Genomic DNA, 114,146 nt, shown 5'->3' with positions numbered 1-114,146 from the left:
TGAGCCTGTCGAAGGGCGCCCTTCGACAGGCTCAGGGACCGGCGGAGGGGGAGGGCCGGATACACGACACGACGAAGGAGGACACCATGACCGGACGGGTCGACGTCACCGACGCTGCGGCCGCACTGGTGCGGGAGATGACCGCGCTGCACGGACCGCTCATGTTCCATCAGTCCGGCGGATGCTGCGACGGGAGTTCGCCCATGTGCTACCCCGTCGGGATGTTCCGCACGGGCGCGGTCGACGTGCTGCTCGACACGCTCGAGGTGACCGGGCTCGACGCGCCCGTCGAGGTCTACATGTCGCGTTCCCAGTTCGAGTACTGGAAGTACACGCACCTGACGATCGACGTGGTGCAGGGGCGCGGCAGCGGGTTCAGCGTCGAGGCGCCGACGGGGCAGCGCTTCCTCATCCGCTCGCGCATGCTCGACGACGCCGAACTGGAGCGGTTCGGACTCGTCGACAGCGCGCCGGATTGAGCGCTCGCGACCGATGCGGCCGATGGCGTAGACTGGGCACACGCCCGTCGGGCGCCCGTGTCGGTCTCGTGCAACGCTCTGTTGCTCCACGACGACCAGTCGGGCCCGACGCCCGTCTCTTCCGGCCCCTCGGCCGATGAGGCTCTTCGACTGCTCAGGAGGAGCATGCCGCACACCGGCCAGCAACGCCGTTCCCAGGGGCGTTCCAGCACCCGTTCATCTGGCCGCTCGAACCCCAGAGGGTCCTCGTCGCGTCACGACGACGACGCGCCGATCATCCCCATCCTCGCCCGCAAGGTGCGCGAGGTCGAGGCGAAGGCGCAGAAGGGCAAGGTCGGGCCGACCAACCGGACCAAGTACCAGGTCATCGCCTTCCTCGTCCGCGAGGAACGTGCCAGGGTCAAGGCCGACACGAGCTACAGCGACGCCACGCGGGCCGAGCTCCTGAAGCGCCTCGACGGTGTGGCGACCATCCTCGCCAAGACGGCGGCGCGCGACACCTCGCTCATCCAGCTCCTCGAGGCCGACGCCGCGACGAGCCCCGTCGCGCAGCGGCTCCGACGCGACTGGCTCCTCGAGTCGGGCGCCGAACTCAGCGCCGACGAACTCATCATCACCGTCGAGAAGCCCGTCGTGGAATCCGTCGTCCCGGCCGAGCTCGCCGAGAAGCAGGTCATCCCGCAGTCGGTCAAGGCACGTCAGTTGGCCAATCCGTTCCTCGCCCCGGACTTCAGCCAGGCGGCGCCGCAGCCGACCGTGCGTCGACGACTCGACAGCTGGGAGCTCATGGGCCCCCTGTACAAGGCGTTCGAGCTCGGTTCCGGCGGGGGAGCGGCCTCGATGGACCTGCCCGAGGCCCCGAAGCTCGACCGGCTCTCGCCGCGCGGCCTCGAAGTCATGAAGCATCAGGCGCGCTTCGTCGAGAGCGTCCGTGAAGGACACCGTTCCTTCCTGCTCGCCGACGAGCCGGGCCTCGGCAAGACCGCGCAGTCCGTCCTCGCCGCCTCGGTCGCCGAGGCGTACCCGCTCCTCGTCATCGTCCCGAACGTCGTCAAGATGAACTGGGCGCGCGAGGTCGAGCGCTGGACGCCGCACCGACGCGCCACGGTCATCCACGGCGACGGCCAGGCGCTCGACGCCTTCGCCGACGTCATCATCGTGAACTACGAGGTCCTCGACCGCCACCTCGCCTGGCTCGGGACGCTCGGCTTCCGCGGCATGGTGGTCGACGAGGCGCACTTCATCAAGAACCTCCACTCCCAGCGCTCGCAGCACGTGCTGTCGCTCGCGAACCGGATCCGGAAGGCGACGCCCGGCCAGGACCCCCTGCTGCTCGCGCTCACCGGTACGCCGCTGATCAACGACGTCGAGGACTTCAACGCCATCTGGCAGTTCCTCGGCTGGATCAAGGACGGCAAGCCGACCGCCGAACTCATGGAGCGGCTCGAGGACACCGGCCTGACCCCGGCCGAGCACGCCTTCTACGCCGCCGCGCGGTCCGCCGTCATCGACATGGGCATCGTGCGCCGCAAGAAGCTCGACGTCGCCAAGGATCTGCCCGCCAAGCGCGTCGCCGACCTCCCGGTCGAGCTCGACGACGAGGCGATCCGGTCCATCCGCGACGCGGAGGCCGAGCTCGGGCAACGGCTCAAGTCCCGCTACGTGCGGGTCCTGGAGTCGCGTGGTGAGCGCGTCGACGCGCTGCACGATCCGAACACCGACCTCATGCGCATGGTCGCCCAGGCCGAGCTCGACGAGTCCAAGGCCGCCGGCGGCACGGAGAACGTGTTCACCATGATCCGCAAGATCGGTCAGGCCAAGGCCGTCCTCGCCGCCGACTACACGGCGCAACTCGCGAGGTCCGTGGGCAAGGTCGTGTTCTTCGCGAAGCACATCGACGTCATGAACGCGGCCGAGCAGCTGTTCGCGGGTCGCGGCTTGAAGACGGTCTCGCTCCGCGGCGACCAGACCGCGCAGGCGCGTCAGGCCGCGATCGACGCGTTCAACACCGATCCGGAGGTCGCGGTCGCGGTCTGTTCACTCACCGCCGCCGGTGTCGGCGTCAACCTGCAGGCCGCCTCCAACGTCGTGCTCGCCGAGTTGTCCTGGACGGCCGCCGAGCAGACCCAGGCGATCGACCGCGTGCACCGCATCGGTCAGGAGGAGCCGGTCACCGCCTGGCGCATCATCGCCGCGCACACGATCGACGCGAAGGTCGCGGAACTCATCGACAGCAAGCAGGGCCTGGCCGCTCGCGCACTCGACGGCAGTGACCAGGATGTCGCGTCGGTCGATTCGGTGCAGCTGAACGCCCTCGTCCACCTGCTCCGCGAGGCGCTGGGCGCCTGACGTCCGGTCCGTCCGGCCGGGTGACCACGGGTCGCCCGGCCGGATGTCGTCGGCGGGTCAGACGCCGAGTGCCGCCTTCACCTGCGCGAGCGACGGGTTCGTCGCGGTCGAGCGGTCGGGGAAGATCACCGTCGGGACCGTCTGGTTGCCGCCGTTCAGCGAGGCGACGAGGTCGGCGGTCCCCGGGACCTGCTCGATGTCGACCTCGGTGAACGGGATGCCGGCCGCGGACAGCTGGTGCTTCAGTCGGGCGCAGTACCCGCACCAGGTCGTGGAGAACATCGTGATGCCGCCATCGGCGGGCAGGTAGTCGTCGGCACTCATCCCAGCAGCCTAACCCCGGTGGACGAGGCACCGACCCTCTGGGCCGGAGGACCGCCCGCGCCGGATGAAGCACCGTCGGCGAGACGGTATTGTCGGGGATGACTCCCGGCACCTGAGGTGCCCCGATCCCCATGAGGACTGTTGATATGAGAATTGGTGTGCTCACGAGCGGCGGCGACTGCCCCGGCCTGAACGCGGTCATCCGAGGAGCGGTCCTCAAGGGGACGAAGATCCACAACCAGGAGTTCATCGGCATCCGCGACGGCTGGCGAGGAGTCGTCGAGGGCCTGACGATGCCGCTCGACCGCCACAGCGTGCGCGGTCTCGCCAAGCAGGGTGGCACCATCCTCGGCACGAGCCGGACCAACCCGTTCGAAGGACCGCACGGCGGCCCGGAGAACGTCCAGCACACCATGGACCGGCTCGGCATCGACGCGCTTATCGCCATCGGCGGAGAGGGCACGCTCGCCGCGGCGAAGCGGCTGACCGACGCCGGCCTCAAGATCGTCGGCGTCCCGAAGACGATCGACAACGACCTCGACGCCACCGACTACTCCTTCGGCTTCGACACCGCCGTCGAGATCGCGACCGAGGCCATCGACCGGCTCCGGACGACGGGCGAGTCCCACAAGCGCTGCATGGTCATCGAGGTCATGGGCCGGCACGTCGGCTGGATCGCCCTGCACGCCGGCATGGCGGCCGGTGCCCATGCCATCCTCATCCCGGAACAGCCGCAGTCGATCGAGCAGATCTGCGAGTGGGCGGACAGCGTCTACCAGCGCGGTCGCGCCCCGATCATCGTCGTGTCCGAGGGCTTCACGCTCGACACCATGGAGACCGCGCACTCCGAGAAGGGACTCGACGCGTTCAACCGTCCGCGTCTCGGCGGCATCGCCGACGTGCTCGCACCCGAGATCGAGCGCCGCACGGGCATCGAGTCGCGCGCGACCGTGCTCGGTCACCTGCAGCGGGGAGGCGTCCCGAGCGCCTACGACCGCGTGCTCGCCACCCGCCTCGGTATGGCCGCCATCGACTCCGTCATGGCCGGCGACTGGGGCACGATGATCGCACTCCGCGGCACCGAACTCGTCAACTGCCGCTTCGAAGAGGCGCTCGGCAAGCTGAAGACCGTGCCGCAGGAGCGCTACGACGAAGCGGCGATCCTCTTCGGCTAGACACCCGCCGCACCGACGACGCCCCTGCTCCGGACGGAGCAGGGGCGTCGTCGCGTCGGATCAGGCCGGATCGGTGTCCGTGAGTTCGAGCACATCGAGCAGCCAGGCGAGTTCCTCGGCGCGCTCACGCCACGCGTTGTAGCGTCCGCTCACCCCGCCGTGCCCGGCGCTCATCTCGATCTTCATCAGTGCCGGTGCACCGGCGTCCCGCAGGCGGGCCACCCACTTCGCGGGTTCCACGTACAGCACGCGGGTGTCGTTGAGGCTCGTCGTCGCGAGGATGCGCGGGTAGCGCTTCGCCGGGTCGACGTTCTCGTAGGGGCTGTACGCCTTCATGTACGCGTAGACCTCGGGGTCGTGGAGCGGATCGCCCCACTCGTCCCATTCGATGACCGTCAGGGGGAGCGACGGGTCGAGGATGCTCGTCAGCGCGTCGACGAAGGGGACGCCGGCGAGGATGCCCGCGAAGCGGTCCGGCGCACGGTTCGCCACGGCGCCCATGAGGAGGCCGCCGGCGCTGCCGCCCTCGGCGACGAGCCGGGCAGGCGTCGTCCAGCCCTCGCGGATGAGGTGGTCAGCCACGTCGACGAAGTCGCTGAAGCTGTTCTGCTTGTGGAGCTTCTTGCCGTCCTCGTACCAGTGACGCCCGAGTTCGCCGCCGCCGCGCACATGGGCGATCGCGAAGGTCACGCCGCGGTCGAGCATCGACAGCCTCGCGATCGAGAAGGACGGGTCCATGCTGGCTTCGTACGAGCCGTACCCGTAGAGGTGGAGCGGCCCGGGCCCCTCGACACCGACCCGGCGCACGATGGAGATCGGCACCCGGGTCCCGTCCACGGCCGTCGCCCACTCCCGGAACTGCTCGTAGTCCGCCGGGTCGTAGTCGCCGAGGACCGGCTGCTGCTTGCGCACGAAGCGTTCGCCGGACCGGACGTCGAGTTCGAGCACCGTCGACGGCGTCACGAGGGACCCGTATCCGAACCGGAGCATCGGTTGAGCCCACTCGTTGTTGCCGTGCCAGCCGACGGTGGACAGGGGTTCGTCGAAGGCGATCTCGTCGATGTCGCCACTCGCCGGGTCGAGCAGGCCGATACGCGTGAGGCCGTCGCGCCGATAGGAGACGGTGGTCACGGCCTCGAACGCCTCGACGTCCTCGAGCCGACGCTCGCTGCTGTGCGCGACGACGACCCGCGCCGTGCCGAGCGGATCCGACAGTGGCACCTCGACGAGCTCGAAGTCCGGCGCGTCCCGGTTGTGCAGGATGAGCAACCGGTCTGCGCCGTCGGCCACCCGGTGTTCGACGCTGTACTCGACGCCGTCGGTCCGCGGCCAGACGATCCGCGCCTCCTCGGACAGTGCGTCGGCGGGGACGAGCCGGGTCTCGCTCGTGACCGAGGAGCCGGCCTCGATCAGGAGCAGCGCGCGGCTGCGGGTGAATCCGGCGCCGACCCAGAACCGCTCGTCGGGCTCGTGGAAGAGGACCGTGTCGTCGTCCTGGGACGTCCCCACCCGGTGCAGGTGCACGGTGTCGGGGCGCCAGCTCTCATCGACCGTCGTGTAGACGATGGCTGTGCCGTCGGGGGAGAACTCCGCCCCGCCCGCGGTCCCGACGAGCTCGTCGTCGAGGTCGACGCCACTCGCGAGGTCCCGGACACGGACGGTGTACCGCTCGTCGCCTTCGACGTCGACGCCGTAGAGCAGTCGCGTGCCGTCGTCCGACACGTCGAAGCTGCCGAGGGAGAAGAACTCGTGGCCCTCCGCCTCGACGTTGGCGTCGAGGATGATCTGCTCGCCGGGGGCCGCGCCGCCCTCGGGCAGGGTCGGCGGCGTCCAGTCGTCCGGGTCGGCGACCGGGATGCGGCACTGGATGCCGTATTGGCGGCCTTCGACACTGCGCCCGTAGTACCACCACGCACCGGAACGGGTCGGGACCGAGAGGTCGGTCTCGAGCGTGCGTCCCTTGATCTCCTGGAAGATGCGCTCGCGCAGTCCGGCCAGATGGGCCGTCTCCTGCTCGGTGTAGGCGTTCTCCGCCTCCAGGTGCGCGATCACCTCCGGTGACTCCTTCTCGCGGAGCCACTCGTACGGGTCCACCACGGTGTCGCCGTGATGGGTGCGTTCGGTCGGTCGGGTCTGGGCACGGGGGGGCAGAGAGCTTCGCCATGGTCCAACGCTAGTCGAGGCGCGCCCTCCCAGCCCGCTCGGAGCCATCCGAGGGCCGCCGGGTCTAGCGTGGGGTGATGACGACCATCCCAACATTCGCGCTCAACGACGGTTCGAGCGTCCCCGCGATCGGTTTCGGCACGTACCCCCTGCGAGGCCGCGAGGGCACCGACGCCACGCTGTCCGCCATCGACGCAGGCTATCGACTGATCGACACCGCCGTGAACTACCGCAACGAGGACGCCGTCGGCGCCGCGGTCCGCGAGACCGACGTCCCGCGTGACGAACTCGTCGTCGCGACGAAGCTGCCCGGCCGTGACCACGGCTTCGAGGAGACCATCACCTCGTGCCGCGGATCCCTGGCCTCGCTCGGCCTCGACCACATCGACCTGTACCTCATCCACTGGCCGAACCCCTCCGTCGGCCGCTTCGTCGAGTCGTGGAAGGCCATGATCCAGCTGCAGCGCGAGGGCCTCGTCCGCAGCATCGGCGTCTCGAACTTCACCGAGGAGTTCCTGACCCGCCTCGCCGACGAGACGGGTGTGCTGCCGGCCGTCAACCAGGTCGAGCTGCACCCGTACTTCCCGCAGGAGGAGCTCCTCGCCTTCCACCGCGAGCACGGCATCGTCACCGAGGCGTGGAGCCCGCTCGGGAAGGCACAGGCGCCGTTCGCCGAGGAATCCGTCGCCGCGGCCGCCGCGGCGCACGACGTCTCACCGGCGCAGGTCGCCTCCGCTGGCACCACCAGCGCGGCGTGCTCCCGATCCCGAAGTCCGCGTCCCCGGAACGCCAGCGCACGAACATCGACGTCTTCGGCTTCGAGCTCAGCGACACCGAGGTGCAAGCGATCACCGCACTCGGGCGGACCGACGGCAGGCTCTTCGACGGCGACCCCAACACCCACGAGGAGATGTGAGTCCCGGCGGGCGCGTCCGCGCGCCCGCCGGCACCCCTCCTAGACTTGGCCGGGTGAAGCCCAGACGTCGTCGCCTGTCCCCGGTCCGTGCCCGCTCGTCGCGGGCGCTCCTCGTCGCCCTGGCCCTGGCGGTGGGTGCACCGCTCGTCGCGACCCTGGCGAGCACGCAGCCCGCCGCGGCCGACGCTCGGACCGACGTCTCCGACTTCACCTTCGCGTCCTTCGACGGCGACTACACCCTGAGCCGTGGTGGCGACGGTCAAGCCGAGCTGCGCGCCGTCGAGACCTTCGTCGCGGAGTTCCCTGACTCCGACCAGAACAAGGGCATCATCCGAGCGATCCCCGACGAGTTCGACCGGGCACCACTGCACACGGAGATCGTCTCGGTGACCGACGCCGACGGTGCGCCCGTGGAGTGGGAGACCGATCGCGACGGTGACTTCCTCGAGCTGTCGCTCGGGACGGACGACTACGTGCGCGGCACGCAGAGCTACGTCATCACCTACACGCAACGCGGCGTCGTCGGTGCCTATCGCGACACACGCTCCGACGAGTTCTACTGGGACGCGCCCGGGACCGGCTGGGACCAGCCGTTCGCCGACGCCAGTATGACGGTGCGGGTCGCGCCCGACATCACCGACGCGCTCACCGGTGACGGCGCCTGCTACCGCGGGGATCCCGACGACAGCTCGCCGTGCGACCTCGCCCAAGCGGAGGACGCCGACGGGGACGTCTTCACGACCTCCTCCGTCCCGCTGCAGGCCCGCCAGACGCTGACGGTCGCGATCGGGTTCGAACCGGGCACGTTCGTCCAACCGGCCCGCCCCGGCGAGGCACCGGTCTTCTCCATCGTCCCGATCGTCCTCGGCGCGCTGTCGGCCGCGGGGCTCGGAGCACTCCTGTGGATCCGACTGCGCTTCTGGCGGGACCACCCCGGTCGTGGCGTCATCGTGCCGCAGTACTCCGCCCCGAAGCAGATGAACCTCCTGCTGGCGGGCGACCTCGCCGGTCGCGCCGCCTCGTCGATGGCCGCCGAGATCGTCAGCCTCGCCGTCCGCGGCAAGCTCCGGATCGTGGACGGATCGGGCAAGAAGGACTACTCCCTGCAGTACCTCGACGACAGCGCGACGGATGAGCAGGAACGACGCGTGCTCGCCGCGCTCTTCCCCGACCGGAACCGACCGCGGGAGATGAAGGAGGTCGACCCGGCGCTCGGCAAGGCGGTCACCGCGGAACTCGCGGCCGCCAAGCGGAACGCCCTCGACCTCGGCCTCCGACGCTCGGTCTCCTCCGGGCGGGCGTGGATCATCGTGGGGGCGCTCGCCGTCCTGGGCGTCGCCGGGATCGTCTTCTTCGGGGTCGCCTACTCCCAGCGAGCGGACAACGGCTGGTCGGTCGCCGCGCTCTTCGTGACCGGGATCGCGCTGCTCGCGGGGATCGTGTTGGCCATCGCGCCGAAACCGCTCACCGCCACCGGTGCCGATGCGCGGGACGAGTTGCTCGGCCTCCGCGACTACCTCGCGCTGGCGGAACAGGACCGCTTCCGCATGTTGCAGAGCCCTGACGGTGCCGAACGGGTGGACCTCGGCGACCCCGGCCAGCTCGTCCGGGTCACCGAACGGCTCCTGCCCTTCGCCGTGCTCTGGGGCGTGGAGCGCGAGTGGGCCAAGGAACTCGGTATCCGCTACGAGCAGGCCGGGAGTGCGCCGTCGTGGTACGCCTCGAACACCCCGTTCCAGGCGGCGATGTTCGCGAACGCGTTCTCCGGCTTCTCCGGATCGGCGTCGAGTCCGTCGGCGTCCTGGTCGACCAGTGGGGGAGCGAGCTCGTCCGGCGGCTCGACGGGCGGCGGCTTCGCCGGCGGCGGCGGAGGCGGCGGAGGCGGCGGCGGGCGCTGATCGGCGTCGAGTTGACCTCGACCGGGCAGGGTGTAAGGATCGTGTACGGCGGGTGAACCGCCCGTATCCAGCACGTGAATTCCCCCCAAACATCTCGTCGGGGAGCACTGTGTCCGTATTCGCTCCGCCTCGAGAAAGACACCAGTGGAACTCGTTACCCTGACTGTCGTGCTGGTCATCGCACTGGCACTGTTCTTCGACTTCACGAACGGGTTCCACGACACGGCGAACGCCATGGCGACCCCGATCGCCACGGGCGCCCTCAAACCGAAGACCGCCGTCCTGCTCGCCGCGATCCTCAACCTCGTCGGTGCGTTTCTGTCCACGGAGGTCGCGAAGACCATCTCGGGCGGGCTCATCCGAGAGGGTGAGGGCGGCATCCGGATCGGACCGGAGCTGATCTTCGCCGGACTCATCGGCGCGATCGTCTGGAACATGCTGACCTGGCTCCTCGGCCTGCCGTCGTCCTCCAGCCACGCGTTGTTCGGCGGGCTCATCGGCGCGGCGATCGTCGGCGCCGGCTTCGGCTCGATCGACTTCGGTGTCGTCCTCTCCAAGGTCATCCTCCCGGCGTTGATCGCCCCCGTGACGGCGGGTCTGGTCGCCTACTCGGCGACGAAGCTCGCCTATCGGATCACGCGCCGCTACGACGGCAAGCCCGACGGTCGCGACGGGTTCCGGTACGCGCAGATCTTCTCCTCGTCCCTCGTCGCCCTCGCGCACGGCACGAACGACGCACAGAAGACCATGGGCGTCATCACGCTCACTTTCATCGCGGTCGGCGTGCAGGCGGTCGGCACCGGCCCCGAGCTCTGGGTCATCGTCGTCTGCGCCCTCGCCATCGCGCTCGGCACCTACATGGGCGGCTGGCGGATCATCAAGACCATCGGCACGGGACTCACCGACGTCAAGCCGGCGCAGGGGTTCGCCGCCGAGACGAGCACCGCCGCCACGATCCTCGCGTCGAGCCACCTCGGCTTCGCCCTCTCCACCACGCAGGTCGCCTCCGGCTCCGTCATCGGCTCCGGCCTCGGGCGACGCGGATCGAAGGTGCGCTGGGGGACCGCCGGGCGGATCGCCCTCGGCTGGTTGATGACCCTGCCCGCGGCCGGCATCGTCGGGGCACTCGCCGCCGCCGTCGCCCACCTCGGTCTCGTCGGCATCATCATCGACGCAGTGGTGGGGGTCGGGGTCATCCTCACCATCTTCCTCATCTCGCGCCGGAACCAGGTCGACCACAGCAACGTCGTCAGCGAGGTCGCCGACTCCGGTCGTGCGGTCAAGATCAAGCGCAACCCCAAGCCCAAGAAGGTGAAGAAGTGATCGACTGGGCAGCATTCCTGATCGTCTTCGCGACGTCGCTCGTCGGTGCGACCGCGATCGTCAGTCTGTACTCCCTCGGGCTCCGGCTCCTGACCACCGCCGGGCGCGTGCCCGTGGTGGCGCCGGCCGAGTTCACCGACGCGATCACGGTCATCACGCCGGAGGAGGCTGCGAAGGCGGCGAAGCGGGCTGCGAAGGCCGCCCGGAAAAACCCGTTGACTCCGGCGCAGCAGAACCTGGCCCGCGCCGGCGCCTACGCCTGCTTCGCCCTGTGTGCGGCGGCGGTCCTCTTCGGCATCTACCTGATCGTGCCGTTCTTCCACCAGGGCTGACCCCTGGGGTTCGCCAGCGCACCGCGCTGACGCGAATCGTACCTACCCGGCGTGAGCGCGGGTCACACACGTGAGTGCGGGGCTCCAGAGACCCGCGCTCACGCGTACGACCCGCGCCGACGCCAGCGCACCGCGCTGGCCCACCCGCACCGGACGGGTCAGGCGGTCTTCCGCCAGCGGCCGATGGTCGTCATCACGTGGTAGATGACGATCGCGGCGATCGTGCCGAGCGCGATCCCGTTGAAGCTGACGTCGCCACCCGCCACCCAGGTGAAGTCCGCGATGCCGATGATGAGCGCCGTCGCCGCGGTGAACTGGTTGACGGGCTTCGAGAAGTCGACCTTGTTGTCGAGCCAGATCTTCACGCCGATGATGCCGATGAGTCCGTACAGGGCCGTCGTGACGCCGCCGAGGACGCCCGCCGGGATGGTGTTGATGACCGCACCGACCTTGGGGGAGAGTCCGAGGAGGACCGCGAACAGACCGGCGACCCAGTAGGCCGCCGTGGAGTAGACCCGCGTCGCCGCCATGACGCCGATGTTCTCGCCGTAGGTCGTCGTGCCCGAACCGCCGCCGAAGCCGGCCAGCATCGTCGCGAGGCCGTCGGACAGGAGCGCGCGACCGGTCTGCTTGTTCACCGAGGCGTCGGTCATCTGTGCGACGCCCCGGATGTGGCCGACGTTCTCGGCGATGAGGACGAGCACGACGGGGAGGAACGCCGGGAGGACCGCCCAGACCGCCGGGTTCGAGATCGGGTTGTCCGCGAGGTGGAACTCGGGGAGGCCGACCCACGCGGCGTCCGCGATCTTCGAGAAGTCGATCTCCTGACGGATCGCCGCGACGATGTATCCGACCACGACACCGATGACGATCGACAGTCGGCCGAGGATGCCGCGGAAGACGACGGTCGACAGGATGACGGCCGCGAGCGTCACGAGCGCGGTGATCGGAGCCGCCACGAAGTTGTTCTTCGCGGCGGGGGCGAGGTTGAACCCGATGAGCGCGACGATGGCACCGGCGACGACCGGCGGCATGAGCGCATCGATCCAGCCGGTGCCCGTGACCTGCACGATGACGCCGACGAGCGCCAGGAGGAGGCCCACCGCGAGGATGCCGAAGAGGGCGCTGCCCATGCCCTGGCTCGCGACCGCGGCGGAGATGGGGGCGATGAAGGCGAAGGACGAGCCGAGGTAACTCGGTACGCGGTTCTTGGTGATGACGAGGAACAGGATGGTGCCGACGCCCGAGAAGAACAGCGTCGTGGTGGGCGGGAACCCGGTCAGCACGGGGACGAGGAACGTGGCACCGAACATCGCGACGACGTGCTGCATGCCGAGGCCGATGGTCCGCGGCCAGGTGAGCCGTTCGCCGGGGCCGACGATCGCGTGGGTCGGGACGTGCTTGCCGTCGCCGTGCAGAGTCCAGGGCAGCGCCATGTGAGCTCGATTCCGTGAGGAGGGTGCTGGGTAAGGGGTCCAGCCGATCGTAGCGGCACCCTCGCATCCCGGTCGTCGCGGGGCGGTCCGCCGTGCCGGTACGCTGGTTGCTTCGATGCAGACCCAGGAGGTCCAGTGACCACGACGCCCACCGCTCCGCGCTCGTTCCGAGAGCGTCTCGACGGTTTCTTCGAGATCAGCAAGCGCGGTTCGACCGTCGGAGGCGAGGTGCGCGGCGGCCTCGTGACCTTCGTCGCGATGGCCTACATCGTCATCCTCAACCCGATCATCCTGAGCGGCTCGGCCGACGTCACCGGTGGCGAGCTCGGCTTCGCCCAGGTCGCCGCCGTGACCGCCCTGACCGCCGGCGTCATGACGATCCTCTTCGGTCTCGTGGCGCGGCTGCCGTTCGCCTTCGCGGCCGGACTCGGCATCAACTCGTTCCTCGCGGTCAGCGTCGTCGGCCAGGTCACCTGGGCCGAGGCGATGGGCCTCGTTGTCATCAACGGGCTCATCATCGTCCTCCTCGCGGCTACCGGACTCCGCGCCATGATCTTCAACGCGGTGCCCATCCAGTTGAAGATCGCGATCACGGTCGGCATCGGCCTCTTCATCGCGTTCATCGGCTTCGTCGACGCCGGCTTCGTCCGCTCGACGGGCGCCGGTTCACCGCCCGTCGGCCTCGGGATCGAGGGCTCGGTCGCCACCGTTCCGACCGCCGTGTTCGTCATCTCCCTGCTGCTCACGGGCGTGCTCGTCGCGCGCAAGATCAAGGGTGCCCTGCTCATCGGCATCGTCGCCTCGACGATCATCGCCATCATCGCGGAGGCGATCTTCAAGGTCGGCGCATCCAACGGCGGCGAGAACGCCGGCGGCTGGAACCTGAGCGTCCCGACCCTGCCCACGCAGGTCGTCGGGATCCCCGACCTCAGCCTGCTCGGCCAGGTGAGCTTCGGCGGCTTCGAGCGCATCGGCGTCCTCGCCGCACTCATGCTCGTCTTCACCCTCGTGTTCACGAACTTCTTCGACGCCATGGGCACGATGACCGGCCTCTCGAAGGAGGCCGGTGTGGCGGACGCCAAGGGTGACTTCCCGCGACTCCGCTCGGCGCTCATCGTCGAGGGTGTCGGCGCGGTCGCCGGTGGCGCGACCTCGTCCTCCTCCTCGACCGTCTTCATCGAATCCGGCGCGGGCATCGGCGAAGGGGCACGGACCGGCCTCGCGAACCTCGTGACCGGCGCGCTGTTCCTGCTCGCCATGTTCTTCACGCCGCTCACACAGATCGTGCCCTCCGAGGTCGCCGCAGCCGCGCTCGTCATCGTCGGGACGCTCATGATGTCGCAGATCAAGGACATCGTCTGGACCGAGTTCTCGGTCGCGCTCCCGGTGTTCCTGACGGTCGTCGTCATGCCGCTGACGTACTCGATCGCCAACGGCATCGGCGCCGGCTTCATCGCCTGGGTCGTGCTCCGCTCCCTGTCCGGCAAGGCGCGCGAGATCAGCCCGCTGCTGTGGGTCGTCGCAGCCGGGTTCCTCGTCTTCTTCGCCCGCGGACCCATCGAGCAGCTCCTCGGCGTCGCGTCCTGACCGTCCGCGGTCGGCCGCCCTCGCGCGGTCGACCGCGGCGGAGCACGTCGGCGGTGGCTCCTAGACTCGGACCATGACTTCCGACGTCCGTTTCGGTCAGTACCCGGCTCCCGACAGGGTCATCGTCCATCTGAGCGACCCGCACCTCCTGGCCGACGGTCGACGCCTCTACGACGCGGTCGACGTGCAGGCCAACCTGGAACAGGCCCTCCGTCAGATCGAGCGGATGCAGCTCCGGCCCGACGCGATGGTGTTCACGGGCGACCTCGCGGATCTCGGAGAGGCCGACGCCTACCGTCGACTCCGGGAGCGGGTCGAGCCCGTCGCCGAGCGACTCGGCACCACCATCGTCTGGCTCATGGGCAACCACGACGAACGGTCGGTCATGCGGACGGAGCTCCTCGACCTCCCGGCGGGGGAGCAGCCGCTCGACGCCGTCTGGGACTTCGGCGGCTTGCGCGTCATCGGCCTCGACTCGACCGTCCCGGGGTGGCACCACGGCGAGCTCGAGGACAGCCAGCTGGAGTGGCTGGAGTCGGTGCTGGCCACGCCGGCGCCGCTCGGCAGCATCCTCGCCATGCACCACCCGCCGGTGCCGTCGAGCATCCCGTTCTTCGACATCCTCGAGCTCCGCGACCAGCACCGGCTCGAGGCCGTGCTGCGCGGGAGCGACGTCCGGGCCATCCTGGGCGGCCATCTGCACTACTCCACCTCGAGCACCTTCGCCGGCATCCCCGTCCAGGTCGCCAGCGCGAGCTGCTACTCGATGAACCTCTCGCTCCCGTCCGTGGAGGTGAACGGGATGTTCGGCGGTCAGTCGTTCAACCTGGTGCACGTCTACGACGACCGCATCACCCACTCCACGGTCCCGCTCGGCGACTACACCACCGCCGACACCTTCAGCGCGGCGTTCGTCGACCGCATGGCCGCCCTGACCCCGGCCGAGCGGCTGGAGGCGTTCTCGCGCAAGCGGTGACCCACGGGCGCTGAACCGCAGGCACGGAACCGTCTCGGGTCCAAGACACCGCGAAGGCGTCGGGGATCGCACCCGGCTACGCTGGAAGGGACATCCACCCACCAGGCAACGGAGCCACGAGTGACGATCAGCACCACCAGCAGCAGCATCCCCACCACCCTTGGAGGAGACGACGACATGGCGGACAGGACGAACAGCGACGAGACTCGGACGGAGTCGGACTCACTCGGTTCGATGGAGATCCCGGCCGACGCGTACTGGGGCATCCACACGGCACGCGCGCTCGAGAACTTCCCCATCACGAAGCGTCCGATCTCCGTCTACCCCGACCTCGTCGTCGCCATCGCGAGCGTCAAGCAGGCCGCCGCCCGCGCGAACGCCGAGATCGGGGTCCTCGACCCGGCGAAGGCGAACCTCATCGACCGCGCGTGCCAGATCATCATCGACGGCGACTTCCACGAGGAGTTCATCGTGGGCGTGATCCAGGGCGGCGCGGGTACGTCGACGAACATGAACGCGAACGAGGTGATCACGAACATCGCGCTCGAGCTCGCCGGCCACGCCAAGGGCGAGTACCAGTTCCTGCACCCGCTCGACGACACCAACCGGTCGCAGTCCACCAACGACGTCTACCCGACCTCGATCAAGATCGCGCTCGCGTTCTCGCTGCAGTTCCTCCTGACGGAGCTCGGCCTGCTGCGCGACTCGTGCAGCGCGAAGTCCGTCGAGTTCTCCCACGTCCTCAAAGTCGGGCGTACGCAGCTCCAGGACGCCGTCCCGATGACCCTCGGGCAGGAGTTCCACGGCTTCGCCACGACGCTGAACGAGGACTACGACCGCCTCCACGAGACCCTCTGGCTGCTCGCCGAGGTCAACCTCGGTGCCACCGCGATCGGGACGGGGATCACCGCCGACCCGCGCTACGCGGAGGCCGTCGTCCGTCATCTCAACCAGATCACGGGCCTCGCGCTCACGACGGCACCCGACCTCATCGAGTCGACGAGCGACGCCGGCGGGTTCATGTCGTTCAGCGGCACCCTGAAGCGGAGTGCCATCAAGCTCTCCAAGATCTGCAACGACCTGCGTCTGCTGTCGAGCGGTCCGCAGGCCGGCCTCGGCGAGATCAACCTGCCGCCCCGACAGGCCGGATCGAGCATCATGCCCGGCAAGGTCAACCCGGTCATCCCGGAGGTCGTGAACCAGGTCGCGTTCAGCGTCGTCGGCGCCGACATGACGGTCACGATGGCGGCCGAGGCCGGGCAGTTGCAGCTCAACGCCTTCGAACCGGTCATCGCCCACTCGCTGCTGCAGAGCATCGTCTGGATGGCACAGGCGTGCAAGACGCTGCGGGTGAACTGCATCGACGGCATCACGGCGAACGAGGAACGGCTCGAGGTGATGGTCGGCGCGTCCGTCGGTGTCATCACCGCCCTGACCCCGTTCATCGGGTACCAGTCGGCTGCGGCGCTCGCGAAGACCGCGCTGCTCACGGGCCGCAACGTCGCGGACCTCGTGGTCGAGGCCAACCTCATGACGCGCGACGAGGTGACGAAGCAGCTCTCGCCCGCGCGGCTCTCGGGGATCGAGGCCATCACCTCGGCCATCCCGATCATCGACCTGCCGATCCCGGGAGCGGATTCCGACCCGAGTCGCTGACCGACGCGGCTGTGCACGACGAAGCCGTCCGGACCAGGGTCCGGACGGCTTCGTCGTGTGCTGTGGGGGAGCGGCTAGCCGGCGGTGACCGTGCAGTGCGTCGTGAGCGATCCGACGCCTTCGACGGACACGGTGACCGCCGCGCCGTCGGTCAGGAAGACCTGCGGGTCGCGCGAGTATCCCGCGCCGCCCGGGCTGCCCGTCGAGATGAGCGTTCCGGGCAGGAGGGTCGCGGAGCCCGACAAGTGTTCGATGAGCGTCGCGACGCTGCGGACCATGTGACTGGTCGAGGAGTCCTGGAGCGTCACGCCGTCGAGGACGGTCGAGATGTGGAGGTCCTGCGGGTCGGGGATCTCGTCCGCGGTCACGACGACCGGGCCGGTCGGGGTGAACCCGTCGAAGGACTTGCAGCGCGACCACTGTGCCTCGGAGTACTGGATGTTGCGGGCGGTGATGTCGTTGACGACGGTGTACCCGAACACGTACCCGAGCGCATCGGCCGCATCGACGTCGCGAGCGGCCCGGCCGATGACGACACCGAGCTCCGCCTCGTAGTCCACCTGCTCGCTGATCGCCGCGGGCCAGCTCGTGGTGCCCTCGTGACCGGTGAGCGAGTTCGCCCACAGGCCGAAGATGGTGGGGGCGTTGTCGGTCTTGAGGTTGAGCTCCTGCGAGTGCGCCGAGTAGTTGAGCCCGACCGCGAGGATCGTCGGCGGACGGAGGACCGCGGACGCGTGCACGAGCCCGTCGAGGGGTTCTCCGCTGACACCGTGGGCGAGCGACGTCTCGACGAAGCTCCGCACGCGGTCCAGCTCGGCCGGGCCGCGTTCGATGAGCTCCTGGAGGTCGCGCGGGGCGTCCTCGAGGATCTCGTCGAGGAACACCGCCCCGGAGTCGCTGATGACGGCGAGTCGGACCCGCGGCTCTGCGGGGGTACTCGGCTGGTGGTCTGTGGCGACGAAATGGGCGAACTTCACCCGTCTACGGTATCGCAGGCGCGTCGGGCGCGGGCGTTGTGGACATACCGGTCCGAGCTGCGGGTGCCCGGACACGACGGAACGGGACGCGGACGGATCCCCGGGCGGCGGCCCCGGACAGACTCATCGCCCGGTGCTGCGGCAATGCCTGCGAGTCGCCCGGGCGATGAGTTGGTCTGTTCCTCCAGCATGCACCCGGGTGCCGCGGCCCGCAACCCCCAAGTACCGGGCGCAGCGCCACGACCACGCCACCCGGCGTCGGCCCGGGGCGTCACGCGCTCAGCGAAATCCGCGTGAACCGGTCAGGCGGAACTGCTTGGATGGAGTCATGACCGATTCAGCACGCACCAAGCCCGAGGTCGACGCCCCCACGGGCCCGGCCCCCACCGAACTCGTCATCGAGGACATCTTCCTCGGCGAAGGCGACGAGGCGCAGGCCTCCTCGACCGTCGACGTCCACTACCTCGGCGTCGGCTACGACTCCGGCGAGGAGTTCGACTCCTCGTGGAGCCGCGGGCAGTCCATCAACTTCCCGCTGCGCAACCTCATCCAGGGCTGGCAGCACGGCATCCCCGGCATGAAGGTCGGCGGCCGTCGCAAGCTCACGGTCCCGCCGGAGCTCGCCTACGGCCCGGCCGGCAGTGGCCACCAGCTCTCCGGCCAGACGCTCGTCTTCGTGATCGACCTCCTGGGCGTCAAGTAACCATCCGCAGGTCACCCCTCGTCTCTCTCGACCGACGCGTCGCTGAGGCGAGGGGTGTCGCATGTCTCCCAGACCGAACGAGGACCACATGACCACCGCAACCCAGTACGTCGACCGTCTGACGGCGACCATTCCGGACTTCCCGACGCCCGGCATCCTGTTCCGCGACCTGACCCCGGTCTTCGCCGACGCCGACGCCTTCCGCGCCATCATCGACGAGCTGGCGTCGCGCTTCGAGGGTCGCTTCGACGCCGTCGCCGGTGTCGAGGCCCGTGGGTTCCTGCTGGCCGCGGCGGTCGCGTACGCGACCCACACGCGACTGGTCCCCATCCGCAAGGCGGGCAAGCTGCCGGGTGAGGTGCTCCGCGAGGACTACGGACTCGAGTACGGCGCCGCCGCCCTGGAGCTGCGCACCGAGCAGCTGCCGGCCGGGACGCGCGTGCTCATCCTCGACGACGTGCTCGCGACGGGCGGCAGCTGCGGTGCGGCGGTCAACCTCATCGAGCGCGCCGGATACGAGGTGGCAGGGCTCGGGCTGGTGCTCGAGCTCGAGGGGCTGCCCGGCCGAGCCTCGCTCAGCGGTCGCGACGTCTTCTCGATCGCCACGGCTCCCGCCTAGGCGCTACGGCGTCGGCGTCCTGGCGTCGTAGCGGCGGAAGGCCCCTTGGACGCGGACGAGCGTCCAGACGAGCACGACGACGATGAGTCCGCCGGCGAGCGCCGGTACCCAGAGCGCGAAGGCCGAAGCCGCGAGGCCGATGTAGAGGTCGCCGACGCGGGGTCCGCCGGTCACGACGACGGTGAAGACGCCCTGCAACCGGCCTCGGACGGCATCGGGCACGGCCGCCTGGAGGATCGTCATCCGGAAGATCGAGCTGATGTTGTCGGCCGCTCCGGCGACGGCGAGTGCGATCGCCGCGATCACGATGGCGGGCAGGTTCGCGTCGGCGGCATCGTGCGTCGCCGTTCCGGAGAACGTGACCCACGCGAGGACCGCGCCGAAACAGGTGATGGCGAGCCCGTAGACGATGATGGCCCGCTCGATGGCACGGCCCTGGCGGTCGATCCGGCCGAGTCGTCCGGAGACGAGGCTCGACAGCAGTGTGCCGACCGCGCCGGCCGCGGTCAGGACCCCGACGGTGATCGCGCCGCCACCGAGCAACAGGGTCCCGACGGCCGGGTAGAGCACCCGTGGGTTGCCGAACGTCATCGCGACGATGTCGACGATGAACGTCATCCGGACGTTCGGAGCCGTCCGGAGGAAGGTCCAGCCGTCGACCAGGCTCGCGAGGCCCGGAAGCCGACTGACGCCGCCTTCGGGCAGGATCTTCGGCAGCGACGCGATCCCGAGGAAGGCGGCGACGAACAGCACGACGTCGATCGTGTAGGTCCACCGGAAGCCGACGCCGGCCACGAGCACCCCGGCCAGCGCTGGCCCGACGGTCACCATGACGCCCGCTGCGATGCCGGACAACGCCGCGGCGGACGGCAGGAGGCGGGCCGGCAGCAGCCGGGGGAGGATCGCCTGCCGCGTCGTCCCGACGATGGTCGTCGACACGGCGTTGATCGTCGTGAGGAGGTACAGGGGCCAGACCACCTCTGAGCCACTCCAGGCGAGCACCGCGATGATCGCCGTCGACACCCACGTGACCACGGCGGCCGTCAGGGCGACCGTGCGTCGGTCGAACGCGTCCGCGAGCATGCCGCCGTAGAGCCCGAAGCAGATCATCGGGATGAGGGCGATGACGCCCACGAGCGAGACGGCGAACGTCGACGCGGTGAGGTCGTAGACCTGGAGGCCGACGGCGACGATGGTCATCTGACCGCCGATCCCGGTGATCGCGCCGCCGATCCACAGCCGGGCGAAGGCTGGACTCTCCCGGAGCGGACTCAGATCGACGAGGAGCCCGCGCCGCCCGGATGCGGGTGCAGCGCTCACCGGGGCATCGGGTGACGGGATGGTGCGCGCTCAGACATGCACCTCAGCCTACGCGCGTCGCGGCAGGGCTCCGCGGCGAGGGCAGGGGCTGCCCGGAGTCGGTTGTCAGCGCCCTCGGGCAGGATGGAGTCATGCGTCTCTGGTCGATCCATCCCCGGTACTTCGACGCCCAGGCGCTGACCTCGTCCTGGCGTGAGGGGCTGATCGCCCAACGGGTCCTGCAGGAGCCCGGATCGAGCCTTCGTGCACACCCGCAGCTGCAGCGCTTCCTCGAGGCCGACGAACCGCTGGAGGCGATCGCGGCCTACCTCAACGGTGTCGCCGACGAGGCGCAGGAGCGCGACATCGTCTTCGACCGTGCGCGTGTCGTCGCGGCCGGCGTCCTCCCGGAACCCCTCGTCGTGACCGACGGCCAGCTCGACTACGAATGGGGCAACCTGCGACGGCACCTGCTCGGACGCAGCCCCGACGTCGCGTCCCGGTGGGCGAAGGTCTGGCGACCGCAGCCGCACCCGGTGTTCGTCGTCGTCGGCGGTGGCGTCGCGTCGTGGGAACTCGCCTGAGCGACCCGCTCGACGGCTGAGGCCCGAGCCACTACCGTTGCGGCATGGGCAGACACGCTGATGTGGGAGCCGCGCCGTTGTCGGCGACCGGTACGGTGGTGCGGCTGCGGCCGGACCTCGAAGAAGCGATCGATGACGCGGGGAGATTGGCGTTCTTCCGCGGCTTGCCGAACAGCGCGCAACGGGAACTCGCGCTGTGGGTCGAGCGCTCGAAGGACACACACCGTGAATCACGGATCGAAGCGGTCATCGAGTTGCTCGCCCAGCGGGCCGTGGAACTCCGGACAGCCGCTCCGGCGCGGACCGCGGGTGGTCAGCGGCGCTGACGGACACGCGTCGGCGCGCCGAGGGTGCCGTCAGGCCTCAGAATCCGAAGTCGCCGCCGCCACCGAAGTCGCCGCCGCCACCGCCGAAGTCGCCGAATCCACCGTCACCCCAGCCGCTGCCGTCGGCGGAGGTGTCGGCTGCGGAGGCGTCGGTCGCCGCGCCGTCTCCCGCCCCGGCCTCGGCACCGCTCTGATCGGCGCCGCCGGCATCGGTCCCGACGGTGTCCGGAATGAACGCCTGCGCGATGGCCGAACCGACCACGACACCGGCGATGGTGCCGAGCATCGAGCTGGCCAGCATGCCGCCGAAGCCCATCCCGCCGCCCTGCGGACCGAGGTTGCGCTCGAGGATCCCGGGCTGCCGCACTTCGGCCCGGGTGGCCGAACGTGCGAGGGCCTTGGGGGAGTCGTCTGCCGGTGCCTCACCGGTCGGGGCGTCCTCCGACAACTGGCGGTACAGGATGCCCCGCTGCTCGGGGGTGAGCTTCGTGAAGGCCTCTTCGTGGACCTGTTCGATGGTCTCCGGCGGCGCGGTGCGCAGGAGGTACCGGTAGCGTTCGACGGCGATCTCGTCCTCCGTCCGCGCGGGGGCCGAGGCGGGGCTCCCGCCGCCCGTCGCCTGGACAGGTCCATCGGACTCGGGGCGTCCGAGCAGTCGATCGAGGAATCCCATGCTGTGCTCCTTCACGGTCGCGGGCGTCCAGCGTACGCGTCAGGTGCGGCATCCGGCTTGGATCGCCCTGGGAATCCGCTGCGGTCGCCGAGGCGGAATATGTCAGGCCGTCCGAGCGCTGCACCCTGATGCGCCTGTCGCCGTTCGGCAGCGCGACGAAAGGTGACCATGCGACTCTCGATACTGGATCTCATCCCCGTCCGCACCGACCAGGACACAGCTGCGGCACTCGCCGCGACGATCGCCCTGGCGAAGCGCGCCGACGAGCTGGGGTACCACCGGTATTGGGTGGCCGAGCACCACAACATGCCGTCCGTCGCATCCACGAACCCCGCGGTCGTCATCGGCATCCTGGCCGCCGCCACGCAGCGGATCCGGGTCGGCTCCGGCGGCGTGATGCTCCCGAACCACGCGCCGCTCGTCGTCGCCGAGCAGTTCGCCCTCCTCGAGGCCTCCGCGCCCGGTCGCATCGACCTCGGCCTCGGCCGGGCTCCCGGCAGCGACCCCGTCATCTCCGCCGTGCTCCGCCAGTCCGGCAACACGAGCGACGTCGACCGGTTCCCGAACAACGTGCAGGACATCGTCGCCCTCCTCGGCGTCGACGGTGCGAGCGTGCGGATGACCTCCGGCGAGGAGTACGCCCTGCGGGGGACGCCGAAGGCCGGCAGTGTGCCGGACGTGTGGTTGCTCGGTTCGAGCGACTACTCGGCGGCGCTCGCCGCAGCACTCGGACTGCCTTACGTCTTCGCGCATCACTTCTCCGGCCAGGGGACGGCTCGGGCCCTCGAGCTCTACCGGTCCAGTTTCCAGCCGTCAGCACATCTCGACGCGCCTCGCACCTTCCTGACCGCGAACGCCGTGGTCGCCGACACGGCCGCCGAGGCGGAGGCGTTGGCGCTCCCCAACCTGCAGCAGATGGCGAGACTGCGTTCCGGCAAACCGCTCGGACCCATCGCGACCGTCGAAGAAGCGGCCGCGACCGAGCAGAGCGATCTCGAGCTCGGTTTCGTCGAGCAGATGCGCGCTGCCTGGATCATCGGCGACGCCGACCAGGCTGCGGCGGAGCTGCAGGGTCTCGCCGACCGCTTCGGTGTCGACGAGGTCATGGTGTCGCCCGTCGGGTCGGCACGGGAGGGCACGCCGTCGAACTCGGCGCCCGCACGTGAGCGGACGATCGAACTGCTGGCGGAGCGCTTCCCGCAGCACTGACGCCGTCGGCGTCACGCGACGGGCGGGGAATCGTCAGTCGCGTGGCGGCTGGACGGCGCGCACCCGTTCGACGAGTTCCTGCCGGGGTCCGGTGAGCTGCTGCTCGCCGAGGGTGGCCTCCTTGGGCGCGCATCTGATGCGGTAGACGTACCGATCCGGGACCGGTGGTCCTTGTGGGGTGTCGTCCCACGGGAGGCGCTCGAGCAGGACGATCCACCGGTCGGCGTCGGGCTGCTCGTCGACGACGACCTCCCAGCGTCGGGTGAGACCGGCGACACCGCCGCTCCTCGTCACCGTGACCTTCATGCCGCGATGCTACTCCGCGAGCCCGGGCGCTGCCACGACGCTCAGACGGACGGCTCGATGCCGACGAGCGCCCACGCCTGCCCGACCGCGGTGTGCTCCTCCGAGTCCACACCGAACCTGGCGGCGGCCGCAGCGATCGTCGCCGCGGCGAAGGTCGCGAAGTCGGCGCGCTCCGACAGGCCGCCGACGAGGGTGTCGTACCAGATGAGCCCCGCACGCTCCCAGGCGTTGCCGCCGAGGGCGACGGCGAGTGTCGCGAACGCCCGGTTGGGGATACCGGAGTTGAGGTGGACGCCTCCGTTGTCGTCGGTCGTCTCGAGGTAGTCGTCGAAGTGCGCCGGCTGTGGGTCCTTGCCGAGGACGTCGTCGTCGTAGGCCGTGCCCGGGGCGAGCATGGAACGCAGTGCGTTGCCCTCGACCTCGTCCGTGAAGAGCCCTTCGCCGATGAGCCAGGAGGCCGATGCCGCGTCCTCGCCGCGCGCGTGCTGTTCGACGAGGGCGCCGAAGACGTCGGACACGTGTTCGTTGAGCGCTCCGGGCTGTCCCTCGTAGACGAGGTTCGCCGTGTACTGCGTCACGCCGTGGGCCAGCTCGTGGCCGATGACGCTGAGGGAGCTCGTGAAGCTGCGGAAGACCTCGCCGTCGCCGTCGCCGAAGACCATCTGCTCGCCGTTCCAGAACGCGTTGTCGTAGTCGTCGCCGTAGTGAACGGTGGCGAGCAACGGCAGCCCGCGGCCGTCGATGGAGTCGCGTGCGAACGCCTCGGCGAAGAGGGCGTGGGTGTCTCCGAGGCCGTCGTAGGCCGCGGAGACCGCGGCGTCGGTGGTGGCGGGCTCACCCTCCGAGCGGACGAGCGTGCCCGGGAGGGTCTCGGTCCGCCGGGCGTCGTGGATGCTGCGCTCCGGGGTGCCGACCGGACGCGTGCCAGCGGTGGCGCTGCGCACGGGGCCGGTGGCCCGCTCCGACCCGGGCTCGGGGAAGCGGTATGGTCGCGTGGCGAGCAGCGAGTACCGCGCGGCACTGGCGGCACGCGCCAGCTGCGGAGCGTCGAGTTCGGCGATGCGCTCGAGCAACCAGGGTGGGACGATGCCGCACACGTGCCGAGGGGCCGGTGTCGGCATGCTGGACGAAGGGTTCGGTGAGCCGTTCATGCGGTGATCCTGCCATAGCCCGCCGACACGGCGTGCGGCTCGCGCGGCGCGCTGTGGACAGGATGCCGAACGGGCCGGGAATAGCGCGGGCGTGAACGCCGTTGTCCTGAATATCCATGCAAACGCATGAAAGAACGAGTGGGAGCGCATGATGCAATTCGGAATCTTCACGGTGGGGGATGTCACCACCGACCCGACCACCGGGATCACGCCCACCGAGCACGAGCGCATCGAGGCGATGGTCGCGATCGCTGTGAAGGCGGAGGAGGTCGGTCTCGACGTCTTCGCGACCGGCGAGCACCACAACCCGCCCTTCGTCCCGTCGAGTCCCACGACCATGCTCGGTTACATCGCGGCGAAGACCACGGACCTCATCCTCTCGACGAGCACGACGCTCATCACCACGAACGACCCGGTGAAGATCGCCGAGGACTACGCCATGCTGCAGCACCTGGCCGGCGGCCGGGTCGACCTCATCATGGGCCGCGGCAACACGGGGCCCGTCTACCCCTGGTTCGGCAAGGACATCCGTGAGGGCATCAACCTCGCCATCGAGAACTACGCGTTGCTCCACCGCCTCTGGCGAGAGGACTACGTCGACTGGCAGGGCCAGTTCCGCACCCCGCTGCAGGGCTTCCAATCCACGCCGCGACCGCTCGACGGTGTGCCACCCTTCGTGTGGCACGGCTCCATCCGGAGCCCCGAGATCGCCGAGCAGGCGGCCTACTACGGCGACGGCTTCTTCGCGAACAACATCTTCTGGCCGAAGGAGCACTACATGCGCCTCATCCAGCTGTACCGTCAGCGGTTCGAGCACTACGGACACGGCACGGCCGCGCAGGCGATCGTCGGGCTCGGCGGTCAGGCGTTCATGGCGAAGAACTCGCAGGACGCCGTCGCCCAGTTCCGGCCCTACTTCGACAACGCCCCGGTGTACGGTCACGGGCCGACGCTCGAGGACTTCACCGAGCAGACGCCGCTCACCGTCGGCAGCCCGCAGCAGGTCATCGACCGGTACGCCGGGATGCGCGAGACCTTCGGTGACTATCAGCGTCAGCTGTTCCTCATGGATCACGCCGGGCTCCCGCTCGCGACGGTGCTCGACCAGCTCGAGATCCTCGGCGGCGAGGTCGTGCCGGTGCTGCGCAAGGAGTTCGCGAAGGACCGCCCGGCCGACGTGCCGGAGGCGCCGACGCACGCGTCGATGGTCGCGGCCGCTGAGGCGGAACTCGCGTCGCGCTCCGGTGCGGTCGAGACGAGTCGGGTCGCATCCGGTTCGGCGTTCGGCGCGGCGGCGGTCGGGGCGACCCGATGACCGCGAAGCGCACGCTCGCCGTCGTGTCGGCCGGTCTCAGTCAACCGTCGTCCACACGCCTCCTCGCCGACCGCCTCCGCGACGCCACCGTGGCGCGCCTCGAGCAGGACGGGTACCAGGTCGAGACGACGTCGATCGAGCTACGCGACCTCGCGCAGGACATCACGAACAACCTGCTGACCGGGTTCCCCAGTCCACGGTTGTCCGAGGCGATCGAAGCCATGACCGCCGCCGACGGCGTGATCGCGGTGACGCCGATCTTCTCCTCCAGCTACTCCGGTTTGTTCAAGTCGTTCTTCGACGTGGTGGAGCCGACCGTCTTGACCGGGGTGCCCGTCGTCCTCGGTGCGACGGGTGGGTCGGCCAGACATTCGCTCGCCCTCGAATACGCCGTGCGTCCCTTGTTCGCCTACCTGCGGGCGGTGACCGTGCCGACCGCCGTGTTCGCGGCCTCCGAGGACTGGGGGTCGGGCGACGCGCAGGTCGGCGCCCTGCCGGCGCGGATCGACCGCGCGGCCGGCGAGTTGAGCGCACTCGTGGCGGCCTCGGACCGTTCCGGGCGCCTGGACGACCCGTTCGCGCTCGATCGCCCGTTCTCCGAGCTGCTCGGCGGTCTCGGGGCCTGATCGGACGACTCCGTCCGATCGCCCCGACGCGGGCGGGGATCGGCGGGTGCGGTCCCGGCCTCCGTCGTTCCCAGGCTCGGCGCCCCGGTCTTTGGGATACTGGTGGCGTGCGTCGCCGTCCGGCGTCGCCGGAGGGAGTGGTGGCCAGGTGATCCCCGGAGCGCGTCGACTCGGTTCGCTGCTGAAGCGTGCCGCTCGTACCGCGGCGCTCGCCGTGGTGGCGGTGTCGATCGGCGCCGGATCCGTCGTCCTGCCGCTCGCCGCATCCGCTCCCGCGTCGGCCGTCGGCACTGGGACGATCGAGAGCCCGACCGACGGCGACACCGTCTACCGCGTCGACTACACCCTGGACGGCGAGCAGGTCAGCGGATTCGACGTCACCGGCACCGCCGACCCGGGTGCCGACGTCGTGCTGTCCTACTGGCGCTCGATCGACCTCTACGACTCGGCGAAGGCCTGCTTCAGCAGCTCCACGGCCGATGATGCGTCGTGCGACCTGCAATCCACCGGCGGGACGGGGGCGACCGAGTTCCGCTTCGACGGGCAGCCGATCGAGATCGGGAGCGACGGCGGATGGTCCACCAGGATCAACATGACCCAGTGGCTTCGCGGAGCGGACGCGGGGGAGTACGACATCACCCTCGCCCTCGTGTCGACGAACGCCGACGGCGGGGCCACGCTCGGCGACCCGGTCCGGCTCGTCTACGACTCCACGACGACCGCCGAGGCTGCCGAGGCAGCGGCTGAACCCGCGCCGAACGCCGGTGCCGGACCGCCGCTCTGGGTCTGGTTGCTCCTCGCCTTCCTGATCCTGGACCTCATCGCGCTCGCCCTCATCCTCGTGCTGCGTCGCCGACGCCGGGTCGCAGCCGGCGAAGCGGAGGAACGGGCGAACGCGAAGCGGCGCTCGACGCACCGCGAACCTCCCACGCTCTGAACCTGCTAGAATCACAAGGTTGCCGTCGAACGGCCGCGGATCAAGAGAGCCCACGCATCAGGCGACGGGCACCGCGCAACGAACAGAGAGGGGATCACCACTATGGCGCTTGAAGGAGACCGTAAGAAGGCGATCATCGAAGAGTACGCAACCCACCCAGGTGACACCGGATCCCCCGAGGTCCAGGTGGCGGTCATGACCCGCCGCATCAAGGACCTCACCGAGCACCTCAAGGAGCACAAGCACGACCACCACTCGCGTCGTGGCCTGCTGCTCCTGGTCGGACAGCGTCGCCGCCTCCTCGGCTACCTCCAGGCCGTCGACATCGAGCGCTACCGCTCGCTGATCGAGCGCCTCGGACTCCGCCGCTAGGCAGCACTCTGAACCCTCCGCCAGCTCACGAGACCCACGGTCCCTGAGCCTGTCGAAGGGCGCTGACACCGCGAGCTTCTTCGTGACGGGCCGTCATCCTTCGGGATGGCGGCCCGTTCGTGTTGTACCAGGAACCCGGCAGCCGGAGAACATCCCGTCTGCGACTCGACCTCAGCCTGCTCATCTGGCAAGGTCGAGAGTCGGCTTCGCGCGAGGCCACGAGGTACCGCACCACGGCAAGGAGCACCATGAGCATCTGGCGGACGAAGAGCATCGAGGACTCCCTCGCGGATTCCAGCGTCGAAGGGCGCAGTCTGAAGCGCACCCTCGGCACCTGGGACCTCATGATCATGGGTGTCGCGGTCGCGGTCGGCGCAGGCATCTTCTCCGTCGGAGCCAAGGCCGCGGGCAACTACGCTGGCCCGTCCGTGTCGCTCGCGTTCATCCTCGCGGCCGTCACCTGTGCTCTCGCCATCATGTGCTACGCGGAGTTCGCCTCCACGGTGCCTGTCGCCGGCTCCGCCTACACCTTCACCTACGCCACCCTCGGTGAGCTCCTCGCCTGGATCATCGGGTGGGACCTCATCCTGGAGATGCTCACCGCGGCCGCCGTCATCGCCAAGTACTGGGGCATCTACCTCAGCAACGTCTTCCTGCTCTGGGGCTGGGACGTGCCGAGCGAGCTCGACGTCTTCGGGCTCAAGGTCAGCTGGGGCGCGTTCGTCATCGTCGCGATCTTCACCACCCTGCTCGTCCTCGGGACGAAGCTGTCCTCGCGTGTCGCGAGCGTCTTCACGATCATCAAGGTGGCGATCGTCATCTTCGTCATCGTCGTCGGTGCCTTCTTCGTCAAGGCGGCGAACTACACGCCGTTCATCCCCGACGAGGTCCCGACGAAGGGTGGGGCGTCCGACGCCTGGTCGCAGTCGCTGTTCTCCTTCATGACGGGGGCCGCGCCCGCGCAGTACGGCGTCTTCGGTCTGCTCGCCGGTGCCTCACTCGTCTTCTTCGCCTTCATCGGGTTCGACGTCGTCGCCACGAGCGCGGAAGAGGTCAAGAACCCGCAGCGCAACCTGCCGCGCGGCATCTTCGGCGGCCTCGCCATCGTGACCGTCCTCTACGTCGGTGTGAGCCTCGTCCTCACCGGCATGGTGCCGTACACGACCCTCGCCGAGGCTGAGGACCCCTCGCTCGCGACGGCGTTCATCGCGGTGGGCGCGGACTGGGCGGCGCAGGTGATCTCGATCGGCATCCTCGCCGGCCTGACGACCGTCATCATGGTGCTCCTGCTCGGCCTCGCCCGCGTGGTCTTCGCCATGAGCCGCGACGGCCTGCTCCCGCGCTCACTCAGTGTCACCTCCGAGAAGCGGAAGACACCCGTGCGGGTGCAGCTCATCGTCGGCGCGCTCGTCGCGCTGATCGCCGGCCTGACCGACGTGGGCATCCTCGAGGAGATGATCAACATCGGCACGCTCTCCGCGTTCGTGCTCGTCAGCATCGCCGTGATCGTGCTGCGGAAGAAATATCCGAAGCTGCCGCGTGCGTTCCGCGTCCCGTGGTCGCCGTTCCTCCCGATCCTCTCAGCGGTGCTCTGCGTCTGGCTCATGCTCAACCTGACGACGCTCACCTGGGTGCGGTTCCTCGTCTGGCTGGCGCTCGGCTTCATCATCTACTTCGCCTACAGCCGCCGGCACTCCATCGTCGGCAAGAAGGCGCGGGGCGAGCTCGTCGAGTGAGGCCCGTGTCCGTCGCCGTCGTGCGGACAGGGCTGCGCTGATCCGGTCGACGGTCACGCCCAGGCCGACGGCGACGACGATCGAGACGGCGGTCGCGAGTACCGGCTGATCCGGGAGGAGCCGGCCGACGACGGCTCCGACGCCTACGTTCCACAGCGCCCAGGCGAGCCCTGCGAGGACGGTGATCGGAAGGTACCGACGGGGGCGGAGACCGCTCGCCCCGGCGACGAGGTTGACCGCGATGCGCGCGAACGGGATGTAGCGCGCGGTGAGGATGGCTGCCGCGGCGCGGCGCTCGAGTGCGACGCCCGCGCGTCCGATCGCGCGCGCGACCCGCGGGCGCCGCATCCAGGCGAACCGTGTGGTCCCGATCCGTCGTCCGAGGAGGTAGCAGGACACGTCGCCGGTCACGGCGCCCGCCCAGGCCACGCCGATGAGGAGGGCGAGGTCCGGCGAGCCGCTCGACGCCGAGATCGCTCCGAGCGCCGTCACCGCGGTTTCGCTCGGTAGGACGACCAGGAAGGCGTCGGCGACCGTCAGCAGGTACAGCGCCGGGAACACCCAGCCCGACGCGGCGATCTCGAGCAACCACGCCGTGATCGCCGTCTGCAGCTCATCGACCCATGCCATGCCCGTGATTCTCGCTCGGCCGGGTGAACGGCGCGTGACGTCCGCTGCGGCCAGGGTGGTCCTCGCCCGGGAAGCGTGTGAGCATGGAGGTCGGCGGAAGCCGGCTGAGGAGGCATCATGGCGAGGTTCGTGCGGTTCGACCGGTTCGGTGGTCCCGAGGTGTTCCACCTCGTCGAGGGCGACATCCCGGTGCCCGGCCACGACGAGGTCCGCGTCCGTGTCCTCGTCGCAGGGCTCAACCCCGTCGACCACAAGCTCGCGGCATCACCCGAAGCGCTCGCCTCCTTCGGACGGGACGTCCCGAGCGGGAACGGCAACGACTTCGCCGGGGTGGTGGACGGCGTGGGGAGCGGTGTCCAAGGATTCGCGACGGGCGACCACGTGTACGGCGGACACCGGTTCCACGCGCAGGCGGACTTCCTCATCGCTCCGGCCGGCATCCTCCATCATGTGCCGGACGGGCTCACCATCGAGCAGGCCGGCGCCCTCGACATCGCGGGACGCGCGGCGATCGCATCGGTCGCCGCCGTCGGCGTCCAGCAGCCGGACACGGTGCTCGTGAGTGCTGCTGCCGGCGGGGTCGGCGTGCTCGCCGCGCAGCTCGCCAGGCGGACGGGCGCGGTCGTGCTCGGCACCGCCGGCGCGGCCAATCAGGAGTTCCTCCGCGGTCTCGGCATCATCCCCGTCCAGTACGGCGACGGGCTGCGCGAGCGTGTCCTCGAGGCGGCCCCTGGCGGGATCACCGCCGTCATCGACACCCACGGCCGGCCCACCCTCGAGCTGGCGCGCGACCTCGGCGTCGCGCCGGAGCGGGTCAACACGATCGCGGACCGGCCCTTCGCCGCCGAGCACGGGTTCCGCGGCGTCGGTGGACAGGACGCGACGCTCGACGAGCTGGCAGCGCTCGGCGAGTCGATCGCGCGGGGTGAGATCGTCCTCCCCATCGACAGCGTGTGGCCCATCGAGCGGGTCGTCGACGCCTATCGCCACCTCATCGACGGTCACGTCCGCGGGAAGGTCGTCCTCGTCACCTCGTGACGTCGCGGCGCGATCCGGTCGGGTCGCTCCGAGGGGGCTCCGGGTCGAAGGCCCGCTTGCGACTGAAGATGAACGCCGCGCGGGGTTCGATGAGCGGTCTCGTGATGCGGCGCACGGGTCCGCTGGAGAGTACGATGACGATCAGGACGGACAGCACCAGCAGGCCGATGAGGACGAGCTCCGGGTTGCCCGTGTCGGTGAGGACGCCGGACTCACGCAGGGGGTAGAGCACGAAGGAGTGCAGCAGGTAGACGTACATCGTCGACTGTCCGTACCGGGTGATCCACGACTGGCCGCGGGGGACGAGCACGAAGAACGCCGCGGTGAGGACGACGGCCAGCAGGATCGCCGCGAGTCGCACCAGGCCGCCAGTCCCATCCTCGTTGCCGAGCGCGGTGTACCCCCGGTCGTAGAAGAACCAGTAGCGCAGGTCGATGCGCCGCCACAGGTCGATCCCGACGACGAGGACGACCGCCCACGCGATGAGGACGACGGCGGCGGCGATCCGGATCCACCAGGCCCTGGTGCGGACGAGACGCCAGCGGTCCACAAGACGCCACCGGTTGATCTGCCACCCGAGCACGAAGAACGGGAGGATCCCGAGTGCGCGCGAGAGCGAGAACGTGCTGTCGACGTTGTCGAGGTAGCCGACGCCGATCGAGATCACCACGCTCCAGAGCAGTGGCCAACGCAGGAGCGCGAGATAGGGCAGGACGAGGCGGAAGATGCCGAGCGCGAGGAGGAACCAGAGGGTCCACGACGGTTGGGTCGGGTTGAACGCGCGTTTGCCCTCGACGAGGAACTGCACGAGGGACCAGATCCCCTCCATGATCAGGTAGGGCAGGAGGATGTCCGTGATCACCCGACGCATCTGTCGTCGTCCGGGAGGGGCCGACTTCGAGAAGTACCCGCTGATGATCGCGAACGCCGGCATGTGGAAGGCGTAGAGGAACAGGTACACGACGAGCGCGGGGTCGGACTCGGAGGTCAGGCGCTGGATCGCATGGCCCATGACCACGAGCGTGATGCACGCGAAACGGGCGTTGTCCCAGAACGGGACGCGCTGCTTCGGGCGAGCGGCTGCCGGCGCGGGATGCGTCAACGTCACCTCCTGGGGTTCGCACCAGCGTAGCCCGGGGCGGCCCGCGCGACGACGGGGCCCGGGCGCCGGGCTCAGGATGGCGTAGCGTTGGATGGTTGCACGAGAGCGGAGGACCGGATGGCTGAACGCGGTCTGAAGACCTCACTGATCAGCTTCGCGCCATCGCCCAAGCGCTGGCCAGCCGCGCTGACCGCGGCCATCGCGATGGCCGTGCCGGTCGCGGTCGCGACGTTCTTCGGACTCACCCCGCTCGGCCTGCTCACCGGCCTCGGGGCGTTCACCGCGCTCTACTGCGCGCCGCTCAGCCGCCGGGACCGTCTCCGGGTGCTGCCGCTCATCGGAGCAGGACTCATCACGGCCGCGGCGCTGGGTGTCGCGATGTCGGGTTCTCGGCCGCTGACCGCGATCGGTCTCATCGTCGTCGGGTCGGTGGTGATCTGGCTGGTGCAGGGCATCGTCCTCGGCCCTCCGGGCGCGCTGTTCTTCATCCTCCTGTTCGGCATCGCCGGCCACCTGACCGCGCCCGTCCCGATCGGCGGCGCCGGGCTCGACGGCGGGCTGGTCATCCTCCTGGTGGCGGCCGGTTCCGCCTTCGCCTCGCTGGTGGTCGTCGCGCCGTTGCTCGTGCCGGCGGTCCGCCGCGGCGCGGGGAAGCCGACGCCGATGCGCGTGCTGTTCCCCGAGTACCGGCTGAGCGCGACCGACCGCCGGATCGCGACACGCCTGACGGTCGCGCTCGCGATCAGTGCGGTCCTCGGCGCGGTCCTCGGCCTCGGTCACGGGTACTGGATCGCCGGGTCCGCCGTCGCGATCCTCAGCGTCGGGCACTCGCGCACCCTGAGCGCGACACGCGGCGTGCACCGCGTGCTCGGGACGGTCGTCGGCGCCGGGATCTTCCTCGCCGTGGCCTCGCTCCAGCCGCACGGCTACATCCTCGCGCTCGTGCTTGCCGCCCTGCAGTTCACGATCGAGCTCGTCGTCATCCGGCACTACGCGTTGGCGCTCGTCTTCATCACGCCGCTCGTGCTCATCATCAGCACGTCCTCGTCGACGCAGCCGGTGCTCGCGATCGTGGGGGAGCGCGTGCTCGACACCTTCCTCGGCGCGGCCATCGCGATGCTCCTCCTGCTCGTGTCCTGGGGACGCGACCGCCGACACGCGGCGTCTCCGAATGCCCCTGGCGCCCCGCCCATCACCTGAGGATCCGTGTCGTTTCGGGGATCGCCGAACCCCCCTCTGCTAGGCTGACCGACGGCGGACCGTGATGGTCCGCTCCGCGCACAGCCAGCCGACAGGAAGCTGGTCCTCGGTGGTGTATCCCTCGCGATCCGCGGGTGGTGTTCTACTGGTGGCCAGCCAAGTCCCGGAAGACCGGGCGGCTTGAGCAAGTACTGCGGCTGTGTTGCGCGCTGCATCATGCACGACCGCGCTCGACGGCGCGTCCATTCGGGACGCGCGGCCCGTCACTCGACGGGAGCGCACACGTACGAAGGAGAGACCTGTGGAAGGTCCAGAAATCAAGTTCGCCGAGGCCGTTCTCGACAACGGCAAGTTCGGCAAGCGCACGGTCCGGTTCGAAGCCGGCCGCCTCGCGCAGCAGGCACAGGGCGCGATCGCCGCGTACCTCGACGAGGAGACCATGCTCCTCTCGGCCACCTCGGCCGGAAAGCACCCCAAGGACAACTTCGACTTCTTCCCCCTCACGGTGGACGTCGAGGAGCGTTCCTACGCCGCCGGCAAGATCCCCGGTTCGTTCTTCCGTCGTGAGGGCCGCCCCTCGACCGAGGCGATCCTCGTCTGCCGCCTCATCGACCGGCCGCTGCGCCCGTCGTTCGTCACCGGCCTCCGCAACGAGGTCCAGATCGTCATCACCGTCCTCTCGATCGCTCCGGGTGAGTTCTACGACGCCCTCGCGATCAACGCGGCGTCGATGTCCACCCAGATCTCGGGTCTGCCGTTCTCCGGTCCGATCGGCGCCGTCCGTCTCGCGCTGATCCCCGGCCAGGCCGGCGAGGCCGACCAGTGGGTCGCCTTCCCGAAGGTCGACCAGCTCGAGGAGGCCGTCTTCGACATCATCGTCGCCGGTCGCATCGTGACCGACGCCAACGGCAACGAAGACGTCGCGATCATGATGGTCGAGGCGGAAGCCACCGAGAACAGCTGGAACCTCATCAAGGGCGGCGCCACGAAGCCCGACGAGGCGGTCGTCGCGGCCGGTCTCGAGGCCTCCAAGCCGTTCCTCAAGCAGCTCGTCAAGGCGCAGAGCGAACTCGCCGCTCAGGCGGCCAAGGAGATCGCGGCCTACCCCGTGTTCCTCCCGTACACGCAGGAGAGCTACGACGCCGTCGCCGGTCTCGCACACGACGAACTGGTGAACGTCTACCAGATCGCCGACAAGATCGAGCGCCAGAACGCCGACGACGCCCTCAAGGACCGCGTCAAGGCGGAGATCACCGAGCGCGTCGAGGCCGGTTCGCTCGACGCCGAGGTGCTCACCCAGTTCTCGGCGGCGTACAAGTCCGTCTCGAAGGTGGTCATGCGCGGCCGTGTCCTCCGCGAGGGCATCCGCATCGACGGCCGTGGCCTGACCGACATCCGTCCGCTCGACGCCGAGGTGCAGGTCATCCCGCGCGTCCACGGTTCCGCGATCTTCCAGCGCGGCGAGACCCAGATCCTGGGTGTCACCACGCTGAACATGCTCAAGATGGAGCAGCAGATCGACTCGCTGTCGCCCGTCACGAAGAAGCGCTACCTGCACCACTACAACTTCCCGCCCTACTCGACCGGTGAGACCGGCCGGGTCGGTTCGCCGAAGCGTCGCGAGATCGGGCACGGCTTCCTCGCCGAGCGCGCACTCGTGCCGGTGCTGCCGAGCCGCGAGGAGTTCCCCTACGCGATCCGTCAGGTCTCCGAGGCCCTCGGGTCCAACGGTTCGACCTCGATGGGTTCCGTCTGCGCCTCGACCCTGTCGCTGCTGAACGCCGGAGTGCCGCTCCGCGCACCCGTCGCCGGTATCGCCATGGGCCTCATCTCCGACGTCGTCGACGGTGAGACCCGCTACGCGGCGCTCACCGACATCCTCGGCGCCGAAGACGCCCTGGGCGACATGGACTTCAAGGTCGCCGGTACCTCCGAGTTCGTCACGGCCATCCAGCTCGACACGAAGCTCGACGGCATCCCGACCTCGGTCCTGACCGGTGCGCTCCAGCAGGCCAAGGACGCCCGCACGACGATCCTCTCCGTCCTGAACGCGGCGATCGACGCTCCCGACGAGATGGCGCCGACCGCGCCTCGCGTCATCAGCGTCCAGATCCCCGTCGACAAGATCGGCGAGCTGATCGGCCCGAAGGGCAAGACGATCAACTCGATCCAGGACGAGACCGGCGCGGACATCTCCATCGAGGAGGACGGCACCGTCTACATCGGCGCCGTCGACGGTCCGTCGGCCGAGGCCGCTCGTGCCCAGGTCAACGCGATCGCGAACCCCACCAACCCGGAGGTCGGCGAGCAGTTCCTCGGAACCGTCGTCAAGATCGCCGCGTTCGGCGCGTTCGTCTCGCTGCTCCCGGGCAAGGACGGCCTGCTGCACATCTCCGAGGTCCGCAAGCTCGCCGGTGGCAAGCGTGTGGAGAACGTCGAAGACGTGCTCGGCGTCGGCCAGAAGATCCTCGTCGAGATCACGAAGATCGACGACCGCGGCAAGCTCTCGCTTGCTCCGGTCGTGGCCGATGAGGCCGACACGCACGGCAGCGACGCTGCCAGCGAGGGTCCTGAGGCCCCGGCCGAAGGCTAGGTCCCTCCAGCTGCACCCGAACGCCCGTCCCGCTTCCGCGGGGCGGGCGTTCGCCGTTGCGCGGAGTGTCGACGGTTGAGCGCCAGGGTGATCCGGCGTAGCCTCGGACCACCTCGCGATGACGCGAGGGCACGGCATCGCTCACGAGGCACCGCCGTGAGGTCACCGAACTCAAGGCGGCGTGCATCGTGTCGATGGAGACTCACACCCAATTCCCGCAGGATTCCGACGAGCGGGGCGGTGATGCACGCGAACCGGTCCCGGTCGACCACGGGTGCGTCCAGCTCCTCGATCCGGACGGCGTCCGTCAGGAGGACGCCCTCTACGACCTCTTCGTCGCCGACCTCGGTCACACCGAGCTGCTCGCGCTCTACGAAGACATGGTCGTCACGCGTCGCATCGACACGGAGGCGACCGCCCTCCAACGGCAGGGCGAGATCGGTCTGTGGCCACCGTCGCTCGGGCAGGAGGCCGCCCAGGTGGGGTCGGCGCGGGTCCTGCGGCGCGGGGACTTCGTCTTCACGAGCTACCGCGAACAGGCCGTCGCCTATTGCCGTGGCGTCGAACTCGACCAGCTGATGGCGATGTGGCGGGGGACCGCGCTGTCGGGCTGGGACCCGTTCGCGGTCGGCATGGCGACGCCGGCGGTCATCATCGGGGCCCAGACGCTCCATGCGACCGGCTACGCGATGGGCTGTCAGCGCGACGGTTCCGACGCGGTCGCTGTGGCCTACTTCGGCGACGGGGCGACGAGCCAGGGCGACGTGAATGAGGCGCTGGTACTGGCCGCGAGCTTCCAGGCACCCGTGGTCTTCTTCTGCCAGAACAACCAGTACGCGATCTCCGAGCCCGTCGGGCTGCAGGCCCAGCGCCCCATCGCGGACCGGGCACCGGGCTTCGGGGTGCCGAGCATGCGGGTCGACGGCAACGACGTGCTCGCCGTGACGGCGGCGATGCGGATCGCCGTCGATCGCGCACGGACCGGTGGTGGGCCGACCTTCATCGAGGCCGTCACCTACCGTATGGGGCCGCACACCACCTCGGACGATCCGACGCGATACCGGGACGAGAGCGAGGTCGCGTCGTGGCGTGCGAAGGACCCGATCACCCGTCTCGAGCGTCTGCTGGAGTCCGAGGGGGTCCTCGACGAGACGGCCCGAGCCCACGTCGCGTCCGTCGCCGACGCCGCGGCCGCCCGGGTCCGCGCGGGGTGCCTCGCCTTACCTGCTCCTGACCCGCTCTCGCTCTTCGACGAGGTCTACGCCACCGCCCACCCCGGGCTCGAACGGCAACGCGAGGAGTACCGCTCGTACCTCGCGATGTTCGAGGGTGGTGCCCGATGACCACGCTCACGCTCAGCAAGGCGATCAACACCGGGCTGCACCACGCCCTCGCCGAGGACGACCGGGTCCTGTTGCTCGGTGAGGACATCGGCCGACTCGGTGGGGTGTTCCGGGTGACCGACGGCCTCCAGGCGGAGTTCGGTGCCGATCGCGTCGTCGACATGCCGCTGGCGGAGTCCGCGATCATCGGAGCGGCGATCGGTCTGGCGTTCCGAGGCTTCCGCCCGGTGTGCGAGATCCAGTTCGACGGGTTCATCTATCCGGGCTTCGACCAGATCGTCGCGCAGTTGGCGAAGCTGCACTACCGGACGAAGGGTGCTGTGCGAATGCCGGTCACCATCCGGGTGCCGTACGGCGGAGGCATCGGCGCCGTCGAGCACCACTCCGAGTCCCCGGAGGCGTACTTCGCGCACACGGCTGGGCTCCGCGTGGTGACGTGCTCGGACCCCCAGGACGCGCACACCATGATCCGTCAGGCGATCGCGTGCGACGACCCGGTGCTGTTCTTCGAACCGAAGCGGCGGTACTGGACGAAGGGCGAGGTCCTCGACGACCTCCCCGCCGATCCGCTCGCGTTCACCCGTGCGCGGACCGTTCGCGCCGGCACGGACGCGACGCTGGTCGCCTACGGTCCGCTCGTCCAGACGGCGCTCGAGGCTGCGGAGGCCGCGGCCGACGAGGGTGTCGACCTGGAGGTGATCGACCTCCGATCCCTCGCGCCCCTGGACGTCGACGCGGTCGCCGCCTCGGTCGAGAAGACAGGGCGACTCGTCATCACGCACGAGGCGCAACGCTCGGGAGGGGTCGGAGCCGAACTGGCGGCCTCGATCACCGAACGCTGCTTCGACCTCCTCGAAGAGGCCCCGGTGCGAGTGACGGGGTTCGACACGCCCTATCCCGCTTCGGCGCTCGAGGATCACTTCCTCCCGGACCTCGACCGGATCCTGGACGGGGTGGATCGCGCACTGGGGCGTCGGTCCTCCGCCTCGGCCGTCGGTGGGGCCGACGCCCGTTCGACGACCGGTGGGGAGGGACGGCGATGAAGCGGTTCTCCCTACCCGATCTCGGTGAAGGTCTGACCGAGAGCGAACTCGTGTCCTGGCGCGTCGCCGTCGGCGACCACGTCGAGCTCAACCAGGTGATCGCCGAGGTCGAGACCGCGAAGGCGCTCGTCGAACTGCCCGCGCCGACCGCCGGCGTGGTCACGAGGCTCCACGTCGAACCGGGGACGACGGTCCTCGTCGGCGAGGCGCTCGTCGACTTCACGCCCGATGGCGATACCACTCCGTCCCCGTCGGTCCCCGAGGCCGACACGGCGGAGGTCGACCGCCCGAGTGGAGCGGCGGACCGCGAGCCGGTCCTCGTCGGCTATGGCCCTCGCACGGCGAGCGGTGAACGGCCACGGCGCCGTGCCCGGTCCGCCGGCGATGACACACCTGCCCCGGCGCACACCGCCCCGGTGCCGGCGCGTTCCCGGCCCCGCGCGACACCGCCGGTCCGGCGACTCGCCCGTGATCTGGGCGTCGACCTCGGAACGCTCGTCGGCACCGGCGTCGGTGGTCGGATCGCGCGTGAGGAGGTCGAGCGCGCTGCGACCGGCTTGAGTGGGCAGCTGCCGGAGCGTGCTCGCGGAGCGGCAGCGGCACCGGACGGGACCCCAGAGGCGACGGCCACGGCGGCCGACGGGTCGGTGCGTCGGCCGATCACGGGTGTCAGGCGTCGGACCGCCGAGGCGATGGTGAGCAGCGCGTTCACGGCTCCCCACGTGACGGAGTTCCTGACGGTCGACGTGACGCCGACGATGTCGCTGCTGGACGCGCTCGCCCGCTCGCCTCGGACCGGGGACCACCGGGTCAACATCCTGACCGTCCTCGCCAAAGCGGTGTGCATCGCCGTGAGACGCACCCCCGCGGTCAACGCGAGCTGGGACGAGGCTGCCGGGGAGATCGTCGAGTACGGACACGTCGGACTCGGGATCGCCGCAGCGACGCCGCGGGGACTCCTCGTCCCGAACATCGCTCGGGCGGAGGAGCTCAGCCTGTTCGAACTCGCGGACGCCGTGGCGGACCTCGTCCGCACGGCCCGCGAGGGACGCACCGCTCCGGCGGAACTGCGAGGGGGGACGATCACGATCTCCAACGTCGGCGTCTTCGGCGTCGATGCGGGGACGCCCATCCTCAACCCCGGTGAGGCGGTGATCATCGCGTTCGGTGCCGTCCGTCGCCAGCCGTGGGAGTTCGAGGGGCAGGTCGCGCTGCGACACGTCGTGACACTGTCGCTGTCGTTCGACCATCGGCTCATCGACGGAGAGCAGGGGTCCCGGTTCCTCGTCGACCTCGGAACGATGCTCTCCGATCCGGCGATGGTCCTGACGATGGTGTGATCGTCGAGTCCAGGCCCTCGCGCTCGCCCGCCCCGGCGGCCGTTCGGGCCTGGACGCGACGACCGCGACGTGGCATCGTGCATCGTGTACGCATCGGGAATCAGCAAAGGAGCGGCTCATGGTCACCTACACGGATGTCTTCAGCGGGTTCTCGGTCGACGACATCGACGCGGCGAGGGCGTTCTACCGGGACGTCCTCGGTCTCACGGTCACCGACAACGCCATGGGATTCCTGGACGTAGCGCTGCCCGCCGGCGGGTCGGTGCTCGTCTACGGCAAGCCGGACCACACACCAGCCTCGTTCACCGTGCTGAACCTCGTGGTCGACGACATCGACACGGCGGTCGACGAGCTGCAGGCCCGGGGTGTGGTGACGAAGCTGTACCCCGACGACGTCCTGCCGACGGACGCGAAGGGGATCATGCGCGGGAACGGCCCGGACATCGCCTGGTTCACCGATCCAGCGGGGAACGTCCTGTCCGTGCTCGTCGACTGACGCTGCTCCGCGTCCTCACGCGGCGAGCAGGGCGGCCAGTGCCATCCGCTCGAGCGTCGAGCGCACCGCCTCGCGGTCGGGTGTCCCGGCCTCGTTCCTGCCGAGGGAGGTGCTGTGGGACGTGGAGTTGATCAGTCCGAAGCCCGCGAGCGCCCGGACCCGCAGTTCCGCCGCTGGGATCGTGGGATGCAGCGTCGTGAGGACATCCACCCACCGCTCGACGTAGCGCCGCTGGAGGGTGCGGACCGCGCGGCGGTCGTCCGGTGCCAGGCTGTCGAGGTCGTGGTCCTGGATGCGGATCACGTCGGGGTTGTCGAGGGCGAAAGCCACGTGGAAGGTGACCAACGAACGCAGTGCTCGATCGCTGTCCGGAGCCTGCTCGACCTCGCGGGTCCCGCCATCCAGCAGGTCCTGACTGACGCCGACGAGGAGTGCTGCGAGGACGGCCTGCTTGCTCGGGAAGTGGCGGTAGACGGCGGGTCCGCTCATGCCGACGGCCGTTCCGAGGTCCTCCATCGACACCCCGGCGAAGCCGCGCTCGGCGAAGAGCCCGGCTGCCGACCGCAGGAGGGCGGAGCGACGTGCCGCCTTCGCCTCCGAGCGCCCGAGATGCGGCGGGTTCGGGGACGGTGTGTCACGACCGGTCATCGGATCTCCTCGGGGTGGACTTTTTCAGTTAATGAACTGTAACCTCTCTTTCAGTGAGTGATGAGTAACTGAATGCACTCACGGTCGACGACGACAGGAGCCCGAGTGCCCATCCTCACGAGCGGTGCCGATCCCACCTCAGCCCGATTCCGCGAGCAGGAGGCGGCGCAACGGGAGCTCGTGACAGCGCTCGAACAGACGATGGCGACCGCGGCCCTGGGCGGACCGGAGGCGTCGCGGGCCCGGCACGTCGCGCGGGGGAAGCTGCTGCCGCGCGATCGGGTCGACCGCCTGCTCGACGAGGGGAGCCCCTTCCTGGAGATCGCGCCTTTGGCCGCGCACGGCATGTACGACGCCGCGACTCCCGGCGCCGGGGTCATCGCCGGGATCGGCCTCGTCCACGGACGACACGTGCTCGTCGTGTCGAACGATGCGACCGCGAAGGGCGGCTCGTACTTCCCGATGACGGTGAAGAAGCACCTCCGGGCCCAGGAGATCGCTGCCGCGAACCGGCTGCCCTGCCTGTACCTCGTCGACTCCGGGGGAGCGAACCTCCCGACGCAGGACGAGGTCTTCCCCGATCGGGACCACTTCGGCCGGATCTTCTTCAACCAGGCCCGGATGTCGGCGGCCGGCATCCCGCAACTCGCCGCCGTACTCGGGTCCTGCACCGCCGGAGGTGCGTACGTCCCCGCCATGAGCGACGAGAACGTGATCGTGCGCGGCCAGGGCACGATCTTCCTGGGCGGTCCACCCCTCGTGAAGGCCGCAATCGGCGAGCTCGTGACGCCGGAGCAGCTCGGCGGCGGCGACCTCCACGCCCGGGTGTCGGGGGTCACCGACCACCTCGCCGACGACGACGCGCACGCGCTCGACATCCTCCGGGACGCGGTGGCGACGCTGCCGGCGCCCCACCAGCGCGCGTGGGAGGTGCGTCCGAGCGTGCCGCCGGTCGTCCCGGAGGCGGAACTGTACGGCGTCGTCCCGGCGGAGCTGCAGACGGCCTACGACGTCCGTGAGGTGATCGCGCGGCTCGTCGACGGCAGTGACTTCTCGGAGTTCAAGCGCGAGTACGGCGACACCCTCGTGACCGGGTTCGCGAGGCTGCACGGGCACCCCGTCGGCATCATCGCGAACAACGGCGTGCTCTTCAGCGAGTCGGCCCTCAAGGGCGCTCACTTCATCGAGCTCGCCGACCAGCGCGGCATCCCCTTGCTGTTCCTCCAGAACATCTCGGGCTTCATGGTCGGCAGTGACGCCGAGGCCGGAGGCATCGCCAAGCACGGCGCGAAGATGGTCACCGCGGTCGCGACCACCCGGGTGCCGAAGCTGACGGTCGTGATCGGCGGTTCGTTCGGCGCCGGCAACTACTCCATGTGCGGCCGGGCCTACGATCCCCGGTTCCTCTGGATGTGGCCGGGCGCGCGCATCTCCGTCATGGGGGGACAGCAGGCTGCGAGTGTCCTCGCGACCGTCAAGCGCGACCAACTCGAGGCTCGCGGTGAGGCGTGGACCGCCCAGGCGGAGGAGGACTTCCGGGCGCCGATCCTCGCCGACTTCGAGGAGCAGGGCAACCCGTACTACTCGACCGCACGGCTCTGGGACGACGGCATCATCGATCCCGCCCAGACCCGCACGGTCCTCGGACTCGCGCTCGAGGTGTGCTCCCGCGCGCCCCTGCCAGAACCCGGCTTCGGCCTCTTCAGGATGTGACGGCATGACGATCCAGACACCGAACCGGCCGGGCCACGCATCCGCGCGTCCCTTCCGCTCCGTCCTCGTCGCGAACCGCGGCGAGATCGCCTGTCGGGTGATCCGCACGCTCACAGCGATGGACATCGAGAGCATCGCGGTCTTCAGCGACGCTGACCGCGACGCCCCACACGTCCGGCTCGCGGACCGCGCCGTCCGCCTGGGACCCCCGCCGGCCTCGGACAGCTACCTCGACGTCGACGCCGTCGTCCGGGCCGCCGTCGCGACCGGGGCCGAGGCGGTGCACCCGGGCTACGGCTTCCTGTCCGAACAACCCGCGCTCGCGAGGGCGCTCGCCGCTGCCGGGATCGTCTTCATCGGACCGGACGAGCGCGCCCTGGTCCTCATGGGCGACAAGATCCGGGCGAAGGATCATGTCGCGGCTCGAGGCGTCCCGATCATCGAGGGCGTCGCGGACGCCTCGCTCGACGACGACGCGCTCGTCCGTGCCGGCGTCGCCATCGGCTTCCCGCTCATCGTCAAACCGGCCGGCGGTGGCGGCGGCAAGGGGATGCAGGTGGTGGAGCGCGCCGAGGAACTCCCATCGGCCATCGCCTCCGCGCACCGGGTGGCCGAGGCGGCCTTCGGCGACGCCACGCTCCTCCTCGAGCGGTTCGTCACGAGACCCCGGCACATCGAGGTGCAGGTGCTCGCGGACGCCCACGGTGCGGTCGTGCACCTCGGGGAGCGCGAGTGCTCGCTTCAGCGTCGGCACCAGAAGGTGGTGGAGGAGTCCCCGTCGCCGCTCATCGACGACCGGCAGCGGGCGCGACTCGGCGAGGCGGCCTGCACGGTCGCCCGGAGCGTCGGCTACCGAGGGGTGGGGACCGTCGAGTTCCTCGTCGCCGACGACCGACCCGACGAGTTCGCCTTCCTCGAGATGAACACGCGGTTGCAGGTGGAGCATCCGGTCACCGAGCTCGTCACGGGGCTCGACCTCGTGGAGTGGCAGGTGCGCGTCGCCGCCGGTGAACCGCTGACGATGACGCAGGACGACGTCGTCCTGCGTGGTCACGCGGTGGAGGCGCGGCTGTACGCGGAGGACCCGTCGAGCGGCTTCCTGCCCCAGACCGGGGTGCTCGAGCGGGTGCGTCTGCCGCACGGGCCGGGCGTCCGCGTCGACGGCGGCATCGTCGCCGGGCAGTTCGTCGGCCCCTGGTACGACCCCATGCTCGCGAAGATCGTGTGCTGGGCCGAGGATCGCGGGACCGCGCTCCGGCGACTCGACGCCGCGCTCGCGGCGACGGTGGTCTTCGGTGTCCGCACGAACCTCGGCTTCCTCCGGCGGCTCCTCGCCGACGAGGACGTCGTCGCGGGACGACTGCACACCGGTCTCATCGCCGACCTGCTCGACGACAGCCCGTCCGCCGCGACGTCCGAGCGGGTCCTGACCGCCGTGGCGCTCGCCGAAACGGACGACCGGCGATCCGAGGCCGCAGCACGGACCGCCGGATTCGGGACGCCGTGGTCGGATCCCGGTGGGTGGCGCCTCGGCGCGGCAGCACCGACGCGACAGCACCTGCGTCTTGAGGACGGACGCATCGTCCGCATCGAGGTGCATGGGTCGAGCGACGACGCGAGCGTCTCCGTCGGTGACGCGGCACCGACCCGGGCCGCAGTCCTCAGCCGGTCGGACGGCACCCTGCGGTTCGAGCACGACGGCGTCAGCGCCCCGTTGGAGACCGTGCGCGTGGGGGACGAACGATGGATCGCGCTCGACGGTGCCATCAGTGTGATCGAGGTGGTCCCGCGTGAGGCGCTCCCCGCAGGCGGGGATCCGACCGCGGCCGGGGCGGTCGATCCGGAGGTGCGGACGCCGATGCCCGGCACCGTCACCGCCGTGCACGTCACGAGCGGCGACAGCGTCACGGCCGGTCAGCCGCTCGTCACCGTCGAAGCGATGAAGATGGAGCACCTCCTCACCGCCACGACCGACGGCACGGTCACCCTCCACGTCACCACGGGCGGCACGGTCGCCACCCGCCAGTCGGTCGCGACGATCGCCCCAGACCCCGTCACAGCACACCTGAACGCAGCCTCAACCGATGCAGCACCCACGAACGGAGCATCAGCATGAACACCGAGCTCAGCCCCGAGCACCAGCGGATCGTCGACACGGTCAAGGCGTTCGCCGACGAGGTCGTCGCGCCCGCCGCCTATCAGTACGACACCGAACGCCGTCTGCCGTACGACATCATCGCGCAGATGGGGGAGCTGGGACTCTTCGGGCTGCCGTTCCCGAAGGAACTCGGCGGCGGGGGGATGGACTACTTCGCGCTCTGCCTCGCCGTCGAGCAGCTCGGACGCGTCGACCAGAGCATCGGCGTCACCCTCGAGGCCGGCGTGGGCCTCGGAGCGATGCCGATCTACCTGTACGGCACCGACGCCCAGCGCGAGGAATGGATCCCGCAGCTCGCGAGCGGGCAGGCGCTCGCCGCGTTCGGCCTCACCGAGGCGCGTGCCGGCAGTGATGCAGGCGCGACGGAGACCACTGCCGAGCTCGTCGACGGTGAGTGGGTGATCAACGGCACGAAGCAGTTCATCACTAACTCCGGAAGCGAGATCACCCGTCTCGTGACGGTCACGGCCGTCACGGGGGAGCGGGTTCGATCCGACGGCCGGGTGACGAAGGAGCTGTCGTCGATCCTCGTGCCGGTCCCGACGCCGGGCTTCACCGCGCTACCGCCCTACGACAAGGTCGGGTGGCACACCTCCGACACCCACCCGCTGCGGTTCGAGGACGTCCGCGTACCGGAGGGCAATCTGCTCGGCGAACGCGGGCGCGGGTACGCCAACTTCCTCACAGCGCTCGACGGTGGACGGATCGCCGTGGCCGCGCTCGCCGTCGGAGCGGCCCAGGGCTGCCTCGAGGAGGCGATCCGCTACGCCAAGGAGCGGGTCGTGTTCGGTCGGGCGATCGGTGACAACCAGTGGATCGCCTTCCGGATCGCGAAGATGCAGGCGCGGGTCCACACCGCCAGGCAGGCGTACTACGACGCCGCGTCGCGCATGCTCCGGGGAGCGCCCTACAAGATGGAGGCCTCCATCGCGAAGATGGTCGCCGGGGAAGCCGCGATGGACAACGCCCGTGACGCGACCCAGATCTTCGGCGGCTACGGGTTCCTCAACGAGAACCCGGTGGCGCGGCACTACCGGGACTCGAAGATCCTCGAGATCGGTGAGGGCACCACCGAGGTGCAGCTCATGATCATCGCCCGCGAACTCGGCTTCGCGTCGTGAGGTCATGATGACCGACTCGTCCGAGACGTCGTCCGGCCCCGTGATCGAGCAGCGAGGCCTGTACTTCGAGGAGTTCGTGGTGGGTGCGACCTACCGCCATCGCCCCGGGCGCACCCTCACGGAAGCCGACAACGTCCTGTTCTCGACCCTCACGATGAATGGGCAATCACTGCACGTGGATGCCGAGTGGTCTGCGACCGGGCCCTTCGGGGAACGGCTCGTGAACTCGATGCTGACGCTCTCCACGCTCGTGGGGCTGTCGGTCGCGCAGCTCACCGAGCAGACGATCGTCGCCAACCTGGGCTTCACCGACATCGCCTTCCCGAACCCGATGCACCACGGCGACACGCTGTACGCCGAGACGCTCGTGACGGCCAAACGACTGTCGTCGTCGAGGCCGGGCGAGGGTGTCGTCACCCTGCTCCACACGGGTCGGAACCAGGACGGCGTCGTCGTCGCGACCGCGACCAGGAGCACGCTCGTCCAGTGCTCGGGTGCATCGTGACCGGCGCCGCGGCGTTCGACCTGGGGCCGGCGATCCTCTTCGTCCCAGCAGACCGTCCGGATCGCTTCGCGAAAGCGGCCGAGCGTGCGGATGCCGTCATCCTCGATCTCGAGGACGCCGTGGCCCCGGCCGACAAGCCGGCCGCCCGCCGGGCGATCGTCGACCATCCGCTCGATCCCTCGCGCACGGTCGTCCGGGTCGACCCGGCTGGGACCGTCGATTTCGACGAGGACGTCGCGGCGCTCGCGGACACCGCCTATCGCACGGTCATGCTGGCGAAGACGGAGACGACCGCGGCGCTCGACCGGCTCGTGGACGCGATCCCGGACGCCCGGATCATCGCGCTGTGCGAGACCGCTGCCGGTGTCGTGCAGGCACCCGCGTTGGCCGCCCATCCTGCGGTCGTCGCGCTCATGTGGGGATCTGAAGACCTCATCGCCTCCCTGGGCGGCACGAGCAGTCGGCGGGCCGACGGGCGATACCGGGACGTCGTCAGACACGCGCGGTCGTCGGTGCTGCTCGCCGCGGGAGCCGCCGGGGTGGCCTCGATCGACGCGGTCCACCTCGACATCGACGATCTCGACGGGCTCGCGGACGAGGCGGCGGACGCGGCCGCCGTCGGCTGTGTCGCCTCCGCGTGCATCCACCCTGGTCAGGTCCCGACCGTTCGCGCCGCCTACCGCCCGGACTCCCGATCAGTGACAGCGGCGCGTGCGCTGCTCGACGCCGCAGCGGGAGCCGCCGGCGTGTTCCGGCACGAGGGACGCATGGTCGACGAGCCGCTCCTGCGGCACGCGCGACTCGTGCTCGCCCGTGCCGAGGTGTCCGTCGATCCGAGGTGATCGACCGACTCCCGCAATCGTTACGAATCAGTTGCCACCCGGTCGTGATGTCGTCCAGCCGAAGTCGCCGGTCTCCTCTAGCCTGGTGAGCAAGCACCGGCCCGTCGCGCCACGCACGGATCCCGACGGTGCAGCGCGTCACCGGTCGGCGGACCGAGAGAGGGGCAGGGGATGCCACACCTCTGGCGCTCGTCGAGCACCCGTGGCAGTTCTCTCGTCGGCGGAGCAGCGGACGGCGTCGACGACGACGCGAGTCGGCGTCCCGAGCAGCTCGTCCCGCACCCGTCCTTCCCGACGCCCGTCCAGGACCCCGAGCCCTCTGAGGCACCGAGGCGCACGATCGGCGACTCCGAGTTGTCGGTCTTCCCGGTCGTGCTCGGCGGGAGCGTGTTCGGGTGGACCGTCGACCCCGACACGACGTCGGACATCCTCGACCGGTTCCACGACTCCGGCGGCAACATGGTGGACACCGCCGACAGCTACGCGGGCGGCCGCAGCGAGATCCTCATCGGCAACTGGATGCGGAAGCGCCGCAACCGGGACGACATGGTCGTCGCGACGAAGATCGGCCGGCACCCCGACTACCCGGGTCTCGGCTCGGTGAGCATCATCCGTGCGGTCGAGGCGGCGCTCGAACGGTTGCAGACCGACCACATCGACCTGCTGTCCTTCCACGACGACGACCCGAGCATCCCGTTGGCCGACAGCCTCGGGACGGTCGACTGGTTGATCGAGACCGGCAAGGTCCGCTACCTCGGCACCTCGAACACGACCCCCGAGCGGCTGATGGAGGCACGGATCCTCTCGGCGAGCGGCTTCACCCAGTTCGTCGCGCTCGAGACGCACTACAGCCTCATGCACCGGGAGCCGTACGAGAGCACCCTCGCGCTCGTCGCGACGGCCCAGCACCTCGGTGTCCTGCCCTACTTCGCCCTCGCGAACGGCTTCCTGACAGGCCGCTACCGCACCCGCTCCGACCTCGACCCGAGCACCCGCGGCAGTCGCGCCGCGACCCATCTCCACCGCCGTGGACTGCGGGTCCTGCACGTCCTCGACGAGATCGCGGAGGAGAACCGCTGCACGGTCGCCTCGGCCGCACTCGCCTGGGCCATGTCGCGGCCCGGCGTCGTCGCGCCCATCGCGAGCGCGTCCCAGCCGGCTCACGTCGACTCGCTCATCGCGGCGGCCGACGTGCGGCTGAGCCGCGGGCAGATCCTCGAGCTCGACCGCGTCTCCGGTCGCTTGCGCTGAGTCGACCGGCGGTCGCCTGCGCACGGTCGCTCGCGCGCGACGCCCGGGAACCTGACGTATGGTTGGGGTGATGAACGCCGCCGTCGACTTTCCGCTCACTCGTCCCGAGCTCGCGTTCACCGCATCCGGGGACGCGCTCGTCCGCCGGACGGTCCTGCCCAACGGGCTGCGGATCCTGAGCGAACACATGCCGGGCAGCCGCAGCGCGACGATCGGCTACTGGGTGGCCGTCGGTTCCCGCGACGAACAACCGGCGACCGCCGATCGACCGGCGACCTTCGGCTCGACGCACTTCCTGGAGCACCTCCTGTTCAAGGGCACGCCGTCGCGTTCCGCCCTCGACATCGCGGTCGCCTTCGACGCCGTCGGCGGCGAGCACAACGCGCTCACGGCCAAGGAACACACCTGCTACTACGCCAAGGTGCGCGATCGCGACCTGCCGATGGCGGTGGACGTCATCACCGACATGCTCACCTCCTCGCTGCTCGACCCGGAGGAGTTCGAGAACGAACGCGGGGTCATCCTCGAAGAGCTCGCGATGATGGACGACGATCCAGGGGACGTCGCCAACGAGCGGTTCTTCGAGCGCGTGCTCGGCGAGCACCCGCTCGGGCGTCCCATCGGCGGTCACCCGCAGTCGATCATCGACGTTGGCCGGGACGCCGTCGTGGCGCACTACCGAGCCAATTACCGCGCGAACGATGTCATCGTGACGGCGGCCGGCGCCGTCGACCACGACGCGCTCGTCGCCCAGGTGTCGGGGGCGCTCGTGCAAGCGGGCTGGCCGGCGGACGCGGTGGCCGCACCGGTCGCGCGTCGGACCCTCGCTCCTGCTGCCGTCGTCGGCGGATCGCCGCTTTCGGTCGTGCACCGACCCACCGAGCAGGTCCACCTGCAGATCGGCGGAGCGGGCCTCATCGCGGGCGACGAGCGACGATTCGCCATGAGCATGCTCAACTCCATCCTCGGCGGCGGCATGTCCAGCCGCCTGTTCCAGGAGATCCGAGAACGGCGCGGGCTCGCCTACTCCGTCTACTCGTTCGCCGGCAGCTACTCGGACGCCGGCGTCTTCGGCCTCGCTGCCGCCTGCTCCACGGCGAAGGCGGCGACCGTGGCCGAGCTCATGCTCGCCGAGCTCCACCGGCTCGCCGAGCACGGTGTGACGGACGAGGAGTTGTCGCGCGCGCTCGGCCAGCTGAGCGGCGCCTCGGCGCTGGCGCTGGAGGATTCGGACTCGCGTATGAGCCGCCTCGGTCGAGCGGAGCTGACCCTCGGCGAGTTCATCGACCTCGACGAGAGCATCCGTCGCCTGCAGTCCGTCGGTCAGGACGACGTCCAGCAGCTCGCGCAGCACCTCGCCGCGCAGCCCATCACGGTGTCGGCGGTCGGAGCCGTCGACGAGGACACCTTCGCTCCGATCATCGCGGGGGTGCGTTGAATGTCCCATTACCTGTATCTCGTCAGACACGGCGAGCAGCAACACGCTGAGCACGGCTTGCCCGACGGACCACTGTCGGCACGCGGTCGGCGTCAGGCACAGCTGCTCGCGGAGCGCCTCGGTGGTGTCCCGATGACCGCGGCGTGGCACTCGCCGTTGCAGCGTGCCGCGGAGACCGCCCAGATCATCGCCGAGCGGATGCCGGCGGTCACCCCGGAGCCGTCGTCACTGCTCTTCGACTGCGTCCCGAGCGGTCGCACACCGGAGACGCCGTCGGCGTTCGACCCCTTCTTCGGCTCGATCACCGAAGCGGAGGTCGAAGCGGGCGAAGCGCAGATGGCCGACGCCGCCGCCGAGTTCCTCTCGCCGAAGCGCGGTGACCATCACGAGCTGCTCATCACGCACAACTTCGTGATCGGGTGGCTCGTCCGCGAGGCGCTCCAGGCGCCCGCATGGCGCTGGGTGAGCATCAACCAGGCCAACGGCGGACTGACGGTGCTGCACCAGCGCGCCGGGCGTCCGTGGAGCCTCATCACCCACAACGACCTCGCGCACCTCCCCATGGAGCTTCGCACGGGTCTTCCCGAGCCGCACATCGTCTAGCCCGGGCGGCCCGCCTCCTCCCGGACGGGCAGCACGTAAGCTGAGGGCATGACGACACGAGTGGCGCTGGCCGGCGCGAGCGGCAAGATGGGCCGACTGTTCACCAGCATCATCGGTTCACTCGACGACTTCGAGCTGGTCGCGTCGCTCGGTTCCTCGAGCGAGCTGAGCGAGATGGACGGGGCGGACCTCGTCGTCGACGTCACGGTGCCGGGCGTCAGCCAGCGGATCGTCGACCACGCCGTCGCTCAGGGCATCAACGTGCTCGTCGGGACGAGCGGTTGGTCGGCCGAGCGTATCCAGCGACTCGACCGCCGGCTCGCCGAGCTGCCCGAGCAGGGCGTCGTCATCATCCCCAACTTCTCGCTGGGGTCCGTCCTGTCGACGAGTCTCGCGACCGTCGCTGCGCGCTTCTTCGACTCGATCGAGATCATCGAGTCCCACCGCGACACGAAAGTGGACTCGCCCTCCGGCACCGCCGTGCGCACCGCCGAGTTGATGATGGCCGCTCGTGGCGACCGTGGGCCCGTCGCCGCTCCGCACACCGACCAGCGGGCGAGGGGACAGCAGGTTTCGAGCATCCCGATCCACAGCCTGCGGCTCCAGGGCGTCGTCGCCCGCCAGGAGGTCGTGTTCGGTGGCGTCGACGAACTCGTCACGATCACGCACGACACGATCTCGCCCGCATCCTACGAGCGGGGCATCCGGCTCGCCCTCGTCGCCGCCCGCGACGCTCGGGGGGTCACCGTCGGTCTCGACAGTCTGCTCGACCTCGGACTCGATCGCCCAGGGCCGGCGGGTCGGCGGCCCGCCCAGGGGGCGCCCGAGCACGTCTCCGGTCAAGCCGCGGCGGCCAGCGCCCTGTGAAGACCCGCGTCATGGTCGCGATCATCGCGGCCCTGCTCGTCCTCTACATCGTCCTCGTCGGGTACCGTGCCGTCGTCCTCCTCGGCACCGGCGAGCCTGTCGGCATCGCCATGGGTGCCGCGCTCATCGTCCTGCCGATCCTCGGCGTCTGGGCGCTGTGGCGCGAGATCGCCTTCGGGGTGGGCGCCGAGCGCCTCGGAGTCCGCCTCGAGGCCGAGGGCGGCCTTCCGCCCGAGCAGGTCGAGACCCGCGAGAGCGGCCGGCCGATGCGTGATGCCGCAGACGAGCTGTTCCCGAAGTACCGTGACGCGGCAGAGGCCGCTCCCGACGACTGGCGATCCTGGTACCGCCTCGGACTCGTCTACGACGGTGCCGGAGACCGTCGCCGCGCACGGCAGGCCATCCGGCAGGCGATCCGGCTCTCGCGGCGCTGACCCGAGCGACGGCGTCCCCCCGTTCAGTCGCGGGCGAGTGCTTCGGCCAACGCCTGCTCGACGGTCGGCGTGCTGAACGTGAAGCCGTCGTCCAGGAGTCGACGAGGCTCGACGCGCTGATCGCTCAGCAGCAGTCCGTCGGCGGCGTCTCCGAGGAGCGCCTTGAGGGCGAACGTCGGGACGCGGAGCAGGTAGGGCCGGTTCATCCGTCTGGCGAGCTCGAACATGAGGTCGTCGGCGCGGGCGGCCTGCGGACCGCACAGGTTCACCGGTCCGGAGAGCGTCGAGGTCAGGAGGTGGGTGATCGCACGGACCTCGTCCTGCAACCCGATCCACGGCCAGAACTGGCGGCCCGAACCGAGCGGACCGGCGACCCCGAACCTGGTGAGCGGTGCCAGCGGCTTGAGCACGCCGGCCAGGTCGACGACGATGCCGTTGCGGAGCAGCACGGTGCGGACGGCGTCGGGCGCCGCGAGCGCCGAGTCCTCCCAGGCGACGACGACGTCGGCGAGGAATCCGGCCCCTCTGGAGGAGTCCTCCGTGAGGGTCTCTCCGGGACGGTCGCCGTAGTACCCGACCGCCGACCCGCTGAGGAAGGCGGCCGGTGGCTGCTCGGCCCGGTTCATGGCGTCGACGAGGGTCCGGGTCGCGCTGAGTCGTGACCAGAGGATCGTGGAGCGGTAGGCCGCCGTCCACGGCAGTTTGCCGAGGGAGGCGCCGGAGAGGTTGACGACCGCGTCGGCGCCGCTCACGACCGCCGGATCCAGCACGCCTGCCAGCGGATCCCACTCCGCTTCTCCGGCACCGCGCGCCGGACGTCGCACGAGCCGGACGACGTCATGGCCGTCGGTCTCGAGGGAGCGCCCGAGCGCCGTTCCGATGAGCCCGGAGGCTCCGCCGATCACGATGCGCATGCGCGTCGCCTTCCTGGTCGTGCTGCTGGACGGTGGTGGTTACGCGAGGCTGGCCTCGAGGGTGATCGGGATACCGGCGAGCGCCTGCGAGACCGGGCAGCCGTCCTTCGCCGCCGTGGCGATGCGCTCGAAGTCGGCCTCGGAGATGCCGGGCACGACCGCGCTGACGAGCAGGTGGCTGCCGGTGATGCCGGTGCCGGGGGTGAAGGAGACCGCTGCGGTCGCCTGGATGCGCTCCGGCGGGAAGCCGGCGCTGGTGAGCTCGTTGGCGAACGCCATCGAGTAGCAGGAGGCGTGCGCAGCCCCGAGCAGTTCCTCCGGGGTCGTCGTCGTGTTGGAGCCCTCGGAGCGGGCCTTCCAGTCGACGGCGAACTCGGCCGCCTCGGAGGTGTCGAGGCTCGTGTGCCCGGACCCCTCGAAGAGCGTGCCGTTCCAGACCGTCGTGGCTTCGCTTGTTACCGCCATGGTGCAACCTCCATCGTCGGGCCGTGCAGGAGCGCATCGGCGCTGGTGTTCGTGGGGTCAGCCTAACCGGATCGACCTGGGCGGTCACCCCGTCGACAAATGGTGTCGTCAGGTGCTGCAGGCCACCGTCACGCCTGTCGTCCGACGACGCGGGCTCGGAGGAGGAGCACATACAGCCGGCAGCCGAGGCAGAACCCCAACGCCGCGTTGAGGAAGGCGGCGACGAATGCTGCACCGGCGGAGACGACGAGGGATCCCGGCACCCCGATGAGGTGCAGCACGAGTCCGATCGCGACCACCACCAGCCCGACGCCTTGCGCGAAGGTCGGTGGTTCGGGCGCCTCGAGTCCGACGGGCGGGCCGAGCCTCGGACGGATGAGGCGCCGGAAGACGACGCCGTACGGGTGACGTCGGATCCCGGCGAACGCGCCCCACGCGAACAGAGCCGCGATGACGCTGAGGAGGACGAAGGCCGGTTGGCCTGCCCGCACGGCCAGCGTGTCGGCGAACGGCGCCGTCAGCGCGAGGAAGACGGCGACGAGGAGGAGCGCGGCGGTGATGGTCGCGCCGAACCGCGGGCTGCGCGGGTCGATGCCGGTCGGCTGTGCCGCTGGCGGGTTCGAGGTCATGCTGGTCTCCTGAGGACGGACTGGAGCTCGCCGGCGAGCACCGCGCGGCGTGCGGCGCCGGAGAACCGACCGCGCACGACCCCCGCGCGGTCGAGGAGGAGGACGGTGGGCGTCTGTAGAACGGAGAAGCGGTCGGCGAGGTCGGGACGGTGGGTCAGGTCGACGTCGAGGACGCCCACACCCGGCTCCCCGTCGGCCAGCTCGTGCAGCAGTCGTCTGGTCCCGGGACACTGTGCGCAGAACTCGGTGCTGAACTGCACCAGGGTCGCCGATCGGCCGAGTGGAGCGGTCGTTCCGAGTGCCGCCGACGAGATGCGGTGCCCGTCGGCGCGGTGCGTTACACGCCCGCTCCGTGCACGCACGATCAGACCCGCCGCCGTCGTGGACAGGACGAGGACGATGATCAGCGAGACGGCGAGCAGCGGGGACATGGTGTTCGTCAGCATAGGTTCCGGGTGCCGGTCCCCGCGTCAGTGTGACGGGAGGTGACGGCCGTGCGGATGGTGACCCGGCAGAGGGAAACCCGATAGCCTGAGAGGGTGTCGCGTGCAGAGAACCCCTTCGGTCAAGTCCTCGTCGCCCTGGTGACGCCGTTCACCGCCGACGGCGAGGTCGACTGGAAGGCCGTCGAGCGACACATCGACGACGTCGTGACCGCGGGGGCCGACGGCATCGTCGTCACCGGCACCACGGGTGAGACGTCCACGCTGACGGACCCGGAGAAGGTCAAGCTCGTCGAGGTCGGCAAAGCCGTCGCGGGCGGGCGCGCGAAGATCATCACCGGTGGTGGCTCCAACGAGACGGCCCACGCGATCGAGCTCGCGAAGAAGAGCGAGCAGGCGGGCGCCGACGGCAACATGATCGTCACCCCGTACTACAACAAGCCCACCCAGGCCGGCGTGCTGACCCACTTCCGCATGATCGCGGACTCCACGGATCTGCCCGTCATCCTCTACGACATCCCGGGGCGAACCGGCATCCCCATCACGTACGAGACGATCCTGCGTGCGGCCAAGCACCCGAACATCCTCGCGGTGAAGGACGCCAAGGGCGACCTCAGCGAGGTGAGCCGGGTCATGAACCAGACGGACCTCATGTACTTCGCGGGCGACGACGCCAACGCCCTGCCGACGCTCGCCATCGGCGGCACCGGCCTCATCGGCGTCACGGCCAACATCGCACCGACGCCCTACCGACACATGGTCGACGCGGTGAACTCCGGCGACCTCGTCGCGGCGACCGCGGCGCACCGGCAGCTCGAGCCGCTCGTGCGCGCGGTCATGACCCACGTCCCCGGCACCGTCGCCGCCAAATACATCTTGCACGGCCTCGGCCGGATCCAGAGCCCGCGGGTACGTCTTCCGCTGGTCGGTCCGGAGGAGTGGGAGGCCGCGCAGATCGAGGATGAGATCGACCTGGTGAAGGACATCCCAGGCGTCGACTTCCGCAACTTCCGGCCAGACCGCAACGCCGCCGCCGGTGGCGCGCTGCCCAAGGTCGCCGGTACGACTCGCTAGACAAACCAGAGGGGGGCTACATGCCCAATACCATCATCGATCCGCCAGTCCTCGAGCCGGGGACGCTCCGCGTCATCCCCATCGGAGGACTCGGCGAGATCGGCAGGAACATGACCTGCTTCGAGATCGACGGCAAGATCCTGATCGTCGACTGCGGCGTGCTCTTCCCCGAAGAGCACCAGCCGGGCGTCGACCTGATCCTGCCCGACTTCACCTCCATCAAGGACCGGCTCGACGACATCGTCGGCGTCGTGCTCACGCACGGTCACGAGGACCACATCGGTGCCGTGCCGTACCTCCTGAAGCTCCGCAAGGACATCCCGCTGATCGGTTCCGGCCTGACGCTCGCGCTCATCGAGGCGAAGCTCAAGGAGCACCGCATCGTCCCCTACACCCTGCCGGTGAAGGAGGGCCAGATCGAGGCGCTGGGTCCGTTCGACCTCGAGTTCGTCGCGGTCAACCACTCGATCCCGGACGCACTCGCGGTGTTCATCGACACCGACGCCGGCACCGTCCTCGTCACGGGTGACTTCAAGATGGACCAGCTGCCGCTCGACGGCCGCCTGACGGACCTCCGTGCCTTCGCCCGCCTCGGTGAAGAAGGCGTCGACCTCTTCCTCGTCGACTCGACGAACGCCGACGTCCCGGGATTCACGCCGCTCGAGCGGTCCATCGGGCCGGTCCTCGACCAGGTCATCGCGAAGTCCGAGCGCCGCGTCATCGTCGCGAGCTTCTCGAGTCACGTGCACCGCGTCCAGCAGGTGCTCGACGCGGCACACGCCCACGGCCGCCGCGTCGCGTTCCTCGGTCGTTCCATGGTGCGCAACATGGGGATCGCAGCCGACCTCGGTTACCTGAACGTCCCCGAGGGCCTGCTCATCGACTACAAGAAGGCGAAGGACCTCCCCGAGGACAAGATCGTCTACATGTCGACCGGTTCTCAGGGCGAGCCGATGGCCGTCCTCAGCCGGATGGCGAACCTCGACCACGCGATCGAGCCGGGCCCGGGTGACACCGTCATCCTCGCCTCGAGCCTCATCCCGGGCAACGAGAACGCGGTCTACCGGGTCATCGACGGCCTGACGAAGCTCGGAGCCAACGTCGTCCACAAGGGCAACGCGAAGGTCCACGTCTCCGGGCACGCGGCCGCCGGTGAGCTGCTCTACTGCTACAACATCCTCCAGCCGAAGAACGTGCTGCCGGTCCACGGTGAGTACCGTCACCTCGTCGCGAACCAGAAGCTCGCGATCGACAGCGGCGTTCCGGCGCAGAACACCTTCATCGGTGAGGACGGCATCGTCATCGACCTGAAGGACGGCGTCGCGAAGGTCGTCGGGCAGCTCGACGTCGGGCTCGTCTACGTCGACGGCTCGACCGTCGGCGAGATCACCGACGCCGACCTCAAGGACCGTCGCATCCTGGCGGAGGAGGGCTTCATCTCGGTCATCGTCGTCGTCGACTCGAAGACCGGGCACATCATCTCCGGCCCCGAGGTGCACGCGAAGGGCTTCGCCGAGGACGACAAGGTCTTCGCCGACATCAAGCCGAAGGTCGCCAAGGCACTCGCCGAGGCGGCGGAGAACGGCGTCCGCGACACGCACGCGCTGTCGCAGGTGATCCGTCGGACCGTCGGCCGCTGGGTCAACACGTCCTTCCGTCGCCGCCCGATGATCGTGCCGCTCGTCATCGAGGCCTGATCACCGGTCGGGTCCGCTCGGTCCCACCCGCCAGGAGGCGGTCGAACATCATTCGCGAGGGTGATGTCCGGCCGCCTTCCGCGTTGCTACCGTGGAATCCCTATGGCCGCTCGTCACTCCGACTGCGGTGGATTCCGGAGGTCGGCGTGGGCGTTGTCCGCACCTGGGTGTTCCCCATTCTGAAACTGCTCGTCTTCGCCGCGATCGCGGTGGCGCTCGTCAAGGTCGCGTTCTTCCCGGACACGCCGCAGGAAGAGGGCCCGACACAGCCGACCGGGAGCCTCGTGGAACCGCAGGTGCAGGCGGCGCTCGGCACTGTGGTCAACACCGTCTCGGTGGAGGGCCAGGTCGTCGCCGACCCGGCCAGCACGGCGAAGTCGACCGTCGCCGGCACCGTCGACGAGGTGTTCGCCGCGAAGGGGGCCGTCCTCGCGGAGGGTGATCCCATCCTCGACGTCAAGACGATCGACGAGGAGGGCAAGGAGCGGTACGTGCAGGTGACCGCACCGGTCGCGGGCACCCTCGGCAACGTCAAGCTCATCCACGGGCAGTCCGTGCAGATCGGCGACGCGGTGGCGCAGGTGTCGCCGGCCACGTTCTCCATCACCGGGGCGTTGAGCGCCGACAAGCAGTACCGCCTGCTCACCATCCCCGGTGAGGCGACGGTCACCATCAACGGCGGCCCGGCCCCGTTCGTCTGTCCGGCGGTCCGCGTCACGACGCCGTCGAGCGGTGGCGACGAGGAGGAGCCGACGACGGGCGGTGGATCCGGGCAGACACCCGGTGCCGGCGGAACCTCCGTCACCTGCGCGGTGCCCGGCGACGTCCGGGTCTTCGCCGGACTCGCCGCGACGATCGAACTCGCGGGCGGTGTCGCCGAGAACGTCCTCGTGCTCCCGACGACCGCGGTCAAGGGTTCGGCCGGAACCGGGACCGTCTGGGTCGTCGGCGCCGACGGAGCGCAGGAGGAACGGCCGGTCACGCTCGGACTGAACGACGGACAGCAGGTGCAGATCATCGACGGTGTCGCCGAAGGCGACTCGGTGCTCCAGTTCGTCCCTGGCGCCGTCGCACCGGTGCCCGAGGGGTGCACCACGCTTCCAGACGGCAGCATGGCTTGCGACGGGTCGGTCGGGTGACGCTCCTCGAACTCCGCGGGGTCACCAGGGTCGTCCAGATCCCCGATGCGCCGCCGCTGACGATCCTCGACGGTGTCGACCTCGAGGTACACGAGGGTGATCGCGTCTCCATCGTCGGCCGATCGGGTTCGGGCAAGTCGACGCTCCTGAACCTCCTCGGCCTGCTCGACAAGCCGACCTCCGGGTCGCTCGTCTTCGACGGTCGGCCGGCGGAACGCCTCGGCTCCGGTGCGCGCGACCGACTGCGCGGCGCCCAGATCGGCTTCGTCTTCCAACAGTTCAACCTCCTGCCGGGCCGGACCGCGCTCGAGAACGTCACGACACCGCTCCTCTACGCGAGTGGACGCTCGTTCTGGCGTCGCCGGGAGATCGCCGCCGCGATGCTCGAACGCGTCGGTCTCGGCGACCGCCTCGACGCGATGCCCACGAAACTGTCCGGTGGCGAGCAGCAGCGCGTCGCTATCGCGCGCTCACTCGTCCGCGGGCCGCGGCTCATCCTGGCGGACGAGCCGACCGGTGCTCTCGACGTCGAGACCGGCACCTCCGTCATGTCCCTGCTCGACGAGGTGGCGACCTCCACGGGGGCCGCCCTCGTGACGATCACCCACGACCGGGCGATCGCCCGACTCGCGACGACCCACCATCGTCTCGACCACGGCGTGCTCACCCCCGATCACGAATTGGAGGCCGCGGATGTCTAGGATCCTGACCTCGATCGTCGGAGCGGTCGTCGAGGCCGCCCAGGAGCTGCGGATCCATCGTGGCCGGGTCATCCTCTCGCTCATCGGTGTCGGCGTCGCAGTGTGCGCCCTCACGAGCATGGTCGGCATGTCGTCGCTCGCGGCGCAGGCCCAGACCGAGTCGCAGGAACGCTACGGCGGCCGGCCCGCCACGCTCATGGCCTCGGCCTACGGCACCGGAACGGAGCAACCCGACCCGGAGACCTACATCACGGCGGTGCACGACCTCGCCGAGCGGTACGGCATCGGGTACGTCTCGCAATCCGGCAGCACCCAGTTGAACGTGCAGTTCGCCGACGGGACGGTGCCGGTGCAGTCCACCGTCGTCGACGTCCCGTACGGCGAGATGCACCGCATCAGACTCGACGAGGGCGCCTGGTTCCAGGAGGACGACGGCGACCGCCTCGCACCCGCGATCGTCGTGAACCCGGCGTTCTGGCAGCGCCTGGGGTCACCATCCATCGAGACGCACCCCACGGTCACGGTCCACGGTGAGCACCCGGTCACGGCCGTGATCGTCGGGGTGTACGCGAGCAACGAGTGGGACACCGAACCGCAGCTGTCGATCCTGCCCGCGGGGACGGCGCTCATCGGTCCGGTGTCCGGTACCGAGGAGGGCGTGGGGCAGCCCGGTCAGCTGCCGCAGTTCGAGTTCTGGGTCCCGAACGCGGACGCCGAGGCCTTCACCCAGCGGATCCAGTCCGACCTGCGTGCCGAACTCGGTGACGCGTACAGCGTCGACGTGTTCCGCAACGACTTCGGCCAGACGGGGGAGGACCCGCTCCTGTCGTTGAAGCTCGTGGTCGGCGCGGTCGCCGGGCTCATCCTCCTGCTCGGCGCCCTCGGGCTGATCAACCTCTCGCTCGTCACCGTCCGCCAGCGGATCCGCGAGATCGGGATCCGACGCAGTTTCGGGGCGACCGCGCCGCGGGTGTTCTTCGCCGTGATGATGGAGAGTGTCGTCGCCACCTTCGTCGCCGGGGTCATCGGCGTCATGCTCGCCGTCGCCGTCGTGAAGAGTCCGATCGTCGAGCAGTTCATCGGTCAAGGGCTCGTGACGGACTTCCCGCCGTTCCCCATCGAGGCGGCGGTCCTCGGGCTGGTCAGTGCCACGGCCGTCGGGGCGATCGCCGGGCTCCTCCCGGCGCTCGTCGCCGTCCGCGTGAAGGTGATCGACGCCATCCGGTACTGAGCGTCGGCGACCCCTCACGCGTCATCTGCTCGAAACACCGGTGGCGTACCATCCGTCCATGGCGGTCTACTCGATCCGCGAAGCCGCGGTGGCTGATGTGCGCGTCCTCACCGACATGATGGTCGAGGCGGCGAACTGGAACGCCGTCGCGCCCCGTCCCCGGTCCGCCGTCCTCGCCGACGCGCAGCACACCCGGTATGTGCACGGCTGGCGTCGACCCGGCGACGCCGGGGTCGTCGCCGTCGGGCAGGACGGTGCGCCCGTTGGCGCGTGCTGGTATCGACTCTTCCCGTCCGATGCACCCGGCTTCGGCTATGTGGCGGGCGGGGTCCCTGAACTCATCCTCGGGGTCAGCCCGATCCACCGCGCCCAGGGCGTCGGACGGCAGTTGCTCCGTTCGACCGTGCAGCTCGCCAGAGCGGCCGGGTACCAGCGCATCAGCCTGAGCGTGGAGCGGGCGAACCACGCCGTCTCCCTGTACCGCACCGAGGGGTTCGCGACCGTCGACCGGCGGGGGACCCGCGACACGATGGTCCTGAATCTGCGCTGACCACCCGGCGGATCGCGGATCGTGGACACCCCGCCAGCTTGCCGGGCTGCGTCGGTGGCGACGAGTACCGTGAACGCATGGCCGCACGTTCCAACTCGACCAGCCGTTCGCGCAGCGCTTCCTCGCCGAGTGGCGCTTCGTCGCGCACCACGAGCACGAAGACGAACACCAAGCCCGGCCCCAAGGCGGGCGCGTCGACGACGAAGCAGCAGAAGACCGTGGCCTATCCGGCTGCCGAGGAGCAGCGCAGTGTGCTGACCTCGATGTGGCTCGGTCTCGCGCACGGCGTCGGTGGAGCGGTCCGCGCCCTCGGTCCCGAGCGTATCGCCAAGGAGGACCGTCGCGACGGCTTCCCTTTCCTGCTCTTCCTGCTGGCCGTCGTCGGTGCCGTCGTCGAGTGGTTCGGCGCGGCCGACCCGATCGCCCAGACCTTCGACGCCTGGTCGTTCGGCGGCCTCTTCGGCCGACTCGCCTTCGTGCTCCCGGTCATCATGATCGTGTTCGCGGTCTGGCTGTTCCGGCACCCGGCCTCGGTCGACGACAACGGCCGCATCAGCATCGGCCTCGGTCTGCTCCTGATCAGCATCTCGGCGCTCTGCCACATCCACGGCGGTCAGCCGAACCCGAGTCAGGGCCTGCCCGCGCTGGCGCAGGCCGGCGGTCTCCTCGGGTGGATCCTCGGCGCTCCGCTCGCGGCGATCATCACCCCGATCGGCGCGACCGTCCTCATCTCGCTCCTCATCCTCCTCAGTCTCTTCATCGTGACCAAGACGCCGCCGAACCGCGTCGGTGCCCGCGTGCGGCAGTTCTCCACCTGGATGTTCGGCGAGCAGCCGGAGGCACCAGAGGGAGAGCCCGCAGAGCCGAAGAGCGCGCGGACGAAGCGACTCGACGACCTCAACGAGGAACCGGACGAGCCGGCGGCCCTGCCGTGGTGGCGTCGCAACACGAGCCGCCGCGAGGACGACCCGACGTTCGAGGACCCGCTCATGGGCGACAACATGACCGAGCTCCTCGGCCTCGAGAAGCCGTCCGGCGGGTTCGACTCGCCGCTCGAACCGGTGGCCGCGCCAGCCGCGTCGCCGAAAGCCGCGCCGGTGCACGACGCCTTCGGCTCCGAGCTCCTCGGCGACCTCGAAGCGGCGGAGAGCGCCGTCAAGCGGTTCAACACTGGCGAGATCAAGCCGCAGACGGGTCTGCACGACGACAGCATCCCCGGCGCGACCGAGGTCATCCAAGACCTCGACCCGGCGCTCCTCGGCGCACCCGACCAGATCGACTTCTCGGCGCGCCCGATGGCGCAGCAGGGCCAGGACGACACGCCGTACCGTCTCCCGTCCGCAGGGACCCTGGCGGCGGGTGAGCCCGCGAAGACGCACAGCGCGGCCAACGACGAAGCGGTCGCTGCGATCACGAGCGTCCTCGACCAGTTCGGCGTCGACGCGAAGGTCACGGGCTTCTCCCGCGGCCCGACCGTGACGCAGTACGAGATCGAGCTCGGCCCGGGCGTCAAGGTCGAACGGGTGACGGCGCTCAGCAAGAACCTCTCCTACGCCGTGGCGTCCAACGAGGTCCGTATCCTCTCGCCCATCCCGGGGAAGAGCGCCATCGGTATCGAGATCCCGAACACCGACCGCGAGATCGTCACCCTCGGCGACATCCTGCGCTCGACGGCGGCCACGAACAGCAACCACCCGATGACGATCGGCGTCGGCAAGGACGTCGGCGGCGGCTACGTCGTCGCGAACCTCGCGAAGATGCCGCACCTCCTGGTCGCCGGGTCGACCGGCTCCGGCAAGTCGGTCTTCGTGAACTCCATGATCACCTCGCTGCTCATGCGCGCCAAGCCGAGCGAGGTGCGCATGGTCCTCATCGACCCCAAGCGCGTCGAGCTCGCGCCGTACGCGGGCGTCCCGCACCTCATCACGCCCATCATCACGAACCCGAAGAAGGCGGCGGAAGCGCTGCAGTGGGTCGTGAAGGAGATGGACATGCGGTACGACGACCTCGCGAGCTTCGGGTACCGGCACATCGACGACTTCAACAAGGCCGTCGTGGCCAACGAGATCGTCCTCCCCGCGGGCAGCGAACGCGTCCTGAAGCCCTACCCCTACCTGTTGGTCGTCGTCGACGAGCTCGCCGACCTGATGATGGTCGCCCCCCGCGACGTCGAGGACTCCATCGTCCGCATCACGCAGCTGGCCCGTGCGTCCGGTATCCACCTCGTCCTCGCGACGCAGCGTCCGTCGGTCGACGTCGTCACCGGCCTCATCAAGGCGAACGTCCCCTCCCGCCTCGCCTTCGCCGTCACGAGCGTCACCGACTCGCGGGTCATCCTCGACCAGCCGGGCGCCGACAAGCTCATCGGTCAGGGCGACGCCCTGTTCCTGCCGATGGGTGCGAACAAGTCCATCCGCGTGCAGGGTGCATGGGTCGGCGAGAACGAGATCCAGCGGGTCGTCGAACACGTCACGAACCAGGCGCGGCCGGAGTACCGGAAGGACGTCCAGGCCGTCGCGGAGCGCAAGGAGATCGACGCGGACATCGGTGACGATCTCGAACTCCTGCTCGCCGCAGCGGAGCTCGTGGTGTCGACGCAGTTCGGATCGACCTCGATGCTGCAGCGGAAGCTCCGGGTCGGTTTCGCGAAGGCCGGCCGGCTCATGGACCTCATGGAGTCGCGCGAGATCGTCGGCCCGTCCGAGGGCTCGAAGGCCCGCGACGTCCTCGTCACGGCGGAGCAGCTGCCTGGTGTCCTGGCCCGTCTGCGCGGCGAGGACGACGGTTCCGCCGCTCCGGCCCCCGCAGCGGCGCCCGCGACAGCCGCCGCGGCAGCCCCGGTCGTCGGCGCTGCCGGCGGCGTCGAGCCCGACCGCTACGGTGCGGACCCGGTCGAGGCCCAGTTCCAGGACTATCCTGAGGTCGAGGGCGGTTCTGACGAAGACGCCTGGAGTCTCACCGGTCGGGAGTAGACATGACGGCATCGAACGCGTCGGCTGCTGAGCCGCGCATCTCGAACTGGAACCTCCCGAACGCGATCACCGTCGCGAGGATCGTGCTCGCACCGGTGTTCATGTGGATGCTGCTGGCGGACGACGGTTCCGACGGCGCACTGCGGTGGTGGGCCGCCCTGCTCTTCGTCATCGCGATCGCGAGCGACGGCATCGACGGACACATCGCCCGCAGTCGCAACCTCGTGACGGACCTCGGTAAGATCCTCGACCCGATCGCCGACAAGGTGCTGACGGGCGGAGCGCTCGTCGCGTTGTCGATCCTCGGCGAACTGCCGTGGTGGGTCACGATCGTCGTGCTCGTGCGCGAGATCGGCATCACCGTCCACCGCTTCATCGTGATCTCCGACCATGTCGTCGCCGCCGCGTGGATGGGGAAGCTCAAGACTCTCGCACAGGCCGTTGCGATCTCACTCGCCCTCGCGCCGTTCTGGGTGCTCCTCGGTGACTGGGTGCTCTGGGTGAACGGGGTCTTCATGACGATCGCCGTGCTCCTGACCATCGCGAGCGGCATCGACTACGTCGTCACCGCCGTCCGAGGGTCGCGCGCCGACCGGCAGGTCAAGCGATGACGTCCGATGCCGTCGAGTCGGCCGACGCCGGTGCCGCCTCGGCGGTCCACGCCCTCATCGACGCCCGGTTGACGATCGGTGTCGCGGAGTCCCTGACCGGCGGGCTGCTGGCCGCGGCGCTCATCAGCGTCCCCGGCGCGTCCGCCACGGTCCGAGGCGGTGTGGTCGCGTACGACACCCGCCTGAAGCACTCGTTGCTCGGAGTCGACGCCGGCCTCCTCGCGCTCCATGGCGCCGTGCACCCGGAGGTGGCCCTCCAGATGGCCGACGGCGTGCGCCGTGCCCTGGCGATCGACGGGCTGCCGGCAGACGTCGGTATCGCCACGACCGGCGTCGCAGGACCCGACCCACAGGACGGCCAGGCCGTCGGGACGGTCTTCGTCGGCATCGTGACGCGCGCGGGTGGACGGGTGGTGCCGCTCACCCTGGACGGCGGCCGTCAAGAGATCCGACACCGGACCGTGGAGCTGGCCTTGGAAGCCCTCGTGCGCGAACTCGGCGCACTCGAGTGAACGCCGACTCCGATCGGCGGAATACCGTCCGTTTCCATCGCGTTACAGATGACGTATTCACAAGAAAAGCCCAGTGATCCTGGTTACTGTTCGGCATACGGTGGTTGTAATGTTGGCCATCCACGAACGAGACGGCGATCAGCTGGGACGACGTGAATCCGCGTTGCAGAAGCAGAACGCTGTACGACACGAGGTCGTAGAGCACAGAGGGAGGGTCACGTGGTTCTAGTCCGTCAAGAGATCGGCGACGTGCTGAGGGACTTCCGGTTGCAGAAGGGTCGCACGCTCCGCCAGGTGGCGAGCAAGGCGAGCGTCGCACTCGGATACCTGAGCGAGGTCGAACGAGGCCAGAAGGAGGCGTCGAGCGAGATCCTCGCCTCGGTGGCCGACGCCCTCGACACCCCCATCTCCGTCATCATGCGAGAGGTCGGCGACCGCCTCGCGGTCATCGAGGGTCTCTCCCCGAACATCCCGGACACCGTTCCGGACGAACTGGTCAACGAGCTGGACGAACTCGTCTCCCGCTGATCGAGCGAGCACGGCAGCAGAACGCCCCGGGATCCCTCTCCCGGGGCGTTTCCGCGTCCGGACGGACGACGGAGGAAGGGACAGGAGCAGGAATGAAGCTGAGTGAGTTCAGGACGGCCGTCGCCGACGAGTTCGGCGCGGCCTACGGAGCGGTGCTCACCGGTGACCTCGGACTCACCGAGTTCGGCTCGAAGACCGCCGAGGAGGCGTTGCGCGCCGGTGTCCCGCCCCGCGACGTCTGGATCGCGCTCTGTACCGCGACCGACGTGCCGGACGAGCGACGCCACGGAGTCGGACGACTGCAGCCGGGCGCGTAGCGCGTTCCGAGTCACGGGCGAAGCGGTCTTCGACACGCCGCCCGATCGGTATCGAACATCCGTTCTAGTGGTGCTAGTGTCCTCCACAGGATCATTCGTGAGTGCGTTCTGCACGGATCGAGCCGTCCACCGATGCATGTCGGTGGTGGCGCGTACCGTCGGAGACATCAGGAACGACCGACGCCTTGTCGCCCTCGGGCCCCGACCTTCAGCAGAAGCGGGTCCCGGAACACGCGGCGACAGCCTATAGGCACCCGACACCGAGCAGAGAGAAGCACACCATGCCAAGTCCAGCTGAACGCGAGAAGTCCCTCGAAACCGCACTCGCCCAGATCGACCGTCAGTTCGGCAAGGGCTCGGTGATGCGCCTCGGCAGCGACGAGCGCGCACCGGTCGAGGTCGTCTCCACCGGCTCGATCGCCCTCGACGTCGCGCTCGGCATCGGAGGGCTCCCGCGAGGCCGCATCGTCGAGATCTACGGGCCTGAGTCCTCAGGTAAGACGACGCTCACGCTGCACGCCATCGCGAACGCCCAGCGTGCCGGCGGCATCGCCGCCTTCATCGACGCGGAGCACGCACTCGACCCCGAGTACGCCAAGAAGCTCGGCGTCGACATCGACTCGCTGCTCGTCTCCCAGCCCGACACTGGTGAGCAGGCGCTCGAGATCGCGGACATGCTCGTGCGCTCGGGTTCCATCGACCTCATCGTGATCGACTCCGTCGCCGCGCTCGTGCCCCGCGCCGAGATCGAGGGAGACATGGGCGACTCGCACGTCGGTCTGCAGGCCCGCCTCATGTCGCAGGCCCTGCGCAAGCTGACCGGTGGCCTGAACCAGACGAACACGACGATGATCTTCATCAACCAGCTGCGCGAGAAGATCGGTGTGATGTTCGGCAGCCCCGAGACGACCGCCGGTGGTAAGGCCCTGAAGTTCTACGCCTCGGTCCGCCTCGACATCCGTCGCATCGAGACGCTGAAGGACGGCACGGAGGCCGTGGGCAACCGTACGCGTGTGAAGGTCGTCAAGAACAAGATGGCTCCGCCCTTCCGGCAGGCCGAGTTCGACATCCTGTACGGCGTGGGCATCTCGCGCGAGGGGTCGTTGATCGACTTCGGTGTCGAGCACGCCATCGTCAAGAAGGCCGGCGCCTGGTACACCTACGAGGGCGATCAGCTCGGACAGGGCAAGGAGAACGCCCGGAACTTCCTGCTGAAGAACCCGGACATCGCCGCTGAGATCGAGCGCCGGATCCTCGGCAAGCTCGGTGTCGGGGCCGAGGGTGCCGCCACCAAGAAGGCCGCGGATGCCGCCGCAGCCGAGGTCGCTGCTGCCGAGGCCGCCGCGCTCGAAGCAGCGACCGGTGGAGCCCCGCAGCTCGCCGCCGCCGGCGCACCGAAGTCCGCCGCGAAGCGCAGCGCGTAACGCGCGCCCCGAACAGCGAGGTCACCATGGTCGTCTCCTTCCCTCCCGCCGGTCCGGCCGACGAGTCGCCGGAGTACGTGGCCCCCGTGACCTCGCTGTTCGGTCGCCGTTCAGCGCCAGAGGTAGCCGCCGAGCCCGACGGTTGGTTCGTCGGGCAGACCGACGACGCTCCGGTCGCGGCCGAGCCCGTCGTGCGTCCCGTCGCTCCGTTGCGGCGGACGCCCACCGAGCGCACCACGACGGCGACCACGACGCCGGATGACGTGTCGAGCGATGCCCCCGCGGCGACGAGCCCGACGACGCCACCCGAGCCCGCCGCGCGGACGCTCGCCTGGACCTCGGTCGTCGGGGCGCCGGAAGACGAGGACGCAGCCGAAGCCGATGAGGTCGAGGCTCCGGTCGATCCGGAGGTCCGGCTGGCCGAACTCGACCTGCTCGCCGTGCGACGACTCGCCCGCCGCGGGTGTTCCGAGTGGGAGATCGCGGAACTCCTCCGAGGCCACGACGCCGCGCCCGACGAGGTCGAGCACGTCGTCGCCGAACTCCGCCGACGCGGCTACCTCGACGACGCCGAGCTCGCCCGTCAGCTCGTCGAGAGCCTGCACACCCGCAAGGGGCAGTCCCGCGCGGTGATCGGCCGCGAGCTCTCCTCGCGACGCATCGACGCCTCGATCGTCTCCGAGGCCCTCGAAACCATCGACGACGACGACGAGCTCCGACGAGCGCTGGTCGTCGCCGAGAAGCGTGCCGGTCAACTCCGCTCCCTCGATCAGGCGACGGCCGAGCGACGTCTGTCGGCCTATCTCGCGAGACGTGGATACGGCTCGGCGATCATCCGTGAGGCGTGCTCGCGTGCCCTGTCGGGATCGAAGCGTTCCGGCGTGAGTTTCCGCTGACCGGAGGCGCCTCAGGCCGCGCGTAGACTGCCGGTATGAGCAGCATCGTCGAGACGCCCACGGTCATCAGCGCCTCACCCGCCGCGATCGATGAGTCAGGTCGGCAGCGGAGCTATGAGGTCCGCACCTACGGGTGCCAGATGAACGTGCACGACTCCGAGCGGCTCAGCGGGTCACTCGAGGCCGCCGGTTACGTCAAGGCGGACGGCGAGCAGGCCGACATCGTGGTCATCAACACCTGCGCGGTCCGAGAGAACGCCGACAACAAGTTGTACGGCAACCTCGGCCACCTGGCATCGATCAAGAAGCAGCGCAGCGGTATGCAGATCGCCGTCGGCGGTTGTCTGGCGCAGAAGGACAAAGAGGTCATCCTCCGGAAGGCCCCGTGGGTGGACGTCGTCTTCGGGACGCACAACATGGGCTCACTGCCGTCGCTGCTGGAGCGGGCCCGGCACAATGACGAGGCGCAGCTGGAGATCCTGGAGTCGCTCGACACCTTCCCCTCCACCCTCCCGACCAAACGTGATTCCAGCTACAGCGGCTGGGTCTCGATCTCCGTCGGATGCAACAACACGTGCACCTTCTGCATCGTGCCGTCGCTCCGTGGCAAGGAGAAGGACCGTCGCCCGGGCGAGATCCTCGGTGAGCTGCGCGCGCTCGTCGAGGACGGCGCCATCGAGGTGACGCTGCTCGGGCAGAACGTGAACTCCTACGGTGTCGAGTTCGGGGATCGTCAGGCGTTCGGCAAGCTCCTGCGGGCGGCCGGCACGATCGAGGGCTTGGAGCGCGTCCGGTTCACGAGCCCGCACCCGGCCGCCTTCACCGACGACGTGATCGACGCGATGGCCGAGACGCCGAACGTGATGCCGCAACTCCACATGCCGCTGCAATCGGGGTCCGACCGCATCCTCAAGGCGATGCGTCGCTCCTACCGGTCCGATCGCTTCCTCGGGATCCTCGACCGGGTTCGTGCCAGAATCCCGCACGCGGCCATCTCGACCGACATCATCGTCGGGTTCCCCGGTGAGACGGAGGAGGACTTCCAGGAGACCCTCCGCGTGGTCGAGGCCGCACGGTTCGCCAGCGCCTTCACTTTCCAGTACTCGATCCGTGCCGGTACACCGGCGGCCACCATGCCCGATCAGGTCCCGAAGGCCGTCGTGCAGGAGCGGTACGAGCGCCTCATCGCGTTGCAGGACCGCCTCAGTCTCGAGGAGAACCAGCGCCAGGTGGGGCGGCAGGTCGAGTTGCTCGTCGCGGTCGGCGAGGGGCGCAAGAACGACGCCACGCATCGACTGAGCGGGCGGGCCGAGGACTCCCGGCTCGTCCACTTCGAGGTGCCGGCGGGCTCCGAGGTGCCGCGACCGGGCGACGTCGTGACGGTGACCATCACCGAGGCAGCGTCGTTCCACCTCATCGCCGACGCACCCGGCGGTGAACCCCTGCGTGTCCGTCGGACGCGTGCCGGAGACGCCTGGGATCGAGCTCAGGCCGACTCCTGCGGTGTGCCGACGACGGCCGCCGCGGGGGAGCCAGGCCGCGTCTCGCTCGGCTTGCCGGGCCTGCGCATCGGGGCACCGACCGTCGGCGTGACCACGTCTCCCATCTACGACCCGAGCGACGGCGAACGTCGGTGACCGGCTTCCTCGCGGTCGTCGGAGCGACCGGGACGGGGAAGTCCGCACTGTCGCTCGACCTGGCGACCGCTCTCCGTGAGGCGGGGCGTCCTGCCGAGATCGTCAACGCCGATGCCATGCAGTTCTATCGCGGCATGGACATCGGGACCGCGAAGCTGCCCATGGAGGAGCGGCGCGGGATCCCGCACCACCTCTTCGACGTCCTGGACGTCACGGAGGAGGCGTCCGTCGCCTGGTACCAGCCGACGGCTCGTGCGATGATCGACGAGCTCACCGCGCGTGGGGTGACGCCGATCCTCGTCGGCGGCTCAGGGCTGTACGTCTCGAGCGTCATCCATGACTTCCGATTCCCCCCGAGAGACCGCGCCCTGCGCGAGCGCCTGGAACGAGAACTCGAGGAGGAGGGGCTCCCGGCGCTCATCGAGCGGCTCCGCGTGGCCGATCCCGCGACCGCCGACCGCATCGATGCGGCGAACGCCCGCCGGGTCGTGCGCGCACTCGAAGTCCACGAGTTGGCCGAGCGCGGCCACGGTGCAGCGCTTCCGGAACGCCCCGTCCCCTGGCGGCCGGTCGAGGTCATCGGGGTCTCGACACCGCGAGAGGTCCTCGTCGAGCGCCTCGACCGGCGCGTCGAGATGATGTGGGACGCAGGACTCGTCGCGGAGACGGCCGAGCTGCTCGAGCACGGCCTCGAGCAGGGTGTCACCGCCGGCCGTGCGATCGGGTACGCCCAAGCGGTGGCGCAACTGCGGTCGGAACTCAGCGAAGCGGAGGCGATCGCCGAGACCCAGCGCTTGACGAGGCGGTACGCGCGCCGTCAGGTCAGCTGGTTCAAGCGCTATCCGGCGATCACCTGGGTGGAGGGCGGCAGCGCCGAGGCGAGTGAGCTGGCCCGCCGAGTGCGCCCGTAGACTGGTCGGATGGCGTCGACACTCTCCTTCACGAAGGGCCACGGCACGGGCAACGACTTCGTGCTCTTCTCCGATCCCGACGGCCAGGAGGCCCTCGATCCGGGCCAGATCGCGGCGCTCTGCGACCGGCACTTCGGGATCGGCGCCGACGGCGTCATCCGCGCCGTCCGGTCCGCGCACCTCGATGCCGGGGCTGCCGTGCTCGCTGAAGACCCTGCCGCGGAGTGGTTCATGGACTACCACAACGCCGACGGTTCGGTCGCGGAGATGTGCGGCAACGGCATCCGGGTGTTCCTCCACTACCTGCTCGAGAGCGGGCTCGTTGAGCTGGCTCCCGGCGAACAGCTCGCCATCGGAACCCGCGCCGGCGTCCGGATGGTCGGCTACGACCCGCTCGGCTACGTCGTCGACCTCGGCCGCTGGAGCCTCGACGAGCGGGAGACGCTCGTCCGGGTGAAGGGGCTGCCCGTGGCGCGCCCGGGGATCGGGATCGACGTCGGCAACCCGCACATCGTCGTCGCGGTCGCCGACGCCGCCGAACTCGACGGTGCGGAACTGGAGTATGTGCCACAGCTCGACCCCGTACCGCCGCACGGTGCCAACGTCGAGCTGGTCGTCCCGGGTGAGCCGCTCATCGCCGACGGCGTGGCCCGGATCCGCATGCGCGTCCACGAGCGCGGGAGCGGTGAGACCCTGAGCTGTGGCACCGGGACGGCTGCCGCGGCGCTCGCGTTCCGCCACTGGGCGGGCGCGGCGGCTCCGAACGACTGGCGCGTCGAGGTGCCGGGCGGAGTGCTCGGGGTGCGCATGGTTCCCGGCGCAGACGGCGAGCACGTGGTGCTGGCCGGTCCGGCGACGCTCGTCTACTCCGGGACGATCACCCTGGCCTGAGCCGGTCAGGCTGAACGGAGCTCCCGGCGCCGGGTGTGCAGGACGCGGAAGCCCTTGGCCATGGCCGCACGTCCGACGTGGAACGACGTCGGAAGCTGCTCCTGCAACCACTTCTGCAGTGAGTCCGAGCCGAGGTTCTTCTGCACGACGAGCCAGGCGTCACCCTCGTCCTCGAGCCGCGGCAACCAGTGCATCAGCATGCGGTGCAGCTCGTCCTTGCCGACGCGGATCGGCGGGTTCGACCAGATGGTCGCGAAGCGGACCGTGTCGGGGACGTCGTCGGGGAGGACGGCACGGATGTTGACGAGCCCGAGGCGTTCCGCATTGATCCGGGTCAGGTCGAGCGCCCGTTCGTTGACGTCGACCGCCCAGACGGTCGCGTCCGGCGACGCGAGCCCGAGCGACAGGGCGATCGGGCCCCAGCCACAGCCGATGTCGAGGAGGTCGCCCGTCGGCGGGGGAGGAGGGGTGTTCGCGAGCAGCACCTGGGTGCCCTGATCGAGGTGGCCCGGACTGAAGACGCCGCCCGCCGAGACGAGCGAACGGTCGACGCCGCCGAGGCGTGCGGTGATCGGTTTGAGCTGCAACTCGCTCGCGGGTTCGGCGGTGAAGTAGTGCTCGTTCGACATACAGGAACGGTACCGGACCAGGAGGAAGTAGGGTTAACGCGATGCCTAGACCACCGATGGACGCACCCCAGGACCACGCAAACGACACCGATGTCGATGTCGAGGCGGTGGTGGACGACGCCTCGGCCACCGATCCCGACGACGTCGTCGCGCGCGTGCTCACGAGCGCCGCGTCCCGATCGAGCGGGTACACCCTGTTCGGCAGCGGTGCCGCGGCCCTGCAGACGGGTGATGCCTCGGGCGGCAGCTCCGACGACGGCGAGCAGTACGATCGCGAGGACCGACAGGCCCTCCGTCGCGTCGCCGGGCTCTCGACCGAGCTCGAGGACGTCACCGAGGTCGAGTACCGGCAGCTCCGGCTCGAGAACGTCGTCATCATCGGCGTCTACCCGCAGGGTGCGCTCCACGACGCGGAGAACTCCCTGCGCGAACTCGCAGCGCTCGCGGAGACCGCCGGCGCCGTCGTCCTCGACGGGCTCCTGCAGCGCAAACCGCACCCCGACCCGAGCACCTATCTCGGTCGCGGCAAGGCCCAGGAACTGAAGTCCATCGTCCAGGCGCTCGGCGCCGACACGGTGATCGCCGACACGGAACTCGCACCCAGCCAGCGTCGCGCCCTCGAGGACGCGGTCGGCGTGAAGGTGATCGACCGCACGGCGGTCATCCTCGACATCTTCAGCCAGCACGCGAAGAGCCGAGAGGGCAAGGCACAGGTCGAGCTCGCCCAACTCGAGTACCTCCTGCCCCGCCTCCGCGGCTGGGGTGAGTCCATGAGCCGTCAGGCCGGTGGCCAGGTCGGTGGTGCCGGTGCCGGTATGGGTTCGAGGGGCCCCGGTGAGACGAAGATCGAACTCGACCGACGCCGCATCCACACCCGTATGGCGAAACTGCGCAAGTCGATCACGGCGATGAAGCCGGCGCGCGAGGCCAAGCGGGCCAACCGTCGTCGTAACACGGTGCCGTCGGTCGCGATCGCGGGGTACACGAACGCCGGCAAGTCGAGCCTGCTGAACCGCATCACGAAGGCCGGCGTCCTGGTCGAGAACTCGCTCTTCGCGACACTCGACGCGACGGTCCGACGCAACGTGACCTCCGACGGACGCGAATACACCCTGGCCGACACGGTCGGCTTCGTGCGCAACCTGCCGCACCAGCTGGTCGAGGCCTTCCGCTCGACGCTCGAGGAGGTCGCCGACAGCGACGTCATCGTGCACGTCGTCGATGCCGCGCACCCCGATCCTGCCGGCCAGATCGCCACCGTGCGCGATGTCATCGGTGAGGTCGGAGCTCGGCACATCCCCGAGCTGGTCGTGTTCAACAAGGCCGACCTCGTGGACGACGGCCAGCTGCTCGTGCTCCGCGGTCTCGTCCCGGACGCCGTCTTCGTGTCGGCCCGCACCGGTCTCGGGATCGACGAGCTCATGGAGCGCATCGAGACGCTGATCCCGTCGCCGAGCAACGAGGTCCACGTCATCGTGCCCTTCGACCGCGGAGACCTGGTCACGCTGCTGCACGAACGCGGCAAGGTGCTGTCGACGGACTACGACGAGCGTGGAACGATCGTGCACGCCCTGGTCGGTGCCGAGCTCGCCGCCGCCCTCGCGCCGTTCGCCGAGGTCGTCCCGGCACCCGCCGTGGCCGGCTGAGCCGAACCCTCACGCGCAGCGCGCGCGGACGGCATCCTTGAGCGCCTCCGCCGTGTCGGCGTCGAGCGGCAGGGTCATGACCGCCTCCGGGCCGTCGTCGATCCGCACGACGAGTGGGAAGAGGGTCCCCACCTTGTCCTCCGCCAGGGCGTGCGGGTCGCACCGCGTCGGCACGATCCGCAGTTCGATGGACTGCGGGCCGTCGGCGGCGTCGACGGTCAGGCCGAGCGGCCAGTCCTGGGGCGGGTCACCGCCGCCGTCGGTCGGCGCCGGTCGCAACAGGACCGTCGACCGCAGCGCGACGAGCTCCAGCCGGCCCGGAGCGCCGGTCGGCACGGCCGTGATCGTCAGGACGGCGACCGTCGTGGCCCCGGCTCCCTCGAGGCGGATCCCGGGTGCGGCCGCCACCTCGGCGATGCGCTGCACCGCCGCCACCGTGCACGTGGCGGCACGGATCCGCGGCAGCGCGTCCGTCGGATCGGGGAGGTCGGCGGCGGACAGGACCGCGCCGTCGTCGAGTCGGAGCAGGAGATCGACCTGCGACTCCCCGTCCCGGGCGTCGCAGTCGATCGGGGGCAGCTCGACGGCGAGGTCCGTGGTCTGTCCAGCGCGGATCGTCGAGGAGCGGTCCCGGACGGTCGTCGCGGTGAACGCCGACCCCGCCAGCTCGAGTCCGACGATCGTGATGTCGTGGTCGCCGCGGTTGCCGACCCGGACGATCGCGGCGTCGCTCGCGTACTGGTCCCGGTTCTGACGGAACTCGACCACGAGGTCCTCCGCTGAGGCTGCGCGTGTCGCCGTCGGCACGGGCGAGCCGGCGGTCGTGCACCCGGACAGGGCGATCACCACCGCCACGCAGGACGCGATGACGCGCGAACCGGGTACTCGGCGCTCGTCGCCCCGGTGCCTGGTGCCCACGGTCATGGCATCAGCGTAGGACCAGAGCGCCGCCGGGGGGAATGTGTCGCAGGATGACGCTGTCGGACAGATGTCCGTCGCGCGGATCGTCCGGCGTTGCTATCGTCGTGCGCATCGTACCCGCCCTCACCGGCGGATTCGGAGCGACAGCCGAGCCCGGCACCCGCCCACGACACACCAGCGGAACCGCTGCGTGCTGCGTGGTCGCCGGCTCTCGATCCGCTGCCACCGAGACGAGACCTCATGACCACGACGGAGCCGGCCTGTCCCAGGCGTACCCCCTTCTCGTTCGAGCTGTACCCGCCGAAGACGCTCGACGGCGGCCTCGCGCTCGCACGGACGGTCGAGCACCTGGCCGCCGCCGGCCCGGAGTTCATCTCGGTCACCTTCGGCGCCGGTGGTTCCTCGCGAACGGCCAGCCTCGATGTGCTGCGGAGCATCCGGACGTCGACCTCGGTGGACCCGATGGCCCATCTCACGTGCGTCGGATCGACGCACGCGCAGGCCAGCCGGCTCATCAAGGACTTCCTCGATGCCGGGGTGCACAGTTTCCTCGCGCTCCGCGGCGACCCGCCCGCCGGAGCCGTCGAAGGGGACGCCTTCCTCGGTGATCTGGGGAGTGCCGCGGAACTCGTGCAGCTCATCGGCCGGGTCAGTGCCGAGCACGAGCCGTACGCCGAGGGGTCGCTGGTCGGCCTCCCGGGCGCGGTGCAGCTCGGGCGACGCCATCGGCCGCGGATCGCCGTCGCGGCGTTCCCCAACGGCCACCCGCGCTCACGGTCGACGACGCAGGACCTCGACACCCTGTTGGCCAAGCAGGCGGCGGGGGCGACGCTCGCCATCACCCAGCTCTTCTTCCATGCCGACGACTACCTCGCCTTCGCCGAACGTGCGAGACGTCACGGCGTCACCATGCCGATCCTGCCGGGCGTGATGCCCATCACGAGTCCGGCGCGACTGCGTCGGGTGCTCGAGCTCAGCGGCGAGGCGCTCCCGAGCGACCTGGCCATCGCGCTGGAGGTCGAGCCGGACGAAGCGGGACGGATCGACATCGGCACCGACTACTCCGCCCGACTCATCCGCGACGTCGTCGCGGGCGGCGCGCCGGGCGTCCACCTCTACGCCTTCAACCAGCATCGGACGGTGCTCGACGTGTTGCACCGCGCCGGCATCCCCGTGCACGACGACCGACCGGTCCGCCATCCCATCCCCGATCCACTCACCAGCAAGGACGCACGATGAACCCCACCTCCGCATTCCCCGTCGGCACCATCCTCGGCTACCCGCGCATCGGGCCGAACCGGGAGTTGAAGCGCGCCGTCGAGTCCTTCTGGGCCGGCCGGATCGATGCCGAGGCGCTCGAGCGGACGGCCTCCGAGCTGCGCGCCGCCACGCGTGCCCGCCTCGCTGGGCTCGGCCTCGACCCGACGAACGCCGCGATCCCCGAGAGCTTCTCGTTCTACGACCAGGTCCTGGACGCCGCGCTCACCGTCGGCGCCGTCCCGGAGCGCTTCTCGTCGCTCCTCGGGGCCGACGGTCGGGTCGATCTCGCCGGGGCGTTCACGATCGCTCGTGGCGCCGGCGACCTCGCCCCGCTCGAGATGACGAAGTGGTTCGACTCGAATTACCACTACCTCGTCCCGGAGATCGGCGAGTCGACGCCGTTCGCGCTCGCCGACGACCGAGTGATCGAACAGTTCCGCGAGGGCCTCGCCGAGGGCTACGTGACGCGGCCGGTGATCGTGGGCCCCGTGACGTTCCTGCTGCTGTCGAAGGCGGCCGACGGGGCCTCCGAGGGGTTCGCCCCGATCGATCGACTGGAGGCGCTGCTGCCCGTCTACGCGGAACTCCTCCAGCGTCTGGCCGCTGCCGGCGCGCCCTGGGTACAGCTCGACGAACCCGCACTCGTGTCGGAGACGTTCGACGTGCCGAGGGCGACGGTCCTTGCGGCGATCGAGCGATCGACGGCCGTCCTGTCCGCCGTGTCCGACCGTCCGTCGATCTTCGTCGCGGCTCCCTACGGCGCCTTGGGCGACGCCCTCCCGGTGCTGGCCGACTCGGGGGTCGAGGCGGTCGGTGTCGACCTCATCCGAGGAGGCCTGCCGGACTCGTCTCCCGGACTCGCGTCGAAGACCGTCGTCGCGGGAGTGATCGACGGCCACAACGTGTGGCGCGGCGACCTCGTGGCCGCGGCCGACCTGCTCGCGAGCGCGGCGCAGCGCTTCCCGCAGCTCGCGGTGTCCACCTCGACGTCCCTCCTGCACGTCCCGCACGACGTGTCGGTGGAGACGAAGCTCGACCCGCGTTTGCGGAGCTGGCTCGCCTTCGCCGACCAGAAGGTGGATCAGATCGCGGTCCTCGCACGTGGTCTCACCCGGGGGCGTGCGTCCATCGCGGACGAGCTCACCGCAGCGTCGGCCGCGCTCGACGATCGGCTCGCCGCGCCCGGGGTCGTCGATGCCGCCATCCGCGCACGGACGGCAGCGCTCGCACCAGCGGACTTCACCCGAGACGACTACCAGGAGCGCGCCACGGCGCAGGAGCAGGCGCTCGGCCTGCCGTTCCTCCCGACGACCACGATCGGCTCCTTCCCGCAGACCGGCGACATCCGTCGCGCCCGCGCGCAGCGGGTCGCCGGGACGCTCGACGAGGAGGCCTACGTCGCGACGATGCGCGCGGAGATCGGGCGCGTCGTGGCGCTGCAGGAGGACCTCGGCATCGACGTCGTCGTCCACGGTGAGCCCGAGCGCAACGACATGGTCCAGTACTTCGCCGAGCACCTCGACGGGTTCGCCGTGACGGAGCACGGGTGGGTGCAGTCCTACGGTTCGCGATGCACCCGTCCGTCGATCCTGTGGGGTGACGTCTCACGGCCGGCGCCGATCACGGTCGAGTGGTCGGCCTACACGCAGTCGTTGACCACCAAGCCGGTGAAGGGGATGCTCACGGGTCCGGTGACGATCCTCGCCTGGTCGTTCGTGCGCGACGACCAACCGCTCGCCGAGACGGCGAACCAGGTCGCCCTCGCCCTGCGTGACGAGATCGCCGACCTGGAGCGGGCCGGCATCCGCATCATCCAGGTCGACGAACCCGCACTCCGCGAACTGCTCCCGCTCCGGCGGGCCGACCAGGGGCGGTACCTCGACTGGTCGGTGGGCTCCTTCCGGCTGGCGACCGCGGGCGTGCGGGCCGAGACGCAGATCCACACCCACCTCTGCTACTCCGAGTTCGGCGTGGTGATCGACGCGATCCGACGCCTGGACGCCGACGTGACGAGCATCGAGGCGGCACGGTCTCGGATGGAGGTCGTGTCCGACATCCGGGCGAGTGGTTTCGACCACGGCATCGGCCCGGGTGTCTACGACATCCACTCGCCTCGGGTGCCGAGCGTCGCGGAGGTGACGGCGCTGCTCGAGATCGCACTGGAGGGGATCCCGCAGCGCCAGGTCTGGGTGAACCCGGACTGCGGACTCAAGACGCGAGGCTACGAGGAGACGGTCGCCTCCCTCGCCAACATCGTCGAGGCCACGCGTGCGGTCCGCGCACGGGTCGGTGCGACCGGCTGACGTCGTCGGTCCGGCACGGACGAGGGCCGGGACGATCCATGGATCGTCCCGGCCCTCATCGGTGTCGCGGAGTGGTCCGGGCGGTCAGACCGTCCGGAGCACGGCGACGACCTTGCCGAGGACCTCGGCGTGGTCGCCGAGGATCGGTTCGAAGGCCGAGTTCCGGGGGAGCAGCCAGGTGTGACCGTCGCGCTGGCGGAACACCTTCACGGTCGCCTCCTCGTCGAGCATGGCCGCGACGATCTCGCCGTTCTCGGCGGTCTTCTGCTCGCGGATGACGACCCAGTCGCCGTCGCAGATCGCGGCGTCGACCATCGAGTCGCCGACGACCTTCAGCATGAACAGACTGCCCTTGCCGACCAGCTGACGCGGCAGGGGGAAGATCTCCTCGACCTGCTGCTCGGCCGTGATCGGGATGCCTGCGGCGATGCGACCGACGAGCGGGACCATGGCGGCGTCGCCGACCGGGGGAGCGGAGTCGGGGTCGCTGCCCTCGACGGCGCTCGGCAGGTCGATGAGCACCTCGATGGCGCGGGGACGGTTGGGATCGCGTCGGAGGTATCCGCTGAGTTCGAGCTGTCCGAGTTGGTGCGTGACACTCGACAGGGAGGCGAGCCCGACGGCGTCGCCGATCTCGCGCATGCTCGGCGGATATCCGCGCTGCGAGACCGAGCGCTGGATGACGTCGAGGATCGCCAGCTGCTTGTCGCTCAGGCTCTTCCGTCGCCGGGTGCCGCCGATCTGGCGCTCCCGGGCTCCGTCGCCCGCCGTGTTCGCTGCCATCTTCGCTCCTGCCCTGATCGGCTGTCGGTGACCGATGTCGGTGGGTGGTGGTGTACTGCTTCCAACACTCGAAACTGTATCCGCACCAGCTCGTCCAGACAAACATCTGTTCGAGCGTGTCGCCGATCCCGCGCGTCTCAGGTACGAAGACAGGGTTGAGTATTCGAACAATCGAAGATATATTCGGAACACAGGTTCGTATCCGGCACTCCTGGTCGAGTGTCGGGTACGAGTCCTCATCACACGATGAGCACACTCTTGGAGGGTTGACATGAGCGCAGCACTGATCGGGTCCCACCGGGCGCTTCCCGCACGGACGGCGCAGGCACCGACGTCGGACGCACCGTCCACACGCCGACTCCGCCTGACGAAGCGCGGTCGCGTCGTCTTCACCACGCTCGCCGCCATCCCGCTGGTCATCGGCGTCGCGGTCGTCGGGCTCTCCGCAGGCGGGGCCGCGGCCAACACGGCGGCGGCGGGCGCCACGTTCACGTACATCACGGTCGACCCGGGCGAGTCGCTCTGGCAGCTGGCCGAGTCCATCGCACCCGACGCCGACCCGCGCGACGTCATCGCCGAGATCATGAACCTCAATCAGCTGAGCACCGCCGGTGTCGAGCCCGGGCAGCGCCTGGCGATCCCGCAGCGGTACGCGGCCGAGTAGGCCGACAATCGGCGGGTCACTCCGCGCTGGTTCTCAGCTATCGTAGATGGCGCGGTGCAACGACGCCCGCAGCATCGTCGGAGGCAAGCATGAGTACAGACGATCGGAGCCGCTCGCTGCTCCGGAAGAAGCCGATCGCGGAGATCGAGGATGAGACCTCCGGTTCGAAGCTGTTCAAGAGCCTCGGGCTCTGGCAACTCACGGCCATCGGGGTCGGTGGCATCATCGGCGTGGGGATCTTCTCACTTGCCGGACTCGTCGCTCATGGGAGCGAGACCTCGCCCGCTGTCGGGCCGGCAGTCCTCTTCTCGTTCCTGATCGCGGGTCTCGCCTCCGCGGCCGCAGCGTTGTCGTACGCGGAGTTCGCCGGCATGATCCCGAGGGCCGGGTCCGCCTACACCTACGGGTATGTGGCGCTCGGCGAGATCATCGGGTGGTTCATCGGCTGGGACCTGTTGCTCGAGTACATCGCGATCGTCGCGGTGGTCGCGATCGGGATCTCCGGCTACTTCGACGCCTTCCTGTCCGGCATCGGAATCCACATGCCGGCCTGGATGACCTCCACCGCGGACGAGGGGAAGGGTGGCCTCGTCAATCTCCCCGCCATCTTCGTCTGTCTCCTCGTGACCTTCATCCTAAGTCGCGGGACGAAAGCCTTCGGTCGATTCGAGCTCGTCGCGGTCGGGATCAAGGTCCTGCTCATCCTGTTCATCATCGGCCTCGGTGTCTTCTACATCGACGCGGAGAACTACGATCCGTTCCTCCCCAGCGGGTTCGGGCCGGTGTTCGCCGGTGCCGCGACGGTCTTCTTCGCGGTCTTCGGATACGACGCGATGAGTACGGCGGCCGAGGAGGCGAAGGACGGCAAGAAGCACATGCCGAAGGCGATCATCCTCTCCCTCATCATCGCGATGCTCCTGTACGTCGCGGCCACCCTCGTGCTGACCGGCATGCAGAACTACACCGACATCGACCCCACGGCCGGGTTCGCATCGGCGTTCCAGAGCGTCGGGCTGCCCGTGGTGGCGACGATCATCTCCGTGTTCGCCGTCCTGTCGATCCTCACCGTGATGTTGACGTTCCTGTTGGGCGTCACCCGCGTCTGGTTCTCGATGAGTCGCGACGGTCTCCTTCCGCGGTGGTTCTCGCGCACGGACCGGCGAGGCGTGCCGCAGCGGGTGACCTGGATCGCCGGCGGCGCGGCCGCCGTCTTCGCCGGCGTGTTCCCGATCAAGCAGGTCGCCGACCTCACGAACATCGGCATCCTGGCCGCCTTCATCGTGGTCTGCGTGTCCGTGATCGTGTTCCGGTACACGAAGCCGGACGAGCCCCGCTCCTTCCGGTTGCCGTTGATGCCGTTCGTTCCGGCGTTCGGCGTCCTGGCGTCCGGCTTCCTGATCCTGCAGTTGCACTGGGAGACCTGGCTGCGGTTCGGCGTCTGGCTCGTGATCGGTCTCATCGTGTACTTCGCCTACGGGCGACGCCACTCGCTGTTGAACCCGGCGAGCCCCCGGCACGAGGTCCTTCGTCGGGAGCGTCAGGCGGAGTGAGCGCGCCGGTCGGAGTGGCTAGCATTGTGGAGTGACCGCTCTCGACGACCTCCCCATCCGCGACGACCTCCGAGGACAGCGCCCGTACGGCGCTCCCCAGGCCCTGGTGCCGGTGGCGCTCAATGTCAACGAGAACACGCACCCGATCCCTGAAGCGGTCGCGCACGACATCGTCGCATCCCTCGCCTCGGCGGTCCTCACGGTGAACCGATACCCCGATCGTGAGTTCACGGAACTCAGGGAGGCGCTGGCGGGATACCTGGGTCACGGGGTGACCCCGGGGCAGATCTGGGCGGGGAACGGGTCGAACGAAGTGCTGCAGCACATCCTGCAGGCGTTCGGCGGTCCCGGGCGATCACTTCTCGGGTTCACGCCGACGTACTCGATGTATCCGCTCCTGGCCGCCGGCGTCGGCACCAGGTGGATCCCCGCGACGCGCGACGCCGAGTTCGAGCTCTCACCCGAGACCGCCGCGCGCCAGGTGGCCGAGGCGGATCCCGACCTCGTGTTCCTCTGCTCGCCCAACAACCCCACCGGAACACCGTTGTCGCTCGAGACCATCACCGCGGTGTACGAGGCGTCGCGGGGCATGGTGATCGTCGACGAAGCGTATGCGGAGTTCGCACCGGACGACGAGGCGAGCGCGCTCACGCTGTTGGAGGGGCGTCCGCGCCTGATCGTCTCCAGGACGATGAGCAAGGCCTTCGCCTTCGCCGGGGTCCGCCTCGGGTACCTCGCCGCCGACCCCGCGGTCGTCGACGCACTGAGACTCGTCCGGCTCCCGTACCACCTGAGCGCCCTGACGCAGGCGGCCGCGACCGCCGCGCTCCGGCACGCCGACGAGATGCTGGCGATGGTCGACGACATCCGGACCCAGCGTGATCGTCTCGTGGTCGAGCTCGGGCGTCTCGGCTACGACCCGAAGCGGAGCGGATCCAACTTCGTCCTGTTCGGCGGTGTCGCCGATCCGCACGCGGCCTTCGAGGCGCTCTTCGCGCGCGGGATCCTCATCCGTGACGTCGGCATCCCGAACCACCTGCGGGTGACCGCGGGCACCGAAGCGGAGACGACCGCGTTCCTCGAGGCCCTGGCGGCGATCAGTCCCGCCTGAACAGGCCTCGGCCTGGCGGAGGCGGGGCGCCTGCTCACGGCAAGCGGGTGATGGCCTCCTCGGCGGCGACCCAGGGGAGCATGGCGCACTTCACGCGGGCGATGTAGCGCGAGACGCCACTGAACGCCGCGGCGTCTCCGAACCGTTCCTCGTCGAACTCGAGCGTGCCCCGCGAGCGGATGACCGTCCGGAACTCGTCGACCAGGGCCTGGAGCTCGGACGGTGTGAGGCCTGCCGCGAGGTCGCTCAAGCAGGAGCTCGACGCCTGCGAGATCGAGCAGCCGTGTCCCTCCCAGGCGATCGGTGCGAGACGACCGTCGGGCCCGGGATGGAGCTGCAGGGTGACCTCGTCGCCGCAGGTGGGGTTGAGCTGGTGCGACTCGGCGGCGGGCGCGTCCCGCAACCCGAAGCCGTGGCGCTGGCGGGCGTGGTCGAGGATGAGCTCCTGGTAGAGGCTCTCCAGGCCGCTCATCGGGACACCCCGAAGAACGGACCGACGAGGGTGGCCGCCTCGAGGAAGGCGTCGATCTCGGCCTCCGTCGTGTAGAGGTAGCTGCTGGCGCGGGTGGACGCGGTGAGGCCCAACCGGCGGTGGAGCGGTTGCGCGCAGTGGTGACCGACGCGGACCGCGATGCCCCGGTCGTCGAAGAACTGACCCACGTCGTGGGCGTGTACACCGGCGAGGTCGAAGCTCGCCAGCCCGGCGCGAGGCGTCCCGGGCGGCGGGCCGATGAGCGTGACGCCGGGGATGGCGGCGAGTCCGGCCGCGAGTCGCTGTCCGTAGGCCGCCTCGGTGGCGTGGACACGGTCCATGCCGACCGCTTGCAGGAATCGGACGGCGCTCGCGAGGGCGATCGCCTGCGACACCGGCTGGGTCCCGGCCTCGAACCGTTGCGGGGCGGGCAGGAACTCCGCGCCGTCGAGCGTGACGGTCGTGATCATCGACCCCCCGGTGAGGAAGGGGGGAAGGGCGTCGAGCAGCCGGCGGCGACCCCACAGGGCCCCGATGCCGTTCGGACCGAGCATCTTGTGACCGGAGAACACGAGGAAGTCGACGCCGAGGGACGCGACGTCGACGGGCAGGTGCGGCACGGACTGGCAGGCGTCGAGCACGGTCAGCGCGCCGACGCGTTCGGCGAGGGCGACGAGTTCGGAGACCGGCGCGATCGCCCCGGTGACGTTGGACACGTGTGCGAAAGCGATGATGCGCGTGCGTTCGCCGATGACGTCGTCTGCGGCGTCCAAGCGCAGCACGCCGCGGTCGTCGACCGGGAGGTGACGGAGGGTTGCACCGGTGCGTGCGGCGAGTTGCTGCCAGGGGATGAGGTTCGCGTGGTGTTCGAGTTCCGTGACGACGATCTCATCGCCTGGACCGAGTCGGAACCGTTCGGCGGCAGCACCGCCGAGACCGGCGCTCGCGTTCCCGATGGCCCCGGCGATGAGGTTGAGGGCTGCGGTCGCACCGGAGGTCCAGACGAGTTCCCGCTCGTCGGCACCGATGAACGCGGCGACCGTGGCGCGAGCGTCCTCGAAGAGCTCCGTCGCCTCGGCGGCGAGGAGGTGGGCGCCACGGTGGACGGCTGCGTTCTGGTGCGTCGCGTAGTCACGCTCCGCGTCGATGACCTCGATCGGGCGTTGCGAAGTGGCTCCGGAGTCCAGATAGACGAGCGGGTGTCCGTTCATCTCCCGGGCGAGGATCGGGAACCGTTCACGGAGAGCGGCGATCTCCGTCGCGTCGAGTAGAACGGCCGGGTCGATGCTGGGTGTGGAAGTCATGACCTCTCAACGATAGGCGTCGGCACGGCCTGGTGCAGCCGCATGACGCGACGATGCCCACCCGTCGACACACGGCGTGCAGCGTCGGTGCGCTCGTTACACTGGATCCCATGACCACCCAGCAGCGCACGGCCCGGATCCAGCGCGCGACGAGCGAGTCCAGCATCGAGCTGGAACTGGACCTCGACGGCACCGGCACGAGCAGCATCGAGACCTCCGTCCCGTTCTACAACCACCTGCTCACGGCCTTCGCGAAGCACTCGCTGACCGACCTGACCGTCCGGGCGACGGGCGATGTCGACATCGACGTCCACCACACGGTCGAGGACGTCGGTATCGTCCTGGGTCAGGCGATCCGTCAGGCGCTCGGCGACAAGGCCGGCATCTCGCGGTACGGCGACGCGCTGGTCCCGCTCGACGAGGCGCTCGTGCAGGCCGTCGTCGACATCTCCGGCCGTCCGTACCTCGTGCACGGCGGGGAGCCGGCCGGATTCGAGTTCCACCTCATCGGCGGGCATTTCACGGGTTCGATGGTGCGTCACGTCTTCGAGGCGCTCACCTTCAACGCGGGCCTCACCGTGCACGTGAACGTCCTCGGCGGTCGCGATCCGCACCACATCGCCGAAGCGGAGTTCAAGGCGTTCGCGCGGGCCTTCCGACAGGCGAAGGCGTTCGACCCCCTGGTCCAGGGCATCCCGTCGACCAAGGGCGCGCTGTGAGCGCACGCCCGTCGGTGGTCGTCCTCGACTACGGCTCCGGCAACGTGCACTCCGCCGTCAAGGCCCTCGAGCTCGCCGGCGCCGACGTCGTACTGACGGGTGACCGCCAGGCCGCCCAGGCCGCCGACGGACTCGTGGTGCCAGGGGTCGGTGCCTTCGACGCGGTGATCGGCGCCCTCCGTGTCTCGCACGGCGACGAGGTCATCGACCGCCGTCTCGCGGGAGGCCGTCCGGTCCTCGGCATCTGCGTGGGGATGCAGGTCATGTTCGAGCGCGGCTTGGAGCGTGGGTCCGAGGCCGACGGCCTGGGGGAGTGGCCGGGAGCGGTCACAGAACTCGAGGCGCCCGTCCTGCCGCACATGGGATGGAACACGGTGTCGCCGGACGCGGGGTCCGTGCTCTTCGACGGACTCGCCGACGAACGCTTCTACTTCGTCCACTCCTATGCCGCTCAGCAGTGGACCCTCGAAGTCATGCCGCCGTTCCCCGAGCCGCGCCTCACCTGGGCGACCCACGGGGTGCCGTTCCTCGCGGCCGTCGAGAACGGTCCGCTGTCGGCGACGCAGTTCCACCCGGAGAAGTCGGGCGACGCCGGTATCCGCCTGCTGTCCAACTGGCTCGGCACCCTGTAGCCGACTAGGATCAGGTGCTTGTGCCACGAGGCATGCTGTGCGCCGGGAACCGAGGGGCTCGCAGCTCCCGAAGAGACGGTGGATCATGAACGAGTTCAACACGACGGCCGGACTGACGCTGCTCCCCGCGATCGACATCGTGGACGGCAAGGCGGTCCGGTTGACGCGCGGCGAGGCCGGTTCGGAGACGAACTACGGTGAGCCCGTCGACGCGGCCCTGGACTGGGCTCGTCAGGGGGCGGAGTGGATCCACCTCGTCGACCTCGACGCCGCGTTCGGCCGTGGCGACAACCGGTCGATCATCCGCAAGGTCATCTCGAAGGCGCGCGGTGTCAACATCGAGCTGTCGGGCGGCATCCGCGACGACGCCTCCCTCGAGCAGGCGCTCGAGACAGGCGTCGCACGCGTCAACCTCGGGACCGCGGCGCTCGAGAACCCCGAGTGGGCCGCGAGCGTCATCGCCCAGTACGGCGAGGCGATCGCGGTCGGCCTCGACGTCCGTGGCACGACGCTCGCCGCTCGCGGGTGGACCCAGGACGCCGGTGACCTGTGGACCGTCCTCGACCGCCTCGAGGAGGCGGGCTGCGCACGCTACGTCGTGACGGACGTCACGAAGGACGGCACGATGCAGGGGCCGAACATCGAGCTGCTCCGACAGGTGCTCGAGCGCACGGAGCGGCCGGTGGTGGCCTCCGGCGGCATCTCGAGCCTGGACGACCTGGTCGCGCTGCGCGAGCTGGTCCCCCTGGGGCTGGAAGGGGCCATCATCGGGAAGGCGCTCTACAACGGCGCGTTCACCCTGGCCGAGGCGCTGGATGTCTCGGGCCGCTGACGAATCCTCCGAGCCCGACCGGCACGGTCCGTCGGGCGGGCATGCCCACCGTGCGGTGGGTGGCGCCGATTCGGCGGGCCAGCCCTGGGCCGGTCGGAGCTTCCAGCCGAACGCGAGTTCCGGTGACGACGGCAGTGCGCCCGAGCGGCTGATCGAGTCCCTCCGACGCTTCCGGACCGGCGAGGTCGGGGAGGCGGAGGTCGTCGACGCGTTCCGGGACTCCCGCCTGCTCATCCCGCTCGTGGCTCACCTCGGTGAGGCCGGCGAGAACGAGTACGGCCAACTGGTCGACAAGTCGCAGGAGCTGTCCATCGTGACCGTGACGGGGCCGGACGGCCGCACCGTGCTCCCGGTGTTCAGCTCGGTGCAGGCGATGTCCGCGTGGAACCCGACGGCGAGGCCGATCCCGGCCGACGGCGTCCGGGTCGCCCTGGCGGCCGCGAGTGAGCAGACGGACGTGGTGGTCCTCGATCCGACGTCGAGCACCGAGTTCGCCGTACGCCGCCCCGCGCTGTGGGCGATCGCGCAGTCGCAGCCGTGGACGCCCAGCTTCGCGGACCCGCTGGTGCGCGGCGCGTTCGAGCGATCGATCGAGCAGGAGCTCGCGGTCGTGAGTGTGCGACTGCGAGCCGGAGACCCGGAGGCGAAGCTCGCCGGATCCGAGCTCGTGGTCGAGCTCGGCCTGCTGCAGGGACTGACCCAGCAGGAGCTCGATGCGGTGCTCGCGCGGCTCGCTCAGCGCTGGGCCGCGGACGAGGTCATCGCGACGCGCGTCGACTCCCTCGCGGTGTCGCTCCGCCCCGCCGACTGATCGGCGAGGCGGAGCGCCGCGCTGCGATCAGGTGACCGGGCCGGTCCACTTCTCGCCGGGACCCTTGCCGATGGGATCCTGGATGGTGGACGCCTCCCGGAAGGCGAGCTGCAGGGACCGCAGGCCGTCGCGCAGCGAGCGGGCGTGCATGTCGCTGATCTCCGGGGCACCCGCGGTGATGAGCCCGGCGAGGGCGTTGATGAGCTTGCGCGCTTCGTCGAGGTCCGTCTGGGCGTCGGGGGCGTCCGCGAGGCCGCACTTGACCGCTGCAGCGCTCATGAGGTGCACCGCGGCGGTGGTGATGACCTCGACGGCGGGGACGTCGGCGATGTCCCGGGTGGCCTGATCGGCCCCTCCCGACTCGTCGTCGTGGTCGTACGGGCTGGTGGTGTTGTTCACGTGGATCCTCTGTTAGACTCGTGCGGTGCTCCGAGACATGTCTCGGTACGAAAGAGGAGATTCTCCCACCCGCGCTTGACCGCTTCATAAGGTTACCGGGTTGTCACGCTCCGCCTGTCGCTTCACCGCTTCGGGTAGTAGGGTGTGGTGCCTTCCGACAGGTGTTCTGAACACCGGCGGAGGGTACGGGTGTGTGGTGAACCGATTTCGTCGCGTCGCAGGTATCGGACCTGGTCGCGTGGCATCCCACCCAGTCAGAGGAGCTCCGCATCAGCGATCCCCGTACCAATGACCGTATCCGCGTCCCGGAGGTCCGACTCGTCGGTCCCGGCGGAGAACAGGTCGGCGTCGTCAAAATCGAGGTCGCCCTTCGCCTCGCGCAGGAAGCGGATCTCGACCTCGTCGAGGTCGCACCCAACTCCAAGCCGCCCGTTGCGAAGATCATGGACTACGGCAAGTTCAAGTACGAGGCTGCGCAGAAGGCCAAAGAGGCCCGGCGCAACCAGGCGAACACGATCCTCAAAGAGGTCCGGTTCCGCCTCAAGATCGACCAGCACGACTACGAGACCAAGCGCAAGCGCGCCGAGGGCTTCCTCAAGGCCGGTGACAAGGTGAAAGCCATGATCCAGTTCCGAGGCCGCGAGCAGTCCCGCCCAGAGCAGGGCGTCCGCCTGCTCCAGAAGTTCGCCGAGGACGTGTCCGAGTGGGGCACCGTCGAGTCCACCCCCATGGTCGACGGTCGCAACATGGTGATGGTCGTCGGTCCACTCAAGAACAAGTCCGAGGCGAAAGCCGAAGCCAACGCACAACGTGCGGCATCCAAGGCACGTCCGGCTGACGCCGACGACGCCGACGAGGCTGCTCCGGCGGAGTCATCCGCCGACGAGAACCGATAAGAAACGAGGAATCCCATGCCGAAGCAGAAGACCCACTCCGGGGCCAAGAAGCGATTCAAGGTCACCGGCAGCGGCAAGCTGATGAAGCAGCAGGCCGGTATGCGACACAACCTGGAGAGCAAGTCCAGCCGTCGCACCCGTCGCCTGAACCAGGACCAGGTGCTGGCGCCCGCCGACGCCAAGGTCATGAAGAAGCTGCTCGGTCGCTAGACCGTTTACCCGTAAGGAACTAGGAACATGGCAAGAGTCAAAAGGGCGGTCAACGCTCACAAGAAGCGTCGCGTCATCCTCGAGCGCGCCGCCGGTTACCGCGGTCAGCGTTCGCGTCTGTACCGCAAGGCCAAGGAGCAGGTCACTCACTCCCTCGTCTACTCGTACCGCGACCGTCGTGCGCGCAAGGGTGACTTCCGTCGCCTCTGGATCCAGCGCATCAACGCGGCTTCGCGTGCCAACGGCATGACGTACAACCGCTTCATCCAGGGTCTCGGCCTCGCCGGGATCGAGGTCGACCGCCGTATCCTCGCGGACCTCGCGGTGCACGAGCCCGCCACCTTCGCGGCCCTCGTCGCGTCGGCCAAGGCCGCGCTGCCCGCCGACACCTCGGCGCCCAAGGTCTCCGCGTAGTCGGAAGCCCTGCGTCCGCCCGGACGATGTGTTCGAACGGCCCGCTCCCACCAGGGATCGGGCCGTTTCGTCTGTCCGGAGCGCGACCCATAGGATGGGTGCGTGCTTGACAATCCGCGGTCACCGCGCGTCCGATCCGTCGCCAAACTCGCCAAGCGTCCGGCGAGACAGGAGACCGGCCTGTTCCTCCTCGAAGGACCACAGGCGGTCTCGGAGGCCCTGCAGTTCCGGCCCGACCTGATCCTCGAGCTGTACGCGACGCCGACCGCCCTCGAGCGCTACACCGACATCGGGGCCGCGGCCACCGATGCGGGACTCGAGATCGAGTTCGTCACCGAGCAGGTCCTCGAGTCGATGGCCGACACCGTCACCCCGCAGGGGTTCATCGCGGTCGCGCAGCAGTTCCCGACCTCGATCAAGGACATCTTCGCCGGAGAGCCGCAGCTCGTCGTCATCCTGGAGGAGGTCCGCGATCCGGGCAACCTCGGGACGATCATCCGAGCCGCCGACGCCGCCGGCGCGGACGCCGTCGTCCTGAGCGGACGGACCGTCGACCTCTACAACCCGAAGGTCGTGCGCTCCACGACCGGCTCGCTCTTCCACCTGCCCGTCGCGGTCGGTGTCGAGCTGCCCGCCGTGCTGGAACGAGCCCGTGCAGCAGGACTGCAGACGCTCGCGGCCGACATCAAGGGCGAGGACCTCCTCGTGGCCCGGTCGGAAGGCGTGCTCGCGCGGCCGACGGCATGGGTGTTCGGCAACGAGGCCAGGGGACTCACCGACGAGCACCTCGAGCTCGTCGACCGTGCGGTTACGGTACCGATCTACGGCCGTGCCGAGAGCATGAACCTGGCCACGGCGGCTTCGGTGTGCGTCTTCGAGAGCGCGTTCGCGCAGCACGCCTGAGCACCTGAGGCATCGTCTGTCGAGGTTACGAAACGGTAACCGTAGCGCTTCCGTCATGCGCACGAAACACACGGTCACCTAGTTTGGGTTACATGGAGCCAACAGTGTCCCCGAACTCCGGCCCGACGGAACCCGATGCAGCAGCCTCGCATGGTGCCGCCGGCGCATACGAGACCACGAGCAACCCGATCCAGGCAGGGCGCGGCGAGCCCCTCGTCGTCATGGAGAACGTCGAGAAGCACTACGGCGAGTTCCACGCCCTGAAGGACATCAACCTCACCGTCAACAAGGGTGAGGTCGTCGTCGTGATCGGACCGTCCGGGTCCGGCAAGTCGACGCTCTGCCGGACGATCAACCGGCTCGAGACGATCAGCTCGGGCGAGATCCGGATCGACGGCAAGAAACTGCCGGAGGAGGGCAAACAGCTCGCCGAGCTGCGCGCCGACGTCGGCATGGTGTTCCAGTCGTTCAACCTGTTCGCGCACAAGACGATCCGCGAGAACGTCACGCTCGGCCCGATCAAGGTACGCAAGCAGAAGAAGCGCGACGCCGACGATGCGGCGAAGGTGCTGCTCGAGCGCGTCGGCATCGGCGTGCAGGCCGACAAGCTGCCGGCACAGTTGTCCGGCGGGCAGCAGCAGCGCGTCGCGATCGCCCGCGCCCTCGCGATGAAGCCGAAGGTCATGCTGTTCGACGAGCCGACCTCGGCCCTCGACCCCGAGATGATCAACGAGGTCCTCGACGTCATGGTGCAGCTCGCCAGCGAGGGCATGACCATGATCGTCGTCACCCACGAGATGGGCTTCGCCAGGAAGGCCGCCGACCGCGTCGTCTTCATGGCCGACGGCGAGATCCTCGAGGACACCGACCCCGAGTCGTTCTTCACGAACCCGCAGTCCGAGCGGGCGAAGGACTTCCTGTCGAAGCTCCTCACCCACTGACCCATCCGACTCCGGATCGCGCGACCCGCGCGGCGACCCGGAACTGACCAACCGATCGGCCCGTCCCGGGCACCAAGGAAGGAAGGAAAACATGCGCAAGAGGCTCATGTTCATCACCGCGGGAGTCGCTGCAGCAGCGCTCGCGCTCAGCGGGTGCAGCGGCGGCGACGCCGGCACCGGATCGACCGACGGCGCGTCCGACGGCGGCGCACTCTTCGAGGTCGCCTCCGACGTCCAGCTCGAGGGCAGCCCCACGTACGACGCGATGGTGAAGGCCGACAAGGTCCGCATCGGCGTCAAGGAGGACCAGCCCGGTCTCGGTTACCTCGACGCCGCCACCGGCGAGCGTTCCGGCTTCGACGTCGAGATGGCCACCTGGATCGCCGCGTCGCTCGGCTTCGACGCCGACAAGATCGAGTTCAAGGCGATCCCGAGCGCCAACCGCGAGTCGGCCATCGTGAACGGTGACATCGACTACTACGTCGGCACCTACTCGATCACCGACAAGCGCAAGGAGCAGATCGACTTCGCCGGACCGTACTTCGAGACCGGCCAGGGCCTGCTCGTCGCCGCGGACAACGACGACATCAAGGGCGAGGACGACCTCGCCGGCAAGACCGTGTGTTCGGCGACGGGCTCCACGCCCATCCAGAACATCAAGGACAACTTCCCCGACACCAAGACGGAGGAGTTCGACACCTACTCGCAGTGTGTCGAGGCCCTGAACGACGGCAAGGTCGACGCGGTCACGACCGACCAGGCGATCCTGATCGGGTACGCGGCGCAGTTCCCCGACGACCTCAAGGTCGTGGGCGAGCCGTTCAGCACCGAGCTGTACGGCATCGGTCTGCCGAAGGGTGACGACGCCCTCCGCCACTTCATCAACACGATGTTCACCGATGGCGGCGACACCTGGACCAAGATCTACGACGCCACCCTCGGCGCCTCCGGCACCAAGGTGACCCAGCCGGCGGTCGACGACTACTAAGCAGCGCCCCGGGCGGCCGCCGACCAGCGGCCGTCCGGGGGAGCTGTCCCGTCGACTCCGCCCAGGCGCCCGCCACGGGCGTCCCCCTCCCGAAAGGCGTGCGCGACATGAACGTCCTGCTCGACAACCTCGACCTCTTCGTCACGGGCTTCCGCAACACCCTGCTGCTCTTCGTGGTGTCGGGGTTCTTCGCGCTCATCCTCGGCACCATCGTCGGTGCCATGCGGGTCTCGCCGGTCCCGGCGATGCGCCTCTTCGGCACCGTGTACGTCAACACGGTGCGCAACACCCCGCTGACTCTCATCCTCTTCTTCTTCGCCTTCGGCTACCCGAAGCTCGGGCTCCCCGAAGTGAGCTACACGACGCTCGCGATCATCGGGTTGAGCCTCTACACCGCGACCTACGTCGCGGAGGTCCTGCGGTCCGGCGTCAACACGGTGCCGATCGGTCAGGCCGAGGCCGCACGCGCGATCGGGCTGCCGTTCGGACAGACCATGACGCTCGTCATCCTGCCGCAGGCGTTCCGTGCCGTGCTGCCTCCGCTGTTCAGCGTGCTCATCGCCCTGCTCAAGAATACGACGGTCGCCGCCGGCTTCTCCGTCGCCGAAGCGGGCGCGATCCGCGCGAACCTGTCCGAGCGCGGCGAGCCGCTCCTCATCGGACTGCTGTGGGTGGCCCTCATCTTCGTGGCCCTCGTGTCGCTCCTGTCCCTCGCCCAACGGGCCTTCGAGAAGAAGTGGAGGATCGCGCGATGAGCTCCGTCCTGTTCGACACCCCCGGCCCGAAGGCCATCGTCCGCTATCGCTGGATCGGTGTGGCGACGGTGCTCGTCGTCGCCGGCATCCTCGCCTTCGTCGTCTTCCGCTTCATCGAGACCGGACAGTTCACCGCCTCGAAGTGGAAGCTCTTCACCTTCCCGCGCGTCTGGGAGCAGATCCTCCAGGCGACGGGTGCGACCCTGTCCGCGTTCGCGGTCGCGGCCGTCTGCAGCGTCGTCCTCGGACTGGTGCTGGCGATCGGCCGGCTCTCCGACCACAAGGTCATCAATGTCCCCTTCACGATCTTCATCGAGTTCTTCCGGGCTGTCCCGGTCCTCATCCTGATGATGCTCATGTACTACGGGCTGCCGCCCCTCGGCTTCACCTTCGTGACGCCGTTCGTCGCGGTCGCGATCGCGCTGACGCTGTACAACGGCGCGGTGTTCTCCGAGATCTTCCGAGCGGGTATCGAGTCGTTGCCGAAGGGGCAGGGCGAGGCCGCCTACGCCATCGGCCTGCGGAAGTCCGCGGTCCTGCGCCTCATCCTGTTCCCGCAGGCGATCCGCGCGATGCTGCCGGTCATCATCGCCCAGCTCGTCGTCGCCCTCAAGGACACGGCACTCGGCTTCCTGATCACCTACCAGGAGCTCCTCTACCTCGCGAAGCAGTTCGGTTCGCAGGCGCTCTACGGCAGCCCGATCATCCCCTCGATCATCGTGATGGGCTCGATCTACATCGTGCTCTGCCTGATCCTCTCGGGCGTCGCGAAGATCGTCGAGGTGCGTACCCGACGGTCGCCACGGACGCCGAAGGAACAGGCCGTGACGGAAGACACGACGACCAAGATCCTCGGCATCCAGGCGGGGAACCAGTCGTCCGGCGCGAGCATCTGACCTCGTCCTGACGGATCCCGGGCGACCGGGTCCCCCTCGGGGCGAGGACGGTCGCCCATGCGGGCCGACCGCCTGGGTAGACTTGGCTCTCGTGTCCGACGCATCCCCAATCTCCGAACCAGCGGTGAACGCCGCGGTCGACGCCGCTCTCGAAGCGATCGCCGCAGCCACCGACTCGGCCGCCCTGAAAGCGGTCCGATCAGCCCACGCCGGCGAAGCGTCACCGCTCGCCGCCCTCAACGGATCGCTCCGCAGCGTGCCGAACGACCAGAAGGCCGCGCTCGGCAAGCTGGTCGGTCAGGCTCGCGGGCGCGTCTCGAAGGCGTTGAGCGAGCGCGAGGGAGAAATCGTCGCCGCCGAGACGGAGGCACGCCTCGCCGCCGAGGCGATCGACGTCACCGCCGTGCCGCTGCGACGCGTGCCCGGTGCCCGGCACCCCCTCACGCTGCTCCAGGACCGCGTGTCCGACATCTTCGTCGGCATGGGGTGGGAGATCGCCGAGGGGCCCGAGGTCGAGAGCGAGTGGTTCAACTTCGACGCCTTGAACTTCGACGCCGACCACCCGGCCCGCGCGATGCAGGACACCTTCTTCGTGGAGCCGCTGGAGTCGCACCTCGTCCTACGGACGCACACCTCGCCGGTCCAGGTGCGCTCGCTGCTCGAGCGCGAGCTCCCCGTCTACGTGCTGGCCCCCGGGCGCGTCTACCGCACCGACGAGCTCGACGCGACGCACACGCCCGTCTTCATGCAGTTCGAGGGTCTCGCCGTCGACAAAGGCCTGACGATGGCGCACCTGCGCGGAACGCTCGACCACTTCGTGAAGAGCGTCTTCGGCGACGACGCGAAGGTCCGCCTGCGTCCCAGCTACTTCCCCTTCACCGAGCCGAGCGCCGAGCTCGACTTCTGGCACCCGACCTTCAAGGACGGACCGCGCTGGATCGAGTGGGGTGGGTGCGGCATGATCAACCCGAACGTGCTCCGGTCCGCCGGTATCGACCCCGAGGTCTACTCGGGCTTCGCCTTCGGGATGGGCGTCGAGCGCGGCCTGATGCTGCGTGACGGCGTGCAGGACATGCGAGAGATGGTGGAGGGCGACGTCCGCTTCTCCCAGCAGTTCGGGATGGTGGTGTAGTCGTGCGTGTTCCATTGAGCTGGCTCGGGGAGTTCGTCGAACTCGCCCCGGGGACCACCCCCGAAGACGTCCACGCGGCACTCGTGCGCGTCGGGCTCGAGGAGGAGGACGTCCACCGCTTCGAGCTGACCGGTCCCATCGTGGTCGGCGAGGTCCTCGAGTTCGTCGAGGAGCCGCAGTCCAACGGCAAGACCATCCGCTGGTGCCAGGTCCGTGTCGCCGAGGGTGACGCCGAGGGGGCCGTGCGGGGCATCGTCTGCGGCGCCGGCAACTTCTTCGTCGGCGACCAGGTGGTCGTCACTCTGCCCGGCGCCGTGCTGCCCGGTCCCTTCCCGATCGCCGCTCGCAAGACCTACGGCCACGTGTCGGACGGCATGATCGCCTCGGCTCGCGAGCTCGGTCTCGGTGAGGACCACGACGGGATCCTGCGCCTCTCGACGATCGGGGTCGAGGCACCCGTCGGCACCGACGCGATCAGCCTGCTCGGTCTCGACGACGCTGCGGTCGAGCTCAACGTGACGCCCGATCGCGGGTACGCGTTCTCGATCCGAGGGGTCGCACGCGAGTACTCGCACGCGACCGGGGCGGCCTTCCGTGACCCGGCGGCGAGCGTTCCCGAAGCCTTCACCGGACCACTCGACGGCTTCCCCGTCACGATCGAGGATGCGGCGCCGATCCGCGATCGCGTCGGGTCGAGCGTCTTCGTCACCCGCGTCGTGCGCGACGTCGACCCGACGAAGCCGACCCCACCGTGGATGGTGGCGCGGTTGAAGCTCGCCGGCATCCGCTCACTGTCGCTCGTCGTCGACATCACGAACTACGTCATGCTCGAGCTCGGACAGCCGATCCACGGGTACGACCTCGACAAGCTCACGGGCGGCATCGTCGTCCGGCGCGCGCGGTCCGGCGAGACCTTCGTCACGCTCGACGGCCAGGAGCGGAAGCTCCACGACGAGGACCTGTTGATCACCGACGATTCGGGCCCGATCGGGCTCGCGGGCGTGATGGGTGGCCTCGACACCGAGATCACCGATGCCACGCGCAACGTCCTCATCGAGGCCGCGAACTTCGACCAGGTGTCCATCGCGCGGAGCGCGCGCCGCCACAAGCTGCCGAGCGAGGCCTCGAAGCGGTTCGAGCGCGGTGTCGATCCGCAGATCGCCGTCGCGGCCGCCGGTCGCGTCGCGCAGCTGCTCGTCGACCTGGCCGGTGGCCGGACAGACGACCTCGGCTCAACCGTCACCACGGCGCCGGATCGCGAGCCGATCCTGCTCCCCGACGACTACATCAACGGCCTCATCGGCGTCACGTTCGGGGCGGACGAGACACGGTCCGCGCTCGCCGAGATCGGCGCGGCCGTCGAGGCGACCGATGGCGGCCTGCTCGTGACGCCGCCGAGCTGGCGCCACGACATCACCGGCAAGGAGGACCTCGCCGAGGAGGTGGCGCGGATCCTCGGGTACGACCGCATCCCGTCGGTGCTCCCCGTCGCGCCTCCGGGACGCGGGCTCTCGCGCTCGCAGCGGTTGCGCCGTGGGGTCGCCGATGCGCTCGCCTACGGCGGCGCCACCGAGGTGTTGGCCTACCCGTTCGTCTCCGCCGAGGAGAACGCCCGGTTCGGCGCTCCGCAGCCTGGTGTGTTCCCAGCTGTGAAGCTCGCGAACCCGCTGGACGCGAAGGCCCCATTCCTCCGTGCGTCGATCCTGCCCGGTCTCCTCGCGGTGGCCCACCGGAACGTCTCGCGTGGTCTGACCGACCTCTCGATCTTCGAGGTCGGCGCGGTGTTCCGTCCGTCCCGTCATGGTGCGTTCGGCCAGGCCGAACTCCCGCAGGCGGCGGCCCGGCCGAGCGAGGCCCAGCTCGAGGAGCTCGAGGCGGGCGTCCCGGCCCAACCGCGTCATCTCGGTTTCCTCGCGGTCGGCAACGCCGTCCCGAAGCAGCCGGGCCAGCCCGCGGTCGCGGCCGGTATCGCCGACGCGCTCGAGGCCGTCCAGGCCGTCGCGGTGGCGACCGGCGTCGACATCACCGTCTCGCAGGGCAGCCATCAGGCGCTGCACCCCGGACGGACTGCGGCGCTGCATGTCGGCGACGTCCTGGTGGGGTACGCGGGGGAGGTGCACCCGGCCGTCGCCGAGGAGGCGAACCTGCCGCGGGTCGTGGCGGTCGCGGAACTCGATCTGGATCGCATCATCGCGCTCGGCGACGCACTGCCCGAGGCCGTCGGCATCGGAACCCTGCCCGCGGCGACGCAGGACCTCTCGCTGCTCGTCCCCGCGACGGTCTCAGCCGGTGAGGTTCTCGACGCCGTCCGGGTCGGAGCCGGTTCGCTGCTCGAGCACATCCGCCTCGTCGACGACTACCGCGGTTCGGGCGTCCCCGAGGGCGGCAAGAGCCTGACCTTCGCCCTGCGGTTCCGCGCGCCGGACCGCACGCTCACCGCGGCGGAGGCGAGCGACGCGAAGCTGGCCGGCGCGGCAGTCGCGGCCGAGCGCTTCGGCGCGAGCATCCGGGACTGAGCCGGTCGTACCGGACGACAGCGGCCCCGCGGATCGATGATCTGCGGGGCCGCGTCCGTCGGACGGGACGGACTCAGTCGCGGAAGGTCTCGATCGACGCACCCAGGGTGATGAGTCGCTCCTGCAGCTGCTCGTACCCGCGAGCGATGATGTCCACGTTCCGGAGCACGCTCGTGCCCTTCGCGGCGAGCATGGCGAGCAGGATGACGACGGCCGGTCGCAGCGCGGGAGGGCAGCTCACCTCGGCGCCTGACCAGTGCGTCGGCCCGGAGACGTCGATGCGGTGCGGGTCGCGCAGGCGGACGTTCGCGCCGAGTCGCGTCAGGTCGGTGAGGTGGATCGCCCTGCCCTCGTACACCCAGTCGTGGATGAGCGTGTCGCCCTCGGCGCAGGCCGCGATGACCGCGAAGAACGGGAGGTTGTCGATGTTCAGCCCTGGGAACGGCATGGGGTGGATCTTGTCGATCGGGGCGTGCAGCTTCGAGGGGTGCACGGTGACGTCGACGAGTCGGGTCCGGCCGTTCGCCGCCGCGTACTCGGGGGAGCGGGTGTAGCGCAGTCCCATCTCGCCGAGCGTCGCGAGCTCGATCTCCATGAACTCGATCGGCACGCGCGTGACGGTGATCTCCGAGTCGGTGACGATCCCGGCGGTGAGCAGACTCATCGCCTCCACCGGGTCCTCACTCGGCCAGTAGTCCACGTCCTCGTTGATGACGCTGCGGCCGGTGATCCGGAGCGTCGTGCTCCCGATGCCGTCGATGGTGATGCCGAGGAGCTCCAGGTAGAAGCAGAGGTCCTGCACCATGTAGTTCGGGCTGGCGTTGCGGATGGTCGTCACGCCGTCGCGCACCGCGGCGGCCATGATGGCGTTCTCGGTCACGGTGTCGCCGCGCTCGGTGAGCACGACGCTCAGCTCCTCGGGCACGTCGGGGGCGACGGTGGCCTGGTACCAGCCGGCGGTCGCCTCGATGGACAGGCCGAACGGCCGGAGCGCGATGAGGTGCGGTTCGACGGTCCGGGTCCCGAGGTCGCAACCACCGGCGTAGGGGAGGGCGAAGGTGTCGTAGCGGCCGAGCAGCGGACCGAGGAACATGAGCACACTGCGGGTCCGGCGACCGGCGTCCTCGTCGATGCTCTCGAGTGAGAGGTCGTCCGGGACGTGGATCTCGACGTCCTGGCCGTCGGGCGACCAGACCACGGAGACGCCCAGGCTGCGCAGGACGTCGATGATGCGGTCGACCTCGACGATCCGGGCGATGCCGTGCAGCGTGGTGCGGCCGCGGTTCATGAGCGCGGCGCACAGGAGCGCGACCGAGGCGTTCTTGCTCGAACGCACCGCGATGGTTCCGTGCAGCTGTCGGCCGCCCTGGACGCGGAGGTGCGAGTTCTTCTTCTGTTCGCCGAAACTGACGATCTCACTCTCGAGCGCGGTGCTGATCCGGCTCAGGAGGTCGATGCTGATGTTCTGACTGCCCTGCTCGATCCGGTTGATCGCGCTCTGGCTCGTGCCGACGCGTTCCGCCAGCTGGGCCTGGGTGAGTTTGCGTCCCTGACGGGCGCCGCGGATGAGTGCTCCGACCTGCCGGAGCGGTGCCGCAGGGTCCGTTCGTTCAAACGTTGCCGTGTCTTCCATGTCGTCACTCTATCTCAGATATGAGATAGAGCGCCGTTAGGGGCGCCCCTGAGGTGTCCGAATGGAATCCGAAACCCGCTCCGTGGCGTCAGGCGAGGGGTCGGAGCTCCGGAAGAGGACGGCGTACACCGGGCCTGCGGCGAACCAGATGCCGGTGATCGCGACGAGCTTGATGATCATGCCCCAGATGACGTCCTCGTTCGCGAGGGCGAAGGACGCGGGGACGGTCCAGCCGACCATGGCCTGCATCGCGAGGAGCCCGGCGACCGCGATCGCGACGGCGAGGACCACCCGACGCCACTCCGACCAGGCGGCCCGGACGTATGCTGGCCCGGACTTCGGCTTCGGCCGCGGTGCTGGACCGCCCGCGAACCGGTGTGCGAACCACACGTCCGCCTTCGTGATGAGCGCGTGGCCGAACGCCACGGTGAAGCCCAGGTAGATGGTCGCGAGGAGGTGCGTGACGTTCGGCTCCTCGCCGGACGTGAGGTCGGTCGCGGTCAGGACCAGGAGGACGAGGTCCACGACCGGTACACCGATCAACATGATCGCGCTGAGCCGGCGCCGCCGGAGGAGGTAACGGACCGCGAGCCCGCCGAAGAGGAGGATCCAGAACGCGGCCTCCGCGCCGAGGATGGCCCAGATGAGTGGGCTCGTGCCGAAGAGTTCAGTGAAGCTGTCCATGTTCCGATGGTGTCGCGGGGTGATGCCGTGCCACATCGACCGTGCTGCTGATCCTCCGGCGACGGGGTCAGCGGAACTGCGTACGAGGGCTCGTCCCCCCGACGCTCGCGCCGGGCGGCTCGAGCTGGTGTGATGGAGGCATGGCTGCTCTCGAAGGACCGCGCGCATGGGTGGATCGACACCGCGAGCCGGTCATCACCACGGTGTGCGCAGCCATGGGACTCCTGTTCGCCCTCCTCGGGATCCATGTCCCATGGGGGGCGACCGTGTCGGAACCGCCGCTCCTCCTCACACTCGTCTTCCTCGCGGCCATCCTGGCGGTGCACCTGCTCCGCCGCCGACGCCCGTTGACCACGCTGGCCGTCGGCGTCCTGATCGCCCTCGCCGAGGCGCTCACCACTGGAGGCAGCGGCCTCGGGATGCTCATCATCGTGTCCGACCTCGCCTATGCGGCGGCGCTCTACTCGCGGTCCCGGGTCATGGACGTCGCCGCGTTCGCCTGCACCGCGCTCGCCGTCGTGTCGGTCGGTGTCTTCGCGGTGATCTGGTTCACCGACGACGTCGAGGCCGTCACCCGGCTCGGTCGCGGCGTGGTCCTCGGCTCGCTCATCATCGTCCCGGTCATCCTGGCGAGTTCGATCTGGTACGGCAGGATGGTCCGGTACCCACGTCTCGAGGCCGAACGCCAGCGCGAGCGCGCGGACACGATCGCCCAGGCAGCGGCTGCGCTCCGGCAGGACGCCGTGACCCGTGAACGGCTCGAGCTCAGCCGGGAGCTGCACGACGTCATCGCCGGTCACCTCTCGGCGATCGCGATGCAGTCGGCGGCGGCCCTGGAACGACGCGACGGCACCGACCCGGTGGCGCTGCGGCGCAGCCTCACGCTCGTCCGGACCAGCAGTCTCGACGCGCTCGCCGACATGCGCACCATGATCGACGTGCTCCGCGGTGACCAGTCGACCGACGAGCTGACCCAGGCACCAGATCGACTCACGGCCGAGTCGGTCCGCCGCGCGGTCGAGGTCGCCCGTGCCAACGGACTGGAGGTGGAGGTACAGGCACCGGACGACGCGGCGCTCGCCGAGGTCCCCGCACAGACCTCGATCGTCGGGCTCCGCACGCTCGTCGAAGGCCTGACGAACACCGCGAAGCACGCACCGGGTGCCTCCGTGCGGGTCGAGGTCTCGCTCCCGCCCGGTGCGCTGTCCGTCACGCTCAGCAACCCGCTGCCGACGGCGACTGCGTCTTCGGTGCTCGCCGGGTCCGGTGGGGTCGGCCTCGTCGGCCTGGCCGAGCGGGCACGTCTCGTCGGAGGCGACCTCGTCGCGGGGCCGGACGGTCCCGACTGGCGGACGGCGCTCACCGTGCCGACCCCGGTGTCGCCGGCCACTCCCGCGGTCGTCACCGCAGGAGGGGCGTCATGACCATCACGGTCCTCATCGCGGACGACCACGCGGCCGTCAGAGCGGGTCTCGGAGCACTGCTCGACGAGCCGGACGACATCCTGGTCATCGCCGAGGCGGCGGACGGGGAGGCCGTCGTCGCGCAAGCCGCGCGACATCGACCGGACGTCGTGTTGCTCGACGTCCAGATGCCGCGTGCCTCCGGGATCGACGCGATCCCGGCCATCCTCGCTGCGGCCACCCCGCCGCCGAGCATCATCATGCTCACCACCTTCGCGCTCGACCGGTACGTCGACGAGGCGCTGGCGGCCGGGGCGAACGCCTTCCTGGTGAAGACGGTCTCCGCTGCCGGCCTCGTCGACGCGATCCGACGAGTGCATGCGGGCGAGGCGGTGCTCGCCCCTGAGGTGACCCGCCGAGTCCTCGAACGTCTCGCCGCGGCCAAACCTCCGGTCGTGCCGGAGCCGGCAACGCCGCACCCCGGTCTGGCCACACTGACACCGCGGGAGCGTGAGGTCCTCGAGCAGCTGCGCGCGGGACTGAGCAACGCGGGGATCGCGACCGTGCTCGGGCTGTCGGAGGCGACGGCCCGCACACACGTGTCCCGGATCCTCGTGAAGCTCGACGCCCGGTCGCGGGTGCAGGCCGCGCTCATCGCCGAGCGGGCGGCGCCGGGCGCGGATTCGTCGGCATCCTCGTCGTCGTAGTACGCTCTCGACATGGCACGTTTCCAGGCACAGGGTTCTTCGCGGGCGATCACGCTCCGCGCCCTCCGCCGTCCCGTGTCCGCACGCGCTACCGCAGAGCGACGATAGGCGACCCCGGTGCTCGCACGGTCCAGGTGACCGTGCAGTCGTCCAGGAGTCGCCGCCTCCGCCCCTCGAGCGTCCACTCAATAAGGTAGAGCCATGTCCTTCTCTGTAGCGGTGGCCGGAGCATCCGGCTACGCAGGAGGCGAGCTGCTTCGGCTGCTCGCCGACCACCCCGACTTCGACGTCCGGACGGTGACCGCGCACGCGAACGCCGGTCAACCGCTCGTCGACCACCAGCCACACCTCCGCTCCCTCCGGCATCTCGTCCTCGAAGCGACGACGCCGGACGTGCTCGCGGGACACGACGTCGTCTTCCTCGCCCTGCCGCACGGCAAGTCTGGCGAGGTCACGGCATCGCTTCCACCGGATACCCTCGTCGTCGACTGCGGAGCCGACCACCGGCTCGTCGACGAGGCCGACTGGGACGCCTTCTACGGCGGCGACCACTTCGGCGCCTGGGCCTACGGCGTGCCGGAGCTCCAGACGTCCACCGGGCGGGGGCGCGACGCTCTCGCGGGCGCCAAGCGGATCGCCGCTCCCGGGTGCAACGCCAGCACCGTCGCCCTGTCCCTCGCGCCCGGCATCGCCGCGGGGGTGATCGAGCCGCTCGACCTCGTCTCCGTGCTCGCCGTCGGGCCGTCCGGTGCGGGGAAGAGCCTGAAGGTCAACCTGCTCGCGAGCGAGGTGCTCGGCACGGCCAACCCCTACGCCGTCGGCGGTACCCACCGGCACATCCCCGAGATCACGCAGAGCCTCCGGGCGGCCGGTGCCGATCGCGCATCCATCTCGTTCACCCCGGTCATCGTCCCGATGTCGCGCGGCATCCTGGCCACCTCGACGGCACGCATCGTCCCGGGCACCACGGCGGCAGCGGTCCGCGAGGCCTGGGAGACGGCCTACGCCGACGAGCCGTTCGTCCAGGTGCTGCCGGAGGGCTCGTTCCCCCGGACGGCCGACGTCCTCGGCGCCAACACCGCGCTGATCGGACTCGCCGTCGACGAGACGGTGGGACGGGTCGTCGTCGTGACCGCCGTCGACAACCTCGTGAAGGGGACCGCCGGCGCGGCGATCCAATCGGCGAACATCGCGCTCGGGCTCCCCGAGACGACCGGCTTGAGTGTGAATGGAGTGGCACCGTGAGTGTGACAGCAGCAGCAGGGTTCCTCGCGGCGGGCGTCGCCTGCGGCCTCAAGACCTCCGGGGGCCTCGACCTCGCGGTGGTCCACAACGTCGGTCCGCTGCAGCACGCGGCGACGGTGTTCACGAGCAACCGGTGCAAGGCCAACCCGATCCTCTGGAGCGAGCAGGTCATGCAGGACGGCATCGTCTCGGCGATCGTCCTGAACTCCGGCGGCGCGAACTGCTACACGGGGACGCGCGGTTTCCAGACGACGCACGCGACCGCGGAGGCCGTCGCAGAGCGACTCGCCATCTCGGCCGGCGACGTCCTCGTCTGCTCCACGGGGCTCATCGGCGAACAGCTGGACCTCGACAAACTGACCGCGGGCGTCTGGGACGCCACCCGCGCGGTCGCCGACGAGGACGGTGCGAGCGAAGCGGCCGGGCTCGCCGCGGCGACCGCGATCATGACGACCGACACGAAGCCGAAACAGGCCGTTCGGAGTGCGGACGGCTGGACCGTCGGCGGCATGGCGAAGGGCGCGGGCATGCTCGCCCCCGGGCTCGCGACGATGCTCGTCGTCATCACGACCGACGCCGTGCTCGAGCCGGCACAGCTCGACCAGGCGCTCCGCAGCGCGACCCGTGTCACCTTCGACCGCCTCGACTCCGACGGCTGCATGTCCACCAACGACACGGTGTCGCTCCTCGCGTCCGGGTCGAGCGGCGTCACCCCGGAGCTGTCGGCCTTCACCGAGGCGCTGACGGAGGTCTGTCGCGACCTCACCCTGCAGTTGCAGGCCGATGCCGAGGGCGCGGCCCACGACGTCGCGATCGAGGTCGTCGGCGCGGTGTCCGAGGACGACGCGGTCGAAGTCGCCCGCGCGGTCTCCCGCAGCAACCTCTTCAAGGCGGCCATCTTCGGCAACGACCCGAACTGGGGCCGGGTGCTCGCGGCCGTCGGGACCACGGGCGCCGAGTTCGACCCGTACGGGATCGACGTGGCCATGAACGGCGTCCAGGTGTGCACCGCCGGCGAGCCGGATCAGTCGCGCGACCTCGTCGACCTCTCACCGCGCGCCGTGCACGTGCTCATCGACCTCCACGCCGGTGACACGGGAGCCACCATCTGGACGAACGACCTCACGCACGACTACGTGCACGAGAACAGCGCGTACGCGAGCTGATGATGACCCAGTATCGAGACAACTCTCCCGAGGAGGCGGCGATCAAGGCCGCCACCCTCATCGAGTCGCTTCCCTGGCTGAAGACCTTCCGCGACCAGACGATCGTCGTCAAGTTCGGCGGCAACGCGATGGTGAGCGACGAACTCGCGCAGGCGTTCGCGGAGGACATGGTCTACCTGCGCTACGCGGGGCTGAAGCCCGTCGTCGTGCACGGTGGAGGCCCGCAGATCTCCGCGATGCTCGAGCGGCTCGACATCCACAGCGAGTTCCGCGGCGGGTACCGGGTCACGACGCCCGAGGCCATGGAGGTCGTCCGCATGGTCCTCACCGGTCAGGTCAACCCCGAGCTCGTGGGGCGGATCAACGAACACGGCCCGCTCGCCGCAGGACTGTCCGGCGAGGACGCGGGCCTGTTCGGCGGGCGTCGTCGCTCGATCGTCGTCGACGGCGAGACCGTGGACATCGGGCTCGTCGGCGACGTCGTCAGCGTCGACCCGACCTCGGTGCAGGCCTACCTCGACGCCGGCAACATCCCGGTGGTCTCCTCGATCGCCCCCGACCTCGACCAGCCCGGCCAGACGCTCAACGTGAACGCCGATGCGGCCGCCGCGGCGCTCGCCGTCGCACTCGGTGCCGCGAAGCTCGTCATCCTGACCGATGTCGCCGGGCTGTACAGCGACTGGCCCAACCGCGACTCGCTCGTCTCGCAGATCACGACGAGTGAGTTGCGAGCCATGCTGCCCACGCTCGAATCGGGCATGATCCCGAAGATGACCGCCTGCCTCGACGCCGTCGACGGCGGGGTCGCCAAGGCCGCCATCATCGACGGCCGCGTGCCCCACTCCATCCTGCTCGAGGTGTTCACCCAGAACGGCTCCGGCACCGAGGTCGTCCCGGAGGACTCATGAGCGACTGGAAGAGCCGCGTCGACCGCGACATGATGCGGACGTTCAACACGCCGATCGCCATGCTGACGCGCGGTGAGGGATGCCATGTCTGGGACGCCGAGGGCAACCGCTACCTCGACTTCCTCGCGGGCATCGCGGTGAACGCACTGGGACATGCGCATCCGGCGTTCGTCGGTGCGATCACGCGACAGGCGAGCACGCTCGCGCACGTCTCCAACTACTTCTCGAGTCCGCCGCAGCTCGAGCTCGCGGCCCGACTGAAGCGTCTCGCCGGAGCGGACGAGGGCGGTCGGGTGTACTTCGCGAACTCCGGTGCCGAGGCGAACGAGGCGGCGTTCAAGCTCGCTCGACTTAACCACGGCGACGGGTCGCGGACCCGGGTCCTCACCCTGGAGAACTCCTTCCACGGGCGGACCTTCGGGGCGCTCGCCCTGACCGGCAAGCCCGCCCTGCAGGAGGGGTTCCACCCGCTCCCGGGCGGCGTCGAGCACATCCCGACGACGATCGAGGCACTCGAGGCGGCGATCGACGACCGGGTCGCCGCGCTGATCCTCGAACCGATCAAGGGCGAAGCCGGCGTCATCGACCTGCCGGAGGGCTACCTCGCCCGTGCCAGGGCACTCACCGAGGCGCACGGCGTGCTGCTCATCATCGATGAGATCCAGACCGGGGCCGGTCGGACGGGGGAGTGGTTCGCGTTCCAGCGGGACGGCATCGTCCCGGACGCGATCACCGTCGCCAAGGGGATCGGCGGTGGCATGCCGATCGGCGCCCTCGTCACCTTCGGTGCCGCCTCCGAGCTGTTCGGACCCGGCCAGCACGGCAGCACCTTCGGAGGCAACCCGCTCGCGACCGCGACGGCGAACGCGGTGCTCGAGGAGATCGAGCGCGCCGGTCTCGTGCAGAACGCCGCCGCGCGCGGTGAGCAGTTGCGGGCCGTCATCACCGCCATCGGTTCCCCGCTCGTCGAGGAGGTCCGCGGACACGGGCTGCTCATCGGCATCGGCTTGAGCGCCCCGGTGGCAGCCGAGCTGTCGGCCGCGGCGTTCGACCGAGGGCTCATCATCAACGCCCCGAACGCGACGAGCATCCGGATCGCGCCGCCGCTCATCATCGGCGACGCCGAGATCGACGAGTTCACCTCCCTCTTCCGCGCGGCGCTCGACGCCGTCCAGGCCTGACCGGCCATCGACCCACACGAACAGGACCACCAGCCATGACCCGTCACTTCCTCCGCGACGACGACCTCAGCCCGGCCGAGCAGGCCGAGATCCTCGACCTCGCCACCGAGCTGAAGCGCGACCGCTGGTCGCGGAAGCCGCTCGAAGGCCCGCAGACCGTCGCGGTCATCTTCGACAAGTCCTCGACGCGGACACGCGTCTCCTTCGCCGTGGGGATCGCCGACCTCGGCGGATCACCGCTCATCATCTCGACGGCCAACAGCCAGCTCGGCGGCAAGGAGACGGCCGCCGACACCGCTCGGGTCCTCGAACGTCAGGTCGCGGCGATCGTCTGGCGGACCTACGCCCAGTCCGGTCTCGAGGAGATCTCGGCCGGGACGACCGTGCCCGTCGTCAACGCGCTGTCCGACGACTTCCACCCGTGCCAGCTCCTCGCCGACCTCCTCACGATCCGCGAGCACAAGGGCGAGCTCGCCGGTCTGACGATGTCGTTCTTCGGCGACGGAGCGAGCAACATGGCCCACTCCTACCTGTTGGCCGGCGCGACGGCGGGGATGCACGTCCGCATCGCCGCCCCGGCCGAGTTCGCCCCGGCTGCGGACGTCGTCGCCGACGCGGAGCGCATCGCCCGGGCGACGGGCGGCTCCGTGCTCGTGACCACCGACCCCGACGCAGCGGCGGCGGATGCCGACGTGATGATCACCGACACCTGGGTGTCGATGGGCAAGGAGGACGAGAAGGCGCAACGCGTCGCCATCTTCGGCGGCTACCGGGTCGACCGCAGGCTCATGGGGCTCGCGGCGTCCGACGCCGTCTTCATGCACTGCCTGCCCGCCGATCGCGGCTTCGAGGTCGAGGCCGAGGTCATCGACGGGGCGCAGAGCATCATCTGGGACGAGGCGGAGAACCGCCTCCACGCGCAGAAGGCCCTGCTCGTGTGGCTGCTCGAGCAGCAGCACACCGGCTCCGCGGCCTGACCCTTCCCCGGCTGCGGCCGACCGACCAGTCCGGAGCACTCCGGACGCCAGCAGTACAGGAGGCCCATCGTGGCAGATCAGCAGAACCGAGCAGGCGAATCCGGGGCCCTCTGGGGTGGACGCTTCGCGAGCGGACCGTCGCCGGAACTCGCCCGTCTGAGCAAGTCCACACAGTTCGACTGGGTCCTCGCCGCATACGACATCGCGGGTTCCCGCGCCCATGCCAAGGCGCTCGCGTCGGCGGGGTATCTCGACGAGGACGAGCTCGGTGGGATGCTCGCCGCCCTCGACGTCCTGGACGCCGACGTGGCCGACGGGACGTTCGTCGCGGCGGAGAGCGATGAGGACGTCCACTCGGCGCTGGAACGCGGGCTCGTCGAACGGGCCGGCAAGGAACTCGGTGGGAAGCTGCGCGCCGGACGAAGCCGGAACGACCAGATCGCGACGCTCGTGCGCCTCTACCTCATCGATCACGGACGGGTGATCGCCCGCGACGTCATCCACCTGATCGACGCGATCGTCTCCCAGGCCGAAGCACACCCTGACGCGGTGATGCCCGGCCGCACGCACCTGCAGCACGCGCAGCCGGTGCTGCTCGCCCACCAGCTGCTCGCGCACGCCTGGCCGCTCACCCGCGACCTGGAACGGCTCCGCGACTGGCTCGCCCGGGCGAGCGCCTCGCCGTACGGTTCCGGAGCGCTCGCCGGCAGTTCCCTCGGGCTCGACCCGGTGCTCGTCGCGCACGAGCTCGGGCTCGACCGGCCGACCGAGAACTCGATCGACGCCACCGCCAGCCGCGACGTGGTCGCCGAGTTCGCGTTCATCACCTCGCTGATCGGGATCAACCTGTCCCGGTTCGCTGAGGAGATCATCGTCTGGAACACCCGTGAGTTCGGGTTCGTGACCCTCGACGACGCCTACTCGACCGGCTCGAGCATCATGCCGCAGAAGAAGAACCCCGACATCGCCGAACTCGCCCGCGGGAAGTCCGGGCGACTCATCGGGAACCTGACCGGGCTGCTGGCGACGCTGAAGGCGCTGCCGCTCGCGTACAACCGCGACCTGCAGGAGGACAAGGAACCGGTGTTCGACTCCGTGAACCAGCTCGAGGTGTTGCTGCCGGCGTTCACCGGGATGGTGGCGACGCTCCGCTTCGACACGGCACGGCTGCGCGAGCTGGCACCGGAGGGGTTCTCCCTCGCGACAGATGTCGCCGAGTGGCTCGTCAAGCAGGGTGTGGCCTTCCGCGACGCGCACGAGATCAGCGGCGAGCTCGTGCGGTACTGCGAGGAGCGCGGGCTGGCACTCGACGAACCGGACGACGCCGCACTGGCGGGTGTCTCTGAACATCTCACGCCGGACGTGCGGAGCGTCCTGACCGTCGACGGCTCGATCGGTAGCCGACTCGGCGCCGGTGGGACTGCGCCGGAGCGGGTCCAGGACCAGCTCGTGACGCTCGTCGGGCGGGTGGGCGCGCTGTCGCAGGCCCTCTCGCTCTAGACGGGGCGGGGTCCGATGACGACGGCCGGTCCGCTGCGGGCGCTGACCTCGGGATCGGCCCTCGAGGTCGCGCCCGCGCTGCTCGGAGCGGTGCTGTCCCACACGACGCCCGAGGGCACCGTGTCGGTCCGCCTCACGGAGGTCGAGGCCTATCTCGGGGTCGGCGAGGATCCCGGATCCCACGCGCACCGCGGTCCGACGCCGCGCACGAGTCCGATGTTCGGTCCGCCCGGGCATCTGTACGCATACTTCAGCTACGGCATGCACGTCTGCATCAACGTCGTGTGCTCACCGGTCGGCACGGCGTCGGCCGTGCTCCTGCGTGCCGGCGAGGTCGTCGCGGGGCTGGAGCTCGCGCGGCTGCGACGCGGTGACCGGGTGCCGGATCGCGACCTGGCCAGAGGGCCGGCGCGGCTCACCGTGTCGCTCGGGATCGCGCTCGACCAGTCGGGTGACGACCTCGCCGAGCCGCCCCTCGATCTGCTCCTGCCCGAGCGCCCGCTCGCCTCGGCGGCCGGTCCGCGGACGGGCGTCAGCGGGGTCGGTGGGGGAGCCGCCTACCCGTGGCGGTTCGTGCTGCCGGGGGAGACGACCGTCTCGCCCTACCGCCGCTCGCCCAGGGCCGTGGACTGACCCGCCGACTCAGCCTCGCGCGAGCAGCAGGATCGACGCCACCCCGGCAGCCCAGAGGAGGCTGGCGAGCGAGCCGATGATGAACCGCTCGCGCGCCTCGGCCGAGTCGAGTTCGGTGAAACGTCCGACACCCTTCACCGCGACGATGACCGCGATCGCCTCCGGATAGCCGGAGAACAACGCGGCGACGAGGGCGAGCCGTTCGAGGATCCCGATCGCGGTCCCGCCGCGCAGCACCTCGATGGGACGTCCGACGACCTGCGATGCGCTCGGGTTCCGGTGCTCCACGAGGATGCCGCCGTGGATCCCGGGGGCGACGCTGCCCTTGGTCGCGAGGGCGAGGACGAAGGAGGCGACCGGACCACCGCCGGTGACCGCGACAGCGAGGACGAAGACGCCGAGGAGCACGAGAGCCGGACCGGTCGGCGGAACCGAGGGGACGAGCGCGACCAGGAGGGCCCCGATCACCATGAGGGCCGTCGCCACGACCATGAGACGATCCGCGAGACGCGCGCTCAGCACCCGGGCCAGCAGGAGGAAGACGAGCGCGCTTCCGAGGAGGCCGATGACGGTCGGCCAGGTGATGGGCGTGAGCGTGACGAGGTTCATCGCTCGTCCTTTCGGTCGTCGGGGTGGTGCACGGAGGCGTCCTGGTCGAGCTTCGTCAAGAGGCGGATGAGCGCGGTGGTCGCCGCGGCTTCGGCTCGGACTCCGGCGGCCGCGACCCGGCGACTGACCGAACTCTCGGTGATGCCGAGTCGTGCCGCGGCCTCGGACTGGGTCACGCCGGCCGCGAGCAGGTCGGCGACCTCCCATCCGCCGGCGGTCCTCCGGTCGCGGAGGTGGAGGAGGAGCACGATGAGCGCTTCGACGTCGGCGCCGCCCTGCTGGTCGGCCGCCTCGAGCGCGAACCGGAAGGGCGCCCGCTTGGCCCGCGTGACGGCCTCCCGGGCGGCGTAGAAGGCCTGACCGGTCGCGGCACGGGTCGAATCGGGGAGCGGACGTCGGACGTCGCCTTGTCCGATGCCCACGCTCCAGCCGCGATCCCGGAGGAGGTCGAGGGCGATGGCGAGCGCGACCTCGGCGTCCTCGGTGGCGAGCTGGAACTCGTCGCCCGCCGTGCGTTCGGCCTGGAGGAGCAGGCTCTCCGGGAACCGTTCGTTGACCGACTCGATGACACCGGCTGCGCGATCAGGGCCGGTCCGGCTCGCGATCTGGTCGACGGTCAGCACGTACACGGCTCTCCTCTCGGCGGTGGCTCGGCTCGATCACCCTAGCCGCAACATGCAGGTATTTCCACAACTCTGACGAATGAGAGGAATTCCTGCACGTCACCGTCGCCGCGATCGCGCCGAGGCCGATGCGCCCGATCCGGCAGCGGATGCCGCGCTGATAGCCTTGCAAGCGTGCCGAACCTCGCTCTTCCTGACCAGCGCAACGATCCGACCTTCGAGGACGTCTGGGACGAACTCGTCTGGCGCGGGCTCGTCCACGTGTCGACGGATCAGCAGGAGCTGAAGCGTCTGCTCGGTGGAGCGCCGATCACCTACTACTGCGGGTTCGACCCGACGGCTGCGAGCCTCCACCTGGGCAACCTGGTCCAGCTGCTCGTCATGCGTCGGCTGCAGCTGGCCGGACATCGCCCGCTCGGGCTCGTGGGCGGTTCGACCGGCCTCATCGGCGACCCACGACCGACCGCTGAGCGCACGCTGAACACGCCGGACACCGTCGCCGAGTGGGTGCAGTCGCTCCGCGCGCAGATCGAACGCTTCCTCAGCTTCGAGGGCGACAACGCCGCGCGCATGGTCAACAACCTCGATTGGACCGCACCGCTCTCCGCGATCGACTTCCTGCGGGAGATCGGCAAGCACTACCGCGTCGGCACGATGCTGAAGAAGGACGCGGTCAGCGCCCGCCTCAATTCGGAGGCGGGGATCAGCTACACCGAGTTCAGTTACCAGATCCTCCAGGGGATGGACTACCTCGAGCTGTACCGCGAATACGGCTGCGTCCTGCAGACCGGCGGGAGCGACCAGTGGGGCAACCTCACGAGCGGCACCGACCTCATCCACCGGGTCGAGCGGGCCACCGTCCACGCGATCGGGACCCCGCTGATCACGAACTCGGACGGCACGAAGTTCGGGAAGAGCGAAGGCAACGCGGTCTGGCTCGACCCGAGCATGACGAGCCCGTACGCGTTCTACCAGTTCTGGGTCAACACCGACGATGCGGACGTCATCGCCCGGCTGAAGGTGTTCACGTTCCTCGATCGGGTGGAGATCGAGCGACTGGCGGCTGCGACCGAGGCGGAACCGTTCAGGCGGGAGGCACAGAAGACCCTCGCCTACGCCGTCACCGCGCTCGTCCACGGCGTCGCCGCGACGGATGCGGCCATCGCCGCGTCGGCCGCGCTCTTCGGTCAGGGCGATCTGGACGCACTCGACGCGGACACGCTGCGGTCGGCCGTCACGGAGTTGCCGAACGCGCGGGTGGCCGCGGAGACGCTCGTCATCCAGGCGCTCGTCGACACGGAGCTGTGCTCGAGCCTCGGTGAGGCTCGACGCGCGGTCGCCCAGGGAGGCGTCTCGGTGAACAACCGCAAGATCGACGACGTCGACGCGACCCTGGACGACCGGTTCCTCACGGGCGGGGTGGCCGTGCTGCGCCGCGGCAAGCGCACCCTCGCCGGGCTGTTCCTCGACGGAGCGCCCGCCTGATCCGCCGACGACGGCATCGTCGTCGTCATCGAACCTGAAGGGGATGCTCCGAGTGCAGCTCTGCGAGGCGTGCGGGACCGAGATCGTCGACCGCCGCGACGGTGTGTGCCCGAGTTGTGGGGCCATGCTGCCGCTGCGCACGGGCGAGCTGTCGACGGTGGAGACCCTGGCCGAGGCCGAGGCGGCAGAGCCGGAGCCGGAGCTGGCGGACGAGCCCGAGTCGGAGTCGATGGACGCCCGGCCCACGCCGGCCGACGACGGCGACCTCGTCGAGACCGATGCACCCCACGTCGAGACCGGTGCCCCCGCAGCGGAAGCCGATCGACTGCCGTCGCCGGACGTCGACACGACTGAGCCCACGACACCAGGTACCGCGACGTCGATCGCGCCGAGCGCGGTGCCGACACCGGTCCCGGATCCCGAATCCACCAACCCGGCGCCGGCGCAGGCGTCGACTCCGCTCCCGGCGACAGCCGCTGCGGACGAGCCGGCTTCGGCAAGCGCCGCGGGGGAGGCACCTGGGGAACCGACCGCGCCCCGTGCCCTCTGGCACCCCGATTCGTTGCCCACCACGGTCAAGCGGACCCCCTCGCGCCGACGATGGTTCCTCCTCGGCGGACTCGCGCTGGCCGTGGTCGCTGCGATCATCGCGGTCGTGCTCATCGTGGTCGCGGCCGTTCCCCACCGCGTCGAGGGGCTCGCGCTCCTCCGCGACCTCCCGACGAAGCCGACCGTCGGAACGTGGGAACTCACGCATCCGCTGGATGACGAGGTGCCCGCGGGCGACGAGCTCTACCTGAACGGGTACACCGCGAGCCCCAACACCGCGCTGCTCGTCTGGTCAACCGACCGGCCACTGGATCAGACGACCCTCGACGACGCTCCGGGCGAGACGGTGGTCTCCCTGGTGAACACGGCGAACGGCCACACGCTCTGGGACCGTCGCGTCACCGAGCTCTCTCCGGAGTTCGACCGCTTCGACGCACCGGTGGTCGTCTCCCCACCCGATGCGGCCGCGATCGTGCTGAGTCAGGGCGACCTCATGGTGGCCGTGAGCCGTCGCGACGGGCACGTGGTGTCCACCTCGCAAGAGCACTCGAGTGTCGAGGGGATCGGCTTCGCCGACTTCGCCGCGCCGGCGGCCTTCGTCCCGGGTCTCGAGGGTGACCTGCTCATCTCGTCGACCACGGCCGACGGCACCGGGACGGTCGGCCGCTACCGGTCGACGGACCTGACCGACCCGGTCTGGGAGGTCAGCGGTGACGCCGGCGAGCGGGCGACCACCGCGGGCGACAAGCTCTTCTACGACGGTGCGGTCTACTCGCTCGACGACGGATCGACCATCGACTGGCAGGGCGACCTCTCCTGGTACTACCAGCAGGTGGGCGGCGATCTCGTCGCGATCGACTACTCCGGCAACGACACCACGATCCGCGGGGTGGACGACCGCACCGGCGCCGAGCGCTGGAAGGCGGCCGGGGCGCTGCCGGTGGTGCTCGACGCGAGCGGGCTGTTGGTCGTCGCCGACCAGTCGGGGGAGCGGGTCCGCCGCCTCGACCCGCGATCCGGCGAGGTCGAGTGGCGCAGCGGACTGACGAGCACCTGGGACGGCGCCTACACCGTGGGCGACACGATCATGCTCGGTGACGGCGAAGGCGGATACACCGGGGTCGGCGCTCGAGACGGCGAGATCCGATACGAGGAGCAGGACGCCGAGGGCAGCCTCGTCGGATACAGCGACCGGACCCTCCTGCTCACGCTCGACGACACGCTCGTCGGGATCGACGCGAACACGGGCGAGCGCAGTTGGTCGGTCGACTCCGCCGGAGACGAGTACTCGTTCACCGCCTGGGGCGGAAGCCCACTCGCCGTCGCGACGGTCGTCGCGGCCGGTTCCGACTCGGCGGCTGTCCTCGGCATCGGTGACGCTGATCGGGACTGAAGCGCGTGGATCCGGGCGACACGCCCGGGATGCAGCGATGATTTGCCAGCCCCTGGCGGTCTGCGTAAAGTAATCACTCGTCACCCCAAAGGTGCGGGAAGCGGAAGAGCTTCCCGGCCTCAAGTGGGACTGATACCCAGCCAAAAGCCGAGCATCTCCACGTGAGTCAAACTCACACTTGAGATCGTCTCACTTCAAGACTAGGTTGGAACTTCACAGCTCTCGGGTCATCGAAGCGGTGAGGATCAGACGGACTCCGGTCCACTCAGATCAGCTCCTGGTTCGACTTGACAAGAACCGAAGAAGTGGTAAGTTAGAGAAGTTGCCCTGCAGGGCGGTCGTGATGGCCAAAGGCAGGAGCATCCGATCCTTGAGAACTCAACAGCGTGCACAATGTCAAATGCCAAAA

107 protein-coding genes and 2 pseudogenes are annotated in these 114,146 nt (G+C 69.6%); 84 read left to right on the top strand and 25 right to left on the bottom strand.

Translation table 11 applies throughout. The annotated features are described in order from the left end of the window. The first annotated feature begins 86 nt into the window (after positions 1-86). Entirely contained in the window at positions 87-479 is a 393-nt protein-coding gene (locus CCK91_RS10040) for a DUF779 domain-containing protein (RefSeq protein ID WP_086473910.1), read from the top strand. Between the two features lie 165 nt (positions 480-644). Further along, positions 645-2,828, top strand: a complete 2,184-nt coding sequence (locus CCK91_RS10035) for a DEAD/DEAH box helicase (RefSeq protein WP_086473909.1) — start codon at positions 645-647, stop codon at positions 2,826-2,828. A gap of 57 nt (positions 2,829-2,885) precedes the next feature. Here the strand turns inward: CCK91_RS10035 and CCK91_RS10030 are convergent, their stop codons facing one another. After that, positions 2,886-3,152: a mycoredoxin gene (locus CCK91_RS10030; RefSeq protein WP_064294490.1), complete on the bottom strand. Its 267-nt coding sequence runs from the start codon at positions 3,150-3,152 to the stop codon at positions 2,886-2,888. 146 nt (positions 3,153-3,298) lie between these two features. Here CCK91_RS10030 and CCK91_RS10025 point away from each other — a divergent pair, with 146 nt between their 5' ends. Then, positions 3,299-4,327, top strand: a complete 1,029-nt coding sequence (locus CCK91_RS10025; RefSeq protein ID WP_064294489.1) for a 6-phosphofructokinase — start codon at positions 3,299-3,301, stop codon at positions 4,325-4,327. Between the two features lie 60 nt (positions 4,328-4,387). On the opposite strand, the gene CCK91_RS10020 is transcribed toward CCK91_RS10025, so the two are convergent. Further along, the gene (locus CCK91_RS10020; RefSeq protein WP_086473908.1) at positions 4,388-6,538 is read right to left on the bottom strand and encodes a S9 family peptidase; all 2,151 of its coding nucleotides are present in this window, start codon (positions 6,536-6,538) and stop codon (positions 4,388-4,390) included. Positions 6,539-6,567: 29 nt separating this feature from the next. On the opposite strand from CCK91_RS10020, the pseudogene CCK91_RS10015 reads away from it, so the two are divergent. The 4 genes and pseudogenes from CCK91_RS10015 (at position 6,568) to CCK91_RS10000 (ending at position 10,959) form a co-directional block, all read left to right on the top strand. Next, positions 6,568-7,406: pseudogene (locus tag CCK91_RS10015) on the top strand (aldo/keto reductase). 53 nt (positions 7,407-7,459) lie between these two features. Then, the gene (locus CCK91_RS19650) at positions 7,460-9,304 is read left to right on the top strand and encodes a DUF2207 domain-containing protein (RefSeq protein WP_165767017.1); all 1,845 of its coding nucleotides are present in this window, start codon (positions 7,460-7,462) and stop codon (positions 9,302-9,304) included. 144 nt (positions 9,305-9,448) lie between these two features. Continuing rightward, complete coding sequence (locus CCK91_RS10005; protein ID WP_079707130.1) at positions 9,449-10,627, top strand: inorganic phosphate transporter; 1,179 nt, start codon at positions 9,449-9,451, stop codon at positions 10,625-10,627. Then, positions 10,624-10,959, top strand: a complete 336-nt coding sequence (locus CCK91_RS10000) for a peptidase (RefSeq protein ID WP_086473906.1) — start codon at positions 10,624-10,626, stop codon at positions 10,957-10,959. The genes CCK91_RS10005 and CCK91_RS10000 overlap by 4 nt, the downstream gene beginning before the upstream one ends. A gap of 158 nt (positions 10,960-11,117) precedes the next feature. Here CCK91_RS10000 and CCK91_RS09995 read toward each other — a convergent pair whose 3' ends face one another. Continuing rightward, complete coding sequence (locus CCK91_RS09995; RefSeq protein ID WP_079707128.1) at positions 11,118-12,395, bottom strand: uracil-xanthine permease family protein; 1,278 nt, start codon at positions 12,393-12,395, stop codon at positions 11,118-11,120. A 135-nt stretch (positions 12,396-12,530) separates the two neighbouring features. Here CCK91_RS09995 and CCK91_RS09990 point away from each other — a divergent pair, with 135 nt between their 5' ends. From CCK91_RS09990 to CCK91_RS09980, 3 genes are all read left to right on the top strand, one after another. Next, positions 12,531-13,982, top strand: a complete 1,452-nt coding sequence (locus CCK91_RS09990) for an NCS2 family permease (RefSeq protein ID WP_086473905.1) — start codon at positions 12,531-12,533, stop codon at positions 13,980-13,982. 73 nt (positions 13,983-14,055) lie between these two features. After that, positions 14,056-14,958 (top strand): phosphodiesterase, encoded by a 903-nt coding sequence (locus CCK91_RS09985; RefSeq protein WP_086473904.1) that lies wholly within the window; start codon positions 14,056-14,058, stop codon positions 14,956-14,958. Positions 14,959-15,135: 177 nt separating this feature from the next. After that, on the top strand, positions 15,136-16,614 hold the full coding sequence (locus tag CCK91_RS09980; RefSeq protein WP_086474295.1) for an aspartate ammonia-lyase: 1,479 nt from the start codon (positions 15,136-15,138) through the stop codon (positions 16,612-16,614). Between the two features lie 74 nt (positions 16,615-16,688). On the opposite strand, the gene CCK91_RS09975 is transcribed toward CCK91_RS09980, so the two are convergent. Further along, entirely contained in the window at positions 16,689-17,591 is a 903-nt protein-coding gene (locus CCK91_RS09975; protein WP_086473903.1) for a fumarylacetoacetate hydrolase family protein, read from the bottom strand. Positions 17,592-17,919: 328 nt separating this feature from the next. On the opposite strand from CCK91_RS09975, the gene CCK91_RS09970 reads away from it, so the two are divergent. After that, the gene (locus CCK91_RS09970) at positions 17,920-18,294 is read left to right on the top strand and encodes an FKBP-type peptidyl-prolyl cis-trans isomerase (protein WP_064294480.1); all 375 of its coding nucleotides are present in this window, start codon (positions 17,920-17,922) and stop codon (positions 18,292-18,294) included. Between the two features lie 88 nt (positions 18,295-18,382). Then, complete coding sequence (locus CCK91_RS09965) at positions 18,383-18,913, top strand: adenine phosphoribosyltransferase (RefSeq protein ID WP_086473902.1); 531 nt, start codon at positions 18,383-18,385, stop codon at positions 18,911-18,913. A gap of 3 nt (positions 18,914-18,916) precedes the next feature. On the opposite strand, the gene CCK91_RS09960 is transcribed toward CCK91_RS09965, so the two are convergent. After that, the gene (locus tag CCK91_RS09960; protein ID WP_207568209.1) at positions 18,917-20,233 is read right to left on the bottom strand and encodes an MFS transporter; all 1,317 of its coding nucleotides are present in this window, start codon (positions 20,231-20,233) and stop codon (positions 18,917-18,919) included. 131 nt (positions 20,234-20,364) lie between these two features. Between CCK91_RS09960 and CCK91_RS09955 the strand changes: the two genes are divergently transcribed. Next, positions 20,365-20,796, top strand: coding sequence for a pyrimidine dimer DNA glycosylase/endonuclease V (locus CCK91_RS09955; protein ID WP_086473901.1), 432 nt, complete (start codon positions 20,365-20,367; stop codon positions 20,794-20,796). Positions 20,797-20,840: 44 nt separating this feature from the next. Beyond that, positions 20,841-21,122 (top strand): YdeI/OmpD-associated family protein, encoded by a 282-nt coding sequence (locus tag CCK91_RS09950; RefSeq protein WP_085513075.1) that lies wholly within the window; start codon positions 20,841-20,843, stop codon positions 21,120-21,122. Between the two features lie 37 nt (positions 21,123-21,159). On the opposite strand, the gene CCK91_RS09945 is transcribed toward CCK91_RS09950, so the two are convergent. After that, positions 21,160-21,795, bottom strand: a complete 636-nt coding sequence (locus tag CCK91_RS09945; protein ID WP_086473900.1) for a hypothetical protein — start codon at positions 21,793-21,795, stop codon at positions 21,160-21,162. A 168-nt stretch (positions 21,796-21,963) separates the two neighbouring features. On the opposite strand from CCK91_RS09945, the gene CCK91_RS09940 reads away from it, so the two are divergent. Next, on the top strand, positions 21,964-23,004 hold the full coding sequence (locus CCK91_RS09940) for an LLM class flavin-dependent oxidoreductase (RefSeq protein WP_064294475.1): 1,041 nt from the start codon (positions 21,964-21,966) through the stop codon (positions 23,002-23,004). A gap of 33 nt (positions 23,005-23,037) precedes the next feature. Here the strand turns inward: CCK91_RS09940 and CCK91_RS09935 are convergent, their stop codons facing one another. Together CCK91_RS09935 and CCK91_RS09930 are read right to left on the bottom strand one after the other, a co-directional pair. Next, complete coding sequence (locus CCK91_RS09935; protein ID WP_086473899.1) at positions 23,038-23,310, bottom strand: protealysin inhibitor emfourin; 273 nt, start codon at positions 23,308-23,310, stop codon at positions 23,038-23,040. A gap of 41 nt (positions 23,311-23,351) precedes the next feature. Then, positions 23,352-24,461 carry a M4 family metallopeptidase gene (locus CCK91_RS09930; protein ID WP_242664502.1) on the bottom strand — a complete coding sequence of 370 codons (1,110 nt, stop codon included), beginning with the start codon at positions 24,459-24,461 and terminating at the stop codon, positions 23,352-23,354. 151 nt (positions 24,462-24,612) lie between these two features. On the opposite strand from CCK91_RS09930, the gene CCK91_RS09925 reads away from it, so the two are divergent. The 5 genes from CCK91_RS09925 to CCK91_RS09905 all read left to right on the top strand — a co-directional run bounded on the left by CCK91_RS09925 (position 24,613) and on the right by CCK91_RS09905 (position 29,447). Further along, positions 24,613-25,776 carry an LLM class flavin-dependent oxidoreductase gene (locus tag CCK91_RS09925; protein ID WP_079707385.1) on the top strand — a complete coding sequence of 388 codons (1,164 nt, stop codon included), beginning with the start codon at positions 24,613-24,615 and terminating at the stop codon, positions 25,774-25,776. After that, on the top strand, positions 25,773-26,402 hold the full coding sequence (locus CCK91_RS09920; protein ID WP_086473898.1) for an FMN reductase: 630 nt from the start codon (positions 25,773-25,775) through the stop codon (positions 26,400-26,402). Before CCK91_RS09925 ends, CCK91_RS09920 begins: the two co-directional genes overlap by 4 nt. 148 nt (positions 26,403-26,550) lie before the next feature. Then, positions 26,551-27,339, top strand: a complete 789-nt coding sequence (locus CCK91_RS09915) for a hypothetical protein (RefSeq protein ID WP_086473897.1) — start codon at positions 26,551-26,553, stop codon at positions 27,337-27,339. Between the two features lie 102 nt (positions 27,340-27,441). Beyond that, the gene (gene rpsO, locus CCK91_RS09910; protein WP_056012204.1) at positions 27,442-27,711 is read left to right on the top strand and encodes a 30S ribosomal protein S15; all 270 of its coding nucleotides are present in this window, start codon (positions 27,442-27,444) and stop codon (positions 27,709-27,711) included. Positions 27,712-27,959: 248 nt separating this feature from the next. Then, on the top strand, positions 27,960-29,447 hold the full coding sequence (locus tag CCK91_RS09905) for an amino acid permease (protein WP_071262327.1): 1,488 nt from the start codon (positions 27,960-27,962) through the stop codon (positions 29,445-29,447). A 144-nt stretch (positions 29,448-29,591) separates the two neighbouring features. Here the strand turns inward: CCK91_RS09905 and CCK91_RS09900 are convergent. After that, positions 29,592-30,077: pseudogene (locus CCK91_RS09900) on the bottom strand (DedA family protein); the annotation flags it as partial. A gap of 117 nt (positions 30,078-30,194) precedes the next feature. Here CCK91_RS09900 and CCK91_RS09895 point away from each other — a divergent pair. Further along, positions 30,195-31,115 (top strand): NADP-dependent oxidoreductase, encoded by a 921-nt coding sequence (locus CCK91_RS09895; RefSeq protein WP_086473896.1) that lies wholly within the window; start codon positions 30,195-30,197, stop codon positions 31,113-31,115. Here the strand turns inward: CCK91_RS09895 and CCK91_RS09890 are convergent. Continuing rightward, the gene (locus tag CCK91_RS09890; protein ID WP_242664501.1) at positions 31,105-32,217 is read right to left on the bottom strand and encodes an acyltransferase family protein; all 1,113 of its coding nucleotides are present in this window, start codon (positions 32,215-32,217) and stop codon (positions 31,105-31,107) included. The genes CCK91_RS09895 and CCK91_RS09890 overlap by 11 nt on opposite strands. A gap of 117 nt (positions 32,218-32,334) precedes the next feature. Between CCK91_RS09890 and CCK91_RS09885 the strand changes: the two genes are divergently transcribed. The 6 genes from CCK91_RS09885 to CCK91_RS09860 all read left to right on the top strand — a co-directional run bounded on the left by CCK91_RS09885 (position 32,335) and on the right by CCK91_RS09860 (position 40,232). After that, positions 32,335-33,417, top strand: a complete 1,083-nt coding sequence (locus tag CCK91_RS09885) for an FUSC family protein (RefSeq protein ID WP_086473895.1) — start codon at positions 32,335-32,337, stop codon at positions 33,415-33,417. Positions 33,418-33,718: 301 nt separating this feature from the next. Continuing rightward, the gene (locus CCK91_RS09880; protein ID WP_079707114.1) at positions 33,719-36,010 is read left to right on the top strand and encodes a polyribonucleotide nucleotidyltransferase; all 2,292 of its coding nucleotides are present in this window, start codon (positions 33,719-33,721) and stop codon (positions 36,008-36,010) included. Between the two features lie 194 nt (positions 36,011-36,204). Beyond that, positions 36,205-37,353, top strand: a complete 1,149-nt coding sequence (gene pdhA, locus CCK91_RS09875) for a pyruvate dehydrogenase (acetyl-transferring) E1 component subunit alpha (protein WP_086473894.1) — start codon at positions 36,205-36,207, stop codon at positions 37,351-37,353. After that, the gene (locus CCK91_RS09870) at positions 37,350-38,396 is read left to right on the top strand and encodes an alpha-ketoacid dehydrogenase subunit beta (RefSeq protein WP_086473893.1); all 1,047 of its coding nucleotides are present in this window, start codon (positions 37,350-37,352) and stop codon (positions 38,394-38,396) included. The genes pdhA and CCK91_RS09870 overlap by 4 nt, the downstream gene beginning before the upstream one ends. Then, the gene (locus CCK91_RS09865) at positions 38,393-39,736 is read left to right on the top strand and encodes a dihydrolipoamide acetyltransferase family protein (RefSeq protein ID WP_086473892.1); all 1,344 of its coding nucleotides are present in this window, start codon (positions 38,393-38,395) and stop codon (positions 39,734-39,736) included. The genes CCK91_RS09870 and CCK91_RS09865 overlap by 4 nt, the downstream gene beginning before the upstream one ends. 118 nt (positions 39,737-39,854) lie before the next feature. Next, a complete protein-coding gene (locus CCK91_RS09860) occupies positions 39,855-40,232 on the top strand; it encodes a VOC family protein (protein ID WP_086473891.1) in 378 nt (125 codons plus the stop codon). 15 nt (positions 40,233-40,247) lie between these two features. On the opposite strand, the gene CCK91_RS09855 is transcribed toward CCK91_RS09860, so the two are convergent. Then, entirely contained in the window at positions 40,248-40,880 is a 633-nt protein-coding gene (locus tag CCK91_RS09855; protein WP_086473890.1) for a TetR/AcrR family transcriptional regulator, read from the bottom strand. A gap of 105 nt (positions 40,881-40,985) precedes the next feature. Between CCK91_RS09855 and CCK91_RS09850 the strand changes: the two genes are divergently transcribed. From CCK91_RS09850 to CCK91_RS09805, 10 genes are all read left to right on the top strand, one after another. After that, positions 40,986-42,593, top strand: a complete 1,608-nt coding sequence (locus CCK91_RS09850) for a carboxyl transferase domain-containing protein (protein WP_207568208.1) — start codon at positions 40,986-40,988, stop codon at positions 42,591-42,593. Positions 42,594-42,597: 4 nt separating this feature from the next. Further along, complete coding sequence (locus CCK91_RS09845; RefSeq protein ID WP_086473888.1) at positions 42,598-44,709, top strand: ATP-binding protein; 2,112 nt, start codon at positions 42,598-42,600, stop codon at positions 44,707-44,709. Further along, complete coding sequence (locus tag CCK91_RS09840) at positions 44,706-45,872, top strand: acyl-CoA dehydrogenase family protein (RefSeq protein WP_064294458.1); 1,167 nt, start codon at positions 44,706-44,708, stop codon at positions 45,870-45,872. Before CCK91_RS09845 ends, CCK91_RS09840 begins: the two co-directional genes overlap by 4 nt. A gap of 7 nt (positions 45,873-45,879) precedes the next feature. Continuing rightward, complete coding sequence (locus tag CCK91_RS09835; RefSeq protein WP_086474291.1) at positions 45,880-46,377, top strand: MaoC family dehydratase; 498 nt, start codon at positions 45,880-45,882, stop codon at positions 46,375-46,377. Then, entirely contained in the window at positions 46,374-47,219 is an 846-nt protein-coding gene (locus CCK91_RS09830; protein WP_086474290.1) for an HpcH/HpaI aldolase/citrate lyase family protein, read from the top strand. The genes CCK91_RS09835 and CCK91_RS09830 overlap by 4 nt, the downstream gene beginning before the upstream one ends. Positions 47,220-47,390: 171 nt before the next feature. Continuing rightward, positions 47,391-48,470 (top strand): aldo/keto reductase, encoded by a 1,080-nt coding sequence (locus CCK91_RS09825; protein ID WP_079002693.1) that lies wholly within the window; start codon positions 47,391-47,393, stop codon positions 48,468-48,470. 70 nt (positions 48,471-48,540) lie between these two features. Beyond that, the gene (locus CCK91_RS09820) at positions 48,541-49,908 is read left to right on the top strand and encodes a M16 family metallopeptidase (RefSeq protein ID WP_086473887.1); all 1,368 of its coding nucleotides are present in this window, start codon (positions 48,541-48,543) and stop codon (positions 49,906-49,908) included. Then, a complete protein-coding gene (locus CCK91_RS09815; protein WP_086473886.1) occupies positions 49,909-50,511 on the top strand; it encodes a histidine phosphatase family protein in 603 nt (200 codons plus the stop codon). A 48-nt stretch (positions 50,512-50,559) separates the two neighbouring features. Further along, a complete protein-coding gene (dapB, locus tag CCK91_RS09810) occupies positions 50,560-51,378 on the top strand; it encodes a 4-hydroxy-tetrahydrodipicolinate reductase (RefSeq protein ID WP_085513038.1) in 819 nt (272 codons plus the stop codon). A gap of 11 nt (positions 51,379-51,389) precedes the next feature. After that, positions 51,390-51,812 (top strand): hypothetical protein, encoded by a 423-nt coding sequence (locus CCK91_RS09805; protein ID WP_369821887.1) that lies wholly within the window; start codon positions 51,390-51,392, stop codon positions 51,810-51,812. A gap of 23 nt (positions 51,813-51,835) precedes the next feature. Here the strand turns inward: CCK91_RS09805 and CCK91_RS09800 are convergent, their stop codons facing one another. The 4 genes from CCK91_RS09800 to CCK91_RS09785 all read right to left on the bottom strand — a co-directional run bounded on the left by CCK91_RS09800 (position 51,836) and on the right by CCK91_RS09785 (position 54,251). Then, positions 51,836-52,726: a TIGR01777 family oxidoreductase gene (locus CCK91_RS09800; RefSeq protein ID WP_086473884.1), complete on the bottom strand. Its 891-nt coding sequence runs from the start codon at positions 52,724-52,726 to the stop codon at positions 51,836-51,838. Between the two features lie 39 nt (positions 52,727-52,765). Then, the gene (locus CCK91_RS09795; RefSeq protein ID WP_064294452.1) at positions 52,766-53,191 is read right to left on the bottom strand and encodes an OsmC family peroxiredoxin; all 426 of its coding nucleotides are present in this window, start codon (positions 53,189-53,191) and stop codon (positions 52,766-52,768) included. Between the two features lie 128 nt (positions 53,192-53,319). Beyond that, complete coding sequence (locus CCK91_RS09790; RefSeq protein WP_086473883.1) at positions 53,320-53,820, bottom strand: DUF4395 domain-containing protein; 501 nt, start codon at positions 53,818-53,820, stop codon at positions 53,320-53,322. Then, positions 53,817-54,251 (bottom strand): thioredoxin family protein, encoded by a 435-nt coding sequence (locus tag CCK91_RS09785; RefSeq protein WP_086474289.1) that lies wholly within the window; start codon positions 54,249-54,251, stop codon positions 53,817-53,819. Before CCK91_RS09785 ends, CCK91_RS09790 begins: the two co-directional genes overlap by 4 nt. A 108-nt stretch (positions 54,252-54,359) precedes the next feature. On the opposite strand from CCK91_RS09785, the gene dapA reads away from it, so the two are divergent. The 16 genes from dapA (at position 54,360) to dapF (ending at position 71,354) form a co-directional block, all read left to right on the top strand. After that, a complete protein-coding gene (gene dapA, locus CCK91_RS09780; RefSeq protein ID WP_064294450.1) occupies positions 54,360-55,337 on the top strand; it encodes a 4-hydroxy-tetrahydrodipicolinate synthase in 978 nt (325 codons plus the stop codon). 20 nt (positions 55,338-55,357) lie between these two features. Beyond that, the gene (locus CCK91_RS09775; RefSeq protein ID WP_056012144.1) at positions 55,358-57,034 is read left to right on the top strand and encodes a ribonuclease J; all 1,677 of its coding nucleotides are present in this window, start codon (positions 55,358-55,360) and stop codon (positions 57,032-57,034) included. A gap of 146 nt (positions 57,035-57,180) precedes the next feature. Beyond that, a complete protein-coding gene (locus CCK91_RS09770) occupies positions 57,181-58,173 on the top strand; it encodes an efflux RND transporter periplasmic adaptor subunit (RefSeq protein ID WP_086473882.1) in 993 nt (330 codons plus the stop codon). Next, on the top strand, positions 58,170-58,874 hold the full coding sequence (locus tag CCK91_RS09765) for an ABC transporter ATP-binding protein (protein WP_079707092.1): 705 nt from the start codon (positions 58,170-58,172) through the stop codon (positions 58,872-58,874). The genes CCK91_RS09770 and CCK91_RS09765 overlap by 4 nt, the downstream gene beginning before the upstream one ends. Continuing rightward, a complete protein-coding gene (locus tag CCK91_RS09760) occupies positions 58,867-60,105 on the top strand; it encodes an ABC transporter permease (RefSeq protein WP_086473881.1) in 1,239 nt (412 codons plus the stop codon). The genes CCK91_RS09765 and CCK91_RS09760 overlap by 8 nt, the downstream gene beginning before the upstream one ends. A gap of 58 nt (positions 60,106-60,163) precedes the next feature. Further along, the gene (locus tag CCK91_RS09755; RefSeq protein ID WP_086473880.1) at positions 60,164-60,655 is read left to right on the top strand and encodes a GNAT family N-acetyltransferase; all 492 of its coding nucleotides are present in this window, start codon (positions 60,164-60,166) and stop codon (positions 60,653-60,655) included. A 77-nt stretch (positions 60,656-60,732) separates the two neighbouring features. Then, positions 60,733-63,627 carry an FtsK/SpoIIIE family DNA translocase gene (locus CCK91_RS09750; RefSeq protein ID WP_086473879.1) on the top strand — a complete coding sequence of 965 codons (2,895 nt, stop codon included), beginning with the start codon at positions 60,733-60,735 and terminating at the stop codon, positions 63,625-63,627. A 2-nt stretch (positions 63,628-63,629) separates the two neighbouring features. Beyond that, positions 63,630-64,238, top strand: a complete 609-nt coding sequence (gene pgsA, locus CCK91_RS09745) for a CDP-diacylglycerol--glycerol-3-phosphate 3-phosphatidyltransferase (RefSeq protein ID WP_086473878.1) — start codon at positions 63,630-63,632, stop codon at positions 64,236-64,238. Beyond that, complete coding sequence (locus tag CCK91_RS09740) at positions 64,235-64,750, top strand: CinA family protein (RefSeq protein WP_085513021.1); 516 nt, start codon at positions 64,235-64,237, stop codon at positions 64,748-64,750. Before pgsA ends, CCK91_RS09740 begins: the two co-directional genes overlap by 4 nt. 219 nt (positions 64,751-64,969) lie before the next feature. Further along, positions 64,970-65,278: a helix-turn-helix domain-containing protein gene (locus CCK91_RS09735; RefSeq protein WP_056012120.1), complete on the top strand. Its 309-nt coding sequence runs from the start codon at positions 64,970-64,972 to the stop codon at positions 65,276-65,278. 92 nt (positions 65,279-65,370) lie between these two features. Then, positions 65,371-65,595, top strand: a complete 225-nt coding sequence (locus tag CCK91_RS09730) for a DUF3046 domain-containing protein (RefSeq protein WP_079707086.1) — start codon at positions 65,371-65,373, stop codon at positions 65,593-65,595. Between the two features lie 281 nt (positions 65,596-65,876). Further along, complete coding sequence (recA, locus tag CCK91_RS09725; RefSeq protein WP_079707085.1) at positions 65,877-67,019, top strand: recombinase RecA; 1,143 nt, start codon at positions 65,877-65,879, stop codon at positions 67,017-67,019. A 26-nt stretch (positions 67,020-67,045) separates the two neighbouring features. Beyond that, a complete protein-coding gene (locus CCK91_RS09720; protein WP_086473877.1) occupies positions 67,046-67,915 on the top strand; it encodes a regulatory protein RecX in 870 nt (289 codons plus the stop codon). Between the two features lie 35 nt (positions 67,916-67,950). Further along, a complete protein-coding gene (miaB, locus tag CCK91_RS09715; protein WP_086473876.1) occupies positions 67,951-69,552 on the top strand; it encodes a tRNA (N6-isopentenyl adenosine(37)-C2)-methylthiotransferase MiaB in 1,602 nt (533 codons plus the stop codon). Further along, entirely contained in the window at positions 69,549-70,463 is a 915-nt protein-coding gene (miaA, locus tag CCK91_RS09710; RefSeq protein ID WP_086473875.1) for a tRNA (adenosine(37)-N6)-dimethylallyltransferase MiaA, read from the top strand. Before miaB ends, miaA begins: the two co-directional genes overlap by 4 nt. Positions 70,464-70,472: 9 nt before the next feature. Next, positions 70,473-71,354 carry a diaminopimelate epimerase gene (gene dapF / locus CCK91_RS09705; RefSeq protein WP_086473874.1) on the top strand — a complete coding sequence of 294 codons (882 nt, stop codon included), beginning with the start codon at positions 70,473-70,475 and terminating at the stop codon, positions 71,352-71,354. A gap of 5 nt (positions 71,355-71,359) precedes the next feature. Here dapF and CCK91_RS09700 read toward each other — a convergent pair whose 3' ends face one another. Continuing rightward, a complete protein-coding gene (locus tag CCK91_RS09700; protein ID WP_086473873.1) occupies positions 71,360-71,983 on the bottom strand; it encodes a class I SAM-dependent methyltransferase in 624 nt (207 codons plus the stop codon). Positions 71,984-72,024: 41 nt separating this feature from the next. Between CCK91_RS09700 and hflX the strand changes: the two genes are divergently transcribed. Further along, on the top strand, positions 72,025-73,629 hold the full coding sequence (gene hflX, locus CCK91_RS09695; RefSeq protein WP_242664500.1) for a GTPase HflX: 1,605 nt from the start codon (positions 72,025-72,027) through the stop codon (positions 73,627-73,629). Positions 73,630-73,638: 9 nt separating this feature from the next. On the opposite strand, the gene CCK91_RS09690 is transcribed toward hflX, so the two are convergent. Then, positions 73,639-74,553: a hypothetical protein gene (locus CCK91_RS09690; protein ID WP_086473871.1), complete on the bottom strand. Its 915-nt coding sequence runs from the start codon at positions 74,551-74,553 to the stop codon at positions 73,639-73,641. A gap of 237 nt (positions 74,554-74,790) precedes the next feature. Between CCK91_RS09690 and CCK91_RS09685 the strand changes: the two genes are divergently transcribed. Next, positions 74,791-75,789: a methylenetetrahydrofolate reductase gene (locus CCK91_RS09685; RefSeq protein ID WP_086473870.1), complete on the top strand. Its 999-nt coding sequence runs from the start codon at positions 74,791-74,793 to the stop codon at positions 75,787-75,789. After that, entirely contained in the window at positions 75,786-78,113 is a 2,328-nt protein-coding gene (gene metE / locus CCK91_RS09680) for a 5-methyltetrahydropteroyltriglutamate--homocysteine S-methyltransferase (protein ID WP_086473869.1), read from the top strand. Before CCK91_RS09685 ends, metE begins: the two co-directional genes overlap by 4 nt. A gap of 84 nt (positions 78,114-78,197) precedes the next feature. Here metE and lexA read toward each other — a convergent pair whose 3' ends face one another. Next, a complete protein-coding gene (gene lexA / locus CCK91_RS09675) occupies positions 78,198-78,896 on the bottom strand; it encodes a transcriptional repressor LexA (protein WP_071262299.1) in 699 nt (232 codons plus the stop codon). Positions 78,897-79,167: 271 nt separating this feature from the next. Between lexA and CCK91_RS09670 the strand changes: the two genes are divergently transcribed. The 3 genes from CCK91_RS09670 to CCK91_RS09660 all read left to right on the top strand — a co-directional run bounded on the left by CCK91_RS09670 (position 79,168) and on the right by CCK91_RS09660 (position 82,221). After that, positions 79,168-79,560 (top strand): LysM peptidoglycan-binding domain-containing protein, encoded by a 393-nt coding sequence (locus CCK91_RS09670; RefSeq protein WP_083397438.1) that lies wholly within the window; start codon positions 79,168-79,170, stop codon positions 79,558-79,560. 89 nt (positions 79,561-79,649) lie between these two features. Then, on the top strand, positions 79,650-81,110 hold the full coding sequence (locus tag CCK91_RS09665) for an amino acid permease (protein ID WP_086473868.1): 1,461 nt from the start codon (positions 79,650-79,652) through the stop codon (positions 81,108-81,110). Between the two features lie 31 nt (positions 81,111-81,141). Further along, positions 81,142-82,221: a histidinol-phosphate transaminase gene (locus CCK91_RS09660; RefSeq protein ID WP_086473867.1), complete on the top strand. Its 1,080-nt coding sequence runs from the start codon at positions 81,142-81,144 to the stop codon at positions 82,219-82,221. A 34-nt stretch (positions 82,222-82,255) separates the two neighbouring features. Here CCK91_RS09660 and sufU read toward each other — a convergent pair whose 3' ends face one another. Continuing rightward, a complete protein-coding gene (sufU, locus tag CCK91_RS09655; protein WP_086473866.1) occupies positions 82,256-82,693 on the bottom strand; it encodes a Fe-S cluster assembly sulfur transfer protein SufU in 438 nt (145 codons plus the stop codon). After that, positions 82,690-83,997 (bottom strand): SufS family cysteine desulfurase, encoded by a 1,308-nt coding sequence (locus CCK91_RS09650; protein WP_086473865.1) that lies wholly within the window; start codon positions 83,995-83,997, stop codon positions 82,690-82,692. Before CCK91_RS09650 ends, sufU begins: the two co-directional genes overlap by 4 nt. A gap of 110 nt (positions 83,998-84,107) precedes the next feature. On the opposite strand from CCK91_RS09650, the gene hisB reads away from it, so the two are divergent. The 4 genes from hisB to CCK91_RS09630 all read left to right on the top strand — a co-directional run bounded on the left by hisB (position 84,108) and on the right by CCK91_RS09630 (position 86,991). Continuing rightward, the gene (hisB, locus tag CCK91_RS09645; RefSeq protein ID WP_086473864.1) at positions 84,108-84,716 is read left to right on the top strand and encodes an imidazoleglycerol-phosphate dehydratase HisB; all 609 of its coding nucleotides are present in this window, start codon (positions 84,108-84,110) and stop codon (positions 84,714-84,716) included. Next, positions 84,713-85,348, top strand: a complete 636-nt coding sequence (gene hisH, locus CCK91_RS09640) for an imidazole glycerol phosphate synthase subunit HisH (RefSeq protein ID WP_086473863.1) — start codon at positions 84,713-84,715, stop codon at positions 85,346-85,348. The genes hisB and hisH overlap by 4 nt, the downstream gene beginning before the upstream one ends. An 85-nt stretch (positions 85,349-85,433) precedes the next feature. Continuing rightward, the gene (gene priA / locus CCK91_RS09635; RefSeq protein ID WP_079707068.1) at positions 85,434-86,180 is read left to right on the top strand and encodes a bifunctional 1-(5-phosphoribosyl)-5-((5-phosphoribosylamino)methylideneamino)imidazole-4-carboxamide isomerase/phosphoribosylanthranilate isomerase PriA; all 747 of its coding nucleotides are present in this window, start codon (positions 85,434-85,436) and stop codon (positions 86,178-86,180) included. Beyond that, entirely contained in the window at positions 86,164-86,991 is an 828-nt protein-coding gene (locus CCK91_RS09630; RefSeq protein WP_086473862.1) for an SseB family protein, read from the top strand. Before priA ends, CCK91_RS09630 begins: the two co-directional genes overlap by 17 nt. A 27-nt stretch (positions 86,992-87,018) precedes the next feature. On the opposite strand, the gene CCK91_RS09625 is transcribed toward CCK91_RS09630, so the two are convergent. Next, entirely contained in the window at positions 87,019-87,390 is a 372-nt protein-coding gene (locus CCK91_RS09625; RefSeq protein ID WP_056012072.1) for a DUF1844 domain-containing protein, read from the bottom strand. Positions 87,391-87,659: 269 nt separating this feature from the next. Here CCK91_RS09625 and infC point away from each other — a divergent pair, with 269 nt between their 5' ends. The 10 genes from infC (at position 87,660) to pheT (ending at position 97,041) form a co-directional block, all read left to right on the top strand. Then, positions 87,660-88,286, top strand: coding sequence for a translation initiation factor IF-3 (infC, locus tag CCK91_RS09620; protein ID WP_119863551.1), 627 nt, complete (start codon positions 87,660-87,662; stop codon positions 88,284-88,286). A 15-nt stretch (positions 88,287-88,301) separates the two neighbouring features. Next, entirely contained in the window at positions 88,302-88,496 is a 195-nt protein-coding gene (gene rpmI, locus CCK91_RS09615; protein ID WP_056012069.1) for a 50S ribosomal protein L35, read from the top strand. A 27-nt stretch (positions 88,497-88,523) separates the two neighbouring features. Next, positions 88,524-88,910 (top strand): 50S ribosomal protein L20, encoded by a 387-nt coding sequence (gene rplT, locus CCK91_RS09610; RefSeq protein WP_064294422.1) that lies wholly within the window; start codon positions 88,524-88,526, stop codon positions 88,908-88,910. Between the two features lie 102 nt (positions 88,911-89,012). Next, positions 89,013-89,813 carry a TrmH family RNA methyltransferase gene (locus CCK91_RS09605; protein WP_085512981.1) on the top strand — a complete coding sequence of 267 codons (801 nt, stop codon included), beginning with the start codon at positions 89,013-89,015 and terminating at the stop codon, positions 89,811-89,813. A gap of 221 nt (positions 89,814-90,034) precedes the next feature. Continuing rightward, positions 90,035-90,754: an amino acid ABC transporter ATP-binding protein gene (locus tag CCK91_RS09600; RefSeq protein ID WP_079707380.1), complete on the top strand. Its 720-nt coding sequence runs from the start codon at positions 90,035-90,037 to the stop codon at positions 90,752-90,754. Between the two features lie 91 nt (positions 90,755-90,845). Beyond that, a complete protein-coding gene (locus CCK91_RS09595) occupies positions 90,846-91,742 on the top strand; it encodes a glutamate ABC transporter substrate-binding protein (RefSeq protein WP_079707066.1) in 897 nt (298 codons plus the stop codon). Positions 91,743-91,849: 107 nt separating this feature from the next. Then, the gene (locus CCK91_RS09590; protein ID WP_079707378.1) at positions 91,850-92,497 is read left to right on the top strand and encodes an amino acid ABC transporter permease; all 648 of its coding nucleotides are present in this window, start codon (positions 91,850-91,852) and stop codon (positions 92,495-92,497) included. Beyond that, a complete protein-coding gene (locus CCK91_RS09585) occupies positions 92,494-93,393 on the top strand; it encodes an amino acid ABC transporter permease (protein WP_086473860.1) in 900 nt (299 codons plus the stop codon). The genes CCK91_RS09590 and CCK91_RS09585 overlap by 4 nt, the downstream gene beginning before the upstream one ends. 91 nt (positions 93,394-93,484) lie before the next feature. Next, the gene (gene pheS / locus CCK91_RS09580) at positions 93,485-94,525 is read left to right on the top strand and encodes a phenylalanine--tRNA ligase subunit alpha (protein WP_064294511.1); all 1,041 of its coding nucleotides are present in this window, start codon (positions 93,485-93,487) and stop codon (positions 94,523-94,525) included. Positions 94,526-94,527: 2 nt separating this feature from the next. Next, complete coding sequence (pheT, locus tag CCK91_RS09575; RefSeq protein WP_086473859.1) at positions 94,528-97,041, top strand: phenylalanine--tRNA ligase subunit beta; 2,514 nt, start codon at positions 94,528-94,530, stop codon at positions 97,039-97,041. 73 nt (positions 97,042-97,114) lie between these two features. On the opposite strand, the gene CCK91_RS09570 is transcribed toward pheT, so the two are convergent. Then, a complete protein-coding gene (locus tag CCK91_RS09570) occupies positions 97,115-98,674 on the bottom strand; it encodes a helix-turn-helix domain-containing protein (RefSeq protein ID WP_086473858.1) in 1,560 nt (519 codons plus the stop codon). 36 nt (positions 98,675-98,710) lie between these two features. After that, positions 98,711-99,358: a hypothetical protein gene (locus CCK91_RS09565; RefSeq protein ID WP_133059973.1), complete on the bottom strand. Its 648-nt coding sequence runs from the start codon at positions 99,356-99,358 to the stop codon at positions 98,711-98,713. Positions 99,359-99,498: 140 nt separating this feature from the next. Here CCK91_RS09565 and CCK91_RS09560 point away from each other — a divergent pair, with 140 nt between their 5' ends. The 9 genes from CCK91_RS09560 (at position 99,499) to CCK91_RS09520 (ending at position 109,078) form a co-directional block, all read left to right on the top strand. After that, positions 99,499-100,782 (top strand): sensor histidine kinase, encoded by a 1,284-nt coding sequence (locus CCK91_RS09560; protein ID WP_086473856.1) that lies wholly within the window; start codon positions 99,499-99,501, stop codon positions 100,780-100,782. After that, positions 100,779-101,468 (top strand): response regulator, encoded by a 690-nt coding sequence (locus CCK91_RS09555; RefSeq protein ID WP_086473855.1) that lies wholly within the window; start codon positions 100,779-100,781, stop codon positions 101,466-101,468. Before CCK91_RS09560 ends, CCK91_RS09555 begins: the two co-directional genes overlap by 4 nt. Before the next feature lie 201 nt (positions 101,469-101,669). Beyond that, positions 101,670-102,713 (top strand): N-acetyl-gamma-glutamyl-phosphate reductase, encoded by a 1,044-nt coding sequence (gene argC / locus CCK91_RS09550; protein WP_086473854.1) that lies wholly within the window; start codon positions 101,670-101,672, stop codon positions 102,711-102,713. After that, on the top strand, positions 102,710-103,879 hold the full coding sequence (gene argJ / locus CCK91_RS09545) for a bifunctional glutamate N-acetyltransferase/amino-acid acetyltransferase ArgJ (protein WP_086473853.1): 1,170 nt from the start codon (positions 102,710-102,712) through the stop codon (positions 103,877-103,879). The genes argC and argJ overlap by 4 nt, the downstream gene beginning before the upstream one ends. 2 nt (positions 103,880-103,881) lie before the next feature. After that, the gene (gene argB / locus CCK91_RS09540) at positions 103,882-104,787 is read left to right on the top strand and encodes an acetylglutamate kinase (RefSeq protein WP_079707058.1); all 906 of its coding nucleotides are present in this window, start codon (positions 103,882-103,884) and stop codon (positions 104,785-104,787) included. Beyond that, positions 104,784-105,968, top strand: a complete 1,185-nt coding sequence (locus CCK91_RS09535; protein WP_079707057.1) for an acetylornithine transaminase — start codon at positions 104,784-104,786, stop codon at positions 105,966-105,968. The genes argB and CCK91_RS09535 overlap by 4 nt, the downstream gene beginning before the upstream one ends. A 35-nt stretch (positions 105,969-106,003) precedes the next feature. Further along, the gene (gene argF / locus CCK91_RS09530) at positions 106,004-106,945 is read left to right on the top strand and encodes an ornithine carbamoyltransferase (protein WP_086473852.1); all 942 of its coding nucleotides are present in this window, start codon (positions 106,004-106,006) and stop codon (positions 106,943-106,945) included. Positions 106,946-107,014: 69 nt separating this feature from the next. Further along, positions 107,015-108,445: an argininosuccinate lyase gene (argH, locus tag CCK91_RS09525; protein WP_086473851.1), complete on the top strand. Its 1,431-nt coding sequence runs from the start codon at positions 107,015-107,017 to the stop codon at positions 108,443-108,445. Between the two features lie 15 nt (positions 108,446-108,460). Then, positions 108,461-109,078 (top strand): DNA-3-methyladenine glycosylase, encoded by a 618-nt coding sequence (locus CCK91_RS09520; RefSeq protein ID WP_086473850.1) that lies wholly within the window; start codon positions 108,461-108,463, stop codon positions 109,076-109,078. A gap of 9 nt (positions 109,079-109,087) precedes the next feature. On the opposite strand, the gene CCK91_RS09515 is transcribed toward CCK91_RS09520, so the two are convergent. Together CCK91_RS09515 and CCK91_RS09510 are read right to left on the bottom strand one after the other, a co-directional pair. Next, positions 109,088-109,687, bottom strand: coding sequence for a hypothetical protein (locus tag CCK91_RS09515; RefSeq protein ID WP_086473849.1), 600 nt, complete (start codon positions 109,685-109,687; stop codon positions 109,088-109,090). Further along, the gene (locus tag CCK91_RS09510; RefSeq protein ID WP_086473848.1) at positions 109,684-110,316 is read right to left on the bottom strand and encodes a hypothetical protein; all 633 of its coding nucleotides are present in this window, start codon (positions 110,314-110,316) and stop codon (positions 109,684-109,686) included. Before CCK91_RS09510 ends, CCK91_RS09515 begins: the two co-directional genes overlap by 4 nt. A 168-nt stretch (positions 110,317-110,484) precedes the next feature. On the opposite strand from CCK91_RS09510, the gene tyrS reads away from it, so the two are divergent. Both tyrS and CCK91_RS09500 read left to right on the top strand, forming a co-directional pair. Beyond that, positions 110,485-111,795 carry a tyrosine--tRNA ligase gene (gene tyrS / locus CCK91_RS09505; RefSeq protein ID WP_086473847.1) on the top strand — a complete coding sequence of 437 codons (1,311 nt, stop codon included), beginning with the start codon at positions 110,485-110,487 and terminating at the stop codon, positions 111,793-111,795. A 43-nt stretch (positions 111,796-111,838) separates the two neighbouring features. Beyond that, positions 111,839-113,737 (top strand): outer membrane protein assembly factor BamB family protein, encoded by a 1,899-nt coding sequence (locus CCK91_RS09500; protein ID WP_086473846.1) that lies wholly within the window; start codon positions 111,839-111,841, stop codon positions 113,735-113,737. Positions 113,738-114,146: the final 409 nt, after the last annotated feature.

It is taken from the genome of Plantibacter elymi (nom. nud.) (assembly GCF_900177795.1).
Classification (GTDB): Bacteria; Actinomycetota; Actinomycetes; order Actinomycetales; family Microbacteriaceae; genus Plantibacter; species Plantibacter elymi.
The sequence above is the reverse complement of the archived record's forward strand: the minus strand, read 5'-3'. Positions and strand labels throughout refer to the sequence as shown.

Bases quoted from the DNA above. Each gene is read 5' to 3' on its own strand.
- CCK91_RS09690 (WP_086473871.1), bottom strand. From the start codon at position 74,553: ATGACCGTGGGCACCAGGCACCGGGGCGACGAGCGCCGAGTACCCGGT.
- CCK91_RS09590 (WP_079707378.1), top strand. From the start codon at position 91,850: ATGAACGTCCTGCTCGACAACCTCGACCTCTTCGTCACGGGCTTCCGC.
- metE (WP_086473869.1), top strand. From the start codon at position 75,786: ATGAACCCCACCTCCGCATTCCCCGTCGGCACCATCCTCGGCTACCCG.
- rpmI (WP_056012069.1), top strand. From the start codon at position 88,302: ATGCCGAAGCAGAAGACCCACTCCGGGGCCAAGAAGCGATTCAAGGTC.
- CCK91_RS09950 (WP_085513075.1), top strand. From the start codon at position 20,841: ATGGGCAGACACGCTGATGTGGGAGCCGCGCCGTTGTCGGCGACCGGT.
- CCK91_RS09895 (WP_086473896.1), top strand. From the start codon at position 30,195: ATGGCGAGGTTCGTGCGGTTCGACCGGTTCGGTGGTCCCGAGGTGTTC.
- priA (WP_079707068.1), top strand. From the start codon at position 85,434: ATGAACGAGTTCAACACGACGGCCGGACTGACGCTGCTCCCCGCGATC.
- CCK91_RS09870 (WP_086473893.1), top strand. From the start codon at position 37,350: ATGACCACGCTCACGCTCAGCAAGGCGATCAACACCGGGCTGCACCAC.
- CCK91_RS09865 (WP_086473892.1), top strand. From the start codon at position 38,393: ATGAAGCGGTTCTCCCTACCCGATCTCGGTGAAGGTCTGACCGAGAGC.
- CCK91_RS09650 (WP_086473865.1), bottom strand. From the start codon at position 83,997: ATGACTTCCACACCCAGCATCGACCCGGCCGTTCTACTCGACGCGACG.
- CCK91_RS09905 (WP_071262327.1), top strand. From the start codon at position 27,960: ATGAGCATCTGGCGGACGAAGAGCATCGAGGACTCCCTCGCGGATTCC.
- CCK91_RS09740 (WP_085513021.1), top strand. From the start codon at position 64,235: ATGACGTCCGATGCCGTCGAGTCGGCCGACGCCGGTGCCGCCTCGGCG.
- CCK91_RS09795 (WP_064294452.1), bottom strand. From the start codon at position 53,191: ATGGCGGTAACAAGCGAAGCCACGACGGTCTGGAACGGCACGCTCTTC.
- rplT (WP_064294422.1), top strand. From the start codon at position 88,524: ATGGCAAGAGTCAAAAGGGCGGTCAACGCTCACAAGAAGCGTCGCGTC.
- sufU (WP_086473866.1), bottom strand. From the start codon at position 82,693: ATGAGCGGCCTGGAGAGCCTCTACCAGGAGCTCATCCTCGACCACGCC.
- dapB (WP_085513038.1), top strand. From the start codon at position 50,560: ATGACGACACGAGTGGCGCTGGCCGGCGCGAGCGGCAAGATGGGCCGA.
- CCK91_RS09600 (WP_079707380.1), top strand. From the start codon at position 90,035: ATGGAGAACGTCGAGAAGCACTACGGCGAGTTCCACGCCCTGAAGGAC.
- CCK91_RS09560 (WP_086473856.1), top strand. From the start codon at position 99,499: ATGGCTGCTCTCGAAGGACCGCGCGCATGGGTGGATCGACACCGCGAG.
- CCK91_RS09790 (WP_086473883.1), bottom strand. From the start codon at position 53,820: ATGACCTCGAACCCGCCAGCGGCACAGCCGACCGGCATCGACCCGCGC.
- CCK91_RS10025 (WP_064294489.1), top strand. From the start codon at position 3,299: ATGAGAATTGGTGTGCTCACGAGCGGCGGCGACTGCCCCGGCCTGAAC.
- CCK91_RS09750 (WP_086473879.1), top strand. From the start codon at position 60,733: ATGGCCGCACGTTCCAACTCGACCAGCCGTTCGCGCAGCGCTTCCTCG.
- CCK91_RS09945 (WP_086473900.1), bottom strand. From the start codon at position 21,795: ATGGGATTCCTCGATCGACTGCTCGGACGCCCCGAGTCCGATGGACCT.
- CCK91_RS09685 (WP_086473870.1), top strand. From the start codon at position 74,791: ATGACCACGACGGAGCCGGCCTGTCCCAGGCGTACCCCCTTCTCGTTC.
- CCK91_RS09925 (WP_079707385.1), top strand. From the start codon at position 24,613: ATGCAATTCGGAATCTTCACGGTGGGGGATGTCACCACCGACCCGACC.
- CCK91_RS09755 (WP_086473880.1), top strand. From the start codon at position 60,164: ATGGCGGTCTACTCGATCCGCGAAGCCGCGGTGGCTGATGTGCGCGTC.
- CCK91_RS09965 (WP_086473902.1), top strand. From the start codon at position 18,383: ATGACCACCGCAACCCAGTACGTCGACCGTCTGACGGCGACCATTCCG.
- CCK91_RS09995 (WP_079707128.1), bottom strand. From the start codon at position 12,395: ATGGCGCTGCCCTGGACTCTGCACGGCGACGGCAAGCACGTCCCGACC.
- CCK91_RS09805 (WP_369821887.1), top strand. From the start codon at position 51,390: ATGGTCGCGATCATCGCGGCCCTGCTCGTCCTCTACATCGTCCTCGTC.
- CCK91_RS09860 (WP_086473891.1), top strand. From the start codon at position 39,855: ATGGTCACCTACACGGATGTCTTCAGCGGGTTCTCGGTCGACGACATC.
- CCK91_RS09730 (WP_079707086.1), top strand. From the start codon at position 65,371: ATGAAGCTGAGTGAGTTCAGGACGGCCGTCGCCGACGAGTTCGGCGCG.
- CCK91_RS09785 (WP_086474289.1), bottom strand. From the start codon at position 54,251: ATGTCCCCGCTGCTCGCCGTCTCGCTGATCATCGTCCTCGTCCTGTCC.
- CCK91_RS09670 (WP_083397438.1), top strand. From the start codon at position 79,168: ATGAGCGCAGCACTGATCGGGTCCCACCGGGCGCTTCCCGCACGGACG.
- CCK91_RS09535 (WP_079707057.1), top strand. From the start codon at position 104,784: ATGAGCGACTGGAAGAGCCGCGTCGACCGCGACATGATGCGGACGTTC.
- CCK91_RS09930 (WP_242664502.1), bottom strand. From the start codon at position 24,461: ATGAACGGCTCACCGAACCCTTCGTCCAGCATGCCGACACCGGCCCCT.
- pdhA (WP_086473894.1), top strand. From the start codon at position 36,205: ATGGAGACTCACACCCAATTCCCGCAGGATTCCGACGAGCGGGGCGGT.
- CCK91_RS09585 (WP_086473860.1), top strand. From the start codon at position 92,494: ATGAGCTCCGTCCTGTTCGACACCCCCGGCCCGAAGGCCATCGTCCGC.
- CCK91_RS09570 (WP_086473858.1), bottom strand. From the start codon at position 98,674: ATGGAAGACACGGCAACGTTTGAACGAACGGACCCTGCGGCACCGCTC.
- lexA (WP_071262299.1), bottom strand. From the start codon at position 78,896: ATGGCAGCGAACACGGCGGGCGACGGAGCCCGGGAGCGCCAGATCGGC.
- dapF (WP_086473874.1), top strand. From the start codon at position 70,473: ATGGCGTCGACACTCTCCTTCACGAAGGGCCACGGCACGGGCAACGAC.
- CCK91_RS10030 (WP_064294490.1), bottom strand. From the start codon at position 3,152: ATGAGTGCCGACGACTACCTGCCCGCCGATGGCGGCATCACGATGTTC.
- CCK91_RS09970 (WP_064294480.1), top strand. From the start codon at position 17,920: ATGACCGATTCAGCACGCACCAAGCCCGAGGTCGACGCCCCCACGGGC.
- CCK91_RS09825 (WP_079002693.1), top strand. From the start codon at position 47,391: ATGCCACACCTCTGGCGCTCGTCGAGCACCCGTGGCAGTTCTCTCGTC.
- CCK91_RS10020 (WP_086473908.1), bottom strand. From the start codon at position 6,538: ATGGCTCCGAGCGGGCTGGGAGGGCGCGCCTCGACTAGCGTTGGACCA.
- CCK91_RS09940 (WP_064294475.1), top strand. From the start codon at position 21,964: ATGCGACTCTCGATACTGGATCTCATCCCCGTCCGCACCGACCAGGAC.
- CCK91_RS09720 (WP_086473877.1), top strand. From the start codon at position 67,046: ATGGTCGTCTCCTTCCCTCCCGCCGGTCCGGCCGACGAGTCGCCGGAG.
- CCK91_RS09775 (WP_056012144.1), top strand. From the start codon at position 55,358: ATGCCCAATACCATCATCGATCCGCCAGTCCTCGAGCCGGGGACGCTC.
- CCK91_RS09700 (WP_086473873.1), bottom strand. From the start codon at position 71,983: ATGTCGAACGAGCACTACTTCACCGCCGAACCCGCGAGCGAGTTGCAG.
- CCK91_RS10040 (WP_086473910.1), top strand. From the start codon at position 87: ATGACCGGACGGGTCGACGTCACCGACGCTGCGGCCGCACTGGTGCGG.
- rpsO (WP_056012204.1), top strand. From the start codon at position 27,442: ATGGCGCTTGAAGGAGACCGTAAGAAGGCGATCATCGAAGAGTACGCA.
- recA (WP_079707085.1), top strand. From the start codon at position 65,877: ATGCCAAGTCCAGCTGAACGCGAGAAGTCCCTCGAAACCGCACTCGCC.
- CCK91_RS09815 (WP_086473886.1), top strand. From the start codon at position 49,909: ATGTCCCATTACCTGTATCTCGTCAGACACGGCGAGCAGCAACACGCT.
- miaB (WP_086473876.1), top strand. From the start codon at position 67,951: ATGAGCAGCATCGTCGAGACGCCCACGGTCATCAGCGCCTCACCCGCC.
- argC (WP_086473854.1), top strand. From the start codon at position 101,670: ATGTCCTTCTCTGTAGCGGTGGCCGGAGCATCCGGCTACGCAGGAGGC.
- hisB (WP_086473864.1), top strand. From the start codon at position 84,108: ATGACCACCCAGCAGCGCACGGCCCGGATCCAGCGCGCGACGAGCGAG.
- CCK91_RS09920 (WP_086473898.1), top strand. From the start codon at position 25,773: ATGACCGCGAAGCGCACGCTCGCCGTCGTGTCGGCCGGTCTCAGTCAA.
- CCK91_RS09985 (WP_086473904.1), top strand. From the start codon at position 14,056: ATGACTTCCGACGTCCGTTTCGGTCAGTACCCGGCTCCCGACAGGGTC.
- CCK91_RS09885 (WP_086473895.1), top strand. From the start codon at position 32,335: ATGGCTGAACGCGGTCTGAAGACCTCACTGATCAGCTTCGCGCCATCG.
- CCK91_RS09630 (WP_086473862.1), top strand. From the start codon at position 86,164: ATGTCTCGGGCCGCTGACGAATCCTCCGAGCCCGACCGGCACGGTCCG.
- CCK91_RS09800 (WP_086473884.1), bottom strand. From the start codon at position 52,726: ATGCGCATCGTGATCGGCGGAGCCTCCGGGCTCATCGGAACGGCGCTC.
- hflX (WP_242664500.1), top strand. From the start codon at position 72,025: ATGCCTAGACCACCGATGGACGCACCCCAGGACCACGCAAACGACACC.
- CCK91_RS09955 (WP_086473901.1), top strand. From the start codon at position 20,365: ATGCGTCTCTGGTCGATCCATCCCCGGTACTTCGACGCCCAGGCGCTG.
- CCK91_RS09855 (WP_086473890.1), bottom strand. From the start codon at position 40,880: ATGACCGGTCGTGACACACCGTCCCCGAACCCGCCGCATCTCGGGCGC.
- argF (WP_086473852.1), top strand. From the start codon at position 106,004: ATGACCCGTCACTTCCTCCGCGACGACGACCTCAGCCCGGCCGAGCAG.
- CCK91_RS10035 (WP_086473909.1), top strand. From the start codon at position 645: ATGCCGCACACCGGCCAGCAACGCCGTTCCCAGGGGCGTTCCAGCACC.
- CCK91_RS09515 (WP_086473849.1), bottom strand. From the start codon at position 109,687: ATGAACCTCGTCACGCTCACGCCCATCACCTGGCCGACCGTCATCGGC.
- CCK91_RS09555 (WP_086473855.1), top strand. From the start codon at position 100,779: ATGACCATCACGGTCCTCATCGCGGACGACCACGCGGCCGTCAGAGCG.
- CCK91_RS09845 (WP_086473888.1), top strand. From the start codon at position 42,598: ATGACGATCCAGACACCGAACCGGCCGGGCCACGCATCCGCGCGTCCC.
- argB (WP_079707058.1), top strand. From the start codon at position 103,882: ATGACCCAGTATCGAGACAACTCTCCCGAGGAGGCGGCGATCAAGGCC.
- CCK91_RS09565 (WP_133059973.1), bottom strand. From the start codon at position 99,358: ATGGACAGCTTCACTGAACTCTTCGGCACGAGCCCACTCATCTGGGCC.
- CCK91_RS09820 (WP_086473887.1), top strand. From the start codon at position 48,541: ATGAACGCCGCCGTCGACTTTCCGCTCACTCGTCCCGAGCTCGCGTTC.
- CCK91_RS09665 (WP_086473868.1), top strand. From the start codon at position 79,650: ATGAGTACAGACGATCGGAGCCGCTCGCTGCTCCGGAAGAAGCCGATC.
- CCK91_RS09840 (WP_064294458.1), top strand. From the start codon at position 44,706: ATGAACACCGAGCTCAGCCCCGAGCACCAGCGGATCGTCGACACGGTC.
- CCK91_RS09835 (WP_086474291.1), top strand. From the start codon at position 45,880: ATGACCGACTCGTCCGAGACGTCGTCCGGCCCCGTGATCGAGCAGCGA.
- CCK91_RS09595 (WP_079707066.1), top strand. From the start codon at position 90,846: ATGCGCAAGAGGCTCATGTTCATCACCGCGGGAGTCGCTGCAGCAGCG.
- CCK91_RS09760 (WP_086473881.1), top strand. From the start codon at position 58,867: ATGTCTAGGATCCTGACCTCGATCGTCGGAGCGGTCGTCGAGGCCGCC.
- CCK91_RS09500 (WP_086473846.1), top strand. From the start codon at position 111,839: ATGCTCCGAGTGCAGCTCTGCGAGGCGTGCGGGACCGAGATCGTCGAC.
- CCK91_RS09520 (WP_086473850.1), top strand. From the start codon at position 108,461: ATGACGACGGCCGGTCCGCTGCGGGCGCTGACCTCGGGATCGGCCCTC.
- CCK91_RS09980 (WP_086474295.1), top strand. From the start codon at position 15,136: ATGGCGGACAGGACGAACAGCGACGAGACTCGGACGGAGTCGGACTCA.
- pgsA (WP_086473878.1), top strand. From the start codon at position 63,630: ATGACGGCATCGAACGCGTCGGCTGCTGAGCCGCGCATCTCGAACTGG.
- CCK91_RS09935 (WP_086473899.1), bottom strand. From the start codon at position 23,310: ATGAAGGTCACGGTGACGAGGAGCGGCGGTGTCGCCGGTCTCACCCGA.